We start from the raw sequence: 86,711 nt of genomic DNA on the forward strand, positions 1-86,711 counted from the left end.
TACACTTAAGGGCAACGGATCGCAACCGCGCCGGAATCCGCATCCGGCGACGGTTCCGCGTACCTGAGAAGAGACGCCCTATCCATATAAGGGCGTCGTCTTCTGCCGGCGGTAAGCCGGCAATCGGACGCGTGTCGATCCGTCACCCCTCAAGCAGCCCGATCGTCGGTTCGGTCCGAGACCGAAGCAGTCGGGGAACGGATGTAGTGCCTACCTCCGTGCCGGGGAACGGCCGGAGGGAACGTGGCGGCGTGCGCCACGTCGTTCGCATTAGTATCGAGTGCCGGGTACATATATAAGACCGTCGTCTCGAGTGACGTCTGGCCTACGTTGATCATTCTCGCGGTACCACCAACCAGCGACGGCTCGAACGGATATGGGCCGTCCCCGACGGGACGGCCCTGCCGGGACCACAGGGGGCTGGTTTTAGTCGGCTGGACGGTGGAGCGATGCGTATGGATTCGTCCCAGAGCCATCAGCCACCGAAAACAGCGCCGAGCGATCCGTTCGCCGACGGCGTCGACCGTCGCAGACTCCTCCGGTCGTCGGCCACCGCGGGGGCAGCGGTCTCACTGACAGCGTGTCTCTCCGAAGCTACCGAAGGCGACGCACGATCGCCGACCGTGTACGTGTTCAACAACGGCGATCGGACGGTCAGCGTCGTCGACGCCGAGGCCGACGAACGTCTCGAGACGACCTTCATCGGAACAACGGCGTCGTTTCCGGCAAACCAGTACGGAACGGGCGCGGACTCGACGTACGACGTGCTGTGGCTCAACGTCGACGGCGGCGTCCGCGCGTTCGATCAGCAGACGCTCAAGGAGTTGACAGCCGTCGAAACCGGCTACGGGTCGAATTACCCGAACCTGACGCCCGACGAGGAGCAGTTGCTCGTTGCCGCGGGCGGGACGACGACGATACCGCCCGAACCGGATCCGGCGTCGGAAACGCCGACGACCCACAGGTACGTCCGGGTCGACGCGGACCGAACGAGCGATGACTTCGGATCGGTAACCGGCGAAATCGAAACCGAGTACACGGGTCCATGCGACGTGACGCTCGGTCCCGACGGCGAGTACGCGTTCGCGGCCGAAATCACAAACGAAACGCTGGCAGTGCTTCGTGTCGATCCGTTCGAGGTCGCTACCCGGGTCGACGTGGGCGAGCCTGCCGACGACGGAAAGGTGTTGCCGTTCATGTGTACCGCCTCGTTCGACGGCGAGCGACTGCTCGTCGAGAACGGAGAGGGGGAACTCGGGCCCGATCCGGATGTCCCTCGCAACGGGTCGGAAAGTATCTGGGACGTCTCCGATCCGGAATCGCCGGTCGAACTCGAGCGCATCACACGCGACGGCGGGTTGCCAGCCATGCCGATCACGAGCGAGATCGGACCCGACAGCGAGGTAGCGTATCTCTTCACCCCAGACGCGGACGCCGTGACGGTGGTGGATCTCGAGGCGCAGGCGGTCGACCGCGAACTCGACGTGGGTGGGAGTTCGATCGCGGGCGCGTGGGGACCGCACCGGGAGAAACTGTACGTCCCGGTCCAGACGGCAAACCACGTGGCGGTAATCGATCACGCCCAGCGGGCGGTCGTCGAGACGGTCGACGTCGGCGAATCGCCGACGGGAGCCGTCGGCGGGATGGTTCGGCCGGACACGGACGCGACCCGGCGGGCCCTCGGATCGCTTTCGAACCTCGGTATCGACGTTGGGGGTCAGGAAGCGACCCACTGCCCGGCCGGGAACTGCTACTGCGGCTAGGGGCAGGTCTCGCGGACGACCGCAAACGGGGACGGAAGCCGATACGGTTTAGCGATCGAGGCCGTACGGCTACGCATGGATCGATCGGGATTCGTCAAACTCGCGGTCGTTGCGTTCGGGCTGGTCATTGCGAGTTTCTTCGTGCGCGGGTTCGGGCAACTCGTCCTCGGTCGGGACACTGCGGAACTGCTCCAGGCACCGTTTGCCCTCGTCGGGTTCGCCCTCCTCGTCTATCTCTTCGTCAGGGCGACGCTCGATGCGGTCGGAATCTGGGACGTCGAGAACCCGGACGCGTAGGCGGAAGGAAACCGTTTTTCGACCGCCGCGCGAACGCGGGTGTAATGAGTACGAGCATCGAGGTGCAGGAGATCGCCGACCTCGGGCCGGACGACCGCGTCGCGTTCTTCGAGCGCGATGCCGGCATCGAGGCAGTTCGGACGGACGTCCGGGAGATCGTCGAGCGCGTCCGCGAGGAGGGCGATGTCGCCGTCCGCGAGTTCACGAGCGAGTTCGACGACGTCGAGGTCGGCAATCTCGAGATCACCGACCAGTGCGAACGCGCACTCGACGAGATCGGCGACGACCGCCGCGAGGCAATCGAGACCGCAGCGGACAACGTCAGGGAGTTTCACCGCGCCCAGCGGCCGGAGGATTGGCGACGCGAGTTCGACGACGGCCGAGAGCTGGGCCGCCGGTTCCGCCCGCTCGAGCGGGTCGGGGTGTACGTCCCCGGCGGATCCGCCGCGTATCCCTCGAGTGCGATCATGGGGATCGTGCCGGCGGTCGTCGCGGGCGTCGACCACGTCGCGGTCGTGACGCCCCCGGCCGAGGAACTGAATCCGGTGACGCTGGCGGCGATTCACGTCGCGGGTGCGGACGCGGTCTACAGCGTCGGCGGCGCACAGGCGATCGCCGGACTCGCCTACGGGACCGAGACGATCACCCGGGTCCAGAAGATCGTCGGCCCCGGGAACAAGTGGGTCACCGCAGCCAAAGCCGAGGTCAGGGGTGACGTCGAGATCGACTTCCTCGCGGGCCCGAGCGAGGTCGTCGTCGTCGCGGACGAAACGGCTGATCCCGAACTCGTCGCGGCGGAGCTGGTCGCCCAGGCCGAACACGATCCGAACGCTTCGGTCGTCGCCGTTACCGACGACGACGAAACGGCACGGGACATCGCCGCCGCCGTCGACGAGCAAGCCAACGCGCGCGAGCGCGAACAAACGATAACCGATGCACTCGACAACGACGCAAGCGGCGTCTTGCTCGCCCGGTCGATGAGCGAGGCGATCCTCTTTACCGAGGAGTACGCCCCGGAACACCTCTCGATTATCGCCGACGACGACGAGTCGATCCTCGAGCGGATCGATAGTGCGGGCAGCGTCTTTCTCGGACCGAACACGCCCGTCGCTGCGGGCGATTACGCGAGCGGGACGAACCACGTCCTGCCGACCAACGGCGGTGCGCGCGTGACCGGCGGACTCTCCGTCGAGACGTTCCTTCGGTCGACGACGGTCCAGCGTCTCTCCGCGGACGGGCTGGCGGAACTCGGCGGGACGATCACGGCCCTCGCCGACGCTGAAGGCCTCGAGGCCCACGCCGAGAGCGTCCGCAAGCGACTCGACGACGAAAACCGGTGATCGACGACGCGGTCGAGGTGTAATCGGCTGCTACACCGCGGAATGGTGGCCTTACTAATGTAGCGAGTGCCGTTAGATAGATCCGTCCCGGAGTACGAACCGATGCAACCGCGTGAGGTCGATCCGACCGACGGTCGCGTCCTCGAGCGCAACTACGACTACGCACAGAAGAACGTCCGCCTGCTTTCGATGTGGTACGGCTGTGACATCGAGCGGATGCTCGAGTTGCTGGCACGGCACGACATCGAACTCTCGAGGAACGACAGGCTGCAGTTCGGATCCTACTATCGAGCAGCGCGCCGACGTTCGGCCCGGTCGGGCGAGTGAGTTTCACGGGCGGGCTGTCGGCCGGATCGACGACGGGGAAATCCCCCGGAGAGAACGTGGCAAGCAGGTTTCGGGGAACGGAGAGCGGTTCCGATGGCGTCACAGTTAACATCGTTGCGCCGGAAAGGGAACCTATGAGCACGGACAGCGTAGACGGCGGGCAGGCTGAGACGCGCCCCGAGATCGAAGTAACCGAAGACGCGGCCGAGCAGGCGCTCTCGCTGCTCGAAAACGAGGGGCTCGATGACGACGAAGCCGGGCTCCGACTGTTCGTTCAACAGGGCGGCTGTGCCGGGCTTTCCTATGGGATGCGGTTCGACGAGGAACCGGACGAGGACGATACGATCTACGAGCACCACGATCTACGGGTGTTCGTCGATCCGGCGAGTCTGAAGTACATCGAGGGGAGCATCCTCGATTACGAGAGCGGCCTTCAGGCCGAGGGGTTCCACGTCGAGAACCCGAACGTCGTCAGCGAGTGTGGCTGTGGCGAGTCGTTCCGGACGTAGCTAAGACCGACGACGCCGATCGCCCCGACTGTTCGTCTCGTTATCGCCTTCGTGAAGCCGAGTGGAAGGCTGGCGGTTACTCCTCGAGTTCGAAGGCCACGGTGACTTCCGCCTGATACTCGCGGTCCTCGACGCTGGCGAGTTCGACGCCGAGTTCGTCGATTTCGATCCAGTAGAGGTTCTCGAGGGTCGCCTCCGCACGATCGATAGCGTTGTCGGCCGCCGCGTCGAAGCTTTCGGGACTCGTTCCGATCAGGGTGATCTTCTTGAAGACCATCGCCCGTAGCGGTACACCGCCGTGGCTCTTGAATATATGGCTGTTGATAGCATGGGTCATTGAACGGGTGGGGCCGCTCCGAAAGCGGAGACGCCGTGGGCCGGTCCGCGTGAACGCTTTTGGGGATCCCCGTACCACGTCATGGCATGCCGGACGATATCGAACGCACCGTGTCGGGGATCGGAGAGTTGGCGCCGCCGGAACGAACGCTGATGGGTCCGGGACCGAGCGACGTCCATCCGCGCGTGCTGCGGGCGATGAGCACGCCGCTGGTGGGCCATCTCGATCCGGCGTTCGTCGAGCTGATGGACGACGTGCAGGCGCTGTTGCGGGAGGCGTTTCGGACCGACAACGAGTGGACGATCCCCGTCTCCGGGACCGGATCGGCGGCGATGGAGGCCGCGATCGGAAACGTCGTCGAACCCGGCGAGACGGTACTCGTTCCGACGAACGGCTACTTCGGGGGTCGAATGGCATCGATGGCACGGCGTGCGGGCGGCGACGTCGTCGAGGTCGACGCTCCGTGGGGTGAGCCGCTCGATCCCGGCGACGTCGCGGACGCACTCGCCGACCACGAGCCCGACGTCTTCGGGTTCGTGCACGCGGAGACCAGCACCGGCGTCTGCCAGCCGAACGTCGCGGAACTCACCGCGGCGGCCCACGATCACGACGCCGTGGTGATCGCCGACGCGGTCACCTCCCTCGGCGGGGTCGAGCTGCGCGTCGACGAGTGGGACATCGACGTCGCCTACGCGGGCCCACAGAAGTGCCTCTCCTGCCCGCCGGGGGCGAGCCCGCTCACGCTTTCGGACGCCGCCATGGACAAGGTCCTCTCGCGGGACGACCCACCCCGCTCGTGGTATCTCGACCTCTCCTTGCTCGAGGGGTACTGGGGGGACGACCGATCGTATCATCACACCGCACCGATCACGAACGTCTACGCGCTCCGGGAGGCGCTCCGGCTCGTCGCCGAGGAAGGTATCGAAAACCGGTGGCAACGCCACGAACGGCTGGCCGGCGCGTTGAAAGCCGGCATCGAGGCGATGGGTCTCGAGATGAACGTCCCGGACGAGTACTGGCTCCCGAGTCTGAACGCGGTCCGCGTTCCGGACGGGATCGACGACGGAGACGTCTGTACTGCGTTGCTCGAGCGCTACGACCTCGAGATCGCGAGCGGACTGGGCGACCTCGATGGCGACATCTTTCGGATCGGCTGTATGGGTCGGTCCGCACGGCCGGAGAACGTGATCTATACCGTGACCGCGCTCGGTGACGTCCTCGAGTCGATGGGTGTGGCCGTCGATCCGGACGCTGGCGTGACGGCGGCCCGACGAGCGCTCGAAAATTAGCCGCTTGTACCTGTATTAGGCCGATACTCGAGGTCCTGGCGGGGCACGTTCGACCTGATAGTCGTCCCCGTCGACGACGATGATCGCCCACTCGTAGTCCGGGTCGACGCTGGTGAGTCGGTCCTCGAGCGCATCGGCGTCCTCGGGCTGTGCGACGAAACAGTGAAAGTCGTCCGTCGAGGACGGTGGAAGCTGTCCCCGCTCGATGATCGTATTGACGTGGACGACTTTCCACGCTCGTTCGGCGCGAAACTCGGGACCGTTACCTTCGACCGTGTATCCAAGCTCTGCGAAGATCGACCTGGCCTGCTCGACGAGCCTCATGTTAACAGGACCCATTCAACACTGACTACGTGCGGAACCATCATAAATGTTGTTCCCGCGATGAGTCCGTGCAGTTCGGTCGAAAATCTCGAGTTAGGCCCGATAATGACGGTTTTTGTCCTCCCAGCAGCGGGATTAGTGGACGGTAATCACCTATTGCGGTGGCGTGACGAGCGGCTGGCGACCCTGCTACTCGTGGGCGGCGTCCCACTCGGTCGGTTTGCGGAAGTTCCCACACCGGTTGCATTTGATCCGCCCCATCGAGTCCATCGCGTTGTCGAAGCTGTCGCAGTTCGTACAGAACCAGCCGTACCGGCGATCGGCGTCCCGGGACTCGTAGGCGACGAGAAACGGCCCTTTCGACCCCGTGTCGCCGTCCGTGTCCGAGACGTATACCGTCACGCCCTCCTCGGTTTCGGTCGGTCGCATGTCCTCCTGTAGCCATGCCGCCGGTAAATGATTGTCCGTCCGTCTCGAGCATCATTCGGGGGAAAACGGAGGGAGGAACCGCCGGCATCGACACAGGTATGCTATCCTTACACACAAGCTCCGGCTACCTGAAACCTTTACCCGCGCGGGAACCGTTCGGTCGCGTAATGGCGCTGGTCGTGGTTCCCGTTCGATATCCGCTCACCAAACACTCGCGACGAACCCTCGAGCGGGCGATCGAAGTCGCGCGTGAGCGAGACGCAGCGTTGACCGTCCTTCACGTCGACCTCTATCAGAACGGGAAGAAAGTCACGCGAATCGACCTGAAAACCGCCGTCGAGCGAACGCTCGGTTCGCTCGAGAACGCTCGATACGTCGTTCGGACGGGCTTTCTCGTCGAGGAGAGTATCCTCGAGGAAGTGGCGGCCGAAGAGGCGGACGTCGTCGTCATCGGAAGCCAGCAGGCGAGTCGGCTGCGGCGGATCTTCCGGCGGTTTACCGACAATCCCGACATCGAACGGTATCTGCGGACACACCTCGACTGTGAGGTCATTAGGGTCGAAAGCGCACGCGCCTGAGGTTACTCGTTTTCGCCCGCCCCGCGGACGACGAAGACGGGAACCGAGGCGTTATCCACGACGCGTTCCGAAACGCTTCCCAGCGACGTTACCTTTTCTCGCGGGCTCTTCCCGCGGGTACCGATAACGATCAGGTCGATCCCCCGTTCATCGGCGTACTCGAGGATCGTCTTCGCGGGCGTCCCCTCACGGACGTGGCCGGTCGTCTCGAGTCCCGCATCGGAAGCCCGTTTTTCGACCTTTGCGATCGCTTCCTGCCCCTCTTCCTCGAGCGTGCGCTCGAGATCAGTGCTATCATCGGTGGCCGCAGCGGTGATGCGACTGTCGACGACGTACAGCGCGTGAATCGTCGCGTCGTTGGAAACCGCGATCGGAACCCCGTGGGCAAGCGTTTCGGAGATCGTTTCGCTGCCGTCGGTCGGAACGAGGATATCGTCGTACATCCGTCGATCGAGATCGTGTTCGGACGGGACGGTGATAAAATACGGCTCCCGGGCGTGAATTTGCAGCGCCATCGTCACGTCCGCCGTTACTGATCACCGGATTCGAACGACCGCTCTCCCGAGTCGACGGACGGATCCGACCGCAACCGGTCGGTGTCCGCACCGTCGACGGCCATCCGTGCGACGCCGCTCGAGTCGTCGAAGACGTGATGGCGGCGGGGGTAGGCGAACTCGACGTCGATATCCACGAACCGTTCCCGGACCGCACCCAGAACCGCCGATCGTGACATGGCCTGTTTGAAGGGATGGTCGACCCAGAAGTACAACTCGAGGACGATGCCGTTGTCCCCGTACTCTTTGATGGCACAGACCGGGGCTGCGGCATAGCGTGCACTGCCGATTCGGATGTCCGGGCCGCCGGTGATGACGGGATCGACGCTCCGTGCCGCCCGTTCGGCGTGTCGGCGCGCGGCTTCGAGGTCACTCCCGTACGTGATCTCGAACTCGACGGAGAGTCGCGTCCGTTCGTCCTCCGCGGAGTAGTTGATGACGTCTCGGGTGTGGATTTCGGAGTTCGGAACGACGATGAACGTGTTCTCGAGGGTGAAGATTTTGGTATATCGGATCGTGATGTCCTCGACGAACCCCCGGTGGCCTTCGTCGGTGATCTCGATCATATCACCGATCTCGTAGGGTCGGTCGGTGAGGACGAACACGCCGTTCACGAAACTGCTTACGAGCGGTGCGAGCACGACCGCCACGACGGCCGAGATGACGGTCACCGAGAGGAGGATCTTCGTGTTGCCGACGCCGAGGATGTTGGCGACGGCGGCGAGCGTTATCAGCAAGACGGCAGCCCTGACGCCTCGCAGGACGGTTCGGGTGACGCTCGGGCGTTCGATCCGTCTGGCGACGGTCCGACCGGCGAGGCGAACGACGAGTTTCGAAAGATACCACCCGATTACGAAGACCGCGACGGCGAGCGCGAGATCGATAAGCGAAGGAATCCGGGAGGAGACGACCTGATCGACGTCCGTGATCGTCTCCTGAAAAGCCCCGATCATGGCAACACACTCATGCCGGCAGTGGTTAAGGGTTCTGACCTGCTGTCCGTTCGGGACGACGATTACGACGGGAGAGTGTCCGTCCGCGCCGAACTGGGCGATCGATCGAATAACAACCCGATTTCGAAAACAGGTGCTACTCGGTGCATAATAAATCATTTACCCGCCGGGATCGTACGGCCGTATATGGCACCAGACGAACTTCGCTCGACCGTCGAGCGCGTCGGGGACCGATTCAACCTCGGCGAATACGAGATCGACGCCTACCTCACCGTTTTAGAGCAGGGCCAGCTTACCGCAAGCGAAATCGCGGATCGAACCGAGATCCCCCAACCCCGTGTCTACGACACCGTCCGTAGCCTCAGCGACCGCGGTCTGGTCGAACTTCGGGAATCCCGTCCGATGAAAGTCGTCGCCATCGATCCCGGGGAAGCGTTCGACGACGTCCAGAGCTCCCTAGAGCAGATGATCGACGAACTCGAGGCGCGGTACACGGCGCCGGCCCGGGATACGGAGGCCGTCTCGCTCGTCAAATCCCGGTCGACGATCCTGCGATACCTCGAGGAGGTCATCGACGCCGCGGAGTACGAACTCTCGTTGTCGTTGACGCCCGACCTGCTGACCCGGTTCGAGGACGAACTGAGCGCGGCCGTCGACGCCGGTGTCAGCGTCGACCTGATCGTGACGCCGGCGAGCGAGGCCCCCGATCCCGCGGAGTTCGACTACCTCGAAATCGCGACGACGGCCCGCGCTCGTCGCGGGATCACCACGCCGGTCGTTGCCGTCGCCGACGGCAACTACTCGGTGTACGCGACACAGGACGCCCTGCGGGACGATCAGGACCGGTACGGCGTCATCTTCAACCGGTCCGCGCTTGGCTTTCTGGTGTCCGGGTTCTTCGGGACCGTCCTCTGGACGACCGCAGAACGGACGCTCGGCGAGGACGGTCAACCCCGCTCGTACCCGCGAAAGTACGCTTCGATCCGGCGGTGCGTGAAAGACCTCATCGAGGCGGGCGGGGAGTTCTACGCCACGATCGAAGGGCGTGACGTCGAGGTCGGTGGGACACGCGTCGTTCGCGGCCGTATTCTCGACATCTCCTTCGAAGTCAGCGAGGAGGTCGCCAGCCTCACCATGGAGACCGAATCGGGCGAGGAGCTGACCGTCGGCGGTCGGGTCGCCGCACTGGAGGACATCGAGGCCCACGAGATCCACATCGGACGACACGAGCCGCCGGCCCTCGAGGACTAAGCTGTATTTGCGCGCGAACGTCCGATCGCCGGACGAAGTAATACTCGATTGTACCGGCACGGGATCCCGACTGTCCGTCGTAGTTACGTTCGTGCAAGCCAACCGATTAAGGCGCTGAATCGCGTGTGATTTCGCGGATGGGAGAAGAGACACCCCATCGTACTGGTGTGTCCCGTCGGTCGTTCGTGACGGCGTCCGCGTCGACGGCGGTCGGAGCAGTCGCGATCGCCGGCTGTGTCGGTCGCGGCCCGGGATCGAATACCGTCGTGATGACCGGTGCCACGGACTTCGAGGAGATCCTGCACACCGAGGCGGGGGAGCCGTCGGTACAGCAGGCGCTGTGGGATGCCGGCCTCGACGAAGAGATCAGAGTCGAGCTCCAGACGGTCGTCAGCGACTCGGTACAACGGATGCAAGAGGCCCAGTCGGCCCTGCAGGCCGGCCGCGCGCCGCCGGACATCCATATGATGGACACCGGCTGGACGATTCCCTTCATCCTCCGGGAGCAAACGACGAACCTGACCGAGGCGCTACCCGAAGGCGTCGTCGACCGGATCGAATCCAACTATCTCGACGAGGCCCTCGAGACGGCAAAACACCCTGAAACGGGAGCGATACACGGAATCCCGCTCTTTCCGGATTTCGGAGTACTGCTGTATCGACAGGATCTCATCGAAGAGGCCGGCTACGACACGAGTAGCTGGGGAACCGAGCCACCGTCCTGGGGGGAGTTCGCCGAGGCGGTGGCCGGAACGCGGTCGGAACACGGCCTCGATTTCGGCTTTACCACGCAAGCGGCAGCCTACGAGGGGCTCTCGTGTTGTACGTTCAACGAGGTCCTGTCGACGTGGGGCGGCAGTTACTTCGGCGGTACCGAGAACCTGTTTACGGCGGGTGACCGTCCCATCACCGTTACCGACGACTCGGCCCTCGATGCGATCCGTATGATGCGGGCGTTCATCCACGGAAGCGACGACGAACACGCCTTGGACGGGTATCCGCAAATCTGCCCGTCGGCGATCGTCCAGTGGTCCGAAGAGGAGTCGCTCGGTCCCTTCGCGAACGGCGACGCGGTCGCCCACCGGAACTGGCCGTTTTCGATCGCCGAGACCGGCGACGACGAGACGTTCGGTGACGACCTCGGCGTGACGACACAGCCCTTTGCGGTCCCCGAATCCGATACCGAATACGAGGGGGTCGGCGGAACCGCCGCCGCACTCGGCGGATGGAACCTCACGCTCAGCCCCTACACCGACCGCAGGGACCAGGCGCTGCAGGTTCTCGAGGCGTTTACCCACGACGAGGTCATGCTCACGATCTTCGAACTGCAGGGGTTCCTTCCGCCGAACCTCGAGCTGATCGAGGACGCCGATCCCGACGAGGTCGGGCCGGTGGCTCGCTACGTCGAGCAGATCCAGAGGGCGGGTGAGAACGCCGTCCCGCGGCCGGTAACGGACGTCTGGCCCGAACAGTCGGCGCTCATCTTTCAGGAGGTACACGCCGCCTACCGCGGGGCGAAAACACCGACGACAGCGATGAACGATCTGGCCGACCGCCTCGAACGAAGCGAATCGGAGGTCGCACAACAGCATGGCAACTGATACCGAAACCGGGCGCGACCGAACCGGCAACGCGGTCGTCAACTGGATGGAGGGGTTGAGCGAGGCCGCTTACGCGTACCTGCTGTTGCTGCCGGCGTTTGCCCTGTTGACGCTGATCGCGTTCTACCCGTTGCTCAGAACGTTTCTCACGTCGCTGCGCGAAGATCAAACCCGTGGAGCGGAACCGCTCGGGGGATTCGTTGGCATCGAAAACTACGTCGATATCCTCACGGGGAACGCGCGACTCGCGCGCCAGTTTCTTGACGTATCGGTGTCGGCCTCGTTCCCGTTCGTCGAATTCGGCGTCCCGATCTTTCAGCAAGCGCTGTTCGTGACGCTCGGGTTCGCTGTCATCAGCGTCTTCTTCGAGACGGTCATCGGGTTCGGACAGGCGTACGTGCTCGATCAGGACTTCCGAGGGCGGCGCTGGGTCCGCGTGGCGATTATCCTTCCGTGGGCCGTCCCGATCGTTATTCAGGGGATGATCTTCTTCCTGCTGTTTCAGCCCGAGGTCGGCTTCGGAAGCGATCTGATGCAGTGGCTGGGAATCTTCGGGGCCAACCCGCTTGCCGACAGCCGTGACGCCTTCATCATCATCCTCGTCGCCGATATCTGGAAATCCTCGGCGTTCATGGCGCTGCTGATCCTCGCCGGACTCCAGAGCGTCGACCGAAGCCTGTACAACGTCGCACGCGTCGCAGGGGCGTCGCCGTGGCAACGGTTCAAGCTGATCACGCTGCCGCTTGTGATGCCGGCACTGCTCGTCGCGATGTTGTTCCGGACGATGGACGCGATGCGCGTCTTCGGGTTGATCGAGTCGACCGCCGGCTGTACGACCGTTCCCTCGCTTACGTGTCTCGTCGTCGAGGCGATGTTCGGCGGCACCCGGATCTTCGCGACGGCCGCTGCCGTCGCGTTCGCGACCGCACTCGTGATCGGCCTGATCATCTCGGTGTACGTGTTCTTCTTCCGCGACACCGAGGGAGGACTCTACTGATGCACGACAGCGATCCCGACGATCGACACCCGAACCGCCAACGCGCACCCGGAGACGAGGGCTCGTCCCTCCCGGAACACTGGAACCGAACGCACCGACTGCCCGACGGCGGCCGATCGGCCGAACAGCCACGAAGCGGCGGACTGGCGGACGACGAACGCGACGCCGAGCTGGATCGGGGACCGTTCCAGCGATGGGTCGCCGCCGCTATCTCCGATCCCGAACGCGCCTATCGGGCGATGTTCTACACCGCGACGATCTTCTTCCTCGTGACGACGCTGTTCCCGTTTTACTGGCTGCTCATGGTCGCCCTGACGCCGGAAGGACGACAGCAGGACATCATCCTCACGCCGAACGGGTTCAACCCGGGTGCGTTCGTCGAGGTCTTTCAGGTCCTTCCGTTTCACTGGTACATGTTCAACAGCTTCGTGATCGCGACGGTCTCGACGGCCGTTGTGCTGGTCATCGGCAGCCTCGCGGGCTATGCGTTCGGGCGACTCGAGTTCCCCGGCCGAACCCCGCTGATGTTGCTCGTGCTGGTGATCTCGTTTTTCCCGCCGGCCGCCTTCTTCATCCCGCTGAACGACCTGTTCAACACCCAGTTTTTCGCGCTCGAGCCGATCACCGGGGACGGAACGCTCTACAACACCCCGGGTGCGATGGTGTTGCCGCTGTCGGCGATTTTCATGCCGCTTGCGATCTTCATTCTGACGACCTTCTACGCACAGATCCCCGACGGACTCGAGGAAGCGGCCCGTGTCGAGGGAACGACCCGACTGGGCGCGCTGTTTCGGGTCATCATCCCGCTGTCGGCACCGGGCGTGGCGACTGCGGGTGTATTGACCTTCATCGCCGTCTACAACGAGTTTTTCTTCTCGTTTCTGATGACCGACGGCCAACCGGAAAACTGGGCCCCGATCCTCGAGGGAATCCTCGGCTATCAGGGCCAGTACGAGGTGATGTATCACCTGATGGCCGCCTCGAGCATCATCGGCGTCATCCCGGTCGCGATCCTCGTGATCGTCGCACAGGAAAAGATCGTCAGCGGACTGACCGCAGGCGCACTCAAGGAGTAACCTATGGCACGAGTCAGACTCGAAAACGTCACGAAACGCTACGAAGACGTCATTGCAGTCGACGACATCAGCCTCGACATCGAGGACGGCGAGTTCGTCACCTTCGTCGGACCGTCGGGGTGTGGGAAATCCACGACGATGGAGGCGGTCGCGGGACTTACCCAGCCGACGGACGGCCGAGTGTTCATCGGCGACGACGATGTTACGACCCTCGCACCCAAGGACCGCGGGGTCGCGATGGTCTTCCAGAACATCGCGTTGTTCCCGCACATGGACGTCTTCGACAACATCTCCTTTGGCCTTCGGCTTCGGAAATACGACGACGAGGAGATCAGCCGGCGCGTCGAGCAGGCGGCCGACATCGTCCAACTCGAGGGCATGCTCGATCGGATGCCGGACGAGATGTCCGGCGGACAACGACAGCGGGTCGCGATCGCTCGCGCGATCGTTCGCAACCCGGACGTCTTCCTGATGGACGAGCCCCTCGCGAACCTGGACGCGAAGTTACGGGTCCACATGCGGACGGAACTGCAGCGACTCCACCGGGAGCTAGAGACGACGATCATCTACGTCACGCACGATCAGGCCGAAGCGATGACGATGTCCGATCGAATCGCCGTCCTCAACGAGGGGGAACTCCAGCAGATCGCGCCGCCGTTGACCTGCTACAACGAACCGGCAAACCTGTTCGTTGCGGGCTTTATCGGTTCTCCTTCGATGAACTTCGTCGACGGCGAACTGGTCGAGGAAGGAATACGGACGGACAACTTTACGGTCGAGTTCGACCACGGTATCGTTCCGGAAGCGGCCATCGGCGACGCCGTGACCCTCGGCGTCAGACCGGAGGACGTGCATCTCTCGGAGTACGCCGAAAGTCTCGCGAGTCCGACCGCACCGATCGATGCCCGAACGGACGTCTTGGAACCGATGGGCGATGAGGTCTTCGTCTACCTGTTGCTCGCCGAGGAGGAAACCCGATCGATGGAACAGGACCCCGCATCGTCGCCACACCAGTTGCTGATGAGCGTCACACCCGATACGGAGATCGGTGAAAACCAGCCCGTCGACGTCGTATTAGATCGATCGAAGATCCACCTCTTCGATACGGCAACTGGCGACGCGCTGGCCCACGGAATCACCGGCCCCTCCGGACGAGAACCCGGGACGACTGCGACCGAAGCGGATAGTTAACTCTCACAGTCCCGGCCTCGAGTTTCGAGACACCGCTCCGAGACGACGATCGGCCCGTGCCGTGGCTTGGACCGGCCGACCATTGTTTGGCAATGGACAAAAGGAGATCCAGTACGAAGATTCGATATAGCGATAACGAGTGTATCGGTCCGAAATCACACGCTCCCACCCGACACTCATCTATCGATGACACCACCCCGAACTGACATCAAAACCGGTATCGTCGGCCTCGGCAACATCGGTCACTACCACGCGGAGCGACTCCGCGAACTCGACGTGTCCCTTGCCGGCGGGATGGACGTCGCCGCCGAAGCGCGGACGCGCTTTGCCCGGCGCTACGATGTCGACGTCTACGAGGACCATCAGGAACTGTACGACACCGTCGACGCCGTCATCATCACGACACCGAACAAGTACCACGAGGAGTACGCCATCGATGCCTTCGAACGTGGGCTCCACGTCCTCCTCGAGAAACCCCTCGCACACTCCCTCGAGAGCGCCGAACGGATCGCCGAAGCCGCTGCCGGCGCCGACTCCCACTGTATGGTCGGGTTCAACAACCGGTTTGCGAACACGGTGCGGATCGTCAAAAACCGTATCGACCGCGGGGACCTCGGAACCGTCTCCCACATCGAGGCGAACTACGTTCGCCGGCGGGGAATCCCCGGCCGGGGGTCGTGGTTTACCCGCCAACGGATCGCCGGCGGCGGCTCGCTCATCGACCTCGGGGTCCACGCGATCGATCTCACGCTGTTTTTGCTCGATTACCCGGACGTCATGGCGGTAAACGGCGTGACCCGCAGCGAGTTCGGATCCGACGAGGAGTACGCCTATCTCGAGATGTGGGCCGACGACGCCGGTCCCGCCGGCTTCGACGTCGACGACTCCGCCAGCGCGTTCGTCCGGACGGCCGACGACCGAACGATCAGTCTCGAGGTCGCGTGGGCCACGAACCGGCCGGCGAATCACGAGTTCGTCGTCCGCGGGACCGGTTCCGCCGCCCGGTTCGATCTACTCGAGGGCGACCTCTCGTTTCACTCGGCGAGCAAGATCGGTCCCGACCACCTCGAAGATACGTCGATCGAAACGCGCCAGAACGACACCCACAGGGAAGAACAGCGGACGTTCTTCGATCGGATCGCCGCCGACGATCCCGACGACGACAGCATCGAACAGGCACTCGCCGTCCAGCGGATCATCGACGCGATCTACCGCTCGAGCGAAGAGGGCCGAACGATTCGGGTCGACGAGTGAACCGCATCCGCGTTCCCGTTCGCGTCGAGACGCTTTGCCCGCTATCGCGGCGTGCTCGTCCGGTTGACGCCCCCGATTTTATCCGCCCGGCCGTGGTCGACCCTTCCGTATGGACATCGGCGTACACACCCCGCCGCTGGCGGACGAATCGCTCGAGGGTGCGCTGTCCTTTCTCGACGATCAGGGCGTCGACGCGATCGAACCGGGGGTCGGCGGCCACCCGGGCGAGGACCACCTGTCCCGCGAGGAGTACCTCGACGACGAGACCGCACAGGAAGAGCTCGATGATCTCCTCGAGGCATACGGGATGCGGATCAGCGCGCTGGCGACCCACAACAATCCGCTCCATCCCGACGACGACCGGGCCGAGCGGGCCGACACCGAACTCCGCGAGGCCGTTCGGCTGGCTGGGCAACTCGAAGTCGGTGCAGTCACGTGTTTTTCGGGGCTTCCCGCCGGCGGACCGAACGACGCAGTCCCCAACTGGATTACGGCCCCGTGGCCACCCGAACACGACGAGGCGCTGGACTATCAGTGGGATCGGGCCGGCGAGTACTGGAGTGAACTGGCCGAGTTCGCCGACGATCACGGCGTCGATATCGCCATCGAAATGCACCCGAACATGCTGGTCTACGAACCCCACGGGATGGCTAGACTCCGTGACGAAACCGGCGACCGGATCGGCGCGAACTTCGATCCGTCCCACCTCTACTGGCAGGGGATCTCGGTCACCGACGCCATCCGGTACCTCGGCGAGCGGGATGCGATCCACCACGTTCATGCCAAGGATACCGGGATCTACGGGGCAAACGCCCGGGAAAAAGGTGTGCTGGATACGACGCCGTACGACGACGAACCGAACCGATCGTGGCTGTTTCGATCGGTCGGATACGGCCACGACGAGTCCCACTGGAAGGACATCGTCTCGACGCTGCGCATGGTCGGCTACGACGACGTCTTGAGCATCGAACACGAGGACTCCCTGACCAGTTCGCGCGAGGGTCTCGAGAAGGCGATCGACGTACTCGAGCGGGCGACCTTCGAGACGGAGCCGGGCGAGGCCTACTGGGCGGAGTAGTGGGTCAGCTACTCTTCGATCGGGCGAGTAAACGACTCGTCGGATGAGGACGGGTCGATCACGTCGACGCTGCCGTCGCCGTAAACGACGACGCGATAGCCTTCGTACTCGAACGTAACCCGTGAACCGGCGGCGCGGCCGGGGACGCGAGCGGGCGTTCGAAAGAGAGCATCGAGCGCAGTCGGGTTGACGACCGTGTACAGTGGATCGTACTCCGGCGGCTCGATTTCGGTCACGTCGACGCCCTCGTGATCCGCGATCGCTTCGATGATGGTCTGGGTCGGTGGCCCCTCTCCCTCGGGCGACGACGTGTCATGCGGAGAGGACATGCCGAAATCTAGGTGAGCAGACGGGATAAGTATGATGGCAGTTACTGACGGCGGCGACTGCGTGCGGTATGCGGTCGGAACTTCGATCGCTCACCGATGGACGAAACGGGGACGTTCAGTGTTCCGACTCGTCGTTCCGTGCCCGTTCGAGCGCTGCGATCGGTGCCCTTGCGAAGCCTGCGTGTAGACCGGGTCAGTCGAGTCGGCGATCGATGGAACGCCGGGTCGAATCGAGAGCGCCGCCGACGGTGTAGTTGGCTCCGACGTGGACGCTGATCAGGGCAAGTCCCGTCCCGGCGACGACGTCGGAGAACCAATGAATCCCGAGGTACATCGTCGAGACGACGACACCGACGGCGAAAACGCCGGAAACCGGGACCCACAGTGGATACTTGTCACGGGTGAGCCACGCGAGAAAGAACACCGTCATCGAGAGTGACGTGTGCAACGACGGGAAGACGTTCGTGTTCTGGTTTACCTGTGTCGTAAGCATCCCGGCTCGCGGAAACACGTCGTAGAGGAGCCCGTCGAACAACAGCGGGTCGAAGTTCCGCGGCCCGTAGGAGATAAAGAGGACGTAACAGACGAGCCCGAGCGCGTAGTTCACCGTAAACGCAAGCAGCAACGACTCCAGGTCGTCCATCTCATCGAGTGCGAAGTACGCGATGATCGGAAACAGAAGGAGAAACGCGTACCCGTAGATGTAGACGAAGACGAACACCGACGTGAGTTCGGGTGACTGAAACGACTGGAGCACGGCGACCGGATTCGCTGGAAAGAGCGTCCGCTCGAGTTCGAATAGGTGGGGCGTGATATTGTTCCCGAGGATCCGCCGTTCGATGCGGACGACGATATCCCCCGTCGACCACCGGAGTGTCAACACGAGAGCGAGCGCTACCAGCGGGAGGAAACACATCTCGAGTCGCCAGCGAAACTCCCGTAACGCGGCCGTGATTCGCCGCGGACCGACGATCACGAGCGTCGCCGTCACGAGCATCGTCGCGACGACGAGAGCGAGTTTCAGGACGATACCAGCGAAGGCCATACGGGTTACCGTCGGTGTACTCCTGCGAGACATTAATAGCGACCGGTATCGGTGTCGCTCGCGGGCGGTCCGATGATCGGCGACACCGGAGGCCCAAGCGATCAAACACATCGCAGGCAGCCGTCAGTGAAGCAACGCATCCTCGTCGTACCGGTACCCGGCCTCTTCGAACAGGGTCCGAACTCGCTCGGTATCGATCTCGCCGTCGGATCCCGGAAACGTCGCGATACGGGAGTCGACCGCTCGCTCCCACTGGTCGTCACGGACGCCGACGAGCGAGTTTCGTGTCGCCGCCGGGTCCGCGAACCCACCGAAGAACTCGGAGACGACGTGTTCACGATCGATCAACCGCGAGAGGATCCGCCGGAAATGGGGGTTTCCGAGGACGGGATGATGAAGGTTGTAGCCGATCATGTAAAACGAGCTCGTCGGGCCGGTGATCGTCGAGGTTCCCGGTACTTCGCGGATTCGGTCGGTCATCTCCGGCGGGACGTCGCTGCCGGTAATGTCGATCTCACCGTCCCGAAGCGCGTCGATCATCGCCCCCGCGTTCGGATCGACCCGGTATCTGAGCCCCGAGAACTGTGAAAACCCGTCGAGGATATCCGGTCTCTCGGCGACCCTGTCGCGGAAGACGTGGTCGTCGAACGGCTCGAGGACGAGTTCGGTAGCCGTGGCGTCGCCGAACCGGAAGAGCCCGGAGCCGATCGGCGCTTCGTTGTTGGTCACGAGCGCTTCCGTCCGGCGCTCGGCGACGACCGCCGACCGTGGCTCCCAGACGTGTTCGGGGAGAAGGGGGATCGAAAGGACGCGTGCCGCGGCCGGACGAGCGGTGCTTCCGAACGAGAGCTGAACGGTTCGCTCGTCGAGAACGGCGACGTTCTCGACGAGCGTCTGTCGACCCCGGTACCGCGGCGCGGGAACCCCGGCTTCGAGTTCGCCCAGCGACGTATCCCCCAAAAACCGGAGGGTGAAGGCGACGTCGTCCGCATCGAGCGAGTGGCCGTCGTGCCACGCGACGTCCGGGCGGAGCGTGATCGTCGCCCGTAGTCGGCCCGAGTCCTCCCACTCGATGTCCTCGGCCAGCCACGGAACGTACTCGTCGGCACCGCCACGGTACTCGTCGGTCCGGCGCGCGAGTGGATCGTACAGCAGTTCAAGCACGCCGTGGATTCTGTTACGATCGACCACGAGCGGATTCAGCCGCTCGGTCAACCCCTCCCCGTAGACGCCGACCGTGAGCGGTTCGTCGCGCGATCCATCGGCCGGTTCCCTCGAGAGGAGATCGATGTACTCGAGCGGTCGCCGCGGCGGCCTCGGCGCGTCGAGGGATCGCCTGACACCACCGATCTGGTGGGGGTACGCGACGACGGTATACGGGGCCGTTTCCTCGAGGAAATCGAAGAGTTCGGAGAGGTGATCGCGACGCTCGCTTCCGGTGGACGTTCGCTGGGACTGAAGGTAGTTATCGGCCGTGACGTTGGTGAAGTGAAACGGGTTTTGCCACCCTCGTTCGTTGACGAACTGCGAGTGGAGGAGTCCGCGAATCGCGTCGTACTCATCGAACCCGGGGTGTCTGAGAACGAAGACGTCGTAGTCGCCCTCGATGAGGACGTCCCGGTACAGTTCCGGCTCCGGCATCGGCTCGTGAGTCGTATCGATCCCCGCTTCCCGGAAGTTCTCCCGGAGCCGGCTCATGATCTTCGCGGCGATCGCGTCGTCGTCCGTTGGAACCGTCTTGATAGTGAGTTCGATCCGGTCGGGACCGGAGTTTTCGGCCCGCGACCAGAGTCGCTCCGAACAGCCGGCCAGCATACTGGCACCGAGACCGCTTGCACCCGCCAGCAACCGACGCCGTGTCATCGACGAAGCGACATCTTCCATACTGAGACCGGTACGCCACCACAGCGTATAGGACTTACTCTCGAGACGACAGCTCTCGCCCGACCCGCAGATTGATCGAAATCGCCGTTTCGATGGGGTCGCGGTGCGACAATCGGACCGGTTCGCGTATTACCGACCGCGTCTTTTCCATATTATTATAGTATGGAAATATATACTACGTAGTTCGGCGAATGTAATCGGTCGATGACGCTCTTTTCTTCGTTGGTATGTCGAGCATAACAATACACGGAGAGGGTGGTGGTGAAGGCGTGGTACCCGTTCCGACTCCGGCCGAACGGATCGGCGTCTGCGGTTCGGTCCCGTTCGCATCGGGGGACGGCCACGAGAGAGAACCATGAAGCTCGCACTCATCGGTTTCGGTCAGGCAGGTGGAAAGATCGTCGACGAGTTCCTGGCGTACGACGACGCGATCGACGGCGGCTTCGTCGAGGCGGCGGTCGCAGTCAACTCCGCGACGACGGATCTCAAAGGCCTCGAGAACGTCGCACGGAAGGATCGCGTTCTCGTCGGGCAGGCGCGCGTCAAAGGCCACGGCGTCGGTGCCGACAACGAACTCGGCGCACAGGTCACCGAGGCGGACATCGACGAGATACAGGGAGCGATCGACCGGATTCCGGTCCACGAAATCGACGCGTTCCTCGTCGTCGCCGGCATGGGCGGCGGTACCGGGTCCGGCGGCGCACCCGTCCTCGCGAAACACCTCAAGCGGATCTATACCCAACCCGTCTACGGGCTCGGGATCCTCCCGGCGACCGACGAGGGCGGGATCTATACGCTCAACGCGGCCCGCTCGTTCCAGACGTTCGTCCGGGAAGTCGACAACCTCCTCGTCTTCGACAACGACGTCTGGCGCAGCGCCGGCGAGTCCGTCGCCGACGGCTACGGGCGGATCAATCGCGAAATCGTCGAACGGTTCGGGCTGTTGTTCGCCGCCGGCGAGGTACAGGCGGGGGATCACGTCGCCGAAAGCGTCGTCGACTCCTCGGAGATCATCAACACCCTCTGTGACGGCGTCTCGACGATCGGATACGCGCGGGAAGGCGTCGAGACCAACGACGGGCTGTTGTCGACGCTCCGAGATACCGAGGAGTTCGACGAAGGCGCGGCGACGAACCGAATGACGAGTCTCGTTCGGAAGGCCGCACTCGGGCGACTGACGCTCCCGTGTGACGTCTCGAGCGCCAATCGCGGGCTCGTCGTCGCGACCGGACCACCCGAACACCTAAACCGGAAAGGGGTCGAACGGGGCCGCCAGTGGCTCGAGGACGAGACCGGCAGCATGGAGATCCGCGGCGGCGATCACCCCCGGCCGGGACGCGAGGAGGTCGGCGCGATCGTGCTTCTCTCGGGCGTGACGGACGTTCCGCGGGTCGATCAACTCCAGCAGGTCGCGATCGAGGCCCAGGAGACGACCGAGGCAGTACAGGCGAACGCCGAGGAGGAGTTTACGTCGCTTATGGATACCGGCGGAGAGATCGACGCGCTGTTTTGAGGCGGGCATCAGGCCTCACGTGGCGGCTTCGAGACCGCCGCTGTGGTCGGTAATCCACCCTTACCGTCCGAAAGCGCATCCCGGCAGTAATCAGTTCTTGTGATAGTAATCGTAAAGAGACAAGAACGAACTGTGATAGCTTCGTTGGACGGGCGATGATCGGCCAACGACGGACGAACCGCGAATCGCTGGGGACGACGATGCACAATGCGGTAACGTCGGTGCTGTTCGGACGAACGGACGCCACGACGATCGAGGAGTGTCGCCGCTGCGGGAACGCGGCCGCTCCGACGGAGACCGCATGTCCCGTCTGTGGCTGTGACGACATCGTTACGTACCGGATCGGCTGACGGCGGGACCGCTCACTCGAGCGGGAGCGCGTCCGTCTCGATCCCGTCCCGGCGGCCACGGAGGACGTCGAACCGGTCGTCCCGTCGCGACTCGAGCCAGTACAGCAACCGCGTTGCCCACTCGAGTTTCCGCGCTTTCGGCTCGCCGACGGACGGATCGTCGACGTCCCAGCCGACGAAGACGAGTCGATCGGCACCCAGATGATCGGCGAGAAACGCCGCCCGGTCGCCGTCGGTGAACCCGCCGAAGTTCCGGACGGGACCGCGTGGTGCTGCCTGCGTCGTCGGAAGGACGTACTCGTCGACACAGGTCGGGACGACGGACCGAACCGCAGGGATGTTGTCACCGTGAGCGTGGACCGCGACCGGAACGTCGCGTTCGGTCAGCCGGCGAACCGTCTCCGGGTTCTTGTCGAGATCAGTGACCATGCAGTCGACACCGATGCCGTGTTCCTCGAGCGTATCCGCCGCCGTCGAGGCCGCAAAGACGACGTCCGCCTCGCGGGCGCGTTCGAGTTCGGGTTCGGTCTCGAGCGACGGCCCCGCCCCTGCGATGGCGACGGTCGCCCCACGAGCGGCCGCGACCAACTCGAGGTCGAACGGGTCGGTCAGCGAAACGAGAACGTCACGGGCTTGCTCGTCGGCGGTTCGATCGTATCCGAACTCACGAAGGATAGCTTCGTAAACCGGTTCCCAGTCGTCGAATTCCATGGTTTCGATCGTGTTTCGCCGTCAGATTCGCGATCCGGCGGTATTGCCGGGGCTATCCGACGTTGGACCTCGAGCCGTAACTATCCGTGCATTCGAATCGGCACGCCGTGTCCGTCGCGTCGACGGCGTCGTCACTGGGTGACACAATACCACAATAATTCCGTGTTGTGGGCCGGGGGTCGCCTCCAAAGTACCCCTACCCGGGAGGCCGCCCGGCGTCCACTCCCTCATTTCGAAGCCTCCGGTATAAGCTTTCTCTTACTGTAGTAGCCCGGCAAGCTCTTCGCCAACACGGCGTAGATCGCCGTCTCGGTCGGTAATTCGCCGGGAAACATCGGCGAGTGAGATCGTCGTTCCGAGTAACAGATCGGAACCGGTGGCCCCGCCGTACAGTTCGGCGTCGGTGTCGGCAACGATCGCCGACAGTCGCTTGCGCCGGTCGCCGGAGAGGCCATCGAGTTCGATGATCAGGGGCTGGTACTCGTCGGCGACCTCGGGGTCGATGCCGCGCTCGGCGAGGTGGGTACGAAACTCCCGGCTCGAGCGAATATCCAGCCGCGTGGCCGTGACGTCGTCGCCGGTGACGCGTTCCCGTTCGGTAAACGCTGCGCCGATCAACGCCGCATCGCGCGTTTCGGCGACGTCGTGGGTTCGAATCACGTGTGCGCCGCGCTCGACGGCCATCGACGTCGCCGCTAGACTGACCGGTAACCGCGCGTCGGTCTCGCGGTCGGCGATCTCGCCGAGGAAGTTCTTCCGGTTGATCGAGACCAGCATCGGCCGCTCGAGCGCACGGAACTCCCGGAGCCGGCGGAACGTTTCGCGGTCGTCGGCGAGGGTCTGAGCCTCGCTCCACCCGCCGAAGGCGGGATCGACGATCGTCTTGTCCGTCAGGCCGTTCTGTTTCAGCGCCTCGTACACCTGGTCGACGTAGTCGGCGTCGGCCGCCCACTTGGGGGACTTCCGGGTCTCCCAGTCGGTTTCCTCCACCGCACCGGGTCGGTCGAGATCCGGCGGACTCGCCATCTTCGCGACGGCGGCGTCGTGTTCCTCACAGACGGTCGGCATCTCGGGGTCGGCGAACCCACAGATGTCGTTGACCATGTCGAACCCCTTCGAGAGCGCCTCGTCCGCGACCGCGGCGTATCGGGTTTCGATCGAGAACACCGCGTCGCCGGAAACGCTTTCGATGGTCTCGAGCGCGACGTGGAGCCGCTCGAGTTCCTCCTCGGCAGAGAGAACCTCGAACCGCTTGTTGGCCGACTCGAGGCCGATATCGACGATGTCGGCCCCTTCGTCGATGAGTTCCTCGTCGACGTACTGCGCTGCTTCGCCGGGGTCGTCGTAGACGCTCGGATCGTAGGGGGATTCCTCGCTAACGTTTAAGACGCCCATGATCCGGGGCGGATAATCGTCACCGATCCCCAGCCCGGCCGCATCGACGTTGTGCATACCTCGACTGGGGAGAGGAGACGGAAAGGCACCGCGATTGCGGCGAAGGAGGCCCCGTCCCGCGACGGCGAACGGGCGTCGCTCGAGCTGTAGGCAGTGAACTCGAGAGAGCGGATCGTCTGCGAGTGCGTTCGTCGACGGAGACGAGCGCCCGTTTAGGTTCGCTGGCCGACGTTCGACCGTCGATCGTCGGGATTCGGCTCCGCGTCTTCGAGGGGGGCAAGCCGCGAGTCCCGCAGCAGTACTTTCTTGACGATCGATGGGTTCTCGAGCAGGCGGTGTTTCGCGTGGGCACCGCGCCCGCGGCCGCGACCCTCGCGTTCGGACTGGATCACGTTGAGGAAGTTCTGTTCCTGCAGGATCTCCTGGACGCGACGCTCCGAGAGCACGTCGAAATCGAGTTGTCGAGCGACTTCCTTGTACTGGTTGTAGATGATCTTCGTCGGGAATTCCTTTTCCGTGCTGTTCTCGGTCAGCAACGTCAGCGAGTAGAGGATCGCCTTGGCCTGCTGTGGGGAGCCTTCGATCAACTCGTTGAACCGGTCGGCCTCGGTTTTTTCCTTCGCGTCGCGGACGTGGTCGGCGGTGACGCGAGTATCGTTTTGCTTCTTTGCGATCCGGCCCGCGTTTCGAAGGATGTCGATCGCTTTGCGCGCATCACCGTGTTCCTGGGCGGCGAGCGCGGCGGTCAGCGGAATCACGTCGTCGGAGAGCACGCCGTCGTGGAACGCGTCGCGGCGTTTCTCGAGGATCTCGACGAGTTGATTCGCGTCGTACGGCGAGAAGACGAGTTCGTCCCGCGAGAGGCTCGATTTGACCCGTTCCGAGAGATGGTCGGGGAAGTCGATCTTGTTCGAAATGCCGATGATACCGATGCTCGAATCCGAGATGCGCCGGTTCTCGCCGGCCCGAGAGAGTTTGCGCAACACCTCGTCGTCCTCGAGCATGTCGATCTCGTCGAGGATGACGATCGTCACGTCGGTACACTGATCGACGGCCTGCCAGAGCCGTTTGTAGTAATCCCCCGTCCCGAGACCACGGTCGGGAACGGTCGTCCCGCTCCGGTCGGGTTCGTTGACGATCTGGGCGATCGTCTTGATGATCGACGCCTCAGTGTTCTGTTCGCCACAGTCGATAAACGCGTACTTCACCGTGACGTCGTCGCGTCTGGCCTCCGAGATCACCCGTTTGGTGACCGACCGCGAGATGAGCGACTTCCCCGTCCCGGTCTTTCCGAAGATGAACAGGTGGTTGGGCTCGCTCCCGAAGATCGCCGGATTCAGGGCGTCCGCAACCCGCTGCATTTGCTCGTCGCGTCCGACGATCCGGTCCGGACCGGGAAGATGTGTGATCTCGAGCAGGCGCTCGTCGGCAAAGACCGGATCGTCGTACCGAAAGAGTGGATCACGATCGTCGTTGGCGGACATTGCAGTACCGGGTGTCTTCCGGCTGGATTGAAATAAAGGTATGGAGATCGATCGCGGATGTAAATAGACCGGTATATGGACTGAGGCGCACGTTTTCGGGCATCGATCCGTTACCGATCAGTAACGCCGGCATCGCGCTTCTAACCGGAGCGAAACGCTGCCTCGAGACCGCCGTTCGAACACGGACACCCCCGTCGCGGATGTAACGGCGTTGACGACCGTTCGACGGGGCAAATCGGGACCGACGGAATTCGAATCCGATCGGGGAACCGAGTTCCGATCTCGAGTGACCGAAGAATCCAGCCCGTTCGATCCGGAAAACTACCATCTGACTCTCGGCGACCGGCGGACATCGATGGCCGTTCGGGGCACACACCCCCGTCGCGGATGTAACGCCGAACGGGTGGGGTGTCTTCGATCTGATCGTGGAATATCCGAGAAAGCAGCCCCGAAATCGCACGATTTTACATCCGCGACAAAGGTGTGTTCCGAAACAGGGGTCCCCCACCGACGAGGGCTTACAAACGCGAGGGGGGTGTGTCCGTCTCACATCACACGCACGGCCGTTTCGATGCGTACCACGGCGGCTGTTTTCGAGTGGTTTCGACACACAGGCGGCTCCCCTGGATCACCGGACTACTCGAGCGATCGCACCGCTACAACAGGATCCACAACTCATCATCTACTAGCTATCTACTAGCTAGTTCCGAGGCCAAGAAGAAAGAAAGGAAGACAGAAACAGCACAGCAAGAACCGAACAGGGAATCCTCGAGAACCCGTTCTTTCCAGTCTCCGACCCTATCACTTCCCGCAACGGTCTCGAGCGCGCTCCTTTTGGACGTGCGCTCGATAGTTCGCGTATGCTCCGGACTGGAATCGACGTTCCTTACCGCTGGAAACGCTTGCAACCGTTCCCCCTCGGACGGACGGTCGGTTTGCTTACTCGTGCCTTCGAGACGACAGCGGTGAGACAGCAATGAGTACGGACGACTCCAACGCCGAGCGGCAGGCGCATCGCACGTCCCCTGCAGTCGCCGTCGTCGATGCCCAGTCTCCCGGCAACGTCGGGACCATCGCTCGAGCGATGAAGAACTTCGGATTCGAGGACCTCCTGCTCGTCGACCCGCCGGAACTGGATCCCGACGGCGAGGCCTACGGTTTCGCAGGGCACGCTCGAGAGGACGTGTTGCCGAACGCGACCGAAGTTACCTTCGACCACCTCGTCGAGAACTACCATACGATCGGCTGTACGGCGGTCACGAACGAAGACGACCGTAGCCACGTCCGGTTTCCGTTCTCGACGCCGGCGGATCTCGCGGCTCGATTGCCGACCGTCGAAGCGCCGACCGCACTCGTCTTCGGGCGCGAGCGTGTCGGACTAACCAACGAGGAGCTCGCCCGGATCGACGAGATCTGTTCGATTCCGGCAAGCGCCGAGTATCCCGTTCTCAACCTCGGACAGGCTGCCACCGTTACCCTCTATGAACTTCGGTCGGTAACTCTCGCGGACGACGAGACCCAGCTTCCCGACCTCGAGCGCGTTCGGGCTCCCGAACCGACGATCGATCGGCTCTACGAACAGTGGGCGGCCCTGCTTGAGGAGATCAACCACCCGCCCGAAAAACGCGAGAAGACGATGCGGATGCTTCGGCGGGTGTACGGACGGGCCGATCTGACCGAACGCGAGGCCAACACGCTCATCGGATTGCTCCGTCGGGCGACGGAGCGGCCGGCCGAACGGTAGGTCGATCCCACGTCACACGACGGGGTCGGTTGCGGCCGGCACCGGCACGGCCGGCAGGGCCATCACAGTGATGTAGCCGTAGCGACCAGCAACACGGGATGACCACCCTCGACCGACGAACGACCCTGTGTCTGCTGGGCACGGGAACGGCAGCGCTGGCCGGCTGTTCGGAGACGACGGACGATACTGACGGAGCGACCCAGTCGGACCCATCCGGGTCCGACGGCGATCCGGAGCCGACGATCGACGGCGATGGGAACATCCCGCCGTACGCGTCGATCTTCCCCCGAACCGACCGCTCCGAATCCCTCTACGGGACGATCGACGTCGGCACGATGCGGTCGTTACTCGAGGACGAACCTGCCGCGGAAGGCGAGGAACCGACGGACCCGCTCGTCAGGAACCCGGTCGTCATGGCGTTTCGTTGCCTGTACGGCCTCGGCGTGCTGGGGAATACGGACGGGTATCCCGCCTACAACGAACACAACGAGACTACCGACGGCGAGGAAACGTTCATCTTCGCCGACGGAGTCTATGCCCTCGTCGGCCGATACGATTTCGACGGGGTGACGGCCGCCCTCGAGTCGGCAGGGTACGTTCCGGAGACCGCCGAAGAGACGTACGCCGTCTACACCACCGACTCCGGCGGCGTCGTCGGCGTGACCGACGAGGTGTACGCCTTCGTCGATCCGACCGACGATTCCGTGTCGGAACCGGTCGCTACCGTCGAGCGGACCGTCGCGACGGCGACAGGTGGACAGGAGCCGAAACACGAGACCGACGAGGCGTTCGAGCGACTCCTTCGACTCGGTCGCTCCGACGGGATCACGGTCTGTCTCTCCGCCGCCGACGAGTTCTCGTCGACGAGCCTCGAGACGCTCGCGGAAACGGACGAGGACGCGATCCCGTTCGCGTTCGACGCCTTCGACGGCGCGACCGGCGTCCACCAGCACCTCTCGATCGAGAACGAGGACGCCACTGCCCGGGCTGTCGTGACCTTCGAGGAGTCTATCGACGCGGATCGACTCGAAGCGGAACTCGGATCCGAGGCCGATTCGACGACCGTCGTTCGCGACGACACCGCCGTCTCGGTCGAGGCCGAATACGCTGGCGACTTCGGGGACGGATGACGATCGCGTGCCGACGCCGACCGCGTCGCGGACGCCGCTCACTCGAGAACAGTAGGCAGCGCTGACCCGGATCGGTTCTCCGTTCGGTCAGCCGGCTCCGCTCGTCTATAGCTGTGGTTTCGTCGTCGAAACCCCCGGCTTCTCGTCTGCTTCCGTGTCGCCGAGTTCGGTCCGTTTCGGCCGTGAGACGAACTGTCCCGACTCGGTGACAGTGCCGACCCAGCCACAGTCCGGACAGGCGAACGTTCCCTGTCCGTCGATGAGGTCGTTTCCGCAGTCGGGACAGGAACAGCCGTTGGAGGGGGCAGACGTAGCCTGAACGGACGTCTCCGCTTTCGTTTCGCCCTCCAGCGGGGTCGGGAACTCGCCGGTCCGGAGTTTGGCGATCGCTTCGTCGGTCGTATACGTCGTCTCGCCGTCAGTGTGGGGGAACACGCCGACGAGTTCGTCGTCTCGATAGAGTTCGAGGCACAGAAGCGGCGTCACGAGTAACTCCGTTGTTTCGCCGGTCACCTGCGACGTTCTCGTGCGCTCTCTGAACGGCGGTCGGATGCTCACGCCGTGGCGGTCGGCCCAGTCGAGAAACCGATCGTATCGCTCTCGAACCTCCTGATGGGGGCTCGAGTCCGACCGGGAGACTTCCTTGGGCCAGCTCCGGATCAGGAGATCGTCGATCGTCCCCTCCGATTCACACACCTGCAACGTTTCGATCTGGCTGTCGATCGGTTCCAGGAGTAACGGTGCACGGACGTGGCAGACGACGGTTAGCTCGGGTGACGCGTCGCTCATTGGTTCTCGTCGGATTGTCCAACGTCTCCACTAATAAACGTTCCCGGGTGAGAATATGTGACAAGAGGCGGTATCGACGGGACCTCGTACGGTTTTCGAGATCACACGAAATGACGCCGCTCCGTCGCGGTTATTGCTCGATATCGGCCGATTCGGCGTCGGCGGATACGCCGCCATCGGTTCGGGGCTGAGCACGGTCGTGCGCCCCGTCGTGTGACGGTGCCGTCGTCGGCTCTCTCCACGACCGCAGGAGTCGACGGAGCGCGCGCCGCTTGACGAGGCTGAAACCTGCCAGGATCGTCACGAGGCCGACGATCGTCAGCGAGTCGACGACCGATCCGAGAACGAGCCAGCTGACGAGGATAGCCACCGCTGGCTCGGCGTAGCCGACGAGGTTGACCTGAATCGCGCCGCTTCGATCGAGCAGCTGGAAGTACAGCAGGAACGCGAAGACCCCGGAGACGAGGGTGAGATAGAGATACGAGAGGATCGCTGTCGACGTAGCCTCGATCGCTGCTATCGATTCCCCGCGCAGGAGTGCCCACCCGAGCAACACGCCGGCCCCGATCAGCATCGCCCACGCTTCCAGCGACTCGAGCGGGAGCTCCGATTCGATCGGTCTAACGAGCACGCCGCCGAGCGCGAACGCGACCGCAGCGCCGAAGACGAGCGCAGCACCGACCGTCATGGTATCCCCGAGGATGGCCGGATCCGGTCGAACGACGAGGACGACGCCGATCAGTCCCAGGGCGAACCCAACGAGACCGAGCCGACCCAGTCGCTCGTCCGGAAGCAACACGCTGGCGAAGGCCACGGTGAGGATCGGCGCGGTGCTGATGATCGTCGCGGCGACCGCACCGGAAACGTACAGTTCGCCGATATACAGCAGGCCGTGATAGAGCGCGATCACGAAGACGCCGGCGACGGTTACGGCGAGCCACTCCCCTCGACCCTGCGGCCACACCCGATCGGCGACGAGAGACGCGTATCCGAGGACGATCAGCCCCGCCAGAGCGTACCGTAGACCCGCGAACAGCAGCGGTGGAACGTGCTCGAGTCCGACTTCGATCGCCACGAACGAACTTCCCCAACAGAGTGCCAGCATCGAAAAGAGTACCGCGTCGCGGTACCCGGCTGGCAGGATCTTCGAGTGAGTCATATCCAGTTCGAAGCTATCTCTCGTATTTAGGTCCTTCTACAACGAACGCCGAATATCTGAATTGAAAACCACACATATGGATCAGACACAAACAGAACCCGAATACCGGTATAAAGTTGTAGAAACCTCCAATTACCTCAGTCGGGAGATATTTGTATCGCACCGCCGATCGTCCACGTATGGACGAGCGCGACGTTCGATTGTTGAAGGCCATCTCCGAACTCGGAACGGGGAGTCCCGAACGACTCCACGAAGAAACGGGCATCCCCGTCTCGACCATTCACTACCGCCTCTCGAACCTCCGGGAGGAGGGAGTGATTACGAACGATCGGTACGACATCGACCTCGAGAAACTCGGACTCGGCGTCACCGTGATCGTCGAGGTGCACGCCGATTATCAGGGTTCCTACGAGACGTTCGCGGATCGACTGCTCACGGTCGAAGGGGTCACCAACGTCTTCTTTACGATGGGGAAGACGGACTTCATCGTCGTGGCCCGACTGAGCGACAGCGACATGGTCGAGCGACTCATCGCGGACTTCGAGCAGCTAGAGGGCGTCGAACGGACCGACTCGACGTTCGTGATCTCCGCAATCGAGGAACGGGATGCGCTCCAGAGTTACGAGTTAGAGACGTTGCTCGAGGAACTGGTCGACGCGTAGCGCACCATCCGTCGATGTTCGAAACCATCCATCGGTATGAGTCGTTCTCGAAGGTGACTGGCTCGTCCTGGCACAGCAGTGGTCGCCGTATCACCGACGGGTGTAAGGCACGCCAGATGACCGTGAGTCACGTCGAATCCGGCTCGGTGTTGCGAAGACACCGTTTCAGGACGTATGTTCCTCCGCCGATTCCTGCGAACGTCCCCACGACGCCGAATCCAGGGAGACCATCGCCAGCGCCGTCGGTGGTGCCGTCGTCCTGCCATTGAAGAACCGGATAGTCGTCAGGAGCGGTCTGAACCGCCCACGTTTCCTCGAAATCGAGGCCTTCCATAGCATCTCTCGCAGTCTTGCCTTGCATTTCGGCCGCCGTGAGACCAGTGACGTCACCGTCGCCCGATCCAATTCCTTCGGACTGGCCTGATGATTCGGTGTCCCAGTACCCGGCTGTCACCAGATCATCTTCATGAGATCCAACGAAGCCGCCGATATTCTCCTCGCCAGTCACGTCGCCAGCCACCCATGACTCCGCCACCTCGCCATTGTGGTTCCACCCAACGAGGCCGCCAACGTTCCGGTTGCCAGTGATTTGGACATCACTTACAGACGACTCTCCCACCTCGCTGGGGTTGTACCCGACGAGGCCGCCGACATGCCGGTTGCCAGTGATTTGGACGTCATTCACAGACGATTCCGTTACCTTGCCATAGTTCCCCCCGACGAGGCCGCCGACCTCCTCGTTGCCGTCAGTTATTTCGGCGATACTCACGGATGACTCCGCCACTTCACCGGAGCTGCCGTTCGACCCAACGAGGCCGCCGACCCGCTTGTTCCCAGCAATCTCAGCGTCAGTAATAATTACATTCTTAACTGTTCCACCGTTTCCACCGAAGAACCCAACACAATTCGCTGCTGATCGTTTGATCTCCAGATCAGCGATCTCGTGGCCGTTTCCGTCGAACGTTCCGGTAAACTCGAGACCTGGGCAGATCCCACCATCACCGATCGGCTCCCATCCATCCTCGGGGTCGCCGACGTGCTCGTCGTACCCCGCCGTCTCCTCGTCGAGATCAGTCACCAGCACGTAGTCGCCATAGAGATCGTTCCGGATGGCGTTCAGGTCGTTCCAGTCTTCGATCTCGGTGGCATTTTCCTGTGTGTCCTCGTCGTCCGTGGTCGCGGCACGGACGGCCCCACCAGTGGTTCCAACGCCCAACGCGGTCCCAAACCCGGCTGCTCCGACCCCGTGGAGAACACTTCGACGGTCGACGTGCGATATACTCGAATCAGCAGCGTCGTCGCTCATGAATGTAATACTGCTAAGATAATTATGATAGGTGTTGCGATACGAACCGAGGGTATTTTCTCTCTGGGTGACCTGCAGTCGACCCGCTCGCACGGCTTGAGAGAGGGTTCCTTTCCCCGTGGCACAAACCATCTGCCCCCTCTGAATTGCGCCCTTCGAGGAGGCCCACGAAAAAAGCCGAACCACACTGCGTTCGGCGTCTGTTCTCACTACCATTCCACACTGAAGAATATCACGGCCCGGGGCCTTCGTATCGTCTGAGTAGCGGGACAGTCCGAAAGCGAAAAACGGACCGATCGTCAGCGGTTTCGACGCTACCCGGTCACACGGGGTTCAGGCTCGCTTCTGAATCTCCTCGCGGAGCAACTGGCTCACGAGGTCGCCGTCGGCTTTCCCGCGGAGCGCGCCCATGCACTCGCCCATGAGCCCCGAGAACGCCTGCATGCCTTCTTCTCGGACCTGCGTTTCGTTCCGTTCGACGACCTCCACGACGGCTTCGCGGACTTCTTCCTCGTCGGCCCCGCCGAGACCCGCTTCCTCGGCCGCCGCCTCGGCGGTCAGGTCGGGATCCTTCGCGAGCGCCGTCAGGAGGTCCGGCACGCCTTCGTTCGGCAGGTCGCCGTTCTCGACCATCTCGAGGGTCTCCGCGAGGTGGTCGTCCGTCAGGTTCTCGACGGTCACCTCGTCCCGCCGCAGTTCCGTCAGGGTCGATTCCAGCGTCGTCGCGGCCAGCGTCGGGTCGATCCCGTCGGCGACGACGTCCTCGAACAGCGGCATATACTCGCCGTAGGCGACCTGTTCGGCCAGTCCCGCGTCGAGTCCGTACTCGTCCTGGTAGCGGTCGACCTTCTCGGTCAGCAACTCGGGTTCGGGCACGTCGCTCGGATCCGGTTCCACCGGCGGGACGTCCGTCTCGGGGTACATCCGCGCCGCACCGGGAAGCGGCCGCAGGTAGCGGGTCGTTCCGTCGTCGTTCGCGCCGCGGGTCTCCTCGGGGACGCCCTCGAACGCGGTTTCGGCCCGCTCGGCGGCGGCTTCGATCGCGGCCTCGGCGACGTCCGTGTCGTCGGCGACGATGGCGACGGCGTCCTCCGAACCGGTGCCGACCGCCTCGTGCAGCGCCGCGACCTCGTCTTCGGTGACGCCGTAGGCGGGCAACTCGTCCGTATGGAAGATGCCGCCAGCGCCGTGGCGTTTCGCGTGGTCGGAAAGTTCCGTCCCGAGACGGCGGTCCGGCGCGATCTCGCGGCCGACGAGACCGTCGAAGCCGTAGAGGGGGACGGCCATCACGGTGCCTCCCGCGTTCAACGCACCGGCGATAACGCCGCTGTCGGTGTCCTCGAACACGCCGGTCACGTCCTGTACCTCGCCAACCGATCCGTCGCGGTCCCGTAGCTCCTCGGCGATCTCGACCAGTTCGACCTGCCGGGCGACCTCGTTGCGGACGATGTCGTCGATGTCGTCCAAGCTCTGGACGCCCTTGATCTCGACGCGAGCGCCCTCCTCGATCGAGACGTTGACGTCCTGTCGGATCGTCCCGAGACCGCGCTTGACTTTCCCCGTCGAGCGAAGCAGCATGCCGATGCGTTCGGCGGCCTCGAGTGCCTGGTCGGGCGTCGAGATGTCCGGACTCGTCCCGATCTCGACCAGCGGAATCCCGAGCCGATCGAGGCTATAGCGGACGCCGTCGTCGGTTTCCGCGACGCGCTGGGCGCTTTCCTCCTCGAGCATGAGGTCCTCGATGCCGACCGGCCCGTCGCTGGTCTCGATCTCGCCGTCGGTCGCGATCAACGTCGAGCGCTGGAACCCCGACGTGTTGGAGCCGTCAACGACGATCTTTCGCATGACGTGGGCCTGATCGACTGGCTCCATATCGAGCAGCTGGGCGATCTCGAGCGTCGTTTCGAGGGCCTCGGCGTCGAGTTGGTGGGGCGGCTCGTCGTCTTCCTCGACCAGACAGGTCGAATCGTACGCGAGGTACTCGAACTCGCGGTCGACCTTGCTCTCCTCGAGGGCGGCCTCGTCGATCTCGCCCAGTTCGCTTCGGGTCGGATGGAGGTACCGCGTGAACGTCCGCGTCGACTCCTCGGGTTCGCGAAGGGTGGTCGGACACTGACAGAACAGCTTCGTCGCCGTCTCGAGTTGCTGGTGGATCTCCAGCCCGGCGACGAGTCCGAGCTCGTCGTAGTCGTACTCGGTTTCGGTCATTGACGGCCACTCGGTGGCGGAGGGGTAAAAAACCGTCCAGTCCGGGTTCGGACGCAGGCGTCCGGCTAGTCGTCCATCGACAGGTCGAACCCACCCTCGAACACGACGTCGCCGCGCATCGTCTCCGGATGATACTCGCAGTAGTACTCGGCCGCGTCCTCGCTCGCCTCGAAGGTCATCGAAACGGCCTCTCCCGCCGTCTCCGACGAGTCGGACTCCTCGAGTTCCTCGCCGTCCGCCGACTCGACGATCAGTTCGTGTTCCGCGCCGTCGACGTTGATCCAGACGAGTTCGTACTCCCGGCCGGCCTCGAGGTTCAACGGCGGATTCTCCTCGCCTTCGATCTCCGCCGGCGCGATGCCGTACCAGTACTCGGTTCGACCGGCGAGGATGATCGACAGGCGGTCGCCGTCACCCGCTGTTCCGGAGCCATCGGTCTCACTCCCGTCGGACCCGTGGTGCTCGTTGTGATGCCCGTCATCGTGGTGGGTTCCGTCTCCGTCGTCACCTTGAGCGCCTGCAGTGCCTGCGATCCCGGCAGTCGCGGCTATCGCACCGACACGTTTCATCGCCGTTCGCCGAGTGTGTCCGGGTTCGTTCATACGACTCGCTCGAGGCACCGGTCGAAGAAAAACACGAACGTTCGTTTCTCGCCCCAGACTGACATTGAGAGCCGAACCGGCTGGCCCCAGTCGCTACCCCCGAATGGAATCGATTCGCGGTTTCCGTAGCGGACTATTACGCCCACTCGAGCGCTTCGAGCCGTCGCGAAGTGATGTTTTCAACCGCGTCGTTCCCCCGTCGAGCCGACCGTCGTCGGCTGTGACCGGCTCTCGACCGCGTTGCCGACCGTGTCGAGTACCGTCTCCGGTGTCACCTCGGGCACCGTCTCCGGCGTCGTTTCGAGCGCCGTTGACTCGTCGACCCGCTCGAGTATCGTTCCGCCGACTCCGTCGCGGTCGACACAGACGGCCACGTCGGCTTTGCGAACCAATCGTTCGGCTGTCGTCCGTGCCCCGGCGGAGAGCGGTTCGAACGGCTCGACTGCGAGCGCATCGACGCCGAGCGAGCCAGCGGTTTCGGCCGCCATCCCCCCGTCCGGAACCGGCCCGAGAGTGGGTTCGATTCCGGCTGCCTCGAGTCGAGCAACGACGCCAACGGCGGCGCTCCCCGTGCCGAAAACGTGAACCCTGTTCGGAAGCCGGTCCGTCTCGCGGCCGTCTCCGAGCGCGGTCACCGTCTCGGTCCCCGTGACCGGGTTCGCCAGCACGACCGCGTTCGCGCCGAAGGCATCGGCGAGCGCCTCCCCCGTCATCACCGTCGACGGCGGTCCCGACCGATCGATCGACCCGTCGGCGAGCAACGCCAGCCGATCGCAGTACCGGGCGGCAAGCTCGAGGTCGTGGATCGCCGCCACGACCGTCTTCCCCTCGTCGACCAGCCGGCGGACTAGCTCGAGCGTTCCGATCTGGTGGTTGACGTCGAGGTTCGCGGTCGGCTCGTCGAGCACTAGGACGGGCGTCTCCTGTGCGATGGCGCGAGCGAGCACGACCCGCTGTCGCTGGCCGCCGCTTACCTCGTCGATCGGCCGGTCGGCCAGATCGGCCGTCCGGGTTCGCTCGAGGGCCGACTCGACTGCGGCCCGGTCGGCCGCCGTCGGCGAGGAGAACCGCGACCGATGGGGGTGGCGACCCATCTCCACGACGTCGCGGACGGGGAAGGAAAACGACAGCGTCGTGTCCTGTGGCACGGTCGCCACGAGCCGACTCGAGGTCCGCGACGAGACCCCGTGGATCTCCACGCCGTCGACCTCGACGGTACCCGAATCCGGATCGAGCGCGCCGCTGATTGCCCGTAACAGCGTCGTTTTCCCGGCCCCGTTGGGACCGACGAGGCCGACGAACTCGCCGGCCTTGACGGTCAGTGAAACGCCCTCGAGCACCGAGAGGTCCCCGAACGACAGCGAGAGGTCGTCGACGGTGATCGTCGCCGGTTCGGGGGCCGACGGCTCGGCGTCGGGTGCTGACCTGCGGTCGTCGTCGGGCCGATCGGCCCCCGTCACAGCGAGTGCACCTCCCGGCGGACGAGCAGGAACAGGAAAAACGGGGCTCCGAACGCCGCCGTCACGATGCCGACCGGGACGACCGCCGGGCCGATCCGAGCGATCGTATCGGTCACGACCAGAAACGACGCCCCGGCGATCGCGCTGGTCGGCAACAGGATTCGGTGGTCGGGTCCGACGACCAGCCGCATGATATGCGGGACGACGAGGCCGACGAAGCCGATAACGCCCGCGACCGCGACCCCGGCGGCGGTGACGACGCTCGCAAGCGCGAGCAGAAGGAGTTTGGTCCGTTCGACTTCGACGCCGAGGTGGTGAGCGTCCTCCTCCCCGAGCAACAGGACGTTCAGATCACGTGTAAACGCACAGAGGACGAGCACGCCGCCGAGTGCGATCGGCAACGCGAACCGGACGTCGCTCCACTGGCTGTCGTTGAGATGGCCCATCAGCCAGAAGACGGCCTCCCTGAGCGAGTCGCCGCTGTGGACGAGCATATACGAGATCATCGCGCCGAGAAAGGCCTGGACGGCGACGCCGGCGAGCAACAGCGTTGCGACCGGCGTTCGGCCCCCCTCGGTCGCGATCGCGTAGACGAGAAACGCCGTCGCCAGCGCGCCGACGAACGCGGAGAGTTGCAGGCTTCCGAACGGGACCAGCGCGGGAAACGCGATCGCGGCGACCGCACCGGCGGCGGCACCCGAGGAGACGCCGATGATCGACGGATCGGCGAGCGGGTTCCGAAAGAACCCCTGCATGACCGTTCCCGCGGCGGCCAGCGCGAACCCGACCGTCGCCGCCAGCGCGATCCGCGGCAATCTGATGTCCGCGACGATGGCCTGTCTGGTCTCGGGGACGTCGAACGAAAAGACCGGTGCGTACTCGAGCGCGGGCACCGGAACGGCGACACCGAGCACTGGAACCGACGCACTCGAGACGGTCACGCCGGCGGGAACGACGATCGCGTTCAGCGTCGCCATCGCGACGGTCGCGAGGTCGATCCTGACCGGGCCGAGTGCGGCGCTTGTGAGAACGACGGCGAGCAGTACGACGAGCAACCCCGCCGACCACGCCGCCGTCCGGGCCGGCCGGTACATACACGCCAACCTAGCTTGCAGTAGGCAAATATTTGTTGACGTACGGTGGAGGTCAACCCGATGCGAAGACACGTTTCCGTCCTTCTGGCAGCGTTGCTCGTCGTTTCGTCGTTCGCTCCCGTCGCAACTGCCCAGTCGGACGACGAGCCCGGATCGACCGTCGAGTGTGCGTTCCCGCTCGAGGTGACCGACGCCACGGGCGAGACGATCACGCTCGAGGAGGCACCCGAGTCGGTCGTGGCGCTCCAGCCGAGCGACGCCCAGACGATGTTCGAGATCGGTGCCGAGGACCGTCTCGTCGGCATGCCCGACAACCCGGCGACGAGCGGTCTCGAGAGCGGCGATCGAACTGCCGTGACCGATGGCTACGAGGTGCTCTCCGAGCGGGTGGTCGACCTCGATCCGGATCTCGTGTTGGCCGCCAACGTAACGCGGGACGGGACCATCGACCAGCTTCGTAGTGCCGGACTCACCGTCTATCACTTCGCGGACGCCGAGTCGCTCGCGGACGTCCGCGAAAACGTAGCGACGACCGGTCGGCTCACCGACGAGTGCGACGGGGCCGCCGAAACGATCGACTGGATGGACGAGCAACTCGGGATCGTCGAACGGGCGCTCGAGGGCGAGGACCGACCGCTGGCGTACTACGCGATGGGTGACGACGGGCAGACGGCCGGTACCGAGACGTTCATCCACGAGGTCCTGACGACCGCCGGCGTCGAGAACGTCGCCGAGCGGGCGGGCATCTCCTCATGGGAGCAGCTCAACCCCGAAACGGTCGTCGACGAGAACCCAGACTGGATCATCTACCCGGACCACAGGGACGAACCGCCGATTCCGGCTTCGGTCGAGGCGACGACAGCCTATCGGGACGATAACGTCCTCGCGGTCGACGCGAACCGGATCAGCCAGCCCGCGCCGCAGGTCGTCTCCGCCGTCGTCGAAATCGTCGAGACGATCCACCCCGATGCCTACGAGCAGGCCAGTGCGGACCTCGAGACGACCGACGCCGGCGACGAGCGGGGCGACGCCGAAGGTGGCGAGAACGCGATCCCCGGATTCGGGGTCCCCGCCGCCGTCGTCGCCCTGCTGGCCGTCGGGTTCGTCGCACGGCGGCGATAACCCGAACTCGGCCGCCGGCAACGGTTCTACGCGACGTTCGACTCGACTCCAGTCCCTCGTTTCGGCTGATCGTCTCGCTTTGAAAAGCGTTTACTCGCCTGACCTCCCAGGAAAGCGCATGGTCGAGAACGTCATCTGGCCCGCCTATCTCGACGCGAGCCTCTCGCGGTCGGAGGGCCGACGCGTGTCCGAGGATCTGGCGGTCGAGGAACCGACGGTCGACGAGATCGCAAAGGCAGTCCAGCAGATCGGCTACGACGCCACGATCGAGCGGGACAAAGCCTACTCCCGGGAGCACTGGGCCGACCGCGGCCGGGTCGTCGTCCGCGGGGCCGACGACTCGACGAAAAACGACCTCGTCCAGGCCGTCGCGGCGTACGTCGTCGCGATGCGCGAGTGAGCCCGATGCGTCGGATCGGCGGGGTCGTCCGCACCGCACAGGGCCTTGCAGTCCTGCGGGCGGACGCCCCGGACGACGACCGCGGAACCGATCGGTACCGCGACGAGATCGGGACCGTCGTCCTCGACGATTCGCTCGAGGAGGTCGGCCGGGTCGTGGACGTGTTCGGCCCGGTCGCCGAACCCTATCTGGCGGTGACCCCGGACGACGACGTCCACCTGCCGTCGCTCGTCGGTGCGACACTGTACGCACGGTAGGTTCGATCGACGCCGACGCGAGGACGGTTCTCGAGCGGTAACAAAAGCACCATAGGAACGGGGTGCAAACGGCGCGCTATGAACGATCGGACGCGGGTTTTCCTCGCCGTCGGGCTAACAGTACTGCTGTTTCTCGGCGTGCAGCTCGGTGCGCTTGCACTGATCGAGCCGTTCCACGAATCGGAACGGCAGGCCGTCGAGAACCCGGACGACCCGACGAACAGCATCATCTACTTTGGGATCATCCTCGTCGCGACCGCGCTCATGCTCGCGGCGTTCAAATACGACCTCCAGTGGCTCATCCGCGCGCTCATCGTCGGCGTCAGCGTGATGCTCGCGTGGTTCGTCTTCTCGGAGTTCGTGCCATCCGTCCTCACGGTCGGTGGGGTAAACGCCGCCGCCGCCCTCGCCGCCGCCGGCGTCGGGGCCGCGCTGCTGTGGTATCCCGAGTGGTACGTCATCGACGGGACGGGAGTGTTGATGGGGGCAGGGGCCGCCGCCCTCTTCGGGATCAGCTTCGGGCTTCTCCCGGCGATCCTGTTGCTGGGCGTGCTCGCCGTCTACGACGCGATCAGCGTGTACGGCACCGAACACATGCTCGATCTCGCCGAGGGCGTGATGGATCTCAAGATTCCCGTCGTGCTCGTGGTCCCGACGACGCTTTCGTACTCGTATCTCGCCCCGAACAGCGGGGCGGACACGCTCGAGGACGAAACCGCGACCGATGGGGACGGACAGTCGGATCCGAACGCAAACGCCGATTCCGCCTCGAACGCGACCGAAACCGACGACGAACAGGACGGCTCCCTCGATCGGGACGCCCTGTTCATCGGCCTCGGTGACGCGGTCATTCCGACGATTCTGGTCGTGAGCGCGGCCTTTTTCCTCGAGGCCGGCACGCTTTCGGTTCCGATACTCACGGTGAACCTGCCGGCACTGGGTGCGTTGCTCGGGACGATCGCCGGACTGATCGTGCTCATGTATATGGTTCTCGAAGGGCGGGCACACGCGGGGCTGCCGCTGCTCAACGGCGGTGCGATCGGCGGCTATCTGCTCGGTGCGGTCGCGAGCGGTCTCTCCGTTGTGAGTGCACTGGGCCTCTAGAATTCCCCGGTGACGAGCGTCACGTCCACGTCCGATCCGTGTCTCAACCCCGCGATCATGGTGTCGATCCGTTCCGCTTCGGCTTCCCGCTGGAATCCCGGGTGATCGGGATAGATACCGACGACCACGACGTGATCGCCGTCGTGATCGGGCTGTGAAATGTCGACGAAGGCGTCGACCTCCAACGCCCCCTGAAACGACGCTTCGGCTTCGAACGTATCGACCGTGATCGCCCCTCCGAAGGCGTCGACCGTTCGCCGGTGTGTCACCTCGTCTGCGACCTCGAGTTCGTCGTACTGACTCTGGACGCGCTCGGCGATCTCGGCGTGGGTCATGTCGCCGACCGGATTGAAGTGTTCGTCGCCGAGGCTCGCCTTCGGCGTCGTGATAACGCCGAAGACGCCGGATTCGGTTTCGTCTTCGAACGGACCGAGGGCCACGTCGATGGTTCGATGGTAGCCGCTGATGTAGTTCGTCGCTTCGACGCGGGTGCCGAACACGTCTTTCGTCTCGACCGTCCGTTCGGTGCCCTGATAGTCGTACCCGGCCTCGTCCGTGGCCGGTTCGGCGACGGCCGCCGGCGACGCAGCGAACGACGTGAGATCGTCGAGGTACCCGCCGAGACAACCGGCCGAGGCGCTGAGGCCGCCGACGGCAACCGTCGAAACGAACAACCGTCGGTCCATACCGCCTGAACCACCGATCGGCGTATAAATACCCTGTCGCTCCTCACGCCGTGACTACATTCACACATTCCGTCATGAGTTTACCGGGCGTCCCCTCAGCTGCAAATCCAAGTATCGCGAGAGATAGTGGATCTTACCGACTTCTACTGATAGCACCACCCCATCGTTCACGAACCCATGACTGTATTATGATGGTTTCTGTAGAGGATTCGGATATAAGTATAGATTGGAATTGTGGAGGGAGTCTTTCCGATCAACCGAGCGAGGCTATCGTCGTCGGTTCGTGTGTTATCCGTCCGTCGGCAGTCGGTACGTCGGTCCGTCGTCGGTGTCCTGTACCTCGATGCCGAGCGTCTCGAGTTCGTCGCGCAACTCGTCGGCTCGTTCGTAGTTGCCGTCCGCACGCTCCCGTTCGCGGACGTCGAGGACGAGTTCGACGACGTCGCCGGCGAGATCCGCCGACCCGGTCGTCTCGCCGGTAAAGGACAGCCCGAGGACGTCGCCGAGTTCCTCGAGGGTCTCGACGGCGTCCCGGAGGCCCCGGTAGTCGTACTCGGCGTTCGCGTCGACGTGGGAGTTGACCTCGCTCGCGATCGACAGCAGCGCGGACTGGGCCTCTCGGGTGTTGAAGTCGTCGTTCATCGCCTCGACGAACGCCTCGCGGGCGTCTTCGACGGCCGCGCGGAACGTTTCGTCTTCGACTTTCGTCCGCGCGGCCGGCGAATCCAGCGCGTTGACGGCGGTTTCGTAGGCACGCTCGAGGCGCTCCCAGCGCTCCTCGGCCTCGGCGATCGTCTCGTCGGAGTAGAGCTGTTTGCTGTTGTAGGACCCGGCGGTCAGGAAGGTCCGCAGGACGTTCGTCCCCCACTGCTCGACCGCGTCCTCGACGGTGACGAAGTTGCCAAGACTCGAGGACATCTTTTCGTCGTCCATCTGGAACAGTTCGCAGTGGAGCCAGTACTTCGCGAACTCCTCGTCGGTCGCGGCCTCGGACTGGGCGATCTCGTTTTCGTGGTGGGGGAAGACCAGATCGCGTCCGCCGACGTGGATGTCGAGCGTCTCGTCCAGATGTGTCATGCTCATCGCCGAGCACTCGATGTGCCAGCCGGGCCGTCCCTCGCCCCACGGCGACTCCCATGTCTGGCCCGCCGGCGGGTCGCCGCCGTGATCGACGCCCTCGTGTCGGTGCTCTTCGACCGCGTCGGCGTCGACGCCGCCGGCTTTCCAGAGCGCGAAGTCGGCCGGATTGCGCTTTTCAGCGCGCTCGTCGGGCTCCCCCTGAGACTCGATCTCCTCGAGTTCCTGATTCGAGAGTTTGCCGTACTCGTCGAACGCGGTCACGTCGAAGTAGACCGAGCCGTTTGACTCGTAGGCGTACCCCTTTTCGACGAGCGTTTCGACGAGGTCGATGATCTCCGGAACGTGCTCGGAGACGCGAGGGTAGACCTCCGCCCGCAGGAGATTGAGCGCGCGCATATCGGCGAGGGTCCGCTCGATGTACGTCTCCGCGACCGCCGCCTCGTCGGCACCGAGGTCGTCCTCGCCGACGCGGGCGACGATCTTCTCGTTGACGTCGGTGAAGTTCTCGACGTGACGAACGTCGTAGCCGAGATACTCGAGCCAGCGGTGCATGACGTCGACGTGAACCCACGACCGGGCGTGGCCCAGGTGGGGCGGGTCCGAGACCGTCAGGCCACAGTAGTACAGCAACACGTTCTCGGGGTCCTGTGGCTCGAACGGCTCTTTCTCGCCCGTCAACGTATTCGTCACGTGCAGGGTCATTACGCACGTCTATCCGCGGGCCGAAGTTAAACGCTGTTATCGCCGCAGTTTCCCGCCTTGCGGCGGCCGTGAGCGGTAATCCTCGACGCCCCGTCGATTCGAGAACCGCGATCGGCCGCCGGCACTCACTCGGACGGAACGCCCGCGAGCGCGTCCTCGACCGCACGGAGGGCGTTTGCGCCCTCGAGTCGGTCCACGATGACGATCATCGTCCCGTCGGCGACGGCCGCTGCGGTCGGTGAGTGTCCCGCGGCGGAGAGTCGCTCGAGCGTCGTCGCGAGCGCGGCGGCGTCGACGGTCCCCGCCGCAACGATCGCTGTCAGGTCGCCGCCGCAGTCACCGAACCCGGCCCCGCCGACGGTAAGCAGCGGCTCGCAGTCGCCGCCGGCGTCGACCGGGCCGATCCCGCTTTCCATCCGGACGCTGGCGTCACGCGACTCGGCCGCGTAGTCCGGCAGGTCCTCGGCGTAGCGTCGCAGTGCCGTCGCGATCGCGTCGGTTTCGCCCTCGACATCGAGAAACCGAGCGGCGGCGGTGTAGTTGACGACGCCGGCACGCAACGCCATCCGGAGGAAGGGATGGGCCTCGACGGCGCGACGGGTCTCGGCTGCCAGTGACATATCCTCGAGGGCGGGCCGCGTCGACATAACAGTTGTCGAAATCCCACTGCGGGAAGAGCCTGCCCCGTGGGATGGTGCTATTTCGACTTGTCCGAGACAGTTCCGGCGTGACGGCGGCGACGGAGACACGGACCACGGTGTTTTTGCCTCGAGCACTCCACCGATCGGGTATGGATCTCGCAGCCATCGAGGAGCTCATCGAATCGGAGCTCGAGGACGCCGAAGCGACGGTCACGCACGCACGCGATGAACACGACGACGACCATCTGGCGGCGACGGTCGTCTCGCCCGCCTTCGAGGGCCAGTCGCTGGTCCAGCAACACCAGCAGGTCTACGACGCCCTCGATGAGCACATGACGACCGACATCCACGCCCTCGAACTCTCGACGTACACGCCCGACGAGTACGAGGACGAACGGTAATCCAACCGGCCCGGAACCACAGGTTTCTCCTTTCAGCCTGTGTGGATATCCGTATGGAATCGCTTCATCCCCGGATCAGGTTGCTCTGGGTCGCACAGGCCGCTATCGTGGCGATCGTTCTCGGCGTCGCGATCGCGGCCGTCGACCAGTGGCTCGACTTCGTTACCGTCCCGACGGCTGTCCAAGGCGGCGTGGTTGCCCTCGGACTCGTCCTCGGGGCCGTCTATGCCGTGCGGCTCTATCAGGTCTGGCGGTTCGAACTCCAGTCCGACGCGCTATACCTCGAGCGCGGCGTGATTACGTTCGTCGAGACCGCCGTCCCGTTCGTCCGCGTCCAGCACGTCGATACGCAGTTCGGGCCGATCGAACGCGCGCTCGGGCTCTCGAGTGTCGTCGTCTACACGGCTGGTTCCCGGAACGCGGACGTCCGAATTCCGGGGCTACCGCCCGCTCGGGCACGGGAGCTACAGGATACCCTCCGGGATCTCGCGATCGAAAGCGAGGCCGACGACGCCGTCTAACATGAAGCGGCTTCACCCATTCAGTGCGGTCATAATGGCCCTTCAGCACGGCGTTACCGGGCTCTCAGTTCCGTTTTTCTTCACCACGTTTCTGGCCGGGATCTTCGATTTCGTCTCCGTCTCGTGGACGTTCGTACTCGCGCCGCTCGGGTTCGTCGTCGGCGTTGCTTACGGCGTCGGCTACTACTATCGGTTCGAGTACGGGATCACGCCGGATACGTTCGACGTTCGATCGGGCGTCCTCTCGCGGCGATCCCGCGAGATTCCGTACCGCCGGATCCAGAACGTCGACATCGCACAGGGTGTCGTTCAGCGGCTCCTCGGCCTCGCCGTCGTCTCGATCGAGACCGCCGGTGGCGGCGAGACCGAAGCGACGCTCTCTTTCGTCAGCGAGAGCGAAGCGAAACGGCTTCAGGAACGGATCCGTCGGCGGACCGCCGAACTGAAAGACAGACGACGGACGGCCGACGCTTCCGGGGACTCCGAAACCGACGACCGCGCGTCGACGATAGCCGACTCCCCCGATTCGACCGCCGAACGCCCGCCGAAACCCGACGACGAGCCGACGCCGACCCCTCGACGACGGCAGCTGTTCGCCCTCGAGCCCACGGAGTTGTTCCTGTATGCGTTTACCTCGTTTCAGCCCGCCGCCGTCGCCGGAGTCCTGTTCGTCGGTTTCCTCGTGATGGACCCGGATTCGGGAGGCGGGATGATTCAGCGGTTCGAGATACTGGCGCTGCTCCCGCTGCTCTACGGGGCCGTTATCACGTACCTTCTCAGCGTCGCGTACACGTTCGTTACCTACTACGGGTTTCAGTTGGGGCGGGTCGGCGAGGACTTCGTCTACGAACGTGGACTGATCCAGCGCTACAGCGGTTCCATCCCCGCCGAAAAGGTACAGTCGGTGACCGTCACCGACAATCCGGCCCAGCGACTGTTCGGATACGCGGGGCTCTGGATCGAGACCGCCGGCTACGGTCCCGAGGGCGACGGCGGCAGCCAGTCGGCCGTCCCGCTGGCCGAGCGCGAGCGGGTTCGGACGTTTACTGAAAACCTCACGGGTGTCGAATCCCCGCAGTTCAACGGCCCGTCGCCGGTGGCCCGACGGCGCTATCTGGTCCGGTACTCGTTGATCGCTGCCGGGGTCGTCGCGGTCGCCGCCGCGGTCTCTCTCGTTATCGGCTTCGAGCGCTGGTATCTCGCGGCGGTCGTCTTCGCGGCGGTTCCGCCGGCGGCACACCTGCGGTATGCCCATCTCGGGTATTTCGTCGGGGAGGACCATCTCGTGATCCGTCGTGGATTCTGGCGGCGGCGCACGACGGTCGTCCCCTACTACCGCATTCAGACGGTCTCGACGCGGCGGTCGATCTTCCAGCGCCGGCTCGGGCTGGCATCGCTGGTCGTCGATACCGCGAGTTCGCGGACGTTCTCCCGGGCGACGCCGACGATCCATGACGTCGACCTCGAGGACGCTCGGGATGTCCACGGGACCGGGCGAAAACGCCTTCAATCGGCACTTCGGGACCGATCGCGGGCGAACGATACCGGCCTCTCCGTCGATTTTACCTGACCCGGGGTTTTCGGTGGATTTTACCTGACCGGCCGAGAGCCTCCGCGTATGGGAGCCGAAGACGACTACCGAATCGAGGAGGACAGCCTCGGGGAAATGGAGGTTCCGGCCGATGCGTACTGGGGCGCACAGACCCAGCGTGCGATCGGGAACTTCCCGATCTCGGGAATCACGTTCAGTCGCCGGTTCATCCGCGCGCTCGGCGTCGTCAAGAAAGCCGCCGCGCAGGCGAACCGCGATCTCGGACTGCTCGAAGACGATATCGCGGAGGCGATCATCGAAGCTGCCGACGAGGTCATCGCGGGCGAACACGACGACCAGTTCCCGGTCGATATCTTCCAGACCGGCTCCGGTACGTCCTCGAACATGAACGCAAACGAGGTCATCGCAAACCGCGCCGCCGAACTCATGGGAGCCGAAATCGGAGACCGTGTCGTCCACCCGAACGACCACGTCAACTACGGGCAGTCGTCAAACGACGTCATCCCGACCGCGATGCACGTTGCAGCCCTCGAAGCCGTCGAGAAAGACGTCACGCCTGCACTCGACACCCTCCGTGAGTCGCTCGAGGACAAGGAAGCGGCGTTCGACGACGTCGTCAAGACCGGCCGCACGCACCTGCAGGATGCGACGCCGGTTACGCTCGGACAGGAGTTCTCCGGCTACCGCACGCAGATCGAGAAAGGACTCTCCCGTGTCGACAAGGTCCGCGAACACCTCGCCGAACTCGCCCTCGGTGGGACCGCGACCGGGACGGGTCTGAACACCCATCCCGAGTTCCCCGGTCGCGCCGCCGAGTACATCACCAAAGAGACCGGCGTCCAGTTCCGCGAGGCCGACAACCACTTCGAGGCACAGGCCGCTCACGACGCCATGGCCGAGGCACACGGTGCGCTCAGAGTCGTCGCTGGCTCGCTCAACAAGATCGCGAACGATCTGCGACTGCTCGCGTCCGGCCCGCGAAACGGGCTCGGCGAGATCGAACAGCCCGAAAACCAGCCCGGCTCCTCGATCATGCCGGGCAAGATCAACCCCGTCGTCGCCGAGGCGGTCAACCAGGTCCACAAACAGGTCGTCGGCAACGACGCCGCCGTCTCCGCCGGCGCTGCCGAGGGACAGATCGATCTCAACCTCTACAAACCCGTGCTCGCGCACAACTTCCTCGAGTCCGCGGAACTGATCTCGAACGCGAGTCAGGTTTTCGCCGATCGGTTCGTCGATCCGCTCGAGGCCAACCGTGAGCACTGCGAACAGCAGGTCGAACAGTCGATGGCCCTTGCGACCTCGCTGAACGTCCACATCGGCTACGACAAGGCAAGCGAAGTCGCCAAGACCGCACTCAAAGAGGGGAAGACGGTTCGGGAGGTCGTCCTCGAGAAGGGCTACCTCGACGAGGAAGAGGCCGACGAGGTGCTCGATCCCGAAAAGATGACCGAACGCGGCATCCTCGGTCAGGACGACTGACGACTTACCGGTTGTCACCCGCCGATCGCAGTCGGTTCACGTCGGCGACGGCCATCCCGCTGGCCGCTCACCTATCACTTCTTGGAGGAACGAGTTTCCCGGCCCAAACGAGTATCGACACGGGCCTGTGTCGAGCCCAACTGACAGAAAACGAAGTACCCGTGAATGAGTAAACTGTAATTCCGGACGTTCTTTCTTCAGCAGCAATCGACCCCAAATCCGTCGAATGAGGCCGAATCACCGCCGATTACGGCGTAATAAAAGAACCCAAGCAGTTTTGTGGGAGGCTCGCGTCAGACGAAATATGCACACCTGTCGTAACTGCAACCAGTCTTTCCAGACCGAACTCGACCTCGAGTTACACCGCGATACGTGTACGAAAGGACAACTCTTCTGCCAGGTATGTGGTGACCGATTCCGAGAGGCCGACGCCACACAGGACGGCTGGCACTACGAGTGTCCCGACGAGGACTGCGACGGAGATGGACTGCAAGAGGACCTGTATCGCGTCGAAGACGTCCGCGCGGCGACACACTGACACGGCGTCTCAGTATCGATCCGAGAAGACGGCCGAGCGTTCGTCCGATTCGAACCCCGTCGGGTTGCTCGTTTCTCTGCTGTAGAACGCGTGAGATGCACGAATTACGGAGCGGATAGCTCAGTAGTGGGGTCCCCAATTGCGTATAGCGATATGCAATTTATGAGTCCGTGCTCGGACGCGGCCTGCAAGCCACAAATGACGGTATCCAAACAACAAGTTGGCCTCCCACCTCCTGGACTGGCGCTAGCTGGCGTGTACGGACATCGTCCCTTCGGGATCGTCTCGGTCGCTTCGAGCAACCCGTCCGACGTGTGTGGAAAGCGGCTCCGCCTTCGGACGCTCGGGCGAGACGGGGCCTGTGAACGGCCCGTTGTCCCGCTTGGTTCCGGTCGAAGTATCGAAGCGCCGGTCTCTCACCCGCCCTGTTGCCATCCGACGATCCGTTTTCGGCCGTACCCCGTAATCGGGCGTTCCGCGGTCGCAAAACTGTGTCGCTGTCGTTGGATCGTATGACGATCCTTCGATGCCGTTGAATCGTCGCTATCGGTTCGTAAATCGGACTCCTCCCGGTCGAACCAGTGGACGCTGGTCCGAGCGATGGACCGGTTCTCGACCGGATACGGCCGAACTGGGCCGGTGTCTTGTCCGGCCGAAACCGACTCCGGTACACGGGGATCCGTCGGTAACGAGCCTCGTTTCGGGCGAGTCGTTTCGGTTCCGGTGCCGTCTCGAGTGGTGAAACGCCGACCCGATCGAATCGTAGAACGACCAGCCGTCCGATCGGTAGCACCTTGATCGTGAACCGTCCCCACTTTCTTCGGTGGGGTGAATCTACTTCGAGGTCCGAACGTCCCTCAGTCGAACCAGTGTATTCCGGACAGCCACTCCCTTGGACTGGGACTTCCACCCGCTGGGGTGACAGTCAAATCACACTATTTCCGATCGCTGGCCGTTTCGAGGACCCGTCTCTTCGGGCCGCAACCCCAAGGGTTCGAGCACTGAAAACGCGCTTCAAATATTGCCGCTTTCTCGAGGATCGGCGTGGTGTGGACGGCCGCCGTCGGCGACGGTTGGTCGTGAGCGTGGGTTCATCGCTCGGCCCGAATTGGGATAGTAACACACACCAGCCAGTCGCCGAGTGGTTTATTTTCTAATCTAGCACCACACACTGCCGATAGGTGGTGATATACTCACATCTAATTGAATTCTTTGCCTTCAAACAAGGAGCTACTCTCCCAAATAAGGATGTTTATTTGTGAATGTGGGTTAGATTGAAGTGTACGGGCTGAGTGGTGGCGGGTATGACCGACGACGAGCGAGTCGCCGTGAAAACGTACGTTCCCCGATACCAGAAGGACGCCTGGAAGGACCACGCCGACGACCTCGAGATGAGCCAGAGCGAGTTCGTCCGGACGATGGTTCAGGCGGGCCGAAGCGATTTCGAACTGCCCTCGTCCTTGAACGACACGCCAGTCCAGCCGAGCGAGACGGATGCGGACGGTGATGGGACATCCGGCGGGGATGACGGCTTTGCCGACAGGATTCTCGAGGTCCTCGAACGCGACGGCGTCCACAACTGGGACGAACTCGTCGACGCGCTAATCGACGATGTCGAGGACGACCTCGACGCGGCACTACAGCAGTTGCAGGACGAGAACAAGGTCCGGTACAGCGGTCGAGACGGGGGCTACGTGGTGACCGACGATGAGTGAGGGCCGCCAGCAGGCGAACACGGTCGAGTACTTCCTGCAGGACATCGAGCACCACGGCCGCAACGAACGGACCGCAGCGGCCTATCAACGGGTGCTCACGGACTACGAATCCTTCCTCGCCGAGCGGTTCGATAAAGCGCCGCCGGAGGCGAGCTATCGGGACTGTATGGCCTGGATTCACGAGCTTCGGTCCACGCACTCCGAGAGCACCGTCGCGACGTATGCGTCGTATCTCAACCGGTTTTACAGCTATCTCGAGCGGGTGGGACACGCCGACGAGAATCCCATGACCGTCGTGCTCGAGGAGATGAACGAATCGATCGAATCGAACCCGACGCGACGCGACGTGACGCTTTCGGAGATGCGATCGTTCGTCGCTGCAATCCGCCATCCGCTCCACCGAGCGATCGTCGTCACGCTGTTGAAAACCGGAATCAGGGCCGGGGAGCTCTGTAACCTCGATTTGATCGACCTCCATCTCGATCACGAGGCCGGAACGTGGCAACCGCGGGCCCACATCGCCGGACGTCCGGATTCGCTGTTTATCTCCACGGAGCACACGTACGGCCAGGAGTCCGGGGGCGAACGCCGGACGGCCTCGAACAAACGAAAGCGCGAGACCGTCGTTCCGATCGACGAGGAGCTACGGACCGCGCTGGTTCGCTGGCTCGCGGTCCGGCCCGATATCCCCGGCTCAACGCCGTCAGGGGCGGCCACGGAGCCGTTGTTCGTCGGCACGGCCGATAGCTGGGGGCAGCGACTCACCCCCAACGTGGTCCATCACGTGGTCGAACAGTACGCGAGGGCTCGCGGCTGGTATCGTACCGGCGGCGGCGCGTCCGAGAACGTCACGCCCCACTACTTTCGGCACTTCTTCACCACGCACCTCAGGGATCGAACGGGAGATCGAGGGATCGTCCAGTATCTCCGGGGTGACGTCGCCAGCGACGTGATCGATACCTACACGCACAACTGGGGCGATCGCGTTCGGGAGACCTACCTCGAGAACATCTATTCCCTGACGTAGCTGAGCGGCAACGCCCTCGAGCGCTTCGTGGGGTTTCGGACACCGACGACTGATTGATCCCGTTGGGCCGCTTCCCGTCTTCGACCCGGGTTGCTAGTTGTATTTACTATCATCGTACTCACTATCAGTGGTCCCTTCCGAACGGATAAATCATATAATGATATATCCAACTGTGCGTCCGAAGGGGACGCCTTACGGTCGGATCCAGCAGTAGGACCTGCACTCGGCGAAAAAGCGTTACAAAAGCCGTCCGCTCTCACTGGTTATTCTCTCGACTCGAGCAGTGGTACGACCTCCCGTTGTGGGCAGGCACGGCGATCCCCGTTACTGTCGGTGTCGTGTGCCGCAATGCTCTCGCGTATTCCCACAATCCGACTCCGAGGAACGAAGATTCGGAACCTGCCGCCCGGAGAAATCGAACGCGGCCTGCCTACAGCGTCCCCGTAGCGTTACGTCCCTACCGCGAGCTCCGTCTCGAGGTCGCCGCCGTTCAATAGCGTTCGAACGTCGGCGATCGGATCGGTGACCTCCGGCGTGCTCTCGAGCAACACCGTCTCGCTCGGGAACAACTGTTCGCCGAGCAGGAGGCCGTGTTCGCGGGCTGTCGAGCCCGTTACCGTCAGATAGACGCCAAGCCCCGTGTCGGCGATGGCCGCCTCCTCCTCGCGCCCGTCCTCGGGGTATCGAAACTCGATCCCCTCGAGCGTGCGCGTTCCGAGGACGGCCTGAACGAGCCGCTCGTACCGCGGCTCGATACACAGCGGCCCGTCGTAGCTCTCGAGAAACTCCCGGTCGAGGGACTCGGCCGCCGACGTGACATCGGGGGTCGCCATCAGCGTGTGATAGACCGTATCTCCGAGTCCGGTCACGACGCTGACGTCGGTATCGGCGGGGTTGATCCGCGCGTTGACGTCGGCGATCCGGTTGAGCGGCTCCGGTCGGAGTTCGACGACCTCTTCGAGTACGAGGTCCGCGCTGTCGAACCCGAGCGCGAACTCGTGGGTTCGAAGCGCCCGGAAGGGTTCCTCCCGTCCGACCAGTTGCACCTCGGTATCGTCGGCGACGCCGTCGACATCATCGAGGGGAATCGTAACGCTGTCGAAGACGATTCGGCGCGGCTTTCCGCTTCGGGTGTCTCTGACGAGCGTATACTCCGGTGCGGTCGGATCGTCGATGGTGCTGTAGTCGGCGAGACGATGGTAGACGTTCTCTTCGTCGGGCTCGAGTGACCCTTTCGTGAGTGCTTTCTCGTGGCGAAGCGTCGACGTCACGTCGTCGGCCAGTTCCGGAACGTCGATCCGCCGTGCGAGTCGATCGAGTACCGACTCGAGCGGTCGGCCTTTGCGAGGAACGGCGATCGGAATCGTCTCGCCCATCGGACGGTCATCTGCCGGCGACGGATAAACGAGTTGCGTTTCCCGCAAGCGCCGGTTAGGAATCCGAGAACATCGATCCCAGCTGGTCGCGCCAGTCCTGGATGTCCGTCACCTCTTCGCGGACGCTCTCCAGATCGGATTCGACTGATTCGAGGTCGCTTTCGACCGATTCGACGTCGGCTTCGACGGCTTCCAGATCGGTTTCGAGGGATTCGACGGTTTCGTCGACGTCGGTGACAGTCCCTTCGAGACCGTCGACCGTCGTTTCGACGCTGTCGACGTCGCTTTCGACCGCCCGGATGTCGTCCTCGACGGCGTCGGTTCGACCACCGAGCGAGTCGACCTCGTCCGTGACGTGGTCGAGATCGTCCTCGAGATCGGTCGTCCACTCGGTGAGAGTGTCAACCTCGCTTTCGACGTCGTCGACGCGGGCCTGTGTCCCCTCGATTCGGTCGTCCATCGACTCGAGGTCGTCCTCGAACGCGGACAGTTCGGTTCGGAACTCCTCGATGAGTTGTTCGCCGGTGCCGTTGTCACCGAGGAACGCCTCGAGCGCGTCGGTGTAGGCGGCGACTTCCTCGACGCGGGACTGGAGATGATCGATCTTTGCGAGTTTCGGCCCGGCGGCGGTGGCCTCCTGATCGGTCAACTCGGCCCGAAGCAGTTCGAGGTCGTCGTCGTCGACGGTTCCGTCTCGGACCTCGGCAGCGAGTCGTTCGACGAGCGTCCCGTCCGGTTCGGCGACGGGTTCGGAGTCGGCCGTCACCGACGACTCGGGTGTGGACGATTCGGCCGGTTCGGCGACGGGTTCGGTCGGTTCCGGTTCCGGTTCCGGCTCCGGCTCGGTATCCGCGTCGGCTGTCGAGTCGGCGTCCCGGCGATCACTCGAGGGCGACGACGGCGGGGGAGTCGGGTCCCCGTCGTCCGGCTCCGGTTCCGGCTCGGTGTCCGACACCGGCTCGGTCCCGAGTTCGGATTCCGCGGGTTCGTCGGCGTCGTCTACAGCATCGGTTTCGGAGTCCGCGGTCGACTCCGGCGCGTCCTCGTCGTCGGCGTCGTCGAGTTCGAGCTCGAGATCCTCGTCGGGGCTGGGTTCGACCGATTCGTCGGACTCGTCGTCGGCGTCGTCGAGGCCGGCTGCGCCGCTCTCGAGGTCGAGGTCGAGGTCCTCCCCATCGGGGGTCGGGTCCGACGGGGTCGCTTCGGACGCCGCGTCCTCGTCGCCCTCGAGATCGAGTTCGATATCGGTCTCGTCCGCGGCCACTGCATCGAGATCGTCGGTGTCCGCGGCCGGGTTGGGTTCCGGAATCTCCTCCTCTTCGAACCCGAGATCGATGTCCGGCGCGTCGTCCTCGTCGTCCGCGTCGGATTCGGCGTCGGGCGTTTCGACCGGATCGGTGTCGACGTCTTCGAGATCGAGATCGAGCCCGGAGCCATCGTCCGCGTCGGCCGCGTCCTCGCCGGTTGCTTCCTCGTCGGCCGTCTCGTCGTCCTCGTCCTCGAGTCCCGGAACCGATCCGGAGTCGCCGGAGATCATGTCCTTGACGGCCTGGTTGCGGTCTTCGGAGACGATGCTACCGATGACGTCGTCGTCGACCTCCGCGCCGCCCGAGCCGACGTCGTCTTCGGAGTTGACTTCGACGATCGTCGGTTCGACCATAAACTCCGCAACGTCGCTCTCGTCGTCGATTCGAATACCGTAGACGGTTACGATCCGTTCGTCCGGATCGAGGCTGGTGGTAAACTCGACGTGATTGTCCTGGAACGCGGTCCAGTCGTCACTGCGATAATCAGGGTGGAACCCGACCTTGTCCATCGGGAACGATTCCGGAATCTCTTCGGAGAGGCGAAACGCCACCTGATCGTCGCGCTCCGATTCGATTTCGAAGCGGATCGCGGGCACGGGGAACTCGTCCGCCGCGAACGTCTTCCGGACGGTTAACCCGTCAGCACTGACCTCGATCACGTCGTCCGTGTCGGCGGTGCTACTCATGCGGCCAACGTTATCTTACCATTACTATAAATGGTACGACCGGTATCAGGGGGCCGTCACTTCGTGAGGTCGACCCGGTCCCCGATCTCGACGATCTCGAGTCGCCGCGGATGTTCGAAGCTCTTCGTGTGGTGGTGGAGTACCTTCGGATCGGACGTCAGCCCGCGCCACATGTCCCAGTGGCTCGGCAGGAGCCGCTCGAGTTCGAGGGCGGCGGCCGCCTCGACGATCTGGTTTTCGTCGTTGTACCAGCGGGTGCGTTTCGGCTCCCGGGTTTCCTTGTCCGGAATTCGACCGACGGTCCCGAACGCGAGAATCCCCAGATCGATGTCGTACTCGTCGCCGATCCGTTCGAACTCGTCGGTCGGCTTCGTGTCGCCGCCGTGGAAGACGGTGCCGGCCTCGTGCTCGAGGACGTAGCTCACCGGATGGGTCGCGTCGGGATCGTGGGCGTCCTCGATGTGCACCGTGAACTCGCCGATATCGAGTGTCTCGCCCGCTTCGACCGCGACGAGTTGGTCCTCGTCGACGGCCCACTCGTCGGCCCATGCCTCCTCCTCGCGCGCAACCGCGAGGCTGTCGTCGGGTGCGTAGAAGTTCGCGTCCGTGTTCGCGAGGATCGGGGCCTGACTCGGCCCGTGGACGTGATCGGTGTGCTCGTGGGTCGCGAGCACGGCGTCGGCCTCGCTGACGTCCGCGGGATCGAACGGGACGGGGATCATCCGGACGGTTCGTGGTGGATCGCCCAGCCCGAGGTACGGATCGATATAAAGCGTCGTTCCGTCGGCACCCTTCACGACGAAGCCGTTACAGCCGAGATACCAGACTGCCACGCCGTCGGGTGTGGCGTCTTCGACGTCGCGAACGAGCCAGTCTCCCCAGTCGCTCTGGATCATGTGCCAGCGTGGGAGGACCGACTGGGTAAGTGTTGTTGTCTCGGGCCCCGTTTCGGACGTCGCGGTGTTCGGCTCGCGATCCCAGCATCCGGCGAAACAGGACGACGAGCCCGTTTTCGGCTCCGGTCCCCGGAATTGCCGTTTCCTCGTATTGCCGGTCGTCCGACTTCGGGGCCTCGAGCAGCCCGAGCAACACCGCGTTGCGATCCGCGAATACGAGCCGTCCGATCGACGTCCCGGTGAGTGGGAGGGGCAGCCGGTTCAGTTTCGGCTCCCAGCAGTTGCCCGCCGGCGTTCGGTCTCGAACGACAGCACGGACCCGCGAATCGCACGAGCCAAGCGAGATGTCGACGCCGCGATCGAGTGCGTTCTCGATCCGGCGGAACTATCCCTCCTCGAGCAGCCCGGTCGTCGTAAACAACACGAACAGTTCGTCTTCCGCCCGTTCACGGAGCGATTGCCCGGCGGTGACGATCGGTTCTCGGCCCTCGAGCGTCCGAACCTCGTGGGTGCCCGCATCGGACGTCATCCCACCGTCGGCCGATCGCTTGGCGGTCGTCTCGCCCGAATCGGAACGTGACCGGTCGGTCTCCAGCCAGTCGATCCGCAGGGCCGGATGGCCCTCGTAAGCGACGCGGTTCGCGTCGGCGTCGTAGTCGACGAGTCCGGCGTCCGCCAAGCACGGCAGATGCACGTGGACGAGCGAACACTGGACCTGCATGACGGACTCGGCCGACACGTCCCGCTCGTTCGCCCCCGCTTCGCGGGCCGCGACGTCTCGAGCCAGCGTTTCGACCGAGAGGGAATGATACTGGTTCCCGAGAACGGAGAGGATCGTCCGTCGTCGGGCGTCGGCTACCGCCTCGAACACCGCATCGATTTCGTCGTCCGTGTACTCGGTTCGGTCCCCGAGAAGCGCCCGGGTGTCGGGATCGTCGAAGAGCCAGTGGTCCCGCGTGACGACCGCCCCGTCATCCGTTTCCTCGAGCAGCCCCGCGTCGGTCAGGGCTGGCAGCGCGTCGTGGTGACATTCGAGACGCGCACGTCGATGGTCGTCTTCGGTCACGGCGGCGAGCCGGTTATCGGTGGTTACTGCTGCAAGCCTGAACGCAAGCTCGTCTTTCTCGATGCCCGTCGGCGACTGCTCGTCGACGATACGGACGATATCGCGCCGCGTCGCGTCCGCGAGTGCCCGGAAGCAATTCCCTCGAGAGCCGGTCGATCGTCCGCTACCGTCTGGGTTACTCATCGACTACTGGTCGGGGCGTATCGGGCAAAAGCACTCCTCCAAACTGCTTTGGAATCAGTGTCTGTTTACCCCTATTCGATTGAATATCGTCTAATAGATACGAAGATATGCTGAATAGTAGTGTTCGTTTCCGGATATAGAGTGGCGTCTGTAAGGTAACCCAGATACTCAGTCTCGGCCGAGTGTCGATCACATCGAACGATTGCCGCTGTAACTCGCGTTCGGCTCTCGAGTCTCGATCGGTAGCCCAGTATTTCCGTCGCCTTCGCTTGCCGGGCGAACGCTGAGGGACGTTACCATCGGGTATTACGGTTGCATGTCCCACGAGTCCCTCGGTGCGACTCTTCAACGGCGTGGCATCCTGCAGGCCCTGGGCGGCACAGCGGGCGTGGCACTGCTTGGAACGACTTCGACGGTAGCGACGCCGGACGACCACGGCGACGAAACCACACGGCAGTCGAGATACCGGCTTCCGGAACTCCCCTACGCCGTCGACGCACTCGAGCCACACATCGACGAACGGATCATGGAACTCCACCACGACGAACACCACCAGTCGTACGTCGACAGCGCGAACGAGGCCCTCGAAGCGTTCGCGGCCATGCGTCGTGGCGGTGCGTTCGAGGACATCCGGGCGGCGAAACGCGATTTCTCGTTCAACCTGTCCGGACACGTCAATCACACGATTTTCTGGGAGAACATGAGTCCGGACGGGGGTGGGACTCCCGGCGGTGACCTCGGGGCGGCCATCCGGCGGGAGTTCGGCTCGTTCGAAACCTTCCGAGACGAGTTTACGGCGACTGCAACCGCGGTCGAGGGCGACGGCTGGGCGATGTTGTTCTACGAACCGCTCGCCGAGACGTTGGTGATCGGACAGGTCGAAGGCCAGAACGAACTCGCACACCAGCGCGCGGTTCCGATCCTGACGCTCGACGTCTGGGAACACGCCTACTACCTCCAGTACGAGAACGACCGCGAGGCCTACGTCGAGGAGTGGTGGCACGTCGTCGACTGGGACGACGTCGAGCGCCGCTATGAGGCGCTTGCGGAAGCGAGAACGGATATCGACCTCGAGAGCGGGACGGTGTGAGACGCGCCGGCCCCTCGCGGTCGCGACGAGAAGGCGATCCGTCGCCGACTACCAGGTGCCGTGGAACGTATCGAACGAGAGACTGTCGAGGGGTTCGTCGCCGACGGCGATGCGGTACTCGCCGGGGGTGAGCATCGGCTTGTGGAACTGCGGGCCGTCGTCGGTCGTGATCCGCGGACAGCCGGTGTTGACGAACGCGTCCATGTCGAAGTTGCGCAGTCGGTCCGGGGTCACCTCGTCCATCGTGATGAGGTAGGCGTCGTCGTTGTCCTCGAGGATCTCCTGGGCGGTCTCCCACCGGCCCTGTCCGATCTTGGTACAGAAGATGACGCCCCACTTCTCCGCGTCCATCGCGCGGTGGACCGCGGCGTAGCGCTGTTTCATGAACTGCTCGGTATCGGCGACGGTGACGACGTTGTTGACGGGGTCGGCGATGACGACGTGTTTGTCCGGATGCTCCATCGCCAGCCCGAGCGGGTGGAACTTGCCGCCGCCGACGTAGAGGACCTGCTCCGCGGGAACGTCCGCGCTCGCGTAGTTACAGCCGAGGACCTGCCCCTCGTGGGTGAGCCGCTCGTCGCCACGACGGCTGTAGACTTCGTAGCCCTCCGCTTCGAGAAACGCGGTCATTTCCTCGTAGCGGTTCATGTGCTGGGCGGTGGTGACGAGGCCGACCCCGTCGGTCTCCTCGGGCGGCTCGAGGGTGTCGAGCGCTTCCTCCATGATCGGGGTCACGTCGACGTTCGAGAACAGCGGCACGTAGATCACCTTGTCCGTGTCCTTCATCGGCGAGTGGCCGAAGTGGACGAACACGTCGGTACGTTTCATCAGATACGTATCGAGGTCACAGGCCCCGTAACACGGCTGTCCCGAGAGCATGAACGTCACGTCGTCGTCGGTCAACGCCCGCAGGTCGTCGGCGACGGCCGGGCCGCGCCGTTTGAGTCCCTCGGGGAACTGCAGGCCGACCTTCGTCGCGTCTCGCTCCTCGATCGCGTCCACGATCTGCTCGAGTTCGTAGTCCCACTCGCGATCGTGTTTGAGACGCATTCCGGTGTTCCGGAGGTCCCCCTCGGTGTACTCCGACTCCTGACTCATTGGCCGTCCTAACGGCCACGGACGTATAACGGCGACGCTTCGTCCAGCCGCGGGATCGCGGTCGTCCCGCGGGCCGATCCAGCGTGGTTCCCTCGAGTTGTTCTCACGCGACTCGTCGCTTATTCCTCGCTTCGATGAATCGAATCGATTCGGTGTGGGATCCGGGCGTATCGTCTCCGTACGTGCTCACGCGCGGATTTTCTACACCAGCACTGCTCGATCGACCGTCTGACGTGACCGGTCGCTTCGACCCAACAGTCATAGTACTGGAGTGTAAACGAGGTGTTAATGCCAGCGGAACAGCCCGTAGATGGCTATCTCTTCGACCTCTACCGCCGATACATCGGCGAGCCGGAGAACCGAACCGACGTGTACCTCGGATTCGGCCTGTTTCTCGGCGGTATCGGCCTAGCGGTCGTTGCACTGGTCCTCTTTCTCTGGAGTAGTACGTTCGACAGATCGAATCAGGCGTATTTCATGTGGGTGCGCCCGGCCTACGCGCTCGGAATGCTCTCGCTTCCGGCGATGATCCTCGGGGTCGTGGTGTTGCTCCCGTCGGATCGAAAAGTCCTCGGCGTCTCGACGGCGGGTGCCGTCGTCACCGTCGCCGCAACGGTCGGGTTCGTCCTCGTCTACCCCGAGAACTGGAACTTCATGAACGAGACCGACTACACCGTCGAAGTGACCGCCACCTACGCGGTCGGACTGGCGGGCGTCACCGCGTCGACGGGTGCGGCCTTGATCGCCCACTACCTCGATATGGCTCGGGAGGTCGAGCGGATCGAGGTCGGCTCGGACGACGACGAGTCGGAGTCGTACTCCGACGAGGAGATCCAGCAGGACATCGACGAAGCGATGGACGGCGTCGAACTCTCCTGGGGCGGCGTCGAAAAGACCGAACACCGGCAACTCCGCTTCTCCGAGGACGAGTTCGACGACGTCTCAGTCAGCACGAGCGCCGGCACGAAGACGGTCCGGTCGTCGGGCGTCGACGATCAGGTTGCCGGCCTCAAGGGACTGAAAGGCGGCGAAACGAAAACGACCACCTCGAGTTCCACGGTCGACGACCAGACTGCGAAACTGCGGGAACTCCGCGAGCAACAACGCGACCAGCAGGCACCCGAAAGCCCAGCCGACGACGAGGGGCTTCGCGGAACGGTGTCGGGACTGCTTGAGCGCTTCCGAGTGCTGGTAACGCGTAATTAATGATCGTTACGCGGCGGAAACACTATATTGTTACTATTATTTACACAATGGAATTTATGCACATAGATTTATAATCCGTCAGTGACCTTGCTCAACTATGGCGAAAGGCCTAGACGTTGGAACGATGAACATCCTGTCCGCACAGCAGGATGGAAACGATACGGTTTTCGTGCAACAGCGTAACTCCTTCGTAGAAATCGAGTACTCGGATATGGCCGAGCAGATGCTCTCGCGAAGCGAAGTTCTCCACATCCGCAAGGACGACAAGGTTTACGTCGTCGGCGACGACGCCCTCAACTTCGCGAACATCTTCAACAAGGAAACGCGGCGTCCGATGAAACACGGGATCCTCTCGAACGACGAGAAGAGCGCGATCCCGATGATGAAGCTCATCATCGAACAGGTCGTCGGCGAACCCGCGTATCCGGACGAGAAACTCTACTTCTCGACGCCCGCGGACCCGATCGACTCTGACCTCTCGACGCTGTACCACCAGAAGACGATCGAGTCCTTCCTCGACGACATGGGGTACGACGCCGAACCCATCAACGAGGGGATGTCCGTCATCTACAGCGAACTGGCGGACAACAACTTCACCGGACTCGGAATCAGCTTCGGTGCCGGCATGACGAACGTCTGTCTGGCCTACTACGCGGTGCCGGTCATGAAGTTCTCCGTCGCCCGCGGTGGCGACTGGGTCGACGAACAGGCCGCCCGCGCGACGGGCACGCCCGTCGACAAGGTCACCTCGATCAAGGAGGACGACTTCGAACTCGACTTCACGACCGACGTCGGCGGCGTCGAAGGGGCGCTGTCGATCTACTACGAGAACCTGCTCGACTACGTTATCGACAACATCGTTCAGGAAGTCGACGAGGAGGACGTCGAGGAAGGACTGGACGTCCCCGTCGTCGTCACGGGCGGCACTTCGAGCCCCGACGGCTTCGAAGCGCTGTTCCGTGACCACCTCGACGACGCGAACATTCCGTTCTCGATCAGCGACGTGACCCACGCGAACGAACCGCTCTACAGCGTGGCCCGCGGTGGGCTCGTCGCCGCTCGCTCCGACGAGGACGTCGACCACGATCACGACGACGAGGCGGAGGCCGAAGCGGCCGCCGCAAGCGAGTAACGGCTCGGAACTGCGATCCTTTTCGACTCGAGACTGAACGAATAGCGCGGCGACCCGTCGGAGTGGCGGCGAAACGTGCGTTCCGAGGACGCGGCTTACTGATCGTAGAAGCGGTTGAAGGCGTCCCGCCAGGATTCCGTCTCCTCGCGGATCCGTTCGTGTTCGACGGGGATATCAGCGTACTCACAGTGGGGGCACGTGACCGTCGAAACCTCTCCGAGCGAGAGTTCCTCGAGCGAGCCCTGACACCGTGGACACTCGTCCATACCGAGCGTTCACACGGACAGCCCTTAACTCTATTCGATCCCGCACCGAAACTAGCGGCTCGGTCGAGTCGCGTTCGGCGGCGAAACGGCCGCGGCATTCCCCGCGGTGTATTACTACTGCGTATCTAACAAGCTTTTTGTATGCGGCATATGTATTTGGTGGTGATGAGTACCACCCCGTCTTCCGACCGGACCCCGACGATCGAACACTGCCAGCCCGCCGACGAGACGCCCGTTATCCTCGATGCCGCAGCGCTCGAGTCGACGGCGCCGGAATACCTCCGCGATCTCAGACGCGAGTTCGCCGAGGAAGGGCTGGCTCCGACCGGACTTACCGTCGAGGCGTGTTTCGACGCGGACTGTTCGCTTGCAACCCAAGAGGAGGTCGACCGGATCCGGAGCTACGTCCGGGCCGGCTCTTTCCTTGGCGTCGGGTCGATTACGGTCACCGTCGACGACGTCGCCGATCCGGAGAAGGTTCGCCCCGCGCTTGCGGCCTGTGCCGAGCGGGCCGAGCGCGAGGGACTCGTCCTCGATCTCGAGGGACCCATCACGCTCGAGCGGTAAGGCCCGGTAATGGCAGCCCCCTCTCGACGGACGATCGCCCGACAACTCGAGTCGCTCGCGGACTTTTCCGATCCCTCTCCGGCGCTGGAGCAGTACCTGACGCCGCCGGAGATCGCCGCCCACGTCTGTCACCTCGCCGGATTACAGGGTGATCTCGACCGCCCGGTACTCGATCTCGGGACCGGGACGGGAATGCTCGCCGTCGGGGCGACCCTCGCCGGCGGCGATCGGGTCGCGGGCATCGACGTCGACCGGGACGCGCTGGCGGTGGCCCGCGCGAACGCCCGTCGCATCGACGGTGCGTCCGGGATCGACTGGATTCAGGGTGATGTCGCCCGTCATCCGTTTTCGTCGGCCGGTGTGACCGTCGTCTCGAACCCGCCGTTCGGCGCACAGCGAGGGAACCGCCACGCAGACAGGCGGTTTCTCGAGACGGCGCGGTCGATCGCCGCCGTTTCGTACACGATCCACAACGCGGGCAGTCAGTCGTTCGTCGAGTCGTTCGCGGCCGACGAAGGCGGGACGGTAACACACGCGTTCAGGGCACCGTTCCCGATCGAACGGCGATTCGAGTTCCACACCGAGGCGAGCGAGACGCTCGAGGCGGAGGTGTTCCGGATCGAGTGGTCCCGCTTCGAGCCGCCGGCCTGACTATCGCTCGAGGTGTTCGATGCGCGCGTAGCGGCCGGCCCGCCAGCCGGTGACGACCGCCACGATCGTTCCGACGCCGATCGCGAGGGCGAAGCCGGCGGCGTAGACCGCCGGCGACGTCCGGAGGAGGCCGTCGAAGCCGACGACCGACGCCGCGAATCGGTCCAGTCCCGTCGCGAGCGGTGGCGTGGCGGCGAGACCGACGAGGCCGCCGAGCAGCCCGATGAGCAGTCCCTGCGCGCCGACCGTGCCCGCAAGAACCCACCGAGAGAGCCCGAGTGCGCGCAACGCTGCGAGTTCCGTCCGCTGCTGGGCGGCGACGAGGACGAACAGGTTGACGGTGAGGACGATCCCACCGACGACGGCGAGGCCGATCAACGTCGCGCCGCTCGCGAGGACGATCGGCCGCTCCTCGAACATCGCCGTGACCTGCTCGTCGCTGGTCCGGACGTCGTACTCGGGGTAGGCCTCGTCGAGGTCGTCCCGAACCGCGTCGGGGTCGGCGTCGTCGGCCACGCTTGCCGTGATGAACGTCGCGCGGTCCGTCCCCGTCGTTCCGACGACCGCCTGCAGGTCGGCAAGCGGCATCGTCACCGCCTCCGATCCCAGATACTGCGAGTGATGCGCCGAGATTCCGACGACGGTAAACTCGGCTTCCGGTGCCGTTTCCCGGCTGCTCCCGAGGTAGACGGTATCGCCGACGGATACATCGAGGGCCGCAGCGAGCCGCGGGTCGAGTACGAGCTCGCCGGTCGTCGGTTCCGTCGGCCGTGCACCGTCGGCCGGCGACGCCGCCTGCTCGAATCCCCGTCCGTCCTCGAAGTCGTATCCGCCGTGCGTTTCGTGGACGCCGACAGCGGCCGTTCGCTCTAGGTCGTCGGATGCCGTCCCCACGTACACCTCGTGCATCGCGATCGGGCTGGCGAAGGGGACGTCCTCGCGGGACGTGATCTCCCGTGTCACTCCGTGGGCGTCGGCGATCGGGTTCGCCGTCCCGCTGGCGGACGGGTCGACCGGGTCCCTCGAGATCCAGATATCCCGGCCGGCGGTTTCGATCCCGTCCTCGCCTTGTTCGACGACGCCAACCCCGAGGCTCGCGAGCAGCGTTACCGAAAGCACTGCAAGCGCCACCGCAAGGATCGAGAGGACGGTGCGACCGGGAGAGCGACGGAGCTGTGCGAACGCGATGCCGACGACGGCGCTTGCCCGTCCTATCGCGCGTCGCACGCTCATCGCCCCACCTCCTCGAGCACGGACGTCCGGGCGGCGACCGCGAGGGGATAGGGGACGGCGACCAGCCCCGACACGAGGGCGACGGCGATCCCGTACGGAACGAACAGCGGGTGCACGACCGCGACGGCCCCGGGTGCGACGGTCGTGTTCGCGACGGCGTTGACGACCCGGACTCCGAGGACGCCGAGTCCGACGCCGAGAAGCGCACCGCACAGCGTCGTCACAAGCGTCGAGACCGCGACGAGCACGAGCCGGCTGTGGGTCGGAAAGCCGACCGACGCGAGCACCGCGAGCGTCCGGCGGTCGTCGTCGACGGTCATTCCCGTGGTCGTCGCGACAAACGACGCACAGATCGTCAGGCCGACCAGCAACGCCAGCAGACTCGTCGCCAACGCCAGTCCGTCCTCGAACAGCGCCGACGGGTCGGTCTCTCGGTCGGCTTCGACCGCGGCGGCTGGGTAGGCGTCGGTCGCGGCCGTCTGTGCCGCCTCGGGGTCGCCCCACACGAGTACCCGATCGGCGAGTTCCCCGTCGTCCGAGCCGGCGACCGACTGTATCTCGCTCAGGTGGACGAGCGCGACCGACACGTCGGTCTCGCGGTCGGTTCCGGCCGTTTCGACCGCGGTGACGGTCACCGTTGGCGGTTCGGTTTCCGTCGGTGTCGATCCCGGTTCGTCGGCTTCCCGCCGTTGGCTCGAGACGGTCAGCTCGTCGGCAGTCGTTGCGCCGAGCCGATCCGCCGCGGCCGCCGAGAGCACGATCTCGCCGTTTCGCGGCCCGTCGTAGCTGCCGTTCGCGTAGTGGGTATCGCCCGGCTCGAGTTCGGCGGTCGAAAGCCCGCCGACGGTCCGTGGCTCCTCGTCGGGGACGACCCCGACGACGAGGACGGTGTGTGGATCGCCGTCGCCGCCGTCGGTTCCGCTCCCCGTCGGCTCGAGTCGAACCGGTTCCACGAGCACCGGCGTCGCGTGGTCGATCCCCGCCTGCGACCGCATCGTCGCGGCCCGTTCGTTGGTCGCACCGAGACGCGGGCTTTCGACGCCGTCGACCGACGAGAGCGCCCCGGTCTCTTCGGGCACGATCCGAACGTCGGCATCGTCCTCGCTCGCGACCCCGCCGCCGGCAAGCGCCAGCGCAACCCCCGTTACGATCACCAGAAGCGCGATCGTCACCGCGACGGCACCGATCGTGGCGGCGATCCGTCCGCTGGTGGTCCCCGTCGCGCGTTTCCACAGTCTGACCGTCGAGAGGCCGACGAGCCCCGCCCAGCGGGAGCGTCTGGTTCCGTCGGCGTCAGCCCGCATCCGACACCACCCGTCCATCCCGAAGCGTTATCACCCGGTCGGCGACGGACAGCATGGCGTCGTCATGGGATGCGACCACCACCGCACGGTCGCGGCCGACGTCGGTCAGCAACTCGAGGACGCTCTCGCCGGTTGCAGTATCGAGCTCGCCCGTCGGTTCGTCGGCGACGATGACCTCGGGGTCGGTCGCCAGCGCCCGCGCGATCGCGACCCGCTGGCGTTCGCCGCCGCTGAGTTCGCCGGGGAGGTGAGTAACTCGGTCCTCCAGCCCCACCCGTTTCAGCAACGTCGTCGCCCGCTCGCGTCGGGTAGCCTTGGAAACGCCGGTCTGGACGAGCGGTAACGCGACGTTCGCCCGGGCCGACAGCGACGGCAGGAGGTGAAACCGCTGAAAGACGATCCCGACGTGTCGACGCCGAAGCCGCGTTCGTCCCCGATCCGAGCACGACGTCAGGTCCGTTCCGAGCAACTCGACGGTGCCGTCGGTCGGCACCAGGAGTCCGGCCACCGCGTGGAGGATCGTCGACTTGCCGCTCCCGCTTGGCCCCTCGAGTCCGACGATATCCCCCGGTCGGACGTCCACGGAGACGTCCCGGAGTGCGGTTACGGTCCGGTCGTGACTCGAGCGAAGCCGCCCGCCGGGCGATCCGTACTCGTGAGTGACGTCGACGAGTCGAACGGCGGGGGCCGAACTCGATCGCTCGGCGTCGCTCGTCGGCGACGACGTCCCAGCCCGAAAGACACGTTGGATCATCGGTCGGGATTCAACTCGAGCGAGTGAACGGATCGCCGACTCATTGTTTCTGACCGGTTTCCCGCCACAACGTGGCGGTTAACCGGTCGGCGATGGGGGCGCTGTCGAGGATTTCGGTCGTTTACGTAACTGAGGCCTTCACGGTGGCGCGTTCGCTCGTCTCCGTGTCAGGCGGCCGCTCCCGGCTCGCGAAACGTGAACGTACAACCGACCGTTCGCTTGCCGTGACGGTTACGGAGACGAAACCCGACCGCCGACCCTGTCGTACGCCGTGACTGTCGAGCCGAAAGCGGCGGCTGCGGTCAGTTGTAGCTCTCCTCGCTTGCGACCGCGAGTTCGGTCCCGTTCGAAACGGCGTAGATCGTTCCCACGTCGCGTTCGAACGTGATCCCGCCGGCCGTCGTCGATTCGTTCGCGTCGGGGATCGGCGTCGTCACGGTCCCCGTCTCGTTCGACTGGACTTCGAGGACGAACGTCCCGTCGCTCGAGGCAACCGTGACGGTCCTGTCGTCGATTCGAACGTCGGCCCGTGACTCGTTGGACTCGTAGGCGACCGACGGATCGTCTCCGTCCGTCCACAGCCGGACCTGATATACGGTGGCGTTTCCGACCGGTTCCCAGCCGGTCCGCTCGACGTGGACGGTCTCGCGCCAGCCGGGGCCGCCGACCGCAACCGTCTCGTGGCCGGTAAACGCCAGATGGGATTTCGTCACGACCTCCTGCCAGATATTTCGTCGTTCGCTGGCGACGATCACGCCGCTGGCCTCGAGTCCGGCGTCGTCGGCCACCGCGTCGATCCCGATCCCCGAGACGAGCTCGTTTTCGACGTTTTCGGCGTAGTCGACCGTGTAATCCTCGATCTCGACCGCAGCGCTCGAGGTCGCGCTCGCGTCCTCGAGCACGAGCAGGTTCACCGGGACCGCCATCCCCGCGACGATCGAGAGAACGGCGAGGACGGCCATGAACGCCGCTCCCCGTCGGCTCACGCTCGAGAGTCCGGAGAATCCGCGATCGTCGTCCGTCCCGGCGGTCGGTTCCCCGCCGCTTGCGAGGTCGCGGATTCGATCGAGCCGCGGGGCACCCGCCTCGCCGCTCCGGACGGCGAGTTCGAGCGGTCGGGCGAGTGGCGATTCCGACGAGCGGTCCCCGGACTCACGGCCGCGAGCGAACGCACGCTCGAGTCGCCGCGGGACGAGGGGGTTCTCGGAGGCCGTCAGCGCGAGCGTGATCACGAGCGCGAGGGTTGTGACGATCACGACGCCGGGTCCCTGAAAGAGGATGAACGTGTTCCCCTGGCCGAACCAGTAGATCTGCCACAGTCCCTTCGAGAAGGCAAACAGGAGGACCGCAAGCCAGAGGCGGAGCGCATCGGGACGGCGTCCCCGCCGATCGAGAAGCAGAATGCCGAGCACGAGACCGATGAAGAACCCGAGGGCGTGTCCCTGGATCGCGATCCCCGCCCACGAGGGTGGACTCGGCGGGCTCGGCTGGGCGACGACGGTGTGGATCGGGGTCCGGAGCGCGCGGTAGATCGTCAACAGCATGCCCTGTACCCCTAACATGGCGACGACCGTGGTGATCGGATAGTGAACGAGGGCGAAGGCGGCGAAGGCAAAGACGACACCCGAGAACCCGATGACGGGACCGAGCGAGAACAGGCTCGTGATCAGTCCGACCGCGATGACGACGCCGGGAAAGAGCACGAACGCCCGCACCCAAGGCGTCGTCCACCACGACGCGGGTTCCTCGCCGCGGTCGCCGGAGTAGTGTCCCCAGGCGTATTCGGCGATCGGCGCGGCGACGGCCGTGCCGGCCATATTGCCGACGAGGTGGCCGGGACTGGCGTGGGCGAACGAGGCGGTCGCTATCCCGAGCGGGGAGAAGTACGACCACGCCCGGTAGGGTATCGTGACGGGATCGGAGAAATCGGTGCTGCCGTCCTGAACGAACAGGTAGACACAGAAGACGAACGTCAGGACGACGAGCGTTCCCCACGGTACTCCCAGCACGAGCCGATCGGTCGCGACGTCGCGCCAGCGCCGTTCCGACCGGTGGAGCCGATTGACGACCCCGACTGACAGCGCGAGCGTCGCAGCGACCAGCAGCGTCAGGGCGGTCCCGATCGCGGACATGTCCCTGTGGTTCGACCGCGGGCGTATAGTGGTTACTCTCACATCCCGACGGGCCGGCCGTCGATCCGCTGGGCGTGTGCTCGCCACCCGGGGCCGGAACGGGATCGCCTCGAGCGACGGCGACGATGCCGGATTCGGCTTCGAAAGGTACAAGCAGGCGACGCACGCAGAACGTGACATGGAACTGCGGGTCACCGAGAGCAGCGAGGACGAACTCTCGATCGAGATCGCCGGCGAGGATCACACGTTCATGAACGTCCTCAAGGGTGCACTGCTCGAACACGAGGACGTGAGTGCAGCGACCTACGACGTCAACCCGGAACAGTCCGGCGGCCAGACGGAACCGATCCTCACGATCAAGACCGAAGGCGATGTCGACCCGCTCGACGCGCTCGAGGAAGCGGCCGTCGACGTCCGGGAGAAGGCGGTCGCGTTCCGCGACGCGTTCGAAGCTGCAGCGTAATCGCGCTCCTCGTTTTCGCGCCCGATTCGACGGGACGACGGCGGCCGACCGATCCCTCGTTTCGAATCAACACGTCGCGTAGTAGCCGACCACCGTGTCGTCGGGAGCGACGTGCAAGTCGAGTCCTTCGGCGGTGTACTCCGGAGCGGTGCCGCCGTCGCTGGGTTCGAGGATCGCAGCGACGGCGTCGGCGAGGTCGTCCTCGTCTTCGAACTCGTCGATCGGGACGCCGGTCGGGACGAGCCCGCCCCGGACGGGGCCGCCACAGGGGGTGTCGAAGTCGCCGGGAGCGACGGCGTCCGGGCTCGCGTCGTCGTACTCCTTTGCCACGTACGCGCGGTTCCGGTACTCGGCGTAGGCCGCCAGCCCCGGGTCGTAGCTTCTTGGCTCCTGTCGACTGTCCTCGAGTCGCTCGTGGACGATCTGCTCCGTGGCTTCGAGATCGATCCCCGCCCGTTCGCTCCCGTTCCCGGGTGCCTCCGGCGGTGTGGGTGCACCGATCCCCGGCAGCACCGACGGCGGAACGATCCCCGTTATAAACAGCGCGGCGACGAGCGCGATCACCGCCAGAAACGGCGCGTACGGTTTCGCGACCTCGAGCCAGCCCGGCCTGTCGAGCTCCCGATCGACGTCGTCGTAGCGCTGCTCGGTCTTCTCGAGGTCGGGATTGCCACAACGAGAGCAGGGCGGGTTGTTCCTGACGTGATCGCGGCCGCAGTTCGGACAGGTCCAGACGTAGGTCGTGCCGGTGTCGACGGTCTGGGTGGCAGTCGAGTCGCTTCCCTCGCGTTCGCCCTCGCGGACGATCGCCCGTTCGAAGGCGTTGTGCCCGCAGTTATCGCAGGGAGGATCGTTCTCCGCGTGTGGTTTTCCACACCACGTACACCGCCACTTCACTGGCTAAAGACGGTGACTGCTGGGAAATAAGCGTATTGATCGTCGGAACCCCGATCTCAGAGCCGAACGGGGACGCCCCGCTCGTCGAGATACGCCTTGGTTTCCTCGATCGAGTAGTCGCCGAAGTGGAAGATCGAGGCCGCCAGCCCGGCGTCGGCTCCGGCCTCGGTGAACACCTCGTGCATGTCTTCGGGACCGCCACAGCCCGAGGAGGCGATGACCGGCGTGTCGACGATCTCACAGACGGCGTTCGTCAGCGGCACGTCGTAGCCGTCTTTCGTGCCGTCCTTGTCGATGGAGTTGACGAACAGTTCGCCCGCGCCGCGGGCCTCGGCTTCGGCGGCCCACTCGAGGACGTCGATCCCGGTCCCCTCGCGACCGCCCTTCTTGGTACACTCGAACCAGCAGGACTCGCCGTCGATCTCGACGTAGTGTTCGCCGTCCTCGTCGAACCGCCGTTTGGCGTCGACGCTGATGACGATACACTGGCTGCCGAACGCGCGTGCGCCCTCGGTGATCAGTTCCGGGCGCTCGAGCGCGCCGGTCGTGATCGAGACCTTGTCCGCGCCGGCCCGCAGGGCCTCTTTGATGTCCTCGGTCGTTCGGATGCCGCCACCGACGGTGAGCGGAATGAACACTTCGTCGGCGACGCGCTCGACGACGTCGAGCATCGTCTCCCGCCCCTCCGCGGAGGCGGTGATATCGAGGAAGACGAACTCGTCGGCTCCCGCTTCGTTGTACGCCCGCGCCATCTCGACCGGATCGCCGGTGTACTCGAGGTCCTCGAAGTGAACGCCAGTGTAGACCGCCGGGTTCCCGTCCTCGTCTATGTCGACGTCGATACACGGGATGATTCGCTTGGTCAGTGCCATGTAATCGTTAGGCGAGTCTTCGTTCCGGGGGTAGTAAAGGCGTCTGGATCGAGCGGTTTTGCGGCACGTCGTTCCGTCCACCGCTTACGGCGACAGGTATCGTTTCCGGCCGGCCGGCGCCGCGGCGCAGTGAGGTGTTTTTAAGACCACGAGGGGCCACTGTTCAGGTATGGCAGACGACACCGACTCCGAGGGTGAGCACGAGCACGATACGGGTGCCGACGTCGGTCACGATCTCGAGGCCGAACGGACGACTGCGCCGATGAGCGAGTACACGGCTCGTGACGTCGGCATGGGGCTCGTCGTTCTGGTGATCGGCGTGGCGATCGCTTTCGGGATCCCGCTCGTCGCCGTCTAGCGAAAAGAGACTGAGCGTTAGAAGACGTACTCGTCGTCGTGGCCCATCATTCCGTCGTCTTCGAGGCCGGTCCCGCCGGTACCTGTTCCCTCCTCTTCGTCCATCGGCCCGCTGGTCTTGTAGGCTTTGATCCCGGTCGACAGGAGATCCTCGATCGCCTCCTCGCGGTTGACGAACTCGCCGCGCTCGACCATCTGGGCGATCTGCATCTCGAGGTGTTCCGGTATGGTGATCTCTACTTTCGGCATCTGATTCGGCTTTCGGCGAGGGGGTATTTAGGTTTGACGGGGACTCCGCACCGATCGAAAAGAAGGTCGCACTGGCCGTGCCCGTGGAAACGACGGGGCTACATCTGAGTGTCGCCTGCGGCTGGTGACGACATCACTCGGTAACGACGGTTTGGCACCGCCAGCAGTCCACCAGTCCGCCGATTGGACTGTAAACCTGCAACTCCCACCGCTGAGCGGAATCGAAGATTCCGCGATGCTCGGAAATCTCCGATCTCCGTCCGCTCGGGATTCCTCCGCGTGAACGCGGAGGGGGATGTCAACGGTTGCCCATCATCGAGTCGATCGCGTTCTTGATCGTCGTTCCCGGCTGGGTGATCGCGTCCAGTTGCTGGCGCATCTTTCGCTGGTTGAAGTAACTCGCGAACGCGAGGATCGTCGGCGGCCAGAGGCCGACGAACAGCCCACGCTCGCGTTCCCCGCGAAGGAAGAAGTAGTACCACGAGAGGGCGACGGACGCCGCGGACGCGAGGAACGCAGGGCCCATCGCCTGTTCGCCGACGTCTTCGGCTGCCTGTCCAGAAACCTCCCGTTCTGCCATCTGTTGTCTGCTCGCCATACGCTGTATCGGTAGACGAGACGCTACTAAGGGATGGCGAGGGTTTCGGGAGGTAGTCCCCGACTTGTGACGCTCGTCCGACTGTTACATGTCGTTTCAAGGCCGCCGCCTGCCGGCGAATCTCGTCTTTCGCGCCGACGGTCGTATCACTCGAGTCCGACGGCCGAAGCCACACGTCGAGCGCGAGCCCGGATTCGCACGGTGGGTGAGGCTTCGACGTGATCCGCTGTGGGCCGTGGCGTCACATCTACGTCCGTCCGGACGAACACTCGAGTATGGTAACCGACGTTACGGATCTCTACGAGGAGTTCGGCGACGAGCGGCTGCCGCCGGGTCAGCGCAAGACCTCGGCGTTTCCCGTCCTCTCGAAGAGCGGAACGCCCGACTGGGACCCAGAGACGTGGGAGTTTACCGTTACCGGAGCGGTCGAGAACGAACTCTCCCTCTCGTGGGAGGAGTTTCGCGACCTCCCCAGCGAGACCCAGCGACAGGACTTTCACTGCGTGACTGGCTGGAGCAAGTTCGACTGCGAGTTCACCGGCGTCCCGTTTCCCGAACTCGCCGAACGTGCCGGCGTCGAAACCGACGCCGTCCACGTCATGTTCTCCGCACTGGACGGGTACACGACCGATCTCTCGCTCGAGGACTGCCTGCGCGAGGAGGTCCTGTTCACGTGGGCGTACGACGGCGAACCCCTGCCGGCGGACCACGGTGGCCCGCTTCGAGTCGTGACGCCCCACAGGTACGCTTACAAGGGGGCAAAGTGGGTCGACGGGATCGAGTTTCTCACCGAACCCGAACGCGGCTACTGGGAACGCCGAGGCTACTCCCAGACGGCGAACCCGTGGCGAGAGGAACGGTACAGTTAGAATAGTTAGGCTGAAGGCACGTCGGTCCTGAACTGCGTCCGATGGACCGGACGCCGGGCGAGGGAGGACTGGCGGGAAGCGCCAGGGGAGCTTCGCGAACGTCGGACGGCCTCGTGAGTCGCAGTCGCGAACTCGAGGCCGTCTCGTTCGGTGCGATTACGGACGCCGACGACGCCGAGTCGACCGTCCAGTGGGCCGCGCCGGACGGCCTCGAGATCGCCGGCCGGGGCGTCGCCGCACGGATTACCGCCAGCGGTCCGAACAGATTCGACCGCATCCAACGGCAAGCAAGGCGGACGTTCGCCGCGCTCGATCACGACGGGCCGGCCGTGGCACGGCCGCGAGCGTTCGGCGGGTTTTCGTTTCACGACGGCCACGATCCGAAATCGGGGCCGCCCTGGACGGGATTCGACGCGGCCGCGTTCGTGATCCCGCGCGTGCTCGTCACCCGAAGCGGGACCGACACCTGGCTGACGGTCGTCGCAAACGAGGCCGATGCGGCCGACCGTCTGCTCGCGGACTGGGACGAGCGGTTGACCGAGCGTCCCGCGATGCGACCGACCGGCTCGAGACCGGGGGTCGACTCGACCCGGCGGACGACCTCCCCCGAGGAATGGACCGCGCAGGTCGAGGCTGCACTCGAGCGCATCGACGACGGCCGCCTCACGAAGGTCGTTCTCGCGCAGGCACTCTCGGTTGCGCTCGCGGAGCCGATCGACGTCGCCGCGACCCTCGAACGCCTGCGCCGGCAGTACCCGAACTGTTACCGGTTTCTGTTCGGCGACGGGACCGGGACGTTCTTCGGTGCCCCGCCCGAACGGTTGGTTTCGAAACGCGGGGACCGCGTCGAGACGGAGGCGCTCGCCGGCTCGATCTCCCGCGGAGAGACCCCCGAAGCGGACGACGAACTCGCGGACCGGATGCGAAACAGCGAGAAAGTCCAGCACGAACACGACCTCGTCGCCGAGGCGATCCGCGAGCAACTGGAGCCGCTCGCGAGCGATTTCGTCGTTCACGACCGAACGATCCGGCGACTGGCGACGATCCAGCACCTCCAGACACCGATCGAAGCGACGCTCGAGAGGGATCGCCACGTTCTCGACCTCGTCGAAGCGCTCCATCCCACGCCCGCGGTCGGCGGCGTCCCGCCGGAAGCGGCTCTCGAGACGATCCGCGAGACGGAGACGTTCGACCGCGGGTGGTACGCCGCACCGGTCGGCTGGTTCGACGCCGCCGGCGACGGCGAGTTCGCCGTCGGCATCCGGTCGGGGATCGCGACCGGCGAGACGGTGACGCTCTTTGCGGGCAACGGCATCGTCGCCGACAGCGATCCGACCGAGGAGTGGGACGAGGTACAGCTGAAGTACCGTCCGATCCTCGACGAGCTCCGGAACCGATGACCGCGCCGAACAGGGCGACGCTGTGGGGTCGTATTCTCGTCGACGAACTCGCGAACGGCGGTCTCGATGCCGTCTGTATCGCGCCCGGGAGCCGGTCGACGCCGCTGACGGTCGCCTTCGCCGAACACCCCGATATCGAGACGTACTCCCACCTCGACGAGCGCTCCGCGGCGTACTTCGCGCTCGGCCGGGGGCGTCGCACCGGCGAGCCGACGGCGCTGGTCTGTACGTCCGGGACGGCGGCGGCGAACTTCCACCCCGCCGTGATCGAAGCGGCTCAGGCGCGGGTACCGTTGCTCGTGTTGACGGCGGATCGGCCGCCCGAACTCCGTGACAGCGGTGCGAACCAGACGATCGACCAGACCAAGCTCTACGGCGACGCCGTCCGGTGGGACGCCGAGCTTCCGGAGCCCGAAGCCGACGAGCGGAAGGTCCGGAGCCTCCGGACGACCGCCGCGCGGGCGCTTTCGGAGACCGTCGGCGTCGAGCCCGGTCCCGTCCACCTGAACTGTCCGTTCCGGAAACCGCTCGAGCCGCTGGACGTTCCCGGGGACGTCCCGGACGCGTTCGCGGATACCCTCGCCGGATCCGGCCGGGAGGGTGCGTTCGTCGCTACCGACCGGGGGCGTCGAACGCTCGATCGCGAGGCCGACTCGATTCGGACGCTCGCCGACGCGCTCGAGGCCGCCGAGCGGCCGCTGATCGTCGCCGGCCCCGCGGACCCGCGTGACCTGCAGGAACTCGAGCCAGAGACGGTGGTGACACTCGCCGAGCGACTCGGTGCGCCGATCCTCGCGGACCCGCTGTCGGGACTGCGATTCGGGGTCCACGTCCCCGGCGAAGACGCCGGCGACGGCCGGATCTACGGGGGGTACGACACCTACGTCGACGCGTTGCCCGACCCCGACGTCGTCCTTCGGTTCGGTGCCTCTCCGACCTCGAAACCGCTGCGACACGCGCTTCGCGACGCCGATGCGCGCCAGTTCGTGATCGATCCCGCGGGCGCGTGGCGCGAAGCGACGTTCACCGCGACCGATCTGCTCGCGGCGACGCCTGCGTCGGTTATCGGGGCCACGCTCGAGATCCTCGAATCCGGGACGAACGCCCACGCAACGGCGGCGGACGAGTGGATCGCCCGGTTCGACGCCGCCGAGCGCCGCCACTGGGCGGTCCACGAGGGAGCGATCGATGACCTCGAGTCCGATCCCGTGGAGGGAGCGGTCCTCGCGTCGGCGTTCGCGCAGGCTCCGGACCCGGGGACGGTGTTCGTCTCCAACAGCATGCCGATTCGCGATGCCGACCGGTTCGCTCGCCCTCGTTCGGCAGACCTGACGGTGCTGGCGAACCGCGGTGCCAGCGGTATCGACGGTATCGAAAGCACCGCCCTCGGTGCCGGCAGCGCGACCGATGACCCGCTCGTGCTCGTGACCGGCGATCTCGCGTTCTACCACGACTCCAACGGACTGCTCGCGGTCGATCGCTGCGGTGTCGACGCGACGATCGTCCTGCTGGACAACGACGGCGGCGGGATCTTTCACCAGCTCCCCATCGAAGAGTTCGAGCCGCCGTTTACCGACCAGTTCAAGACGCCACACGGGCTCGAGTTCGACGCCCTCGGCGACCTCTATGCCGTCGAGTTCGAACGCGTCGCCCCCACGGAGTTCGACGACGCCTATCGCCGTTCGCTCGAGGCGACCGGGACGCAGGTGCTGTGGGTTCCGTTCGACTCGGAAGCCAGCCACCGGCGACGGGACGCGCTCGAGAAGCGGGTTACGGACGACCTCGACGATTCGGACTCGTGACCAATGCGGGCGGGATTCACAGTCGTGGCCGCAACGCCCACCAGACCGCGAGGGCGTAGCCGAAGGGGATCCAGACGAATCCGAGTGCGAGCAACCCGCGCAGCGACAGCAGTTCCGTCGGGGCGATCAGGAACAGCCCGACCGGGACCAGTACGCTCCAGCACCCAAAGACCGCGGTTGCGATTCGGGGGATCGTCAACAGGTAGCCCGCCAGCACGAGCGTACAGCCGGCGACGATGGCGTTGACGACCGTCGGAAAGAGCGGGGTCAGACTCGAGAAGAGCAACAGCGGATAACAGAGCCAGATACAGCCAACGGTCACCGCGGTTCCCGTGTCGATCGGCCGCCCTTCCCACTCGATGTCGACCTCGTCGTCCCAGCCGTGGACATCATATTGGGAGTCGGAGCCGTCCGTCGGTTCCGCGTCCCGCTCGGAACGGGTTGCGTCCGTACTCGTCGCCGTCGTTCGGGACGGGCCGGAAGCACCGTTCCCGCCGGCCCCGAACGGCCACTCGGCGCTCGATCGTTGACGGTCGGTTTTTCGTCGCCGCTGGTCGCGGTGCCGTGCGTGGTGACTTCGAGTGTGTCCGCCGGCGGCCGTCCCGGTTCGGTGGCGTTCGGAGCGACCGGTCGTTCCTCGGTCGTTCCCTCGAGGCTCTCGAGCGTCCCGTGTGGCGGACGCGTTCGTCGCGTCCGAACGCGTTGCGGTACTCGTTTCGCTCCGGTTGCCCAGATCGTCGGCCCCTGATCGGTCACTCGGGCCGGACTGCTGGACGAATCGGACGTAGGCGTCGTGGCCGAGTCGATCGTACCGCGCCCGCTCGGTCGCGTCGGTAAGCACCGACTCGGCGGTGGAGACGCGATCGAATTGCTCGGCGGCGTCGGGGTCGTCATTATGATCCGGATGTGTCTCGAGGACGCGTTCGCGATACGCCGCGGTGATCTCGTCCTGACTGGCGTCCGGATCGACGTCGAGGACGTCGTAATACGTCTCCCCCATCGAACGTCCGGTCGTTCGACGCCCCCGACCAAAACCCCTAGGGCTAGCTGACAGTCACTCGCCGTCTTCGCGAGAGCGGCCGTTACATCCGCGAGGGGGGTGTGCCATCAACTGTATGTATCGCTATCTGCGATACAGAATCGCTCGTGGGACGGGGTTCGATCGACAACCGTTTTCCGGCTTCACGTCCGCCACAGTGTTTTCGACGCGCCGTCGCGGACGCGAACCTATTTCATCTATCGCCGACCAACCACGAGCCAATGGTTTCGGAACTGTTCGACGCGGAGCAGTGGGAGCCGATCGACGGATTCGATTTCCGGGATATCACCTACCACCGGGCGGTCGACTCCGGAACCGTCCGGATCGCGTTCGACCGGCCCGAGGTCCGCAACGCCTTCCGTCCGGGGACCGTCGACGAACTGTACGACGCCCTCGAGCACGCAAAGCGCCAGACCGACGTCGGCTGTGTGCTGCTGACCGGTAACGGTCCGTCGCCGAAGGACGGCGGGTGGGCGTTCTGTTCCGGCGGCGACCAGACGATCCGCGGCGAGGACGGCTACCAGTACGAGGGCGACGAAAAGCGGGCGTCGGAACAGGGACGGCTCCACATTCTCGAGGTCCAGCGGCTGATCCGACACATTCCGAAGGTCGTCGTCTGCGTCGTTCCCGGATGGGCCGTCGGGGGCGGCCACTCGCTGCACGTCGTCTGCGACCTCACGCTCGCGAGCGACGAGCACGCGAAGTTCCTCCAGACCGACCCCGACGTCGCCAGTTACGACGCCGGGTTCGGGTCGGCCTACCTCGCCAAGCAGATCGGCCAGAAGAAGGCCCGCGAGGTGTTTTTCCTCGGCAAGACCTACGACGCCGAAGAGGCCGCGGAGATGGGAATGGTCAACGAGGTCGTCCCCCACGAGGATCTCGAGGAGACGGCCCTCGAGTGGGGTCGCCGGATCAACGCCAAGAGCCCGACGGCGATGCGGATGCTCAAGTACGCGTTCAACATGACCGACGACGGCATGATCGGCCAGCAGGTCTTCGCCGGCGAGGCGACTCGACTGGGCTACATGACCGACGAGGCCAAGGAGGGACGTGACGCCTTCGTCGAGGGACGCGAGCCGGATTTCGACGAGTTCCCCTGGCACTACTGAACGGCGGCTTGGAGTCCCGATCAGTAACCCTCTTCGAGCCTGAAAGAAAACACTTTGAGGATAAGCCACGGTGGATTGAGACGACGACGGCCGGTCCCATCACTGGGGCCGGACGACCGCTCGAGAGCGCGGCGGTGGCGGCCGTCGTGGCTGCCCGTCTCGCCCGACGGTAACGGACGCGCGACACCCATACGACTATGCCGGACCGGATCAACACTCCCATCGATCGACGGACGTTCGTACGACGAGCAGGCGTGATCTCGGGGACAGTGGCCGTTGCGGGCTGTTCAACCGACGACGGGGATTCCGACGACCCCGGGGACGAAGACGACGGAACGGAAACGACCGACGACGGGGGCGAGGATTCTTTCGGGCCGCCGATTCGGACCGTCGAGGACCCGCCCGATGCGGTCTATCTCCCGACACACCGCGAATCGATGCGCACCCTCGAGCCCGTCGAGGCCGGCGAGTATCTGCTCGCCCCGATGCTTTCCTATCCGCACCCGTTCTGGATCGTCACCGGGGCCGGCGAGCGCGAGGGGACGGTCGAACGCGTCGAGGTCGATAGCGGCCACGGCGTCCACCTGATGGTTACCGTCTGGGACGCGGAGACGGGGATCGTCCTTCCCGTCGACGAGGGGGCCCGGATTACGATCGAACGCGACGGTGATCAAGTCGGTCCCCCGCACTCACCGTGGACGATGATCTCCCAGCAGATGGGGTTTCACTTCGGCGACAACGTCCCGCTCGACGGCGACGGTACCTACACGGCCACCGTCGAACTCCCGCCGCTCTCGGTACGGAAAACCGGCGCGCTCGAGGGGCGACTGACCGAACGAGCCACCGCGAGTTTCGAGTTCGTCTACGACGACGACTTCCGCGAGGCGGTCATCGACGGCGTCGAGTACTTCGATCAGGACCGCTGGGGCCGTCCCGGTGCGCTCGAGCCGATGGGACACGGTGAGGATGGCGATCACGGGAGCGGGTCGATCCCGTACTCCGCGCTGCCGGAACTCGAGGACTACCCCGGGACCCTGCTGGTCGATCCGGACGCCGACGCTCGGCCCGACGACACGACCGCGCTCCCCCGAAGCGGCGACGCGGCGATCCTTGCAGTGTTGTTCGACGCCGGAACGCGACTCGCCGACGGCGACGAACGGTATCTGCTCGTTTCGCCACGAACGCCGTACAACCGCGTGCCGCTTGCGGACATGTCGCTCCACGCATCCGTCGAACGCGACGGCGAGGTCGTCTCGGAACTCCCCCTCGAGCAGACGATCGACGGCGAGTACGATCACCACTACGGCGAGTCGATTCCGGACGTACGTCCCGGTGACTCCGTGACGATCACGATCGAGTCCCCGCCACAGGTCGCTCGCCATCAGGGGTACGACACGGCGTTTCTCGAGATGCCGCCGGTCGAACTGACCGTTCCGGCGGCGGCGAACGGGGGCGACTGACCGATCGACGCTGCTCGGCCGCAATGCCAACGTTGACACTCTCTCGAGTGGGACACTCGAGCAAATGAGTACAGCCGAGGTCGAACCGTCACGGACGAAGGCGTGGGTGATGGCTGCACGCCCCCAGACGCTGCCCGCTGCGGCGGCTCCCGTCATCGTCGGCACGGGGCTTGCGGTTCGTGAAGGAGTCTTCGCGCCGCTTCCCGCGGTGATGGCCTTCGTCGGTGCGGCGCTGATCCAGATCGGGACGAACTTCGCCAACGACTACTACGACGCGATCAAGGGGGCCGACACCGAGGACCGGGACGGGTTCACCCGCGTCACCCAGTCCGGGCTCATCTCCGCCGAGCGCGTCAAACTCGCGACGATGGTGACGTTCGCGCTGGCGATCCTGTCGGGCACCTATCTCGTCTACGTCGGCGGACTGCCGATCCTCGTCATCGGACTCGTGAGCGTCCTCTGTGGGTGGGCCTACACCGGCGGCCCGTATCCGCTCGGGTATCACGGGCTCGGCGATCCGTTCGTCTTCGTTTTCTTCGGGATCGTCGCCGTCACGGGGACCGTCTACGTTCAGGCCGCCGCCTTCGTGGACCCGCTGATAACGACGGTCCCTCCGGGGACGGTCACGCTCGAGGCGGTCGTCGCCAGCCTCCCCGTCGCCGGCATCTCGACGGCGATCATCGTCGTCAACAACGTCAGGGACAGGGAAACCGACGCCGAAGCCGGAAAGCGCACGCTCGCCGTCCGCCTCGGCTACCGATGGAGCCGTCTCGAGTACGTCGGCCTGCTGGCGCTCGCGTACCTCGTGCCGGTGTGGTTCTGGCTCGAGACGGGCGTCGGGCCGGCCGTGCTTCTCCCGCTCGTAACGGTACCCTACGCCGGACTGCTCGCCCGAACCGTCTGTACCAGAACCGACGGCGAGGCGCTCAACCCGGCGCTCGAGGGAACCGGAAAACTGCTCGCGATCCATGCCGTGCTCTTTGCCGCGGGGCTGGTGATCGGATGAGTTCGGAGCCGCCCCTCTCCCTCGAGTACCGGTCGTTCTCGCTCCCGCTTTCGACGCCGCTCGAGACGGCAAGCGGAGCCATCGAATCCCGCGACGGGTTCCTGATCCGGATCGCCGACGGCGACACCGCCGTCGGCTACGGCGAAGCGACGCCGCTTCCGGGCTGGACCGAATCCCACCCGGACTGCGAAGCCGCGCTCGAACGCGCCCGAGAGGCGATCCGGACGGGCGGGCCGAGCGCGGCGCTGGAGGCAGTCGACCGTCACGTCGCGGCGCGACACGCGATCTCGCTCGCGCTCGCTGATCTGCAAGCGACCCGGGATGCGACGCCGCTGTACCGGTATCTCGGGCACGGTCGCGGGCCGATGATCGGCCGGGTGCCGGTGAACGCGACGGTCGGCGACGGGTCCCCGGACGAAACCGCCGCCGAGGCGAGCGACGCCGTCGCCCGCGGGTTCTCCTGTTGTAAGTTGAAAGCCGGCCGTCGAAGCGTCGACGAGGACATCGAGCGCGTGCGTCGGACTCGCGAGGCGATCGGTTCCGACGTCGAACTCCGGGTGGACGCCAACGAGGCGTGGACGTTCGAGGAGGCCGCGACCGCGCTCGACGCATTCGCCGATCAGGGGGTCTCGATCGTCGAGCAGCCGCTTCCGGCAGGGGCGCTCGAGGGCCACTCGGATCTCCGGGCCCGAACGGACGACGTCGCGATCGCGCTGGACGAAGGGTTGCTCGAACACGGCGTCGATGCGATCTGTGAGGCCGACGCCGCCGACGTCGTTGTTTTGAAACCGATGGCGATCGGGGGTATCGACATCGCCCGCAAGATTTCGGCGTGGCTGGCCGAACTCGAACTCACGCCGCTTGTCACGACGACGATCGACGGCGTCGTCGCTCGAACGGGTGCGGTACACCTCGCGGCGGCGATCCCGGACGTTCCGGCCTGCGGGCTCGCCACGGCGTCGTTGCTCGCCGAGGATCTCGGCTCCGATCCGGTGTTGCTCGAGAACGGCTCGGCGGTCGTGCCACAGGCGAAGGGGCTCGGCGTCGACGGGGTGTGGGAGGAATGACCGGCCTCGGAACGCCGATGGAATGGCCGACGCGCGATCTCCTCTCACACCGGACCAGGGCCACGCCGCGGAAGCCGGCGCTGATCGACGTCGAAACGGGGATCGAGTGGACGTTCGCGGACTTCGACCGGCGGGTCGACCGGGTCGCGGATGCACTCGAGTCCGTTCGGGGCGAGCGACTCGGCGTCGTGATGGACACCCGTCCGGCCTTCGCGACGGTCTTTTTCGCCGCGATGCGGACGGGAACGACGGTGATCCCGCTGAACGTCCGCGAGACGGCGGGGGAACTCGCCTCGAAAGTCGAACGGACCGCTCCGGTCGCCATCGTCTGTGAGCGCCCGACCGAGTCGGTCGCACTCGAGATCACGGACGCCCTCGATCGATCGGCGAGTCGACCCCCGATCCTGTCCGTCGACGAACCGACCGCCGACCCGGTCCGATCGCTCCCGGCCGGCGTGGACGATCGGACGGGTTCGAACGACCGAGACACGGCACCGTCGGTCGAGCCGGCGTCCCTCGAGCGCGACGAGACGCAACTGATCATGTTCACGTCGGGAACGTCCGGCGAGCCGAAGGCCGTTCGGCTGACCGTCGGGAACCTCGTCGCCAGCGCGACTGCCTCCGCGTTCCGACTCGGCGTCGATCCCGACGACCGGTGGCTTTGCTGTCTCCCGATGTACCACATGGGCGGGTTAGCACCCGTCGTCCGGTCGATACTGTACGGGACGACCGTCGTGATACAGCGAGGGTTCGACGCCCGCGAGACCGCCCGCGTGATCGACGAGGACGACATCACCGGCGTCTCGCTCGTGCCGACGATGTGCAAGCGCCTGCTCGATGCGGGTTGGAACCCCCCGGAATCGCTCCGGTTCGTTCTGCTCGGGGGTGCGCCCGCCTCGAGCGAGTTGCTCGAGCGGTCTCGAGCCGCCGGCGTTCCCGTCTATCCGACCTACGGGATGACCGAGACGGCCTCGCAGATCGCGACGGCGACCCCCGAGGAGACGCGCACTCACGAGGGAACGGTCGGAACGCCGCTCGTGGTGACCGACGTGACCGTCGTCGGCGAGGACGGCGTTCCCGTCGATCCCGGCGAGCCCGGCGAACTCGTCGTCTCCGGGCCGACGGTAACGCCGGGCTATCTCGACCCCGAGCGGACCGAGGCCGCGTTCGGCGACCACGGGTTACACACCGGTGACGTCGGGTACCGCGACGCGGACGGCCGGCTGTGGATCCGCAACCGGCGCAGCGACCGCCTCGTCACCGGCGGCGAGACGGTCGACCCGGGCGAGGTACTCGAAGTGTTGCGGTCGCATCCACGCGTCGAGGACGCCTCAGTCGTCGGACTCGAGGACGATGAGTGGGGCGAACGCGTCTCGGCGCTCGTCGTTCCCGCCGCCGATACTGACGGGACCGCGAGCGCCGAGGAGCACCGCTCGATCGACCTGTCGTCGGTGCTCGAGCACTGCGACGAACACCTTGCAGGATTCAAACGCCCGCGAACGATCGGCGTCGCCGACGCGTTGCCCCGAACGGCCTCCGGAACGGTCGACCGAGCGGCCGTTCGCGACCGCCTTCTCGAGGACGGCATCGACGAACGCGACCGTTCATGACCGGCCGGACTTCCGGCGCGTTCCGCCGCCGGACTCGGAGTTAAGACGCTGGCGTCCCTATCGTGACGCGTGTGTACGCTGACGATCGCCTGGCGAGTGTTCGAGGACGCACCGGTCGCCGTCGCCGCCAACCGGGACGAAGCGCTCGAGCGCGACTCCCTGCCGCCGGACATCTATCGGGACGACCCGCTCGTCGTCGCCCCACAGGACGCCGAAGCCGGCGGCACGTGGATCGGCTACAACGAGTTCGGCGTCTTCGCCGGGATCACGAACCGGTGGATCGACGCCGACCTCGCCGGCGAGCGGTCGCGAGGGCTGCTCGTCGCCGACGTCCTCGAGGCCGGATCGGCGGCCGAGGCGGCGTCGATCGTCGAGGAGGCGACCGCCGCCGACGAGTACGCTGGCTTTAACCTCGTCATCGCCGACGCGACGGACGCGGTCTGCTTCCGGTGGGACGGCGACCTCGAGCGCACCGCGTTCGAGCCCGGGGTTCACGTCGTGGTCAACGCCGCCGTCGACGACGACGCGGACGTTCCGGACGGGCGAGCCGACGCCGCTCGAGCACAGGCACGAAACGCCCGTTCCGTTCGCCGTGCCCTCTCGACGGGGCCTGACGAATCCGTCACCGACTGGCTCGAGCGGGCCGGAGCCGTCCTCGGCGATCACGACTACGGCGTCTGTCTCCACCGGGACGGGTTCGGCACGCGGTCGTCATCGTTGCTGGCTATCGGGTCCACGACCCGCTACTGGTTCGCGCCGGGGCCGCCGTGTCGGACCGCGTACGAACCGGTCGAACTCGGCGACGGGACCGAAGCCTCCCGCGACGCCGGCATCGACCTCGAAGGGCACATTTAAGCGGCTCGGAACAACTCATACGTACATGGACGCACTCCTGCCAGTAGCGACGAGCACGGAGAGGTGGTCACCGTGAGCGTTTCCGCGACCGAAGCCGAACTCTCCGACGACGAGCGGGCTGGCCTCGAACTCGTCCGCGAGACCGGCGGTATTCACCAGAGCGACTTCTGGAAGGAACTCGACGTCTCCTCGCGAAAGGGGAGCCGGATCGTCGAGTCGCTCGTCGAGAAGGGCCTCGTCGACCGCGAGGAGACGGTTTACGACGGGCACAACACCTACTACATCATGCCGACCGCTCGCGATCTCGATTTCACGCTGTTGATGGCCGGCGACATGCTCTCGCCGTTTATCGGTGAGGAGGAAGTCGACCCGAACAGCGACGCCTTCTCGCAGTGGATTATGAACCTCGCCTACGAGGAGTAAGCGGCCGATCCCCGCCGGTTCGTCATTCGTACTGGCCGAACCGTTCGATCAACACGAACGGGTCGCGTTCCCGATTATAGTAGGGGACATCCCCGTCGATCGCTTCGATGATCCGTCGATGGACTTCTCGTGCGGCCCGTCCCTCGTCCGGCTCGAGGTGATGCCGGCCGCGCATGTCGGTCCAGAACCTTCCGTCGAGCCAGAGGAGCGTCTCGCGGTTGGACTGGTAGATGACCGTCCCCTGTTCCGTGAGTCCGTCGAGCGCCAGCTGCCGGCCCGAGAGTTGCACTCTGGCGAGGACGGCGATAAGCTGCCGACGGGAAACCGGCGCGTGCAGTGCGACGTCGTCGATGGTATCGCCGAAATAGTCCTCGACGAGATCGCACGCTCGCGAGAACTCGTCGAACTCGACTTCGGCTTCCCGATCCTGTTGGATCTTCATGACTGTCGACGGTTGCCTCGGTGTCGGAGTATTGGCAAAATCACTATAAAAACCTACCCCTCCGACGCGCGACTCGTGTCGCGGCCTCAGGCGAGGGCGCTTGCAGCGCGGATCAGGCGCTCCTCGCCGAACGCCGGTCCGACGAGTTGCAGTCCGACCGGGAGGCCGTCGGTCTCGCCGGCAGGGACCGAAATCGCGGGGAGGTCCGCGAGGTTGACCGGGACCGTGTTCGCGTCGGCCAGATACATCTGAAGCGGATCGTCGAGGCTCTCGCCGAGTTCGAACGGCGGGACCGGCATCGTCGGCGAGGCCAGTACGTCCGCCTCCGAAAGCGCCTCGTCGAAGTCCTGTTTGACCCACGCTCGCGCGTCCTGTGCCTTCTTGTAGTACTTGTCGTGATACCCCGCCGAGAGGGCGTAGGTCCCGAGCAGGATTCGCCGCTTGACCTCGTCGCCAAAGCCCTCCTTGCGGGTTTGGGCGAACGTCTCGTTCCAGTTGCCCTCGGCGTCGCTCGAGTGGCCGTACCGGACGCCGTCGAACCGGGCGAGGTTCGAGGACGCCTCCGACATCGCGATCACGTAGTAGGCTTCGACGGCGTGTTCGACGGACGGCAGGCTGACCTCGTGGTACTCGGCACCGCGGTCCTCGAGTTCCGCGATGGCGTCCCAGAACGTCTCGACGACGCCGTCGTCGGCCCCGTCGAGCAGTTCGGTCGGGACGCCGATCGAGAGTCCGTCGACGTCGCCGGTGGCGGCGTCGGCGTAGTTCGCCTCGTCGCCGGCGTCGTGTGTCGTCGCGTCCCGCTCGTCGTCGCCGGCGATCACGTCGAGCAACGCGGCGGCGTCCTCGACCGTCTCGGCGAACGGCCCGATCTGCTCCAGACTGTTCCCGTAGGCGACGAGTCCGTACCGGGAGACCAGCCCGTAGGTCGGTTTGATACCGACGACGCCACAGAAGGCGGCCGGACAGCGGATCGAGCCGCCGGTATCGGAGCCAAGCGCCAGATCGGCGTCCCCGGCGGCGACGGCGGCGGCCGACCCGCCCGAAGACCCTCCGGGAACGTGGCCGGGTGCGGCGGGGTTGTCCGTCGATCCGAAATACGAGGTTTCGGTCGTCGTCCCCATCCCGAACTCGTCCATGTTCGCCTTCCCGACGATCGTCGCCCCGGCGTCTTTCAGCCGCTCGACGACCGTCGCGTCGTAGGGCGGGACGTACTCCTCGAGCATCTTCGAGCCGCAGGTCGTCCGGACGCCCGCGGTCGAGATGTTGTCCTTGACGGCGACAGTCCTGCCGGCGAGCGGTCCGTCGGCCGCTCCCTCGATCGTCTCCTCGGTAATGAAAACGTTCTCAGCCATGATCAGGAAACGTTCGGCCCTTTGAAGTATCCGTCCTCGGCTTCGGGCGCGTTCCGGAGCGCTTCCGCGCTCTCGAGCGAATCGCGCTCCTCGTCCGGGCGCATCACGTTCGCGAGGTCCGCCTCGCGGTCGACCGACGGAACCTCGTCTAGCGTCTCGAAATACTCGAGGATGTCCGCGAACTGCCGCGTGAACTGGTCGACCTCGTCGTCGTCGAGGTCGACGCGAGCCAGCTCCGCGACGTGGCGGACCTCCTCGGGACTGACGGCGTCGTCGCTCATACCTGTTCGAACCGGCTTCCGGAGAGTAAGGGTTTCGATACCGACGGCTCGACGTCCCCACCGGGACGACGGTAGCCGTCGGTCCGGCAGTCGGCCGTTCACCCGCGCGTACGATCGCAGTTTTTAAGTTGCGGAGATCCCTCACTAGGGAGCACGACAGAGCGTTTTCAGCGACGTTTCGTTCGGGTCCAAGACAATGACTGACTCCAGTATTCGAACTCGCAGCGACGAGCGGCCCCGCGCCGAGCAATCGGAGTCGACCGAGCAGGCGGACGAGCGCGAGGAGTGTCCGGAGTGTGGCGGGCGGTTAGTATCGGACACCGAGCACGCCGAGACCGTCTGTGAGGACTGTGGCCTGGTCGTCGAGGC

87 protein-coding genes are annotated in these 86,711 nt (G+C 64.8%); 48 read left to right on the forward strand and 39 right to left on the reverse strand.

The window, feature by feature from the left end; translation table 11 throughout:
- The first annotated feature begins 449 nt into the window (after positions 1-449).
- From TX80_RS11155 to TX80_RS11175, 5 genes are all read left to right on the forward strand, one after another.
- Positions 450-1,763, forward strand: coding sequence for a YncE family protein (locus tag TX80_RS11155; RefSeq protein ID WP_394324882.1), 1,314 nt, complete (start codon positions 450-452; stop codon positions 1,761-1,763).
- Positions 1,764-1,838: 75 nt separating this feature from the next.
- Positions 1,839-2,060, forward strand: a complete 222-nt coding sequence (locus TX80_RS11160; RefSeq protein WP_049923225.1) for a hypothetical protein — start codon at positions 1,839-1,841, stop codon at positions 2,058-2,060.
- 44 nt (positions 2,061-2,104) lie between these two features.
- Positions 2,105-3,400: a histidinol dehydrogenase gene (hisD, locus tag TX80_RS11165; RefSeq protein WP_049923226.1), complete on the forward strand. Its 1,296-nt coding sequence runs from the start codon at positions 2,105-2,107 to the stop codon at positions 3,398-3,400.
- Between the two features lie 102 nt (positions 3,401-3,502).
- Positions 3,503-3,727: a hypothetical protein gene (locus TX80_RS11170; RefSeq protein ID WP_049923227.1), complete on the forward strand. Its 225-nt coding sequence runs from the start codon at positions 3,503-3,505 to the stop codon at positions 3,725-3,727.
- Between the two features lie 134 nt (positions 3,728-3,861).
- Positions 3,862-4,236 (forward strand): HesB/IscA family protein, encoded by a 375-nt coding sequence (locus TX80_RS11175; protein WP_049923228.1) that lies wholly within the window; start codon positions 3,862-3,864, stop codon positions 4,234-4,236.
- Between the two features lie 76 nt (positions 4,237-4,312).
- Here the strand turns inward: TX80_RS11175 and TX80_RS11180 are convergent, their stop codons facing one another.
- On the reverse strand, positions 4,313-4,513 hold the full coding sequence (locus tag TX80_RS11180) for a dodecin (protein WP_049923229.1): 201 nt from the start codon (positions 4,511-4,513) through the stop codon (positions 4,313-4,315).
- 146 nt (positions 4,514-4,659) lie between these two features.
- Between TX80_RS11180 and TX80_RS11185 the strand changes: the two genes are divergently transcribed.
- Positions 4,660-5,862, forward strand: coding sequence for a pyridoxal-phosphate-dependent aminotransferase family protein (locus TX80_RS11185; protein ID WP_049923230.1), 1,203 nt, complete (start codon positions 4,660-4,662; stop codon positions 5,860-5,862).
- A 15-nt stretch (positions 5,863-5,877) separates the two neighbouring features.
- Here the strand turns inward: TX80_RS11185 and TX80_RS11190 are convergent, their stop codons facing one another.
- Positions 5,878-6,186 carry a DUF7116 family protein gene (locus TX80_RS11190; protein ID WP_049923231.1) on the reverse strand — a complete coding sequence of 103 codons (309 nt, stop codon included), beginning with the start codon at positions 6,184-6,186 and terminating at the stop codon, positions 5,878-5,880.
- 189 nt (positions 6,187-6,375) lie between these two features.
- Complete coding sequence (locus tag TX80_RS11195) at positions 6,376-6,615, reverse strand: DUF5816 domain-containing protein (protein WP_049923232.1); 240 nt, start codon at positions 6,613-6,615, stop codon at positions 6,376-6,378.
- Positions 6,616-6,782: 167 nt separating this feature from the next.
- Between TX80_RS11195 and TX80_RS11200 the strand changes: the two genes are divergently transcribed.
- Positions 6,783-7,193, forward strand: coding sequence for a universal stress protein (locus TX80_RS11200; RefSeq protein ID WP_049923233.1), 411 nt, complete (start codon positions 6,783-6,785; stop codon positions 7,191-7,193).
- A 2-nt stretch (positions 7,194-7,195) separates the two neighbouring features.
- On the opposite strand, the gene TX80_RS11205 is transcribed toward TX80_RS11200, so the two are convergent.
- Together TX80_RS11205 and TX80_RS11210 are read right to left on the reverse strand one after the other, a co-directional pair.
- Positions 7,196-7,636: a universal stress protein gene (locus TX80_RS11205; protein ID WP_049924049.1), complete on the reverse strand. Its 441-nt coding sequence runs from the start codon at positions 7,634-7,636 to the stop codon at positions 7,196-7,198.
- 86 nt (positions 7,637-7,722) lie between these two features.
- Entirely contained in the window at positions 7,723-8,700 is a 978-nt protein-coding gene (locus TX80_RS11210; RefSeq protein ID WP_081661579.1) for a mechanosensitive ion channel family protein, read from the reverse strand.
- Positions 8,701-8,886: 186 nt separating this feature from the next.
- Here TX80_RS11210 and trmB point away from each other — a divergent pair, with 186 nt between their 5' ends.
- The 7 genes from trmB to TX80_RS11245 all read left to right on the forward strand — a co-directional run bounded on the left by trmB (position 8,887) and on the right by TX80_RS11245 (position 17,148).
- Positions 8,887-9,951 carry an HTH-type sugar sensing transcriptional regulator TrmB gene (gene trmB / locus TX80_RS11215; RefSeq protein WP_049923234.1) on the forward strand — a complete coding sequence of 355 codons (1,065 nt, stop codon included), beginning with the start codon at positions 8,887-8,889 and terminating at the stop codon, positions 9,949-9,951.
- 137 nt (positions 9,952-10,088) lie between these two features.
- Entirely contained in the window at positions 10,089-11,552 is a 1,464-nt protein-coding gene (locus tag TX80_RS11220; RefSeq protein WP_049923235.1) for an extracellular solute-binding protein, read from the forward strand.
- On the forward strand, positions 11,542-12,549 hold the full coding sequence (locus TX80_RS11225) for a carbohydrate ABC transporter permease (protein WP_049923236.1): 1,008 nt from the start codon (positions 11,542-11,544) through the stop codon (positions 12,547-12,549). Before TX80_RS11220 ends, TX80_RS11225 begins: the two co-directional genes overlap by 11 nt.
- Entirely contained in the window at positions 12,549-13,625 is a 1,077-nt protein-coding gene (locus TX80_RS11230) for a carbohydrate ABC transporter permease (RefSeq protein WP_154658631.1), read from the forward strand. Before TX80_RS11225 ends, TX80_RS11230 begins: the two co-directional genes overlap by 1 nt.
- Before the next feature lie 3 nt (positions 13,626-13,628).
- On the forward strand, positions 13,629-14,816 hold the full coding sequence (locus TX80_RS11235; protein ID WP_049923237.1) for an ABC transporter ATP-binding protein: 1,188 nt from the start codon (positions 13,629-13,631) through the stop codon (positions 14,814-14,816).
- Between the two features lie 186 nt (positions 14,817-15,002).
- On the forward strand, positions 15,003-16,070 hold the full coding sequence (locus tag TX80_RS11240; RefSeq protein WP_049923238.1) for a Gfo/Idh/MocA family protein: 1,068 nt from the start codon (positions 15,003-15,005) through the stop codon (positions 16,068-16,070).
- A 109-nt stretch (positions 16,071-16,179) separates the two neighbouring features.
- On the forward strand, positions 16,180-17,148 hold the full coding sequence (locus TX80_RS11245) for a sugar phosphate isomerase/epimerase family protein (protein WP_049923239.1): 969 nt from the start codon (positions 16,180-16,182) through the stop codon (positions 17,146-17,148).
- A gap of 8 nt (positions 17,149-17,156) precedes the next feature.
- Here TX80_RS11245 and TX80_RS11250 read toward each other — a convergent pair whose 3' ends face one another.
- From TX80_RS11250 to TX80_RS11260, 3 genes are all read right to left on the reverse strand, one after another.
- Positions 17,157-17,477 (reverse strand): HalOD1 output domain-containing protein, encoded by a 321-nt coding sequence (locus tag TX80_RS11250; protein ID WP_049923240.1) that lies wholly within the window; start codon positions 17,475-17,477, stop codon positions 17,157-17,159.
- Between the two features lie 193 nt (positions 17,478-17,670).
- Positions 17,671-18,522, reverse strand: coding sequence for a phosphatase PAP2 family protein (locus TX80_RS11255; RefSeq protein ID WP_049923241.1), 852 nt, complete (start codon positions 18,520-18,522; stop codon positions 17,671-17,673).
- A 123-nt stretch (positions 18,523-18,645) separates the two neighbouring features.
- A complete protein-coding gene (locus tag TX80_RS11260) occupies positions 18,646-20,406 on the reverse strand; it encodes an ABC transporter substrate-binding protein (protein ID WP_049923242.1) in 1,761 nt (586 codons plus the stop codon).
- Between the two features lie 355 nt (positions 20,407-20,761).
- On the opposite strand from TX80_RS11260, the gene TX80_RS11265 reads away from it, so the two are divergent.
- Both TX80_RS11265 and TX80_RS11270 read left to right on the forward strand, forming a co-directional pair.
- On the forward strand, positions 20,762-21,919 hold the full coding sequence (locus TX80_RS11265; RefSeq protein ID WP_049923243.1) for a tubulin/FtsZ family protein: 1,158 nt from the start codon (positions 20,762-20,764) through the stop codon (positions 21,917-21,919).
- Between the two features lie 155 nt (positions 21,920-22,074).
- A complete protein-coding gene (locus tag TX80_RS11270; protein WP_049923244.1) occupies positions 22,075-22,269 on the forward strand; it encodes a hypothetical protein in 195 nt (64 codons plus the stop codon).
- 12 nt (positions 22,270-22,281) lie between these two features.
- Here the strand turns inward: TX80_RS11270 and TX80_RS11275 are convergent, their stop codons facing one another.
- The 3 genes from TX80_RS11275 to TX80_RS11285 form a co-directional block, all read right to left on the reverse strand.
- A complete protein-coding gene (locus TX80_RS11275) occupies positions 22,282-22,980 on the reverse strand; it encodes a 6-hydroxymethylpterin diphosphokinase MptE-like protein (protein WP_049923245.1) in 699 nt (232 codons plus the stop codon).
- Positions 22,981-23,238: 258 nt separating this feature from the next.
- Positions 23,239-24,432: a dihydropteroate synthase gene (gene folP, locus TX80_RS11280; protein WP_049923246.1), complete on the reverse strand. Its 1,194-nt coding sequence runs from the start codon at positions 24,430-24,432 to the stop codon at positions 23,239-23,241.
- A 155-nt stretch (positions 24,433-24,587) separates the two neighbouring features.
- Positions 24,588-25,859 carry a Cdc6/Cdc18 family protein gene (locus TX80_RS11285; protein WP_049923247.1) on the reverse strand — a complete coding sequence of 424 codons (1,272 nt, stop codon included), beginning with the start codon at positions 25,857-25,859 and terminating at the stop codon, positions 24,588-24,590.
- Between the two features lie 976 nt (positions 25,860-26,835).
- Between TX80_RS11285 and TX80_RS11290 the strand changes: the two genes are divergently transcribed.
- Positions 26,836-27,603 (forward strand): RNA methyltransferase, encoded by a 768-nt coding sequence (locus tag TX80_RS11290; protein WP_049923248.1) that lies wholly within the window; start codon positions 26,836-26,838, stop codon positions 27,601-27,603.
- A gap of 98 nt (positions 27,604-27,701) precedes the next feature.
- Positions 27,702-28,733, forward strand: coding sequence for a hypothetical protein (locus tag TX80_RS11295; protein ID WP_049923249.1), 1,032 nt, complete (start codon positions 27,702-27,704; stop codon positions 28,731-28,733).
- Positions 28,734-28,838: 105 nt separating this feature from the next.
- Here the strand turns inward: TX80_RS11295 and TX80_RS11300 are convergent, their stop codons facing one another.
- Positions 28,839-29,522, reverse strand: a complete 684-nt coding sequence (locus TX80_RS11300) for an HTH domain-containing protein (RefSeq protein ID WP_049923250.1) — start codon at positions 29,520-29,522, stop codon at positions 28,839-28,841.
- Positions 29,523-29,652: 130 nt separating this feature from the next.
- On the reverse strand, positions 29,653-30,681 hold the full coding sequence (locus TX80_RS11305; RefSeq protein ID WP_049923251.1) for a DMT family transporter: 1,029 nt from the start codon (positions 30,679-30,681) through the stop codon (positions 29,653-29,655).
- Between the two features lie 179 nt (positions 30,682-30,860).
- Between TX80_RS11305 and TX80_RS11310 the strand changes: the two genes are divergently transcribed.
- Positions 30,861-31,343 carry an Lrp/AsnC family transcriptional regulator gene (locus tag TX80_RS11310; protein ID WP_049923252.1) on the forward strand — a complete coding sequence of 161 codons (483 nt, stop codon included), beginning with the start codon at positions 30,861-30,863 and terminating at the stop codon, positions 31,341-31,343.
- A gap of 127 nt (positions 31,344-31,470) precedes the next feature.
- Here TX80_RS11310 and TX80_RS11315 read toward each other — a convergent pair whose 3' ends face one another.
- The 5 genes from TX80_RS11315 to btuC all read right to left on the reverse strand — a co-directional run bounded on the left by TX80_RS11315 (position 31,471) and on the right by btuC (position 38,013).
- Positions 31,471-32,649 (reverse strand): hypothetical protein, encoded by a 1,179-nt coding sequence (locus TX80_RS11315; protein ID WP_154658632.1) that lies wholly within the window; start codon positions 32,647-32,649, stop codon positions 31,471-31,473.
- Between the two features lie 333 nt (positions 32,650-32,982).
- Positions 32,983-34,857 (reverse strand): Glu-tRNA(Gln) amidotransferase subunit GatE, encoded by a 1,875-nt coding sequence (gene gatE / locus TX80_RS11320; RefSeq protein ID WP_049923254.1) that lies wholly within the window; start codon positions 34,855-34,857, stop codon positions 32,983-32,985.
- A 65-nt stretch (positions 34,858-34,922) separates the two neighbouring features.
- On the reverse strand, positions 34,923-35,459 hold the full coding sequence (locus tag TX80_RS11325; RefSeq protein ID WP_049923255.1) for a cupredoxin domain-containing protein: 537 nt from the start codon (positions 35,457-35,459) through the stop codon (positions 34,923-34,925).
- A gap of 179 nt (positions 35,460-35,638) precedes the next feature.
- A complete protein-coding gene (locus TX80_RS11330; protein WP_049923256.1) occupies positions 35,639-36,919 on the reverse strand; it encodes an ATP-binding cassette domain-containing protein in 1,281 nt (426 codons plus the stop codon).
- Entirely contained in the window at positions 36,916-38,013 is a 1,098-nt protein-coding gene (gene btuC, locus TX80_RS11335; protein ID WP_049923257.1) for a vitamin B12 ABC transporter permease BtuC, read from the reverse strand. Before btuC ends, TX80_RS11330 begins: the two co-directional genes overlap by 4 nt.
- A gap of 60 nt (positions 38,014-38,073) precedes the next feature.
- Here btuC and TX80_RS11340 point away from each other — a divergent pair, with 60 nt between their 5' ends.
- The 4 genes from TX80_RS11340 (at position 38,074) to TX80_RS11355 (ending at position 40,896) form a co-directional block, all read left to right on the forward strand.
- Positions 38,074-39,135, forward strand: a complete 1,062-nt coding sequence (locus tag TX80_RS11340; protein WP_049924053.1) for a PGF-CTERM-anchored ABC transporter substrate-binding protein — start codon at positions 38,074-38,076, stop codon at positions 39,133-39,135.
- Positions 39,136-39,253: 118 nt separating this feature from the next.
- Positions 39,254-39,535 (forward strand): signal recognition particle subunit SRP19, encoded by a 282-nt coding sequence (gene srp19 / locus TX80_RS11345; protein WP_049923258.1) that lies wholly within the window; start codon positions 39,254-39,256, stop codon positions 39,533-39,535.
- A 5-nt stretch (positions 39,536-39,540) separates the two neighbouring features.
- Positions 39,541-39,792 (forward strand): H/ACA ribonucleoprotein complex subunit GAR1, encoded by a 252-nt coding sequence (locus TX80_RS11350; RefSeq protein WP_049923259.1) that lies wholly within the window; start codon positions 39,541-39,543, stop codon positions 39,790-39,792.
- 78 nt (positions 39,793-39,870) lie between these two features.
- Positions 39,871-40,896 (forward strand): presenilin family intramembrane aspartyl protease PSH, encoded by a 1,026-nt coding sequence (locus tag TX80_RS11355; RefSeq protein ID WP_049923260.1) that lies wholly within the window; start codon positions 39,871-39,873, stop codon positions 40,894-40,896.
- Here the strand turns inward: TX80_RS11355 and TX80_RS11360 are convergent.
- From TX80_RS11360 to TX80_RS11370, 3 genes are all read right to left on the reverse strand, one after another.
- Positions 40,893-41,582, reverse strand: coding sequence for a DUF6517 family protein (locus TX80_RS11360; RefSeq protein WP_049923261.1), 690 nt, complete (start codon positions 41,580-41,582; stop codon positions 40,893-40,895). The two genes, TX80_RS11355 and TX80_RS11360, sit on opposite strands and share 4 nt — an antisense overlap.
- Before the next feature lie 288 nt (positions 41,583-41,870).
- Positions 41,871-43,364, reverse strand: a complete 1,494-nt coding sequence (cysS, locus tag TX80_RS11365) for a cysteine--tRNA ligase (RefSeq protein WP_049923262.1) — start codon at positions 43,362-43,364, stop codon at positions 41,871-41,873.
- A gap of 125 nt (positions 43,365-43,489) precedes the next feature.
- Positions 43,490-43,984 (reverse strand): DUF7523 family protein, encoded by a 495-nt coding sequence (locus tag TX80_RS11370; protein WP_049924054.1) that lies wholly within the window; start codon positions 43,982-43,984, stop codon positions 43,490-43,492.
- A gap of 170 nt (positions 43,985-44,154) precedes the next feature.
- Between TX80_RS11370 and TX80_RS11375 the strand changes: the two genes are divergently transcribed.
- The 7 genes from TX80_RS11375 to TX80_RS11410 all read left to right on the forward strand — a co-directional run bounded on the left by TX80_RS11375 (position 44,155) and on the right by TX80_RS11410 (position 51,241).
- Positions 44,155-44,406, forward strand: a complete 252-nt coding sequence (locus tag TX80_RS11375) for a BolA/IbaG family iron-sulfur metabolism protein (protein WP_049923263.1) — start codon at positions 44,155-44,157, stop codon at positions 44,404-44,406.
- 53 nt (positions 44,407-44,459) lie between these two features.
- Positions 44,460-44,927, forward strand: coding sequence for a PH domain-containing protein (locus TX80_RS11380; RefSeq protein WP_049923264.1), 468 nt, complete (start codon positions 44,460-44,462; stop codon positions 44,925-44,927).
- Between the two features lies 1 nt (position 44,928).
- Positions 44,929-46,497, forward strand: coding sequence for a PH domain-containing protein (locus tag TX80_RS11385; protein WP_049923265.1), 1,569 nt, complete (start codon positions 44,929-44,931; stop codon positions 46,495-46,497).
- A 48-nt stretch (positions 46,498-46,545) separates the two neighbouring features.
- Complete coding sequence (locus tag TX80_RS11390) at positions 46,546-47,961, forward strand: class II fumarate hydratase (protein ID WP_049923266.1); 1,416 nt, start codon at positions 46,546-46,548, stop codon at positions 47,959-47,961.
- Between the two features lie 304 nt (positions 47,962-48,265).
- Complete coding sequence (locus TX80_RS11395) at positions 48,266-48,499, forward strand: hypothetical protein (RefSeq protein WP_049923267.1); 234 nt, start codon at positions 48,266-48,268, stop codon at positions 48,497-48,499.
- A 1,304-nt stretch (positions 48,500-49,803) separates the two neighbouring features.
- On the forward strand, positions 49,804-50,214 hold the full coding sequence (locus TX80_RS11405; protein WP_049923269.1) for a DUF5805 domain-containing protein: 411 nt from the start codon (positions 49,804-49,806) through the stop codon (positions 50,212-50,214).
- Positions 50,207-51,241 carry a tyrosine-type recombinase/integrase gene (locus TX80_RS11410; RefSeq protein ID WP_049923270.1) on the forward strand — a complete coding sequence of 345 codons (1,035 nt, stop codon included), beginning with the start codon at positions 50,207-50,209 and terminating at the stop codon, positions 51,239-51,241. The genes TX80_RS11405 and TX80_RS11410 overlap by 8 nt, the downstream gene beginning before the upstream one ends.
- A 449-nt stretch (positions 51,242-51,690) precedes the next feature.
- On the opposite strand, the gene TX80_RS11415 is transcribed toward TX80_RS11410, so the two are convergent.
- The 4 genes from TX80_RS11415 to TX80_RS11430 form a co-directional block, all read right to left on the reverse strand.
- Positions 51,691-52,617, reverse strand: a complete 927-nt coding sequence (locus TX80_RS11415) for a hypothetical protein (protein ID WP_049923271.1) — start codon at positions 52,615-52,617, stop codon at positions 51,691-51,693.
- 55 nt (positions 52,618-52,672) lie between these two features.
- Positions 52,673-54,610: an AAA family ATPase gene (locus TX80_RS11420; RefSeq protein ID WP_049923272.1), complete on the reverse strand. Its 1,938-nt coding sequence runs from the start codon at positions 54,608-54,610 to the stop codon at positions 52,673-52,675.
- 56 nt (positions 54,611-54,666) lie between these two features.
- On the reverse strand, positions 54,667-55,506 hold the full coding sequence (locus tag TX80_RS11425; protein WP_049923273.1) for an MBL fold metallo-hydrolase: 840 nt from the start codon (positions 55,504-55,506) through the stop codon (positions 54,667-54,669).
- Between the two features lie 385 nt (positions 55,507-55,891).
- Positions 55,892-56,755, reverse strand: a complete 864-nt coding sequence (locus TX80_RS11430; protein WP_230198726.1) for a DUF7344 domain-containing protein — start codon at positions 56,753-56,755, stop codon at positions 55,892-55,894.
- A 316-nt stretch (positions 56,756-57,071) separates the two neighbouring features.
- On the opposite strand from TX80_RS11430, the gene TX80_RS11435 reads away from it, so the two are divergent.
- Positions 57,072-57,845, forward strand: coding sequence for a superoxide dismutase (locus TX80_RS11435; protein WP_081661581.1), 774 nt, complete (start codon positions 57,072-57,074; stop codon positions 57,843-57,845).
- Positions 57,846-57,893: 48 nt separating this feature from the next.
- Here TX80_RS11435 and dph2 read toward each other — a convergent pair whose 3' ends face one another.
- Positions 57,894-58,943, reverse strand: a complete 1,050-nt coding sequence (dph2, locus tag TX80_RS11440; protein ID WP_049923274.1) for a diphthamide biosynthesis enzyme Dph2 — start codon at positions 58,941-58,943, stop codon at positions 57,894-57,896.
- 288 nt (positions 58,944-59,231) lie between these two features.
- Between dph2 and TX80_RS11445 the strand changes: the two genes are divergently transcribed.
- Together TX80_RS11445 and TX80_RS11450 are read left to right on the forward strand one after the other, a co-directional pair.
- On the forward strand, positions 59,232-60,149 hold the full coding sequence (locus TX80_RS11445; protein ID WP_049923275.1) for a DUF7139 domain-containing protein: 918 nt from the start codon (positions 59,232-59,234) through the stop codon (positions 60,147-60,149).
- A 97-nt stretch (positions 60,150-60,246) separates the two neighbouring features.
- Entirely contained in the window at positions 60,247-61,281 is a 1,035-nt protein-coding gene (locus TX80_RS11450) for a hypothetical protein (RefSeq protein WP_049923276.1), read from the forward strand.
- A gap of 95 nt (positions 61,282-61,376) precedes the next feature.
- On the opposite strand, the gene TX80_RS18675 is transcribed toward TX80_RS11450, so the two are convergent.
- Positions 61,377-61,547 carry a zf-TFIIB domain-containing protein gene (locus tag TX80_RS18675; protein WP_081661583.1) on the reverse strand — a complete coding sequence of 57 codons (171 nt, stop codon included), beginning with the start codon at positions 61,545-61,547 and terminating at the stop codon, positions 61,377-61,379.
- 165 nt (positions 61,548-61,712) lie between these two features.
- Here TX80_RS18675 and TX80_RS11455 point away from each other — a divergent pair, with 165 nt between their 5' ends.
- The gene (locus TX80_RS11455) at positions 61,713-62,114 is read left to right on the forward strand and encodes a hypothetical protein (protein WP_049923277.1); all 402 of its coding nucleotides are present in this window, start codon (positions 61,713-61,715) and stop codon (positions 62,112-62,114) included.
- Positions 62,115-62,123: 9 nt separating this feature from the next.
- A complete protein-coding gene (locus tag TX80_RS11460; protein WP_049923278.1) occupies positions 62,124-62,765 on the forward strand; it encodes an METTL5 family protein in 642 nt (213 codons plus the stop codon).
- Here the strand turns inward: TX80_RS11460 and TX80_RS11465 are convergent, their stop codons facing one another.
- The 4 genes from TX80_RS11465 to TX80_RS11480 all read right to left on the reverse strand — a co-directional run bounded on the left by TX80_RS11465 (position 62,766) and on the right by TX80_RS11480 (position 68,188).
- Entirely contained in the window at positions 62,766-63,998 is a 1,233-nt protein-coding gene (locus TX80_RS11465) for an ABC transporter permease (RefSeq protein WP_049923279.1), read from the reverse strand.
- Positions 63,995-65,302 (reverse strand): FtsX-like permease family protein, encoded by a 1,308-nt coding sequence (locus TX80_RS11470; RefSeq protein WP_049924057.1) that lies wholly within the window; start codon positions 65,300-65,302, stop codon positions 63,995-63,997. Before TX80_RS11470 ends, TX80_RS11465 begins: the two co-directional genes overlap by 4 nt.
- A complete protein-coding gene (locus TX80_RS11475; protein ID WP_049923280.1) occupies positions 65,292-66,056 on the reverse strand; it encodes an ABC transporter ATP-binding protein in 765 nt (254 codons plus the stop codon). Before TX80_RS11475 ends, TX80_RS11470 begins: the two co-directional genes overlap by 11 nt.
- A 302-nt stretch (positions 66,057-66,358) precedes the next feature.
- Positions 66,359-68,188: a rhomboid family intramembrane serine protease gene (locus tag TX80_RS11480; protein WP_049923281.1), complete on the reverse strand. Its 1,830-nt coding sequence runs from the start codon at positions 68,186-68,188 to the stop codon at positions 66,359-66,361.
- Positions 68,189-68,366: 178 nt separating this feature from the next.
- Here TX80_RS11480 and TX80_RS11485 point away from each other — a divergent pair, with 178 nt between their 5' ends.
- Positions 68,367-68,651, forward strand: coding sequence for a DNA-directed RNA polymerase subunit L (locus TX80_RS11485; RefSeq protein WP_049924058.1), 285 nt, complete (start codon positions 68,367-68,369; stop codon positions 68,649-68,651).
- Positions 68,652-68,717: 66 nt separating this feature from the next.
- Here the strand turns inward: TX80_RS11485 and TX80_RS11490 are convergent, their stop codons facing one another.
- Both TX80_RS11490 and hisF read right to left on the reverse strand, forming a co-directional pair.
- Positions 68,718-69,548: a hypothetical protein gene (locus tag TX80_RS11490; RefSeq protein WP_049923282.1), complete on the reverse strand. Its 831-nt coding sequence runs from the start codon at positions 69,546-69,548 to the stop codon at positions 68,718-68,720.
- Between the two features lie 56 nt (positions 69,549-69,604).
- A complete protein-coding gene (hisF, locus tag TX80_RS11495; RefSeq protein WP_049923283.1) occupies positions 69,605-70,420 on the reverse strand; it encodes an imidazole glycerol phosphate synthase subunit HisF in 816 nt (271 codons plus the stop codon).
- Positions 70,421-70,589: 169 nt separating this feature from the next.
- Here hisF and TX80_RS11500 point away from each other — a divergent pair, with 169 nt between their 5' ends.
- Positions 70,590-70,778 carry a DUF7550 family protein gene (locus TX80_RS11500; protein WP_049923284.1) on the forward strand — a complete coding sequence of 63 codons (189 nt, stop codon included), beginning with the start codon at positions 70,590-70,592 and terminating at the stop codon, positions 70,776-70,778.
- Positions 70,779-70,795: 17 nt separating this feature from the next.
- Here TX80_RS11500 and TX80_RS11505 read toward each other — a convergent pair whose 3' ends face one another.
- Positions 70,796-71,026 carry a ribbon-helix-helix domain-containing protein gene (locus TX80_RS11505; protein ID WP_049923285.1) on the reverse strand — a complete coding sequence of 77 codons (231 nt, stop codon included), beginning with the start codon at positions 71,024-71,026 and terminating at the stop codon, positions 70,796-70,798.
- Positions 71,027-71,324: 298 nt separating this feature from the next.
- Positions 71,325-71,624, reverse strand: coding sequence for a hypothetical protein (locus tag TX80_RS11510; protein WP_049923286.1), 300 nt, complete (start codon positions 71,622-71,624; stop codon positions 71,325-71,327).
- 275 nt (positions 71,625-71,899) lie between these two features.
- Between TX80_RS11510 and TX80_RS11515 the strand changes: the two genes are divergently transcribed.
- From TX80_RS11515 to menD, 3 genes are read left to right on the forward strand one after another with little or no spacing between them, the layout of a single operon-like run.
- The gene (locus tag TX80_RS11515) at positions 71,900-72,493 is read left to right on the forward strand and encodes a sulfite oxidase-like oxidoreductase (protein ID WP_049923287.1); all 594 of its coding nucleotides are present in this window, start codon (positions 71,900-71,902) and stop codon (positions 72,491-72,493) included.
- Between the two features lie 41 nt (positions 72,494-72,534).
- Positions 72,535-73,893: an isochorismate synthase gene (locus TX80_RS11520; protein WP_049923288.1), complete on the forward strand. Its 1,359-nt coding sequence runs from the start codon at positions 72,535-72,537 to the stop codon at positions 73,891-73,893.
- Positions 73,890-75,695, forward strand: coding sequence for a 2-succinyl-5-enolpyruvyl-6-hydroxy-3-cyclohexene-1-carboxylic-acid synthase (menD, locus tag TX80_RS11525; RefSeq protein WP_049923289.1), 1,806 nt, complete (start codon positions 73,890-73,892; stop codon positions 75,693-75,695). Before TX80_RS11520 ends, menD begins: the two co-directional genes overlap by 4 nt.
- A gap of 16 nt (positions 75,696-75,711) precedes the next feature.
- Here menD and TX80_RS11530 read toward each other — a convergent pair whose 3' ends face one another.
- The gene (locus tag TX80_RS11530; protein WP_049923290.1) at positions 75,712-76,695 is read right to left on the reverse strand and encodes a J domain-containing protein; all 984 of its coding nucleotides are present in this window, start codon (positions 76,693-76,695) and stop codon (positions 75,712-75,714) included.
- A gap of 260 nt (positions 76,696-76,955) precedes the next feature.
- On the opposite strand from TX80_RS11530, the gene TX80_RS11535 reads away from it, so the two are divergent.
- The 7 genes from TX80_RS11535 to TX80_RS11565 all read left to right on the forward strand — a co-directional run bounded on the left by TX80_RS11535 (position 76,956) and on the right by TX80_RS11565 (position 84,264).
- On the forward strand, positions 76,956-77,843 hold the full coding sequence (locus tag TX80_RS11535) for a 1,4-dihydroxy-2-naphthoyl-CoA synthase (RefSeq protein WP_049923291.1): 888 nt from the start codon (positions 76,956-76,958) through the stop codon (positions 77,841-77,843).
- 197 nt (positions 77,844-78,040) lie between these two features.
- Complete coding sequence (locus tag TX80_RS11540; protein ID WP_049923292.1) at positions 78,041-79,303, forward strand: DUF7350 domain-containing protein; 1,263 nt, start codon at positions 78,041-78,043, stop codon at positions 79,301-79,303.
- Positions 79,304-79,367: 64 nt separating this feature from the next.
- A complete protein-coding gene (locus TX80_RS11545; protein WP_049923293.1) occupies positions 79,368-80,309 on the forward strand; it encodes a 1,4-dihydroxy-2-naphthoate polyprenyltransferase in 942 nt (313 codons plus the stop codon).
- Complete coding sequence (locus TX80_RS11550) at positions 80,306-81,376, forward strand: mandelate racemase/muconate lactonizing enzyme family protein (protein ID WP_049923294.1); 1,071 nt, start codon at positions 80,306-80,308, stop codon at positions 81,374-81,376. The genes TX80_RS11545 and TX80_RS11550 overlap by 4 nt, the downstream gene beginning before the upstream one ends.
- Entirely contained in the window at positions 81,373-82,986 is a 1,614-nt protein-coding gene (menE, locus tag TX80_RS11555) for an o-succinylbenzoate--CoA ligase (RefSeq protein ID WP_049923295.1), read from the forward strand. The genes TX80_RS11550 and menE overlap by 4 nt, the downstream gene beginning before the upstream one ends.
- 69 nt (positions 82,987-83,055) lie before the next feature.
- Entirely contained in the window at positions 83,056-83,841 is a 786-nt protein-coding gene (locus TX80_RS11560; RefSeq protein WP_049923296.1) for an NRDE family protein, read from the forward strand.
- 72 nt (positions 83,842-83,913) lie between these two features.
- Positions 83,914-84,264, forward strand: a complete 351-nt coding sequence (locus TX80_RS11565) for a helix-turn-helix transcriptional regulator (protein ID WP_049924059.1) — start codon at positions 83,914-83,916, stop codon at positions 84,262-84,264.
- 22 nt (positions 84,265-84,286) lie between these two features.
- Here TX80_RS11565 and TX80_RS11570 read toward each other — a convergent pair whose 3' ends face one another.
- From TX80_RS11570 to gatC, 3 genes are all read right to left on the reverse strand, one after another.
- Positions 84,287-84,706 carry a hypothetical protein gene (locus tag TX80_RS11570; protein WP_049923297.1) on the reverse strand — a complete coding sequence of 140 codons (420 nt, stop codon included), beginning with the start codon at positions 84,704-84,706 and terminating at the stop codon, positions 84,287-84,289.
- An 86-nt stretch (positions 84,707-84,792) separates the two neighbouring features.
- A complete protein-coding gene (gene gatA / locus TX80_RS11575; protein WP_049923298.1) occupies positions 84,793-86,061 on the reverse strand; it encodes an Asp-tRNA(Asn)/Glu-tRNA(Gln) amidotransferase subunit GatA in 1,269 nt (422 codons plus the stop codon).
- A gap of 2 nt (positions 86,062-86,063) precedes the next feature.
- Positions 86,064-86,342, reverse strand: a complete 279-nt coding sequence (gene gatC / locus TX80_RS11580) for an Asp-tRNA(Asn)/Glu-tRNA(Gln) amidotransferase subunit GatC (protein ID WP_049923299.1) — start codon at positions 86,340-86,342, stop codon at positions 86,064-86,066.
- Between the two features lie 196 nt (positions 86,343-86,538).
- Between gatC and TX80_RS18680 the strand changes: the two genes are divergently transcribed.
- The coding region (locus TX80_RS18680; protein WP_326544634.1) for a TFIIB-type zinc ribbon-containing protein at positions 86,539-86,711 on the forward strand (173 nt) is incomplete at its 3' end.

Source organism: Halopiger djelfimassiliensis (genome assembly GCF_000455365.1).
Classification (GTDB): domain Archaea; phylum Halobacteriota; class Halobacteria; order Halobacteriales; family Natrialbaceae; genus Halopiger_B; species Halopiger_B djelfimassiliensis.

Coding starts and splice junctions, on each gene's coding strand:
- menD (WP_049923289.1), top strand. CDS start 73,890: ATGACCGCGCCGAACAGGGCGACGCTGTGGGGTCGTATTCTCGTCGAC.
- TX80_RS11500 (WP_049923284.1), top strand. CDS start 70,590: ATGGCAGACGACACCGACTCCGAGGGTGAGCACGAGCACGATACGGGT.
- TX80_RS11470 (WP_049924057.1), bottom strand. CDS start 65,302: ATGCGGGCTGACGCCGACGGAACCAGACGCTCCCGCTGGGCGGGGCTC.
- TX80_RS11200 (WP_049923233.1), top strand. CDS start 6,783: ATGGCGCTGGTCGTGGTTCCCGTTCGATATCCGCTCACCAAACACTCG.
- TX80_RS11170 (WP_049923227.1), top strand. CDS start 3,503: ATGCAACCGCGTGAGGTCGATCCGACCGACGGTCGCGTCCTCGAGCGC.
- TX80_RS11240 (WP_049923238.1), top strand. CDS start 15,003: ATGACACCACCCCGAACTGACATCAAAACCGGTATCGTCGGCCTCGGC.
- TX80_RS11205 (WP_049924049.1), bottom strand. CDS start 7,636: ATGTACGACGATATCCTCGTTCCGACCGACGGCAGCGAAACGATCTCC.
- TX80_RS11550 (WP_049923294.1), top strand. CDS start 80,306: ATGAGTTCGGAGCCGCCCCTCTCCCTCGAGTACCGGTCGTTCTCGCTC.
- TX80_RS11370 (WP_049924054.1), bottom strand. CDS start 43,984: ATGTCACTGGCAGCCGAGACCCGTCGCGCCGTCGAGGCCCATCCCTTC.
- TX80_RS11510 (WP_049923286.1), bottom strand. CDS start 71,624: ATGGCGAGCAGACAACAGATGGCAGAACGGGAGGTTTCTGGACAGGCA.
- TX80_RS11360 (WP_049923261.1), bottom strand. CDS start 41,582: ATGGACCGACGGTTGTTCGTTTCGACGGTTGCCGTCGGCGGCCTCAGC.
- TX80_RS11250 (WP_049923240.1), bottom strand. CDS start 17,477: ATGTCCTCTCCGCATGACACGTCGTCGCCCGAGGGAGAGGGGCCACCG.
- TX80_RS11380 (WP_049923264.1), top strand. CDS start 44,460: ATGGAATCGCTTCATCCCCGGATCAGGTTGCTCTGGGTCGCACAGGCC.
- TX80_RS11355 (WP_049923260.1), top strand. CDS start 39,871: ATGAACGATCGGACGCGGGTTTTCCTCGCCGTCGGGCTAACAGTACTG.
- TX80_RS11420 (WP_049923272.1), bottom strand. CDS start 54,610: ATGAGTAGCACCGCCGACACGGACGACGTGATCGAGGTCAGTGCTGAC.
- TX80_RS11290 (WP_049923248.1), top strand. CDS start 26,836: ATGAGTACGGACGACTCCAACGCCGAGCGGCAGGCGCATCGCACGTCC.
- TX80_RS11305 (WP_049923251.1), bottom strand. CDS start 30,681: ATGACTCACTCGAAGATCCTGCCAGCCGGGTACCGCGACGCGGTACTC.
- TX80_RS11410 (WP_049923270.1), top strand. CDS start 50,207: ATGAGTGAGGGCCGCCAGCAGGCGAACACGGTCGAGTACTTCCTGCAG.
- TX80_RS11460 (WP_049923278.1), top strand. CDS start 62,124: ATGGCAGCCCCCTCTCGACGGACGATCGCCCGACAACTCGAGTCGCTC.
- TX80_RS11415 (WP_049923271.1), bottom strand. CDS start 52,617: ATGGGCGAGACGATTCCGATCGCCGTTCCTCGCAAAGGCCGACCGCTC.
- TX80_RS11540 (WP_049923292.1), top strand. CDS start 78,041: ATGCCGGACCGGATCAACACTCCCATCGATCGACGGACGTTCGTACGA.
- TX80_RS11190 (WP_049923231.1), bottom strand. CDS start 6,186: ATGAGGCTCGTCGAGCAGGCCAGGTCGATCTTCGCAGAGCTTGGATAC.
- TX80_RS11435 (WP_081661581.1), top strand. CDS start 57,072: ATGTCCCACGAGTCCCTCGGTGCGACTCTTCAACGGCGTGGCATCCTG.
- TX80_RS11385 (WP_049923265.1), top strand. CDS start 44,929: ATGAAGCGGCTTCACCCATTCAGTGCGGTCATAATGGCCCTTCAGCAC.
- TX80_RS11520 (WP_049923288.1), top strand. CDS start 72,535: ATGGACCGGACGCCGGGCGAGGGAGGACTGGCGGGAAGCGCCAGGGGA.
- TX80_RS11405 (WP_049923269.1), top strand. CDS start 49,804: ATGACCGACGACGAGCGAGTCGCCGTGAAAACGTACGTTCCCCGATAC.
- TX80_RS11295 (WP_049923249.1), top strand. CDS start 27,702: ATGACCACCCTCGACCGACGAACGACCCTGTGTCTGCTGGGCACGGGA.
- TX80_RS11430 (WP_230198726.1), bottom strand. CDS start 56,755: ATGAGTAACCCAGACGGTAGCGGACGATCGACCGGCTCTCGAGGGAAT.
- TX80_RS11285 (WP_049923247.1), bottom strand. CDS start 25,859: ATGTCCGCCAACGACGATCGTGATCCACTCTTTCGGTACGACGATCCG.
- TX80_RS11220 (WP_049923235.1), top strand. CDS start 10,089: ATGGGAGAAGAGACACCCCATCGTACTGGTGTGTCCCGTCGGTCGTTC.
- hisF (WP_049923283.1), bottom strand. CDS start 70,420: ATGGCACTGACCAAGCGAATCATCCCGTGTATCGACGTCGACATAGAC.
- TX80_RS11515 (WP_049923287.1), top strand. CDS start 71,900: ATGGTAACCGACGTTACGGATCTCTACGAGGAGTTCGGCGACGAGCGG.
- TX80_RS11235 (WP_049923237.1), top strand. CDS start 13,629: ATGGCACGAGTCAGACTCGAAAACGTCACGAAACGCTACGAAGACGTC.
- TX80_RS11260 (WP_049923242.1), bottom strand. CDS start 20,406: ATGGAAGATGTCGCTTCGTCGATGACACGGCGTCGGTTGCTGGCGGGT.
- TX80_RS11350 (WP_049923259.1), top strand. CDS start 39,541: ATGCGTCGGATCGGCGGGGTCGTCCGCACCGCACAGGGCCTTGCAGTC.
- TX80_RS11175 (WP_049923228.1), top strand. CDS start 3,862: ATGAGCACGGACAGCGTAGACGGCGGGCAGGCTGAGACGCGCCCCGAG.
- TX80_RS11160 (WP_049923225.1), top strand. CDS start 1,839: ATGGATCGATCGGGATTCGTCAAACTCGCGGTCGTTGCGTTCGGGCTG.
- TX80_RS11340 (WP_049924053.1), top strand. CDS start 38,074: ATGCGAAGACACGTTTCCGTCCTTCTGGCAGCGTTGCTCGTCGTTTCG.
- TX80_RS11375 (WP_049923263.1), top strand. CDS start 44,155: ATGGATCTCGCAGCCATCGAGGAGCTCATCGAATCGGAGCTCGAGGAC.
- TX80_RS11245 (WP_049923239.1), top strand. CDS start 16,180: ATGGACATCGGCGTACACACCCCGCCGCTGGCGGACGAATCGCTCGAG.
- gatA (WP_049923298.1), bottom strand. CDS start 86,061: ATGGCTGAGAACGTTTTCATTACCGAGGAGACGATCGAGGGAGCGGCC.
- btuC (WP_049923257.1), bottom strand. CDS start 38,013: ATGTACCGGCCGGCCCGGACGGCGGCGTGGTCGGCGGGGTTGCTCGTC.
- TX80_RS11465 (WP_049923279.1), bottom strand. CDS start 63,998: ATGAGCGTGCGACGCGCGATAGGACGGGCAAGCGCCGTCGTCGGCATC.
- TX80_RS11325 (WP_049923255.1), bottom strand. CDS start 35,459: ATGAACGAACCCGGACACACTCGGCGAACGGCGATGAAACGTGTCGGT.
- TX80_RS11395 (WP_049923267.1), top strand. CDS start 48,266: ATGCACACCTGTCGTAACTGCAACCAGTCTTTCCAGACCGAACTCGAC.
- hisD (WP_049923226.1), top strand. CDS start 2,105: ATGAGTACGAGCATCGAGGTGCAGGAGATCGCCGACCTCGGGCCGGAC.
- TX80_RS11475 (WP_049923280.1), bottom strand. CDS start 66,056: ATGATCCAACGTGTCTTTCGGGCTGGGACGTCGTCGCCGACGAGCGAC.
- TX80_RS11505 (WP_049923285.1), bottom strand. CDS start 71,026: ATGCCGAAAGTAGAGATCACCATACCGGAACACCTCGAGATGCAGATC.
- TX80_RS11225 (WP_049923236.1), top strand. CDS start 11,542: ATGGCAACTGATACCGAAACCGGGCGCGACCGAACCGGCAACGCGGTC.
- TX80_RS11155 (WP_394324882.1), top strand. CDS start 450: ATGCGTATGGATTCGTCCCAGAGCCATCAGCCACCGAAAACAGCGCCG.
- TX80_RS11180 (WP_049923229.1), bottom strand. CDS start 4,513: ATGGTCTTCAAGAAGATCACCCTGATCGGAACGAGTCCCGAAAGCTTC.
- trmB (WP_049923234.1), top strand. CDS start 8,887: ATGGCACCAGACGAACTTCGCTCGACCGTCGAGCGCGTCGGGGACCGA.
- TX80_RS11485 (WP_049924058.1), top strand. CDS start 68,367: ATGGAACTGCGGGTCACCGAGAGCAGCGAGGACGAACTCTCGATCGAG.
- TX80_RS18675 (WP_081661583.1), bottom strand. CDS start 61,547: ATGGACGAGTGTCCACGGTGTCAGGGCTCGCTCGAGGAACTCTCGCTC.
- TX80_RS11450 (WP_049923276.1), top strand. CDS start 60,247: ATGGCGAAAGGCCTAGACGTTGGAACGATGAACATCCTGTCCGCACAG.
- TX80_RS11445 (WP_049923275.1), top strand. CDS start 59,232: ATGCCAGCGGAACAGCCCGTAGATGGCTATCTCTTCGACCTCTACCGC.
- dph2 (WP_049923274.1), bottom strand. CDS start 58,943: ATGAGTCAGGAGTCGGAGTACACCGAGGGGGACCTCCGGAACACCGGA.
- TX80_RS11270 (WP_049923244.1), top strand. CDS start 22,075: ATGATCGGCCAACGACGGACGAACCGCGAATCGCTGGGGACGACGATG.
- TX80_RS11530 (WP_049923290.1), bottom strand. CDS start 76,695: ATGGGGGAGACGTATTACGACGTCCTCGACGTCGATCCGGACGCCAGT.
- TX80_RS11455 (WP_049923277.1), top strand. CDS start 61,713: ATGAGTACCACCCCGTCTTCCGACCGGACCCCGACGATCGAACACTGC.
- TX80_RS11265 (WP_049923243.1), top strand. CDS start 20,762: ATGAAGCTCGCACTCATCGGTTTCGGTCAGGCAGGTGGAAAGATCGTC.
- folP (WP_049923246.1), bottom strand. CDS start 24,432: ATGCACAACGTCGATGCGGCCGGGCTGGGGATCGGTGACGATTATCCG.
- TX80_RS11185 (WP_049923230.1), top strand. CDS start 4,660: ATGCCGGACGATATCGAACGCACCGTGTCGGGGATCGGAGAGTTGGCG.
- TX80_RS11300 (WP_049923250.1), bottom strand. CDS start 29,522: ATGAGCGACGCGTCACCCGAGCTAACCGTCGTCTGCCACGTCCGTGCA.
- TX80_RS11210 (WP_081661579.1), bottom strand. CDS start 8,700: ATGATCGGGGCTTTTCAGGAGACGATCACGGACGTCGATCAGGTCGTC.
- cysS (WP_049923262.1), bottom strand. CDS start 43,364: ATGACCCTGCACGTGACGAATACGTTGACGGGCGAGAAAGAGCCGTTC.
- TX80_RS11255 (WP_049923241.1), bottom strand. CDS start 18,522: ATGGCCTTCGCTGGTATCGTCCTGAAACTCGCTCTCGTCGTCGCGACG.
- TX80_RS11570 (WP_049923297.1), bottom strand. CDS start 84,706: ATGAAGATCCAACAGGATCGGGAAGCCGAAGTCGAGTTCGACGAGTTC.
- TX80_RS11230 (WP_154658631.1), top strand. CDS start 12,549: ATGCACGACAGCGATCCCGACGATCGACACCCGAACCGCCAACGCGCA.
- gatE (WP_049923254.1), bottom strand. CDS start 34,857: ATGACCGAAACCGAGTACGACTACGACGAGCTCGGACTCGTCGCCGGG.
- TX80_RS11315 (WP_154658632.1), bottom strand. CDS start 32,649: ATGAGCGACGACGCTGCTGATTCGAGTATATCGCACGTCGACCGTCGA.
- srp19 (WP_049923258.1), top strand. CDS start 39,254: ATGGTCGAGAACGTCATCTGGCCCGCCTATCTCGACGCGAGCCTCTCG.
- TX80_RS11535 (WP_049923291.1), top strand. CDS start 76,956: ATGGTTTCGGAACTGTTCGACGCGGAGCAGTGGGAGCCGATCGACGGA.
- TX80_RS11480 (WP_049923281.1), bottom strand. CDS start 68,188: ATGTCCGCGATCGGGACCGCCCTGACGCTGCTGGTCGCTGCGACGCTC.
- TX80_RS11425 (WP_049923273.1), bottom strand. CDS start 55,506: ATGATCCAGAGCGACTGGGGAGACTGGCTCGTTCGCGACGTCGAAGAC.
- TX80_RS11310 (WP_049923252.1), top strand. CDS start 30,861: ATGGACGAGCGCGACGTTCGATTGTTGAAGGCCATCTCCGAACTCGGA.
- TX80_RS11195 (WP_049923232.1), bottom strand. CDS start 6,615: ATGCGACCGACCGAAACCGAGGAGGGCGTGACGGTATACGTCTCGGAC.
- menE (WP_049923295.1), top strand. CDS start 81,373: ATGACCGGCCTCGGAACGCCGATGGAATGGCCGACGCGCGATCTCCTC.
- TX80_RS11275 (WP_049923245.1), bottom strand. CDS start 22,980: ATGGAATTCGACGACTGGGAACCGGTTTACGAAGCTATCCTTCGTGAG.
- TX80_RS11545 (WP_049923293.1), top strand. CDS start 79,368: ATGAGTACAGCCGAGGTCGAACCGTCACGGACGAAGGCGTGGGTGATG.
- TX80_RS11390 (WP_049923266.1), top strand. CDS start 46,546: ATGGGAGCCGAAGACGACTACCGAATCGAGGAGGACAGCCTCGGGGAA.
- gatC (WP_049923299.1), bottom strand. CDS start 86,342: ATGAGCGACGACGCCGTCAGTCCCGAGGAGGTCCGCCACGTCGCGGAG.